The 115,343-nt window shown below is 52.6% G+C and carries 114 protein-coding genes and 6 tRNA genes (2 of these 120 cut by a window edge); 56 read left to right on the forward strand and 64 right to left on the reverse strand.

Features of this window, described 5'->3' with window-relative positions; all coding sequences use genetic code 11:
* The 4 genes from ABD843_RS07530 to ABD843_RS07545 all read right to left on the reverse strand — a co-directional run.
* Positions 1-166, reverse strand: partial view of an FAD-binding oxidoreductase gene (locus ABD843_RS07530; RefSeq protein WP_345080914.1) — the beginning only. The gene continues 1,301 nt to the left of window position 1, outside the view; the window shows 166 of its 1,467 coding nt (coding positions 1-166); its start codon is at positions 164-166; its stop codon lies beyond the left edge, outside the window.
* Between the two features lie 44 nt (positions 167-210).
* Complete coding sequence (selD, locus tag ABD843_RS07535) at positions 211-1,272, reverse strand: selenide, water dikinase SelD (RefSeq protein ID WP_345080915.1); 1,062 nt, start codon at positions 1,270-1,272, stop codon at positions 211-213.
* Positions 1,265-2,320: a tRNA 2-selenouridine(34) synthase MnmH gene (gene mnmH / locus ABD843_RS07540; RefSeq protein WP_345080918.1), complete on the reverse strand. Its 1,056-nt coding sequence runs from the start codon at positions 2,318-2,320 to the stop codon at positions 1,265-1,267. Before mnmH ends, selD begins: the two co-directional genes overlap by 8 nt.
* A gap of 61 nt (positions 2,321-2,381) precedes the next feature.
* A complete protein-coding gene (locus tag ABD843_RS07545; protein WP_345080921.1) occupies positions 2,382-4,124 on the reverse strand; it encodes a hypothetical protein in 1,743 nt (580 codons plus the stop codon).
* 149 nt (positions 4,125-4,273) lie between these two features.
* Here ABD843_RS07545 and ABD843_RS07550 point away from each other — a divergent pair, with 149 nt between their 5' ends.
* Positions 4,274-5,272 carry a sugar phosphate nucleotidyltransferase gene (locus ABD843_RS07550; RefSeq protein ID WP_345080924.1) on the forward strand — a complete coding sequence of 333 codons (999 nt, stop codon included), beginning with the start codon at positions 4,274-4,276 and terminating at the stop codon, positions 5,270-5,272.
* A gap of 48 nt (positions 5,273-5,320) precedes the next feature.
* Here ABD843_RS07550 and ABD843_RS07555 read toward each other — a convergent pair whose 3' ends face one another.
* Both ABD843_RS07555 and ABD843_RS07560 read right to left on the reverse strand, forming a co-directional pair.
* A complete protein-coding gene (locus tag ABD843_RS07555; protein WP_345080927.1) occupies positions 5,321-5,941 on the reverse strand; it encodes a pseudouridine synthase in 621 nt (206 codons plus the stop codon).
* Between the two features lie 137 nt (positions 5,942-6,078).
* A tRNA-Ala gene (locus ABD843_RS07560) sits at positions 6,079-6,152 on the reverse strand.
* A 109-nt stretch (positions 6,153-6,261) separates the two neighbouring features.
* Between ABD843_RS07560 and ABD843_RS07565 the strand changes: the two genes are divergently transcribed.
* The 6 genes from ABD843_RS07565 to ABD843_RS07590 all read left to right on the forward strand — a co-directional run bounded on the left by ABD843_RS07565 (position 6,262) and on the right by ABD843_RS07590 (position 10,718).
* On the forward strand, positions 6,262-8,172 hold the full coding sequence (locus ABD843_RS07565) for an AAA domain-containing protein (RefSeq protein ID WP_345080930.1): 1,911 nt from the start codon (positions 6,262-6,264) through the stop codon (positions 8,170-8,172).
* 215 nt (positions 8,173-8,387) lie between these two features.
* Positions 8,388-8,759 carry a DoxX family protein gene (locus tag ABD843_RS07570; protein ID WP_345080933.1) on the forward strand — a complete coding sequence of 124 codons (372 nt, stop codon included), beginning with the start codon at positions 8,388-8,390 and terminating at the stop codon, positions 8,757-8,759.
* Positions 8,760-8,781: 22 nt separating this feature from the next.
* Positions 8,782-9,321, forward strand: a complete 540-nt coding sequence (locus ABD843_RS07575) for an SRPBCC family protein (protein WP_345080936.1) — start codon at positions 8,782-8,784, stop codon at positions 9,319-9,321.
* Between the two features lie 199 nt (positions 9,322-9,520).
* The gene (locus ABD843_RS07580; protein WP_345080939.1) at positions 9,521-9,937 is read left to right on the forward strand and encodes a 6-pyruvoyl trahydropterin synthase family protein; all 417 of its coding nucleotides are present in this window, start codon (positions 9,521-9,523) and stop codon (positions 9,935-9,937) included.
* Between the two features lie 50 nt (positions 9,938-9,987).
* Positions 9,988-10,584, forward strand: coding sequence for a GTP cyclohydrolase I FolE (gene folE / locus ABD843_RS07585; RefSeq protein WP_345080943.1), 597 nt, complete (start codon positions 9,988-9,990; stop codon positions 10,582-10,584).
* A gap of 60 nt (positions 10,585-10,644) precedes the next feature.
* Positions 10,645-10,718, forward strand: a tRNA-Pro gene (locus ABD843_RS07590).
* Between the two features lie 48 nt (positions 10,719-10,766).
* On the opposite strand, the gene ABD843_RS07595 is transcribed toward ABD843_RS07590, so the two are convergent.
* The 4 genes from ABD843_RS07595 to ABD843_RS07610 all read right to left on the reverse strand — a co-directional run bounded on the left by ABD843_RS07595 (position 10,767) and on the right by ABD843_RS07610 (position 13,380).
* Entirely contained in the window at positions 10,767-11,105 is a 339-nt protein-coding gene (locus ABD843_RS07595) for a zinc ribbon domain-containing protein YjdM (protein WP_345080946.1), read from the reverse strand.
* A 116-nt stretch (positions 11,106-11,221) separates the two neighbouring features.
* Positions 11,222-11,725: a YkgJ family cysteine cluster protein gene (locus ABD843_RS07600; RefSeq protein WP_345080949.1), complete on the reverse strand. Its 504-nt coding sequence runs from the start codon at positions 11,723-11,725 to the stop codon at positions 11,222-11,224.
* Positions 11,726-11,758: 33 nt separating this feature from the next.
* Complete coding sequence (locus ABD843_RS07605; protein ID WP_345080952.1) at positions 11,759-12,715, reverse strand: CPBP family intramembrane glutamic endopeptidase; 957 nt, start codon at positions 12,713-12,715, stop codon at positions 11,759-11,761.
* Complete coding sequence (locus ABD843_RS07610; RefSeq protein ID WP_345080955.1) at positions 12,712-13,380, reverse strand: ABC transporter ATP-binding protein; 669 nt, start codon at positions 13,378-13,380, stop codon at positions 12,712-12,714. The genes ABD843_RS07605 and ABD843_RS07610 overlap by 4 nt, the downstream gene beginning before the upstream one ends.
* Positions 13,381-13,538: 158 nt before the next feature.
* On the opposite strand from ABD843_RS07610, the gene ABD843_RS07615 reads away from it, so the two are divergent.
* Both ABD843_RS07615 and ABD843_RS07620 read left to right on the forward strand, forming a co-directional pair.
* Entirely contained in the window at positions 13,539-13,760 is a 222-nt protein-coding gene (locus ABD843_RS07615) for a DUF2795 domain-containing protein (RefSeq protein ID WP_086100095.1), read from the forward strand.
* A 67-nt stretch (positions 13,761-13,827) separates the two neighbouring features.
* Positions 13,828-15,333, forward strand: coding sequence for a CehA/McbA family metallohydrolase domain-containing protein (locus ABD843_RS07620; RefSeq protein ID WP_345080967.1), 1,506 nt, complete (start codon positions 13,828-13,830; stop codon positions 15,331-15,333).
* 84 nt (positions 15,334-15,417) lie between these two features.
* On the opposite strand, the gene ABD843_RS07625 is transcribed toward ABD843_RS07620, so the two are convergent.
* From ABD843_RS07625 to ABD843_RS07650, 6 genes are all read right to left on the reverse strand, one after another.
* Complete coding sequence (locus ABD843_RS07625) at positions 15,418-16,239, reverse strand: undecaprenyl-diphosphate phosphatase (protein ID WP_345080970.1); 822 nt, start codon at positions 16,237-16,239, stop codon at positions 15,418-15,420.
* Positions 16,240-16,242: 3 nt separating this feature from the next.
* Complete coding sequence (locus ABD843_RS07630) at positions 16,243-16,860, reverse strand: 7-carboxy-7-deazaguanine synthase QueE (protein ID WP_345080973.1); 618 nt, start codon at positions 16,858-16,860, stop codon at positions 16,243-16,245.
* Between the two features lie 83 nt (positions 16,861-16,943).
* Entirely contained in the window at positions 16,944-17,831 is an 888-nt protein-coding gene (locus ABD843_RS07635; protein WP_345080976.1) for a bifunctional 5,10-methylenetetrahydrofolate dehydrogenase/5,10-methenyltetrahydrofolate cyclohydrolase, read from the reverse strand.
* A 239-nt stretch (positions 17,832-18,070) separates the two neighbouring features.
* Entirely contained in the window at positions 18,071-18,343 is a 273-nt protein-coding gene (locus ABD843_RS07640; protein WP_345080979.1) for a hypothetical protein, read from the reverse strand.
* Positions 18,344-18,475: 132 nt separating this feature from the next.
* On the reverse strand, positions 18,476-18,928 hold the full coding sequence (locus ABD843_RS07645; RefSeq protein ID WP_345080982.1) for a hypothetical protein: 453 nt from the start codon (positions 18,926-18,928) through the stop codon (positions 18,476-18,478).
* Positions 18,929-19,022: 94 nt separating this feature from the next.
* Positions 19,023-19,493: a hypothetical protein gene (locus ABD843_RS07650; protein ID WP_345080985.1), complete on the reverse strand. Its 471-nt coding sequence runs from the start codon at positions 19,491-19,493 to the stop codon at positions 19,023-19,025.
* Between the two features lie 437 nt (positions 19,494-19,930).
* Here ABD843_RS07650 and secDF point away from each other — a divergent pair, with 437 nt between their 5' ends.
* Together secDF and ABD843_RS07660 are read left to right on the forward strand one after the other, a co-directional pair.
* Positions 19,931-23,020 (forward strand): protein translocase subunit SecDF, encoded by a 3,090-nt coding sequence (gene secDF, locus ABD843_RS07655; RefSeq protein ID WP_345080988.1) that lies wholly within the window; start codon positions 19,931-19,933, stop codon positions 23,018-23,020.
* Between the two features lie 124 nt (positions 23,021-23,144).
* Positions 23,145-24,029 (forward strand): glycosyltransferase family 2 protein, encoded by an 885-nt coding sequence (locus ABD843_RS07660; RefSeq protein ID WP_345080991.1) that lies wholly within the window; start codon positions 23,145-23,147, stop codon positions 24,027-24,029.
* 50 nt (positions 24,030-24,079) lie between these two features.
* On the opposite strand, the gene ABD843_RS07665 is transcribed toward ABD843_RS07660, so the two are convergent.
* On the reverse strand, positions 24,080-25,222 hold the full coding sequence (locus tag ABD843_RS07665) for a glycosyltransferase family 9 protein (protein WP_345080994.1): 1,143 nt from the start codon (positions 25,220-25,222) through the stop codon (positions 24,080-24,082).
* 138 nt (positions 25,223-25,360) lie between these two features.
* On the opposite strand from ABD843_RS07665, the gene gpmI reads away from it, so the two are divergent.
* Entirely contained in the window at positions 25,361-26,893 is a 1,533-nt protein-coding gene (gene gpmI, locus ABD843_RS07670; RefSeq protein WP_345080997.1) for a 2,3-bisphosphoglycerate-independent phosphoglycerate mutase, read from the forward strand.
* A gap of 222 nt (positions 26,894-27,115) precedes the next feature.
* Here gpmI and ABD843_RS07675 read toward each other — a convergent pair whose 3' ends face one another.
* Entirely contained in the window at positions 27,116-27,814 is a 699-nt protein-coding gene (locus ABD843_RS07675) for a YjjG family noncanonical pyrimidine nucleotidase (protein ID WP_345081000.1), read from the reverse strand.
* A 256-nt stretch (positions 27,815-28,070) separates the two neighbouring features.
* Between ABD843_RS07675 and ABD843_RS07680 the strand changes: the two genes are divergently transcribed.
* The gene (locus ABD843_RS07680; protein WP_345081003.1) at positions 28,071-30,275 is read left to right on the forward strand and encodes a peptidylprolyl isomerase; all 2,205 of its coding nucleotides are present in this window, start codon (positions 28,071-28,073) and stop codon (positions 30,273-30,275) included.
* Positions 30,276-30,411: 136 nt separating this feature from the next.
* Positions 30,412-30,798: a Co2+/Mg2+ efflux protein ApaG gene (apaG, locus tag ABD843_RS07685; RefSeq protein WP_345081006.1), complete on the forward strand. Its 387-nt coding sequence runs from the start codon at positions 30,412-30,414 to the stop codon at positions 30,796-30,798.
* A gap of 162 nt (positions 30,799-30,960) precedes the next feature.
* Here the strand turns inward: apaG and ABD843_RS07690 are convergent, their stop codons facing one another.
* The 6 genes from ABD843_RS07690 to ABD843_RS07715 form a co-directional block, all read right to left on the reverse strand.
* Positions 30,961-31,563, reverse strand: a complete 603-nt coding sequence (locus ABD843_RS07690) for a riboflavin synthase (RefSeq protein ID WP_345081009.1) — start codon at positions 31,561-31,563, stop codon at positions 30,961-30,963.
* Between the two features lie 17 nt (positions 31,564-31,580).
* The gene (locus tag ABD843_RS07695; RefSeq protein ID WP_345081012.1) at positions 31,581-32,141 is read right to left on the reverse strand and encodes a hypothetical protein; all 561 of its coding nucleotides are present in this window, start codon (positions 32,139-32,141) and stop codon (positions 31,581-31,583) included.
* A gap of 187 nt (positions 32,142-32,328) precedes the next feature.
* Positions 32,329-32,853, reverse strand: a complete 525-nt coding sequence (locus tag ABD843_RS07700) for a DUF4402 domain-containing protein (RefSeq protein WP_345081015.1) — start codon at positions 32,851-32,853, stop codon at positions 32,329-32,331.
* A 251-nt stretch (positions 32,854-33,104) separates the two neighbouring features.
* Positions 33,105-34,289, reverse strand: coding sequence for a YCF48-related protein (locus ABD843_RS07705; RefSeq protein WP_345081018.1), 1,185 nt, complete (start codon positions 34,287-34,289; stop codon positions 33,105-33,107).
* A gap of 233 nt (positions 34,290-34,522) precedes the next feature.
* Positions 34,523-35,047, reverse strand: coding sequence for a DUF4402 domain-containing protein (locus ABD843_RS07710; RefSeq protein WP_345081021.1), 525 nt, complete (start codon positions 35,045-35,047; stop codon positions 34,523-34,525).
* 282 nt (positions 35,048-35,329) lie between these two features.
* Positions 35,330-36,718: a trigger factor gene (locus ABD843_RS07715; RefSeq protein ID WP_345081024.1), complete on the reverse strand. Its 1,389-nt coding sequence runs from the start codon at positions 36,716-36,718 to the stop codon at positions 35,330-35,332.
* A 229-nt stretch (positions 36,719-36,947) separates the two neighbouring features.
* Here ABD843_RS07715 and ABD843_RS07720 point away from each other — a divergent pair, with 229 nt between their 5' ends.
* The 5 genes from ABD843_RS07720 (at position 36,948) to ABD843_RS07735 (ending at position 43,028) form a co-directional block, all read left to right on the forward strand.
* Positions 36,948-37,289 (forward strand): PadR family transcriptional regulator, encoded by a 342-nt coding sequence (locus tag ABD843_RS07720; protein WP_345081028.1) that lies wholly within the window; start codon positions 36,948-36,950, stop codon positions 37,287-37,289.
* 3 nt (positions 37,290-37,292) lie between these two features.
* Positions 37,293-38,402, forward strand: a complete 1,110-nt coding sequence (locus ABD843_RS07725; protein ID WP_345081031.1) for a GldL-related protein — start codon at positions 37,293-37,295, stop codon at positions 38,400-38,402.
* Between the two features lie 570 nt (positions 38,403-38,972).
* The gene (gene mfd, locus ABD843_RS07730) at positions 38,973-42,356 is read left to right on the forward strand and encodes a transcription-repair coupling factor (protein ID WP_345081034.1); all 3,384 of its coding nucleotides are present in this window, start codon (positions 38,973-38,975) and stop codon (positions 42,354-42,356) included.
* A 79-nt stretch (positions 42,357-42,435) separates the two neighbouring features.
* A complete protein-coding gene (locus tag ABD843_RS16400) occupies positions 42,436-42,717 on the forward strand; it encodes a type II toxin-antitoxin system RelE/ParE family toxin (RefSeq protein WP_425575698.1) in 282 nt (93 codons plus the stop codon).
* 11 nt (positions 42,718-42,728) lie between these two features.
* Positions 42,729-43,028, forward strand: coding sequence for a HigA family addiction module antitoxin (locus tag ABD843_RS07735; protein ID WP_345081038.1), 300 nt, complete (start codon positions 42,729-42,731; stop codon positions 43,026-43,028).
* A 16-nt stretch (positions 43,029-43,044) separates the two neighbouring features.
* Here the strand turns inward: ABD843_RS07735 and ABD843_RS07740 are convergent, their stop codons facing one another.
* From ABD843_RS07740 to ABD843_RS07750, 3 genes are all read right to left on the reverse strand, one after another.
* The gene (locus ABD843_RS07740; RefSeq protein ID WP_345081041.1) at positions 43,045-43,989 is read right to left on the reverse strand and encodes a peptidoglycan bridge formation glycyltransferase FemA/FemB family protein; all 945 of its coding nucleotides are present in this window, start codon (positions 43,987-43,989) and stop codon (positions 43,045-43,047) included.
* An 18-nt stretch (positions 43,990-44,007) separates the two neighbouring features.
* Positions 44,008-45,201, reverse strand: coding sequence for an ABC transporter permease (locus ABD843_RS07745; protein ID WP_345081044.1), 1,194 nt, complete (start codon positions 45,199-45,201; stop codon positions 44,008-44,010).
* A gap of 83 nt (positions 45,202-45,284) precedes the next feature.
* Positions 45,285-47,210: an Ig-like domain-containing protein gene (locus ABD843_RS07750; RefSeq protein WP_345081047.1), complete on the reverse strand. Its 1,926-nt coding sequence runs from the start codon at positions 47,208-47,210 to the stop codon at positions 45,285-45,287.
* A 241-nt stretch (positions 47,211-47,451) separates the two neighbouring features.
* On the opposite strand from ABD843_RS07750, the gene ABD843_RS07755 reads away from it, so the two are divergent.
* Complete coding sequence (locus ABD843_RS07755) at positions 47,452-47,616, forward strand: hypothetical protein (protein WP_345081050.1); 165 nt, start codon at positions 47,452-47,454, stop codon at positions 47,614-47,616.
* A 4-nt stretch (positions 47,617-47,620) separates the two neighbouring features.
* Here ABD843_RS07755 and ABD843_RS07760 read toward each other — a convergent pair whose 3' ends face one another.
* The 7 genes from ABD843_RS07760 to ABD843_RS07790 form a co-directional block, all read right to left on the reverse strand.
* On the reverse strand, positions 47,621-48,100 hold the full coding sequence (locus tag ABD843_RS07760; protein ID WP_345081053.1) for a nuclear transport factor 2 family protein: 480 nt from the start codon (positions 48,098-48,100) through the stop codon (positions 47,621-47,623).
* Between the two features lie 51 nt (positions 48,101-48,151).
* On the reverse strand, positions 48,152-48,610 hold the full coding sequence (locus ABD843_RS07765; protein WP_345081057.1) for an SRPBCC family protein: 459 nt from the start codon (positions 48,608-48,610) through the stop codon (positions 48,152-48,154).
* A gap of 69 nt (positions 48,611-48,679) precedes the next feature.
* A complete protein-coding gene (locus ABD843_RS07770) occupies positions 48,680-49,207 on the reverse strand; it encodes a GNAT family N-acetyltransferase (protein WP_345081060.1) in 528 nt (175 codons plus the stop codon).
* Between the two features lie 89 nt (positions 49,208-49,296).
* Entirely contained in the window at positions 49,297-51,366 is a 2,070-nt protein-coding gene (locus ABD843_RS07775) for a hypothetical protein (RefSeq protein ID WP_345081063.1), read from the reverse strand.
* 9 nt (positions 51,367-51,375) lie between these two features.
* Positions 51,376-53,322 carry a transglutaminase-like domain-containing protein gene (locus tag ABD843_RS07780; RefSeq protein WP_345081066.1) on the reverse strand — a complete coding sequence of 649 codons (1,947 nt, stop codon included), beginning with the start codon at positions 53,320-53,322 and terminating at the stop codon, positions 51,376-51,378.
* A 210-nt stretch (positions 53,323-53,532) separates the two neighbouring features.
* Complete coding sequence (locus ABD843_RS07785) at positions 53,533-53,859, reverse strand: hypothetical protein (protein ID WP_345081069.1); 327 nt, start codon at positions 53,857-53,859, stop codon at positions 53,533-53,535.
* Positions 53,860-53,918: 59 nt separating this feature from the next.
* Complete coding sequence (locus ABD843_RS07790; RefSeq protein WP_345081072.1) at positions 53,919-54,659, reverse strand: sulfite exporter TauE/SafE family protein; 741 nt, start codon at positions 54,657-54,659, stop codon at positions 53,919-53,921.
* A gap of 228 nt (positions 54,660-54,887) precedes the next feature.
* On the opposite strand from ABD843_RS07790, the gene ABD843_RS07795 reads away from it, so the two are divergent.
* From ABD843_RS07795 to ABD843_RS07805, 3 genes are all read left to right on the forward strand, one after another.
* Positions 54,888-55,892, forward strand: a complete 1,005-nt coding sequence (locus tag ABD843_RS07795; protein ID WP_425575699.1) for an AAA family ATPase — start codon at positions 54,888-54,890, stop codon at positions 55,890-55,892.
* Between the two features lie 143 nt (positions 55,893-56,035).
* Positions 56,036-56,425 carry a YciI family protein gene (locus tag ABD843_RS07800; protein WP_345081075.1) on the forward strand — a complete coding sequence of 130 codons (390 nt, stop codon included), beginning with the start codon at positions 56,036-56,038 and terminating at the stop codon, positions 56,423-56,425.
* 102 nt (positions 56,426-56,527) lie between these two features.
* On the forward strand, positions 56,528-56,989 hold the full coding sequence (locus ABD843_RS07805) for a DUF1569 domain-containing protein (RefSeq protein ID WP_345081078.1): 462 nt from the start codon (positions 56,528-56,530) through the stop codon (positions 56,987-56,989).
* 51 nt (positions 56,990-57,040) lie between these two features.
* Here ABD843_RS07805 and ABD843_RS07810 read toward each other — a convergent pair whose 3' ends face one another.
* From ABD843_RS07810 to ABD843_RS07825, 4 genes are all read right to left on the reverse strand, one after another.
* Positions 57,041-57,601 carry an anthranilate synthase component II gene (locus ABD843_RS07810; RefSeq protein WP_345081081.1) on the reverse strand — a complete coding sequence of 187 codons (561 nt, stop codon included), beginning with the start codon at positions 57,599-57,601 and terminating at the stop codon, positions 57,041-57,043.
* Positions 57,585-58,136 carry a CvpA family protein gene (locus ABD843_RS07815; RefSeq protein ID WP_345081084.1) on the reverse strand — a complete coding sequence of 184 codons (552 nt, stop codon included), beginning with the start codon at positions 58,134-58,136 and terminating at the stop codon, positions 57,585-57,587. The genes ABD843_RS07810 and ABD843_RS07815 overlap by 17 nt, the downstream gene beginning before the upstream one ends.
* 203 nt (positions 58,137-58,339) lie before the next feature.
* Positions 58,340-59,527 (reverse strand): elongation factor Tu, encoded by a 1,188-nt coding sequence (gene tuf / locus ABD843_RS07820; protein WP_345081087.1) that lies wholly within the window; start codon positions 59,525-59,527, stop codon positions 58,340-58,342.
* A 90-nt stretch (positions 59,528-59,617) separates the two neighbouring features.
* Complete coding sequence (locus tag ABD843_RS07825) at positions 59,618-60,637, reverse strand: hypothetical protein (protein ID WP_345081090.1); 1,020 nt, start codon at positions 60,635-60,637, stop codon at positions 59,618-59,620.
* Positions 60,638-60,801: 164 nt separating this feature from the next.
* Between ABD843_RS07825 and ABD843_RS07830 the strand changes: the two genes are divergently transcribed.
* Positions 60,802-61,506 carry a hypothetical protein gene (locus ABD843_RS07830; protein WP_345081093.1) on the forward strand — a complete coding sequence of 235 codons (705 nt, stop codon included), beginning with the start codon at positions 60,802-60,804 and terminating at the stop codon, positions 61,504-61,506.
* A 355-nt stretch (positions 61,507-61,861) separates the two neighbouring features.
* Here the strand turns inward: ABD843_RS07830 and ABD843_RS07835 are convergent.
* From ABD843_RS07835 to ABD843_RS07875, 9 genes are all read right to left on the reverse strand, one after another.
* Positions 61,862-61,933, reverse strand: a tRNA-Thr gene (locus tag ABD843_RS07835).
* Between the two features lie 32 nt (positions 61,934-61,965).
* Positions 61,966-62,038 (reverse strand) — tRNA-Gly (locus ABD843_RS07840).
* Positions 62,039-62,053: 15 nt separating this feature from the next.
* Positions 62,054-62,137, reverse strand: a tRNA-Tyr gene (locus ABD843_RS07845).
* An 88-nt stretch (positions 62,138-62,225) separates the two neighbouring features.
* Positions 62,226-62,298 (reverse strand) — tRNA-Thr (locus tag ABD843_RS07850).
* A gap of 134 nt (positions 62,299-62,432) precedes the next feature.
* Positions 62,433-62,972, reverse strand: coding sequence for a hypothetical protein (locus tag ABD843_RS07855; RefSeq protein ID WP_345081096.1), 540 nt, complete (start codon positions 62,970-62,972; stop codon positions 62,433-62,435).
* Positions 62,973-63,127: 155 nt separating this feature from the next.
* Entirely contained in the window at positions 63,128-64,534 is a 1,407-nt protein-coding gene (locus ABD843_RS07860) for an NAD(P)(+) transhydrogenase (Re/Si-specific) subunit beta (protein WP_345081099.1), read from the reverse strand.
* A 45-nt stretch (positions 64,535-64,579) separates the two neighbouring features.
* On the reverse strand, positions 64,580-64,900 hold the full coding sequence (locus tag ABD843_RS07865) for an NAD(P) transhydrogenase subunit alpha part 2 (protein WP_425575700.1): 321 nt from the start codon (positions 64,898-64,900) through the stop codon (positions 64,580-64,582).
* Positions 64,901-64,977: 77 nt separating this feature from the next.
* Complete coding sequence (locus tag ABD843_RS07870; RefSeq protein WP_345081101.1) at positions 64,978-66,102, reverse strand: Re/Si-specific NAD(P)(+) transhydrogenase subunit alpha; 1,125 nt, start codon at positions 66,100-66,102, stop codon at positions 64,978-64,980.
* 176 nt (positions 66,103-66,278) lie between these two features.
* Positions 66,279-67,337 carry a mechanosensitive ion channel family protein gene (locus tag ABD843_RS07875; protein ID WP_345081104.1) on the reverse strand — a complete coding sequence of 353 codons (1,059 nt, stop codon included), beginning with the start codon at positions 67,335-67,337 and terminating at the stop codon, positions 66,279-66,281.
* A 221-nt stretch (positions 67,338-67,558) separates the two neighbouring features.
* Here ABD843_RS07875 and rpmH point away from each other — a divergent pair, with 221 nt between their 5' ends.
* The 10 genes from rpmH (at position 67,559) to ABD843_RS07925 (ending at position 73,271) form a co-directional block, all read left to right on the forward strand.
* The gene (gene rpmH / locus ABD843_RS07880; protein WP_345081107.1) at positions 67,559-67,714 is read left to right on the forward strand and encodes a 50S ribosomal protein L34; all 156 of its coding nucleotides are present in this window, start codon (positions 67,559-67,561) and stop codon (positions 67,712-67,714) included.
* Positions 67,715-67,734: 20 nt separating this feature from the next.
* A complete protein-coding gene (gene rnpA / locus ABD843_RS07885) occupies positions 67,735-68,190 on the forward strand; it encodes a ribonuclease P protein component (RefSeq protein ID WP_345081951.1) in 456 nt (151 codons plus the stop codon).
* Positions 68,191-68,261: 71 nt separating this feature from the next.
* The gene (yidD, locus tag ABD843_RS07890; protein WP_345081110.1) at positions 68,262-68,483 is read left to right on the forward strand and encodes a membrane protein insertion efficiency factor YidD; all 222 of its coding nucleotides are present in this window, start codon (positions 68,262-68,264) and stop codon (positions 68,481-68,483) included.
* Between the two features lie 15 nt (positions 68,484-68,498).
* Entirely contained in the window at positions 68,499-68,837 is a 339-nt protein-coding gene (locus tag ABD843_RS07895; RefSeq protein WP_345081113.1) for a hypothetical protein, read from the forward strand.
* A 121-nt stretch (positions 68,838-68,958) separates the two neighbouring features.
* Entirely contained in the window at positions 68,959-69,573 is a 615-nt protein-coding gene (locus ABD843_RS07900) for a hypothetical protein (protein ID WP_345081116.1), read from the forward strand.
* A gap of 68 nt (positions 69,574-69,641) precedes the next feature.
* Entirely contained in the window at positions 69,642-71,177 is a 1,536-nt protein-coding gene (locus ABD843_RS07905) for a sodium:solute symporter (RefSeq protein WP_345081119.1), read from the forward strand.
* Positions 71,174-71,872 carry an LOG family protein gene (locus tag ABD843_RS07910; RefSeq protein WP_345081122.1) on the forward strand — a complete coding sequence of 233 codons (699 nt, stop codon included), beginning with the start codon at positions 71,174-71,176 and terminating at the stop codon, positions 71,870-71,872. Before ABD843_RS07905 ends, ABD843_RS07910 begins: the two co-directional genes overlap by 4 nt.
* A 1-nt stretch (position 71,873) precedes the next feature.
* Positions 71,874-72,527 (forward strand): O-methyltransferase, encoded by a 654-nt coding sequence (locus tag ABD843_RS07915; RefSeq protein WP_345081125.1) that lies wholly within the window; start codon positions 71,874-71,876, stop codon positions 72,525-72,527.
* Positions 72,528-72,563: 36 nt separating this feature from the next.
* A complete protein-coding gene (locus tag ABD843_RS07920; protein WP_345081128.1) occupies positions 72,564-72,881 on the forward strand; it encodes a nucleotidyltransferase domain-containing protein in 318 nt (105 codons plus the stop codon).
* 96 nt (positions 72,882-72,977) lie between these two features.
* Complete coding sequence (locus ABD843_RS07925; RefSeq protein WP_345081131.1) at positions 72,978-73,271, forward strand: HEPN domain-containing protein; 294 nt, start codon at positions 72,978-72,980, stop codon at positions 73,269-73,271.
* 13 nt (positions 73,272-73,284) lie between these two features.
* On the opposite strand, the gene ABD843_RS07930 is transcribed toward ABD843_RS07925, so the two are convergent.
* The gene (locus tag ABD843_RS07930; protein ID WP_345081134.1) at positions 73,285-74,688 is read right to left on the reverse strand and encodes an FAD-binding oxidoreductase; all 1,404 of its coding nucleotides are present in this window, start codon (positions 74,686-74,688) and stop codon (positions 73,285-73,287) included.
* Positions 74,689-74,835: 147 nt separating this feature from the next.
* On the opposite strand from ABD843_RS07930, the gene ABD843_RS07935 reads away from it, so the two are divergent.
* Both ABD843_RS07935 and ABD843_RS07940 read left to right on the forward strand, forming a co-directional pair.
* Positions 74,836-75,810, forward strand: coding sequence for an NAD-dependent epimerase/dehydratase family protein (locus ABD843_RS07935; protein WP_345081137.1), 975 nt, complete (start codon positions 74,836-74,838; stop codon positions 75,808-75,810).
* A 57-nt stretch (positions 75,811-75,867) separates the two neighbouring features.
* Positions 75,868-77,115 (forward strand): DEAD/DEAH box helicase, encoded by a 1,248-nt coding sequence (locus tag ABD843_RS07940; RefSeq protein WP_345081140.1) that lies wholly within the window; start codon positions 75,868-75,870, stop codon positions 77,113-77,115.
* A gap of 56 nt (positions 77,116-77,171) precedes the next feature.
* On the opposite strand, the gene ABD843_RS07945 is transcribed toward ABD843_RS07940, so the two are convergent.
* The 3 genes from ABD843_RS07945 to ABD843_RS07955 form a co-directional block, all read right to left on the reverse strand.
* Positions 77,172-77,597, reverse strand: coding sequence for a lipocalin-like domain-containing protein (locus tag ABD843_RS07945; RefSeq protein ID WP_345081143.1), 426 nt, complete (start codon positions 77,595-77,597; stop codon positions 77,172-77,174).
* Between the two features lie 129 nt (positions 77,598-77,726).
* Positions 77,727-78,443: a LytR/AlgR family response regulator transcription factor gene (locus ABD843_RS07950; RefSeq protein ID WP_345081145.1), complete on the reverse strand. Its 717-nt coding sequence runs from the start codon at positions 78,441-78,443 to the stop codon at positions 77,727-77,729.
* Positions 78,440-79,474, reverse strand: a complete 1,035-nt coding sequence (locus ABD843_RS07955) for a sensor histidine kinase (RefSeq protein WP_345081148.1) — start codon at positions 79,472-79,474, stop codon at positions 78,440-78,442. Before ABD843_RS07955 ends, ABD843_RS07950 begins: the two co-directional genes overlap by 4 nt.
* A gap of 276 nt (positions 79,475-79,750) precedes the next feature.
* On the opposite strand from ABD843_RS07955, the gene ABD843_RS07960 reads away from it, so the two are divergent.
* On the forward strand, positions 79,751-80,068 hold the full coding sequence (locus ABD843_RS07960; RefSeq protein WP_345081151.1) for a helix-turn-helix domain-containing protein: 318 nt from the start codon (positions 79,751-79,753) through the stop codon (positions 80,066-80,068).
* Between the two features lie 41 nt (positions 80,069-80,109).
* On the opposite strand, the gene ABD843_RS07965 is transcribed toward ABD843_RS07960, so the two are convergent.
* Positions 80,110-80,391 carry a GNAT family N-acetyltransferase gene (locus tag ABD843_RS07965; protein WP_345081154.1) on the reverse strand — a complete coding sequence of 94 codons (282 nt, stop codon included), beginning with the start codon at positions 80,389-80,391 and terminating at the stop codon, positions 80,110-80,112.
* Between the two features lie 274 nt (positions 80,392-80,665).
* Between ABD843_RS07965 and ABD843_RS07970 the strand changes: the two genes are divergently transcribed.
* Positions 80,666-81,190, forward strand: coding sequence for a DUF4402 domain-containing protein (locus tag ABD843_RS07970; RefSeq protein WP_345081158.1), 525 nt, complete (start codon positions 80,666-80,668; stop codon positions 81,188-81,190).
* Positions 81,191-81,276: 86 nt separating this feature from the next.
* Here the strand turns inward: ABD843_RS07970 and ABD843_RS07975 are convergent, their stop codons facing one another.
* Both ABD843_RS07975 and ABD843_RS07980 read right to left on the reverse strand, forming a co-directional pair.
* Complete coding sequence (locus tag ABD843_RS07975) at positions 81,277-83,343, reverse strand: hypothetical protein (RefSeq protein ID WP_345081162.1); 2,067 nt, start codon at positions 83,341-83,343, stop codon at positions 81,277-81,279.
* Positions 83,327-83,875 (reverse strand): RNA polymerase sigma factor, encoded by a 549-nt coding sequence (locus tag ABD843_RS07980; protein WP_345081165.1) that lies wholly within the window; start codon positions 83,873-83,875, stop codon positions 83,327-83,329. Before ABD843_RS07980 ends, ABD843_RS07975 begins: the two co-directional genes overlap by 17 nt.
* Before the next feature lie 160 nt (positions 83,876-84,035).
* Here ABD843_RS07980 and ABD843_RS07985 point away from each other — a divergent pair, with 160 nt between their 5' ends.
* From ABD843_RS07985 to ABD843_RS08015, 7 genes are all read left to right on the forward strand, one after another.
* The gene (locus ABD843_RS07985) at positions 84,036-84,674 is read left to right on the forward strand and encodes a hypothetical protein (protein ID WP_345081167.1); all 639 of its coding nucleotides are present in this window, start codon (positions 84,036-84,038) and stop codon (positions 84,672-84,674) included.
* A 12-nt stretch (positions 84,675-84,686) separates the two neighbouring features.
* Positions 84,687-84,986 carry a winged helix-turn-helix domain-containing protein gene (locus ABD843_RS07990; protein WP_345081170.1) on the forward strand — a complete coding sequence of 100 codons (300 nt, stop codon included), beginning with the start codon at positions 84,687-84,689 and terminating at the stop codon, positions 84,984-84,986.
* A gap of 68 nt (positions 84,987-85,054) precedes the next feature.
* A complete protein-coding gene (gene creD / locus ABD843_RS07995) occupies positions 85,055-86,404 on the forward strand; it encodes a cell envelope integrity protein CreD (protein ID WP_345081173.1) in 1,350 nt (449 codons plus the stop codon).
* 43 nt (positions 86,405-86,447) lie between these two features.
* Positions 86,448-86,786, forward strand: coding sequence for a diacylglycerol kinase family protein (locus tag ABD843_RS08000; RefSeq protein WP_345081176.1), 339 nt, complete (start codon positions 86,448-86,450; stop codon positions 86,784-86,786).
* A gap of 14 nt (positions 86,787-86,800) precedes the next feature.
* Positions 86,801-87,490, forward strand: a complete 690-nt coding sequence (locus tag ABD843_RS08005; RefSeq protein WP_345081179.1) for a DUF1361 domain-containing protein — start codon at positions 86,801-86,803, stop codon at positions 87,488-87,490.
* A gap of 177 nt (positions 87,491-87,667) precedes the next feature.
* Positions 87,668-87,820 carry a hypothetical protein gene (locus tag ABD843_RS08010; RefSeq protein ID WP_345081182.1) on the forward strand — a complete coding sequence of 51 codons (153 nt, stop codon included), beginning with the start codon at positions 87,668-87,670 and terminating at the stop codon, positions 87,818-87,820.
* A 33-nt stretch (positions 87,821-87,853) separates the two neighbouring features.
* The gene (locus ABD843_RS08015) at positions 87,854-88,054 is read left to right on the forward strand and encodes a hypothetical protein (protein WP_345081185.1); all 201 of its coding nucleotides are present in this window, start codon (positions 87,854-87,856) and stop codon (positions 88,052-88,054) included.
* Positions 88,055-88,582: 528 nt separating this feature from the next.
* On the opposite strand, the gene ABD843_RS08020 is transcribed toward ABD843_RS08015, so the two are convergent.
* A complete protein-coding gene (locus ABD843_RS08020; RefSeq protein WP_345081188.1) occupies positions 88,583-89,107 on the reverse strand; it encodes a DUF4402 domain-containing protein in 525 nt (174 codons plus the stop codon).
* A 345-nt stretch (positions 89,108-89,452) separates the two neighbouring features.
* Here ABD843_RS08020 and ABD843_RS08025 point away from each other — a divergent pair, with 345 nt between their 5' ends.
* The 3 genes from ABD843_RS08025 to ABD843_RS08035 all read left to right on the forward strand — a co-directional run bounded on the left by ABD843_RS08025 (position 89,453) and on the right by ABD843_RS08035 (position 91,001).
* A complete protein-coding gene (locus ABD843_RS08025; RefSeq protein WP_345081191.1) occupies positions 89,453-90,172 on the forward strand; it encodes a pirin family protein in 720 nt (239 codons plus the stop codon).
* 109 nt (positions 90,173-90,281) lie between these two features.
* Positions 90,282-90,722, forward strand: coding sequence for a (4Fe-4S)-binding protein (locus tag ABD843_RS08030; protein ID WP_345081194.1), 441 nt, complete (start codon positions 90,282-90,284; stop codon positions 90,720-90,722).
* 48 nt (positions 90,723-90,770) lie between these two features.
* The gene (locus ABD843_RS08035; protein WP_345081197.1) at positions 90,771-91,001 is read left to right on the forward strand and encodes a hypothetical protein; all 231 of its coding nucleotides are present in this window, start codon (positions 90,771-90,773) and stop codon (positions 90,999-91,001) included.
* A 9-nt stretch (positions 91,002-91,010) separates the two neighbouring features.
* On the opposite strand, the gene ABD843_RS08040 is transcribed toward ABD843_RS08035, so the two are convergent.
* Entirely contained in the window at positions 91,011-91,691 is a 681-nt protein-coding gene (locus ABD843_RS08040; protein WP_345081199.1) for a hypothetical protein, read from the reverse strand.
* Between the two features lie 90 nt (positions 91,692-91,781).
* Here ABD843_RS08040 and ABD843_RS08045 point away from each other — a divergent pair, with 90 nt between their 5' ends.
* A complete protein-coding gene (locus ABD843_RS08045; protein ID WP_345081201.1) occupies positions 91,782-93,758 on the forward strand; it encodes an alpha-ketoacid dehydrogenase subunit alpha/beta in 1,977 nt (658 codons plus the stop codon).
* Positions 93,759-93,835: 77 nt separating this feature from the next.
* Positions 93,836-94,645, forward strand: coding sequence for a hypothetical protein (locus ABD843_RS08050; protein WP_345081204.1), 810 nt, complete (start codon positions 93,836-93,838; stop codon positions 94,643-94,645).
* Positions 94,646-94,798: 153 nt separating this feature from the next.
* Here ABD843_RS08050 and ABD843_RS08055 read toward each other — a convergent pair whose 3' ends face one another.
* On the reverse strand, positions 94,799-96,604 hold the full coding sequence (locus ABD843_RS08055; RefSeq protein WP_345081207.1) for a BamA/TamA family outer membrane protein: 1,806 nt from the start codon (positions 96,602-96,604) through the stop codon (positions 94,799-94,801).
* A 272-nt stretch (positions 96,605-96,876) separates the two neighbouring features.
* Between ABD843_RS08055 and ABD843_RS08060 the strand changes: the two genes are divergently transcribed.
* The 6 genes from ABD843_RS08060 to ABD843_RS08085 all read left to right on the forward strand — a co-directional run bounded on the left by ABD843_RS08060 (position 96,877) and on the right by ABD843_RS08085 (position 105,206).
* Positions 96,877-98,484, forward strand: a complete 1,608-nt coding sequence (locus ABD843_RS08060) for a glycosyltransferase family 39 protein (RefSeq protein ID WP_345081210.1) — start codon at positions 96,877-96,879, stop codon at positions 98,482-98,484.
* A 230-nt stretch (positions 98,485-98,714) separates the two neighbouring features.
* Entirely contained in the window at positions 98,715-98,987 is a 273-nt protein-coding gene (gene rpsO, locus ABD843_RS08065) for a 30S ribosomal protein S15 (RefSeq protein WP_345081213.1), read from the forward strand.
* A gap of 158 nt (positions 98,988-99,145) precedes the next feature.
* Positions 99,146-101,512: a polyribonucleotide nucleotidyltransferase gene (pnp, locus tag ABD843_RS08070; RefSeq protein ID WP_345081216.1), complete on the forward strand. Its 2,367-nt coding sequence runs from the start codon at positions 99,146-99,148 to the stop codon at positions 101,510-101,512.
* A gap of 294 nt (positions 101,513-101,806) precedes the next feature.
* Positions 101,807-103,468, forward strand: a complete 1,662-nt coding sequence (locus tag ABD843_RS08075; protein ID WP_345081219.1) for an ATP-binding protein — start codon at positions 101,807-101,809, stop codon at positions 103,466-103,468.
* A 61-nt stretch (positions 103,469-103,529) separates the two neighbouring features.
* The gene (locus ABD843_RS08080; protein ID WP_345081222.1) at positions 103,530-103,979 is read left to right on the forward strand and encodes a VOC family protein; all 450 of its coding nucleotides are present in this window, start codon (positions 103,530-103,532) and stop codon (positions 103,977-103,979) included.
* A gap of 63 nt (positions 103,980-104,042) precedes the next feature.
* Entirely contained in the window at positions 104,043-105,206 is a 1,164-nt protein-coding gene (locus tag ABD843_RS08085) for a sigma-54-dependent transcriptional regulator (protein ID WP_345081225.1), read from the forward strand.
* A 70-nt stretch (positions 105,207-105,276) separates the two neighbouring features.
* Here ABD843_RS08085 and ABD843_RS08090 read toward each other — a convergent pair whose 3' ends face one another.
* The 7 genes from ABD843_RS08090 to ABD843_RS08120 all read right to left on the reverse strand — a co-directional run.
* Positions 105,277-107,106 carry a cytochrome c oxidase subunit I gene (locus ABD843_RS08090; protein WP_345081228.1) on the reverse strand — a complete coding sequence of 610 codons (1,830 nt, stop codon included), beginning with the start codon at positions 107,104-107,106 and terminating at the stop codon, positions 105,277-105,279.
* A gap of 37 nt (positions 107,107-107,143) precedes the next feature.
* Complete coding sequence (locus tag ABD843_RS08095) at positions 107,144-108,190, reverse strand: cytochrome c oxidase subunit II (RefSeq protein WP_345081231.1); 1,047 nt, start codon at positions 108,188-108,190, stop codon at positions 107,144-107,146.
* 60 nt (positions 108,191-108,250) lie between these two features.
* On the reverse strand, positions 108,251-109,462 hold the full coding sequence (locus tag ABD843_RS08100) for a quinol:cytochrome C oxidoreductase (protein WP_345081234.1): 1,212 nt from the start codon (positions 109,460-109,462) through the stop codon (positions 108,251-108,253).
* 60 nt (positions 109,463-109,522) lie between these two features.
* On the reverse strand, positions 109,523-110,212 hold the full coding sequence (locus ABD843_RS08105; protein ID WP_345081237.1) for a c-type cytochrome: 690 nt from the start codon (positions 110,210-110,212) through the stop codon (positions 109,523-109,525).
* A 61-nt stretch (positions 110,213-110,273) separates the two neighbouring features.
* The gene (locus tag ABD843_RS08110; RefSeq protein WP_345081240.1) at positions 110,274-110,858 is read right to left on the reverse strand and encodes a DUF3341 domain-containing protein; all 585 of its coding nucleotides are present in this window, start codon (positions 110,856-110,858) and stop codon (positions 110,274-110,276) included.
* A gap of 85 nt (positions 110,859-110,943) precedes the next feature.
* Positions 110,944-112,410 carry an NrfD/PsrC family molybdoenzyme membrane anchor subunit gene (gene nrfD, locus ABD843_RS08115; RefSeq protein ID WP_345081243.1) on the reverse strand — a complete coding sequence of 489 codons (1,467 nt, stop codon included), beginning with the start codon at positions 112,408-112,410 and terminating at the stop codon, positions 110,944-110,946.
* 77 nt (positions 112,411-112,487) lie between these two features.
* Positions 112,488-115,343: the 3' portion of a TAT-variant-translocated molybdopterin oxidoreductase gene (locus ABD843_RS08120; RefSeq protein WP_345081246.1), read on the reverse strand. 279 nt of this gene lie beyond the right edge of the window; 2,856 of the gene's 3,135 nt are visible here — the last part of the coding sequence; its start codon lies beyond the right edge, outside the window; it ends in the stop codon at positions 112,488-112,490.

A 115,343-nucleotide genomic window follows, 5' to 3' on the forward strand; every position in this document is an offset into this window, starting at 1 on the left:
GCGTGGGATGCTCCTTAGCTGTGCTTTGTGGTTCATCCTTTACAGGTGGTGGTATGCTCTGCTCGTCCTTACCCTTGCCGGAGCGGCCAAGGCAGGCATCGAGCAGCAAAGCAGCGCTGGCAGCTGCGCTGAGGTGAATGAACTTTCGACGGGTAAATGGCTTCACGATATCACGTTTAGATAAAGTGAAGTTATACCAAAATGTGCGTGCTATGCTTTTACCGTAATGAGTTTTTCGGCGCGAGCTACCATCTTGCCAACAGGCTGTGCATGGTGTCCCAGGCCATGCCGCTGCAGCAGCGCTGCCACCTCATCGTATGCAGATGGGGATACAGCTACGAGCAGTCCGCCATTCGTCTGCGGATCGGGCAGCAGACTGAATGCCTGCATCACATCTACACCGGCATCAAAGGCTATCTGCGGCCCATAAGCGTTCCAGTTGCGGTAAGTGGCATCGGGCACTATACGCTGCGAAAGGTACTCTGTAGCACCTGCTATAACAGGCAGGGAAGAATAGGATATCTCTGCAGAAAGGCCGCTGCCCGTGGCCATCTCTGTAAGGTGCCCCGCCAGGCCAAAGCCCGTGATATCGGTAAGGGCCGTGACACCCGGTATGCCACCAAGGTCGGTGCCTATCTTATTGAGCTGGGCAAGCTGGGCAATGAATGTATCATAATGTTCGGCAGCCAGCAGCCCTCTCTTATGCGCAGTGGCCAGTATACCTACACCTAGGGGTTTGGTGATGAGCAGCAGGTCGCCCTCTTGCGCGGTATTGTTCTTTCTCAGGTGGTCTATAGCACAGGTACCATTCACAGAGAGGCCAAAGACAGGCTCGGTAGTATCTATGCTGTGGCCGCCTGCCAGCGTTATACCGGCCTCATTACATACGGCCCTAGCGCCAGCCAACACCTGCTGTGCAAGTGCTGCCGGCAGCTTATCTACAGGCCATCCCAGTATGGCCAATGCGAGTATGGGTGTACCACCCATGGCATATACATCGCTGATGGCATTGGCAGCAGCTATGCGGCCGAACTGGTAGGCATCATCTACAATGGGCATAAAAAAATCGGTAGTGGCTATGAGGGCCGTACCATTGCCCAGGTCGTATGCGGCGGCATCGTCGCTGGTGGCATTGCCTACCAGCAGGCGGGCATCGGCCGGGGCTGATGCCGCGCCTATTATCTGCTGCAATACAGCAGGGGCTATCTTGCAGCCACAGCCTGCGCTGCGCGAATATTGTGTGAGCTTTATATCCTGTTGTATGTTATCCATTGTCTTGTAGTTGTGCAGCCAGGTGCACAGCATTGGCCACGGCATCTACTGTGGTGCAGGCTATGGTGTGCAGCCTTGTCTCAATATCTTGTCGGTCGTGCAGGCCACCTGCATAGTACTTGTCGTAGTAGCGAAGCAGTACCCGGAAACATTCCTTAATATCATTCTCCAGCAGGTGGTTGATAGCGGTCTTGGTATTGAGCCCACCCAGCCGCTTCTGTATGCGTATAATGCTGTTAACGAGGTCTTCCTTAGGGTAGGCGCCATATTCCTTTACCGTGAATACCAGCCGCTCCTCGAAGGGGATATCGAGGAAGATGACCGTTGATGCCCTCATCCTGTTCCAGAACTTTTCGGGCAGGTTTATATGGCCTATGCGGCGGCTTTCATCCTCTATCCATATGGGCGCACCTGGTATGGCCGCTGTGATATGGTGCAGCCGCAATGCCAGCAGGTTCTCGAACATCTCCTGCGAGGGTTGTACGAGACGATCGAGCCCGCCAAAGGCAGAGCCACGGTGCCGGGCTATGCCTTCCAGGTCTACAACGGTATGTCCCTTTTTGCCTAGCTGATGCAATACATGCGTCTTGCCCGATCCCGTATAACCACCCAGCACATGCAGTGTATAGCTCTTGCCGAACTGCGCCAGCGTCCAGTTACGGTATGCCTTATAACCACCCTGCAGCAGGTATACACTAAAACCATACAGGTCTAGCAGCCAGGCTATGGCGCGACTGCGCATGCCACCGCGCCAGCAGTGTACCAGTACGGTCTTCCGGGCGTTCTTATCGGTAACGGTCAGCTCTTCTACGGTCTCTACTATCTGCCTCATTTTGGGGCCGTAATGGTCCAGGCCTATCTTGATGGCCATCTCCCGGCTTTGCTGCTTGTAGGTTGTGCCCACTACTTTTCTTTCCTCGTCAGAGAACAGCGCTATGTTGTGCGCACCGGGAATATGGGCATGACCATATTCGCCCGGGCTGCGTACATCTATCACAGGGTGTACCTTTGCCAGCTCTAAGAACTCTTCTATACCAATGGTTCGCACGGGTGCAAATTAGAATATTTTTTTGCGCTACAGAGATGTTCGCAGTAGCACAAGAACAACATCACTGTACGGCCTTATCTATAAGCCGCTCTGTACGGGCCTTCTCTGCATCGGCCTCCTCCAGTTTCTTTCTTTCGTACTCCGATATATGGTCGTTCACATTCAGGTTCGCCTGTTTGCGGGAGTATACTGTTTGGGTAAGGTAGTTATAGTTTCGGTAGGCATCCTTTAGCCGTATCAGCTTATCCCGCTTCTCGTATCCATTGCTGCCCGCCTTCATTATTACATCGCATACAGCGGTGGCGCGGCTTTCTATTTCTATTTGGTATACCGCATACAGCAGCTCATTTCCATATACACATTTATAGTCTCCCACCGACTTAAGCTGGTCCTCATGTTCTGTATAAGGGTCTTTGCCCATATGCGCCAGCACAAGGTCTATAGAGGTGTATTCATCGGCAGTGGGCCTGCTGGAAATGTCATGAGGCAAATGGTCTCCGGCTATGAACCGCAGGTCGCCCCTTTCCAGGGCAGAGAAAGTACTCACATCTGCATAGGGCATGTAGTTGCCAGCTATCTGTATGCCTATCAGTATGCCTTCGTTCACACGCTGACCATTGCGGGTAAATACCTCTACCTGCGTATCGCCATGTATACCCGGATGGGCGAAGACACCAGTTATGGTGAACTCGTGCCGCTGGCCATCGCTCACGGCCGCCTGGTATATCGATGCATATTCTTTTAGGTCGTGCATCTTACCATCCCGGGTCTGCAGGGCTATGTTCCTGTTCCATTCTGATACCGTCATGCCGAAGGTGCCATATTTCATTGGCGTTTCCAGGAAGAACTCGCGGTATACCGTATCCGGCCTCGCAGGCACGGGTACGGCACCATCCGCTACCGGTGTTATAGTAGGGCTATCGCTTTTTTGCGCAGCGAAATAAAAAGGCAGGATACATATGGCAAGGATGGTAAGGCCCAATGCCGAAAGCAAAAATGCCTTCAGCGGGTTCATATTGTCAAAGACACTGCGAAACCTCAGTGCAGCGATGCCGCCATCCCTCACATCTACCGACCGTAACGAGAAAGCCTTATTCGAAAAAATATAGCTGCCGTCGGCTATGTTGTGGCCGGTATATGCTTTGTCGCCAAGGGTTATCTCATACAGCACCTGCTGGTGAATGGTAAGTACACCATGGTCGGTCTCGTACTCGCGTATGTATGTGATGCCCGATACCTGCCCGTTGGTAATGCGCAGTGTTTTGTCCGGCCCATGGCCTATGCTGATGTCTCCCGTCAGCGGTTGCATGTTCTCGTCATATATCTTGCAGCCCACACCAAGACCGGCACCATAATTGGTCCCTTCCGAGTAGTAGTACGTCTTACCATCGCTGAGCCTGAACTCCTTCAACTGCAGCTTTTGAGCAAGCATACGGTTCAGGTAGCTCACATGGTCCAGGTCGGGTACTACCTGGGCGTTCACCAATATCCACGGATCGCCCTTTGCACCGTCCTTCTTCAGCAACATCAGCCCATCGAACAGCAGTGCCTGGTTCAGCAATACCTGGTCCTTTAGCCTGTCTATATGCAGGCTTTTGGCCTCGGGCAGGTACTCCCATTTACCGGTCATTGCATTACCGTTCAGCGACATGATAAGCCTGCCATCGCGCTTGAAGATGTATGTATGGCGGTCTTCGTTCTCATCGAAGTACACCCATTGCTTATCTATGAAAGCTTCCTTCTTGTCTAGCGAACTGCTGAACTCCTGCAGCCGGGGTAAAATATTCTTCAGGTATTCTGTCATAATGTATGTGGCCGGTGGTCGGGGAACAGCAAATTACCAAATGCTACGGGAAATGTATATATGTGAACAGTAATTGTACCCGATGCAGCACTTTGTCGGTGAGTCCCGCAACGCAAAAGATCGTACATTTACACCTCAATTATCAGCAAGTGAAAGCGATAATACCAGTTGCAGGGGCAGGCACCAAGCTGCGCCCACTAACGTATACACAACCTAAGGCCCTTATACCCATAGCCGGCAAGACCATTCTGGGAGTCATAGTAGACCAGCTCATAGATGCCGGTGTTATGGAATATGTATTTGTGATAGGCTACCTGGGCGAGAAGATACAGCGCTATATAGAGAAGACATACCCGCAACTGAAATGCACCTTCGTAACGCAGAACGACAGGCGCGGCACAGGTCATGCCATACTGCTCACAAAAGACGCCGTACAGAACGATGAGGTGATGATAGTACTGGGCGATACCGTATGCGACTACCCTGTGCGTACCACTATAAACAGCCCTGTATCGCAGATAGGCGTGCGCAAGGTCGACGACCCCCGCAGCTTTGGCGTGGCAGAGATAAATGACAAGGACATAGTGACGCGCATGGTAGAGAAGCCCCTGATACCAAAGTCGAACATGGCGATGGTGGGCATCTACTACATAAAGGAAACGGCCGCACTGTATGCCGCGCTGGAGCAGAACCTGTCCATGCCACCCGACGAGAACGGCGAATACCACCTTACTAATGCACTGCAACTGATGGTAGAGCAGGGCATAAAGCTACAGGCCTTCAGGGTGAACAACTGGTTCGACTGTGGCAAGAAAGAAACACTGCTCTCTACCAATGCCATACTGCTGAAGCAGATGGAGGATGCGCAGGCCGTGGCACCCCAGTACAACTACGATACCACCGTTATCATTCACCCCGTAAGCATAGCAGAGGGCTGCGAGATACGCCACTGCATCATAGGCCCGAACGTGACCATAGGCGAGCATACCAAGATAGGATCGTCTATAGTACGCGATACCATAATAGGGTCTTATGCCGAGTTGCAGCAAGTAGTGCTCAATTCATCTATCATAGGCAACGATGCCTATGTGCGCGGCCTCAGCCAAAGCCTGAACATAGGCGACAATACCGAGATAGACCTGGGATAAATGAGTGTGGACTGCGGGGGGAACAGTGCGTACTGTTTCCCGACACTGTTACTCCGCACTGTCTTCCCCATTGTCTATCTTCAGTAGCTTAAAGAATTGTTCCTCTTCTATTTCCCTTACGCAGCCGGGAGCAAGGTCGCCCAGTACTATATCATCTATCGCTATCCGTATAAGCCGCCTGCACTCATGGTTCACGGCCAGCATCATATTGCGTATCTGGTGTCGCTTGCCCTCATACAGCGATATCCGCAACCACGAGTGGGGAATTCGTGGGTTCTGTTCCAGTTGGTGAGGCAGCACATCGGGCGGCGCATCCAGCAATTCTACTTCGCACGGCGCGGTCCTATGTTCGCCACGCCCCCTTACACGAATAGTAACACCCTCCCTCAACTGCTGCACCTTTTCGGGGGTCATTATATTCGTCACCCGTACCAGGTAGGTCCGTTTATGCGGCCTATCCCCCTCAAAGAGCAATTTCGTCACCCTTTTATTCGTACTCAGCAGTAGCAACCCCTCCGAAAGGCCATCCAGCCTCCCTATGGCATGCGTACCCTCCGGAAAGTCGAAGTCCACCTCGCCCAGCAGCCGCACATCCTCCACACACACGAATTGCGACACCATCCCGAACGGTTTATTCAGTACAAAATATCGGTGTTCACGCTGTGTCATAACAAGAAAAAAGAGTGCAGAAACCTCATGCACTCCCCCCACTCGTCCTCGTCTCTGACGAGGATGCCCCGGCCGGGCGTTTGTAACGCCCTACCGTGCATAAAAAATACGCAAGCATCTAGCTTGCGTATTATCTGTGGAGAATACCGGAGTCGAACCGGTGACCTCTTGCATGCCATGCAAGCGCTCTAGCCAGCTGAGCTAATTCCCCTGCTGAGAGGGTGCAAATATAGTAGGTTTGTCCGTATTTCAGAATTTTATTCTCCCCTCACCCAAATTTTTCTGCTCGTTCCCGCCACACCATCCGCTACATTTGCGGCATGGATCATTTCAGGCGCCTGCAAGAGCTCCTGCGCATAGAGCGCGAAGCGGATAAAGAAGCATACCTCGCCCTTACCCGTTCCTCATCTGCCGCACAGCGCCGCGCCAATGGCATCACATGGTATCCTGTGGCCATACGCGGCACCGAGCTCAGCCGGGCAGAGTACATTACCGTAGAGGTAGAGCGCACCACCCATACCGATGTTGCCCACCAGCTACGCTTCGGAGCCTCGGCCATGCTCTTCTCCAATCATAATGCCGCCGAGTATCATATAGAAGGCACCCTCACCTATGTGGGCGGAGACCGCCTTAAGCTGCAGCTCCGTACCGATGAGCTGCCCGAGTGGGCCCACGACGGCAAGCTGGGTATAGACCTCCTCTTCGACGACAATAGCTACGACCAGATGCAGGCCGCCCTCCGGCAGGCCCTGTCTACCGATGAACGTACGCCCACAGGCAGGCACATCCGCATCCTCACCGGCCAGATAGCGCCCACATTCAATACCTCTTTACCACCCTATCATCATACCCGCCTCAACCCCAGCCAGCAGGCCGCCGTCAACAACATATTGCAGGCACAGGAGCTGGCCATAGTACATGGCCCGCCCGGCACCGGCAAGACCACTACCCTCGTACAGGCCATCAATGCCCTCATAGCACAGGGTGCGCCTCGCATACTGGTCACAGCCCCCAGCAATACCGCCGTAGACCTTCTCGCCGAAAAACTGTCCGGGGAAGGTCTCAGCGTACTGCGTGTGGGCAGCCCTGCGCGTGTGTCCGAGCGCCTGCTATCGCTCACCCTCGATAGCAAGATAGCCGCCCACAGCTCTGTAAAAGAGATGAAACGGCTCAAAAAGCAGGCCGCCGAGTTCAAAGACATGGCCCACAAGTACAAGCGCAGCTTTGGTCGTGCCGAACGAGAGCAGCGCAAGGCCCTGTTCGACGAGGCCCACAAGATCATGAAAGATGTAGGCCGTATGGAGCAGTACATCATAGATGATATTATAGCGCGTACGCAAATAGTAGCTGCCACCCTGGTAGGCGCCAACCACTATACCGTGCGCGATCTCCATTACCCCATAGTGGTCATAGACGAGGCGGGGCAGGCTATAGAGCCCGCCTGCTGGATACCTATACTCAAAGGAGATAAGGTCATACTCGCCGGCGACCACTGCCAGTTGCCACCCACCATTAAGTCCGATGAGGCCGCACGCGCTGGCCTCGCCCACACCCTCTTCGAGCGGTGTATAGCCCTCTACCCACAGGCCGTCACCCTGCTGCAAGAGCAGTACCGCATGCACCTGCACATCATGGGCTATTCCGCCCGCGTGTTCTACGAAGACAGGCTAAAGGCACACACCTCCGTGGCCCATCATTTGCTTGCCCCCGGCGAGGCGCCCCTCACCTTTATCGATACCGCCGGTTGCGGCCATGACGAGCAGGCCGATGATACCTCCATATCCAACCCCGAGGAGGCCGCACTCCTGTTCAAACACCTCACCCGCATGCTTACCGGCATAGCGCCGCACTATACAGGCACCACTATGCCATCGGTAGCCGTCATATCTCCCTACAAGGCCCAGCTATATGTGCTCGAAGAGCAACTGCAACATGCTACAGAGTTGCAGCCATACATCCGCTCTATCTCCGTCAATACCATAGACAGCTTCCAGGGGCAGGAGCGCGATATCGTCTACATCAGCATGACGCGCAGCAATACCGATGCCAACATCGGCTTCCTTTCCGACATCAGGCGTATGAATGTAGCCCTTACCCGCGCCCGCAAAAAGCTGGTCATCATCGGCGATAGCGCTACCCTGGCCGCTCACCCCTTCTATGCAGGCCTCATAGCATATACCGAAGCTGTAGGGGCATATAAGAGCGCCTGGGAAGAGAATTGGAGCGACTGATGTCCTGTGAAAGAAAAGTGATCAGATCTCATCTCCTCCCCGTATGGGGAGGCTGGGAGGGGCTGAATACAGCTCGACATTGTTTTTAACAATATCGATAACGAGTCATTCATAACATAGGTTTTTGACGCATTCACCCCTGCAGATCGTCCTTTTCAAGGCCCATTTCCCAATGAGTACAGGTCTACCTTTGTATCAACAAAAAAGACCGCAACATGAAAAAGTACAAGATCATCTTCTGGGTATCCACTACACTCATTTTCCTGTTCGAGGGGGTAATGCCCGCCCTTACCTCGCAGACCGAGATGGCAAAGGAAGGTACGCGCCACCTGGGCTATCCGCAGTATTTTGCCAATGCACTGGTAGTAGCAAAGATACTGGGCGCCATAGCCCTCATGATCCCCGGCCTCAACAAGCGTGTGAAGGAGTGGGTCTATGCCGGTTTCACATTCGAGTTCATATTCGCCTCCATCAGCAACTGGGCCGTAGATGGCTTTGGTTTCAATGCCATTATGCCGTTCATTATACTGGGTATACTGGCGCTATCCTATTTCAGCTACCACAAACTCCACAAAGACGTATCTTAGAGGTAAGATATCTACCTACACCATGAGTATCATCACCATTATCCTGCTCGTTATAGCTGCCATACTGGCGCTAGTGCTTATACTGGGCGTCGTTTCGCCAAAGAGCTACCGGCTTAGCCGCAGTGTGCTCATCGATACCTCCGAGGCACATGTGTTCATATACCTGAAGCATCTGCGCAATCACGACAGCTTCAATGTATGGGCCATGAAAGACCCTAACATGAAGCGCACCTACCGCGGTATAGACGGCACAGTGGGCTTCGTATATGCATGGGATGGCAACAAACAGGCCGGGGCCGGCGAGCAGGAGATAAAGGCGCTGGAAGAAGGGAAAAGAATAGATATAGAGGTGCGTTTCATACGCCCCTTCGCCGCGGTGGCGCAAACACCGCTCACTCTCGAGGCCGTCTCACCTACGCAAACAAAGGTCACATGGCACATGGCCAGCAGCATGAAGTACCCCATGAACATGATGCTTCTCTTCATGAACATGGACAAGCTGCTCGGCGCCGATATGGAAATAAGCCTCGGCAAGCTGAAGGATATACTGGAGGCCCGGTAATGCTTACATATCGCAAAGGTCATACTATCATATAGCAGCCCATGCAACCATTCCCGCTGCCCGGCATTTCTTTAGCCCGCGTTTCGGGTATTTTCACCTAATTTTGCAGCGTAAAAAATATCTTATATACATAAGATATACCGAAAGCTTTGCCACAAGCGGCTTCCGGCCATTTTATCTCATTTTCTAATAATATAGTATGGTCTATCTCACGCGTATAGAGCATTTCAACGCCGCCCACAGGCTGCACAACCCCGGCTGGAGCGATGCAGAGAACAAAGATGTATTCGGCAAATGCGCCAACGAGAACTGGCATGGCCACAACTACGAGCTGCATGTCACCATCAAGGGCGAGCCACATCCGCAAACGGGGTTCATCTACAATGCCAAGACCCTTGGCGACCTCATAAAGGAAGTGATAGTAGAGCGGGTCGATCACCGAAACCTCAACCTCGATGTCGACTTCATGAAGGGCAAATTCACCTCTGCCGAGAACTTCGCCATCGGCATATGGAACGAACTGAGGCCCCACATCGAGACCGGCAAGGACAATGTAAAGCTCCACTGCATCAAGCTCGTAGAGACCCGCAGCATATACGTCGAGTACTTCGGCTAATGCGGCCTCACCACCCTTTTTGCTTTTTACTTTTTTACTTTTTCTTTAAGATGGCTTACCACAAACACGAGACCTACGATGCTGCGGCCACCGATGCCCTCAAGACCGCATATACATCCATCATATCGGCCGTGGGCGAAGACCCCGCACGCGAGGGCCTGCTGAAGACCCCCGAGCGTATGGCAAAGGCCATGCAGTTCATCACCCAGGGCTATGGCATGAACGCCGCCGACATACTGAACTCTGCCAAGTTCCACGAAGATTACAATGAGATGGTCCTCGTCAAGAACATAGAGCTGTACTCCCTTTGCGAGCATCATCTGCTCCCCTTCTTCGGCAAGGCCCACATAGCATATATACCCAATGGTGTCATCACCGGCCTCAGCAAGCTGGCCCATGTGGTAGAGGCCTTCAGCCGCCGCCTGCAGGTGCAGGAGCGCCTCACCCACCAGATACTCGATGTGATACAGGACACCCTCAACCCACTGGGCGTAGGCGTAGTCATAGAGGCGCAGCACCTGTGCATGATGATGCGCGGCGTACAGAAGCAGAACAGCGTCACTACCACATCGGCATTCAGCGGCCAGTTCATGAAGAACGAGACCCGCTCAGAATTTTTACGACTTATCTCCTCAAATTTGTCTTAAAACAAAATTCCCCTATCTTTGCCGCCCGCAACACCCCTCAACAGGGCATAGCGAGAGGCTCGGGAAGTGGCGCAGTCCGGTAGCGTACTAGTATGGGGTGCTAGGGGTCGCAAGTTCGAATCTTGTCTTCCCGACGTAAAAAAGAAAAACGAAGGTGAAAGCCTTCGTTTTTTGTTTTTCCCCTACACCTTCTTCACAAATTCCGACTTCAGCGCCATCGCGCCAAAGCCATCTATCTTGCAGTCTATATTGTGGTCGCTGTCTACCAGGCGTATGTTCCGCACCTTGGTGCCTGCCTTTATGCTTTGGGCCGTGCCCTTTACCGGCAGGTTCTTTATGGTCACCACGCTATCGCCGTTCTGCAGTATGTTGCCATTGCTGTCCTTTACCACAAAGCCCTCCTCGGCCGCAGGGGTTTCATCAGGGTTCCACTCATGGCCGCATTCGGGGCACACCAGCAGGGCATCCATCTCATAGGTATAGGTGCATTTGCATACGGGGCATGGTGCTGGTTCGGCCATTGTTCGTTTCTTATTTAGTGGGCCGCAAAAATACGAACTATTAACGGCCTCTCATATGACCACGAGCAGCCCCGGGAAGATCTGTGTTATCATAGCAGTGGTCTCTCAGGTACATGTTACTTCGGCCATTCATATTCGCGCTCTACTTTTTTCCTCACCTTGTCTACCAGTGTCAGCGTTGCCGGGCAGTGCATTATGTTGGCGGCATAGGTATCGCCATACACGTCGAAGGGCACCAGGTTATGATGCGGGAACTGCGCACAGTCCACAGGCCGCACCTCGTATATCGAGCATTTATTGTCTACCAGGAACTGGCAAGGCTGTTGCTTGTTCATCCAGTCTCCTGTCTCATCCTTGTACAGCCATTTGTCCCTGAAGGCCTTGGGCGTCATTCCCACATGCGCAGCTATGCGCATCACATCCTCCTTGCTGAAGGTGGGCGACATCGTCTTGCAGCAGTTGGCACATGTGGTACAGTCCGTCTCGCGCCACATAGCGGCATCGGCATCGGCCACTATCTCCTGCATATCATCGGGTACCAGCTCCTCCAGTTGCTTCAGAAACCGGGTCAGCTTCTCCTGTTTCCGTGCCGCGGCGATCTTGAATTTTTTCAGGTCCATATCGTTTGTAAATATAGGCTCTTTGTCCCGCTGTCAGAGTTGCCTGTTCTCACGTTCCTGCTTCAGCTCTGCCAGTTCCCTGGGGGTAAAGTCGTCCGTCCAGTTGGCAGGTAGCGGGGTACGGTTCTTCAGCAACAGCCACAGCGATGCTGCGAATACCACCGCGCCCGCAGCCGCATATCCATACGGTACGCTATCCGTCTTCATGGTGGCCTCTATGGCCTTGTTATTGTTGGCCAGATAAGAGAGGAACACCTGCCCGCCGTTGAACAGCGTATGTGCCAGTATACTGCACCACAGCGATCCTGTCAGTTGGTATATCACTGCCAGCAGCACCCCTGCCAGGAATATGGACAGGAACCCGTACACATTAGAGTGCGCATACGCAAATACCACCGCGCTGAAGAGCACCGGCGCTACCATACTACGGCTGCGCTTCTTGGCAAAACGCATCAGCACCCCGCGAAAGAACAGTTCTTCCCCCACGCCCGGCACTACCGCCATTATGATGAAAGTAGCTATGAAGCTGCCCACGGTAGGCATGTTCATCATTCCCTGCACCATATTGTCCAGTTGTGCCTGCTCTGTCTTTAGCTTGGCGCCAAAGTCTATCAGCTCCATGCCGCTCTTTATCAGCATGAAGATGGGCATGGCCCCGGCCATCAGCGTCACCGACAGCAGTAGTTGTATGCTCTTTCCCGGCCTGCGCAGCCCCAGGTATCGTGCGGGCGTTGGGTGGCACAGGTAAGCATAGGTAAATGCCGGCAGCATGAAGATGAACATGTTCTGCACGCCCTGCACCACGCGCGCTGCCTGTACCAGGCCATAGGGCGTAGCAGTGGTTATGTCCGATATGGCAGTTATATCATACCCGGTAATCTTTGTGAACGTGCTCAGTACTATTACCGATATGCAGGACAGGAAGGTGAATGTCATCAGCAGGAACAGCAGCAGCTGCATGCCCCATGGGTAATTGCGGAAATATTTCATCGGTTCGTTCTTTTGTTCACTATTCGTCCATCCTGCATCATCAGTGTGCGGTCGGTCATTTGTGCCAGTGCATCATTGTGGGTTATCATCACAAAGGTCTGTCCCAGCTTGTCGCGCAGGTCCACGAACAGCTTGTGTACCAAGTGGGCGTTCTCGCTGTCCAGGTTGCCGGTGGGCTCATCGGCCATCACTACCGCGGGCCTTGTTACCAGCGCGCGGGCTATGGCCACACGCTGCTGCTCCCCGCCCGATAGTTCCGATGGTTTGTTGCCCAGCCTGTGCGATAGCCCCACTATGCCCAGCATCTCTGTGGCCTGCTCCATGGCCTCTTTCTTGCTCACACCCTTTATCCACAGGGGTACGCATACATTCTCTATCGCGCTGAACTCCGGCAGCAGATGGTGGAACTGGAATACGAAACCGATATTGGCATTGCGAAATCTCGCCTGCTTTTTTGCGGGCAGTTGCAGCAGGTCGGTGCCGTCTATCAGCACCTTGCCGCTGTCGGGCTTGTCCAGGCCGCCCAGCAGGTGCAGCAGTGTGCTCTTGCCTGCGCCCGATGGCCCTGTTATAGACACTATCTCGCCCTTTGCCACATCCAGCGACACATTGTTCACCACCGTAAATGTGGCATACTTTTTGGACAGGTCTTTAGCAGATAACATGGGTACGCAAGTTATCTATTAATTGTAAAGAAAGACAACAATGGCGGGTATGCACAGGCTATAAAAACAGCATTTTTTATTCACTAAAATTTGTCTTTTCTTTTTTGTTTTTTCGCTTACATTTGCCAAAAGTCAAATAAAATAAAAATCATTATAATATGTTCTGGACACTTGAACTGGCATCACATCTCGAAGACGCACCGTGGCCTGCCACGAAGGATGAACTGATAGATTACGCCATACGCTCTGGCGCTCCGCTGGAAGTAGTGGAGAACCTGCAGGAGCTGGACGATGAGGGCGAGATATACGAAGGTATAGAAGACATATGGCCCGACTATCCCACCCAGGAAGACTTCTTCTTCAACGAAGATGAATATTGATGCACAAAGACATTTATTACCTACGACCCGCTTTTGCAGCGGGTCTTTTTATTTACCTGCCTGCAATATGCGATACTATATAACACTCCTGCTCCTGCACGCAGCCGCCTCGCTGCACGCCCGCCCCGATACCACCTGGAAGACCTACTATGGCCTGCTACATGCCCATACCATGATATGCGATGGCAGCGGTACCCCTGCCGAGGCATATGCCATGGCAAAGGCCGCAGGGCTGCATTTCTTTGCCGTTACACCGCACAACCATATCGAGGCCGAGTCCGGCGCCAAAGAGCGCAAGGACGGTATACTCATAGCCAAAGACCCTGCCCTCTACGATGGCAATAGCAACATCACCGTCACACGAAAGTGGAAAGAGAACGGCGCTCCGCGGTCTGAGCAGGTAACACTGGCCCCGCTGCTGAAGGCCGCAAGAGAGGCCACCGATGCGCATTTCGTAGCGCTCTACGGTCAGGAGTTCTCTACCATATCCAGCGGCAACCATGTCAATGTCCTCGGCACCGATCGCCTGCTCACTACCGGCAATGGCGACTTCCGCCTGCTGCTGCAAGAGCTGGATAAAAGAAAAAAAACCGACCGAAATATGGCCGTCATTCAGCTCAACCACCCCGATGCAGAGCAAGACCTCTTTCGCCGGGGCGGCTCCCCTTCCGATCGCAGCAAGATGTTCAACGACTATGGCATAGACCCCGGCGACCTCGGCCCTCACTTCAAGGACTGGGTACAGGCCATGCAGCCATATACGCACCTCATAGAGGTGTTCTGTGGCCCTGCGATGGCAGAGCAGCGCCAGCAGCACTACCGCTATACCGATAACGAGAACGATTACTTCTTCTATCTCACCCAGGGCCTGCACATAAGCCCATCGGCCGGGCAAGACAACCACTACCGCACCTGGGGTACCGTTACCGATGCCCGCACTGGCATAGTGGCCCGCTCGCTCTCCGAGGCCACCATATACGATGCCCTCCGCCGCAATCGCACCTATGTTACAGAGGACAAGAACCTCCATACTGCCCTCTACATCAATGATAGCCTCATGGGCGCACAGCTAAAAGCAAAAGAGGGCAGCGACCTCGATATAAGCATACATATACGCGATACCGATGAGCCCACTGCCACTTACGAGATACAGGTATACAGCAGCCCTATCCGCCCCCAGCTGTCTACTGCCGCCACGCACCAAAAGGCCGCCAATGGCCTGGTACAGCGCAGCACGGTACGCGGCAATGGCCTGCACAGGATAAAGGGTGTGCGTGCAAATGCGTTCTCTTCCTTCTGCTATGTAAAGGTGATACAGCAGGATGGCGACCGCTCATGGACCGCCCCGGTATGGATCAATGAAGGAAATGTCTCCACCGCTGCGGCCACCTCCACACCGCACACGGCAACAGTACCCGGCGCTGCAAAATATTACTGGACCACATCCTCATCATCACATGTATATCATCTTGCAGGTTGCTCTGCCGTGCCCAATATCAAGGCCACCAACCTCCGCAGTGGAAACACTCCGCCAGCAGGCCGCACACAGCACCAGTGCGATGTAAGGAAGTAATACCTATGATACATAGAACATCTATAGCACCACCCTCCCCTTGGGGGAGGCCTGCCTGCCGGTAGGCAGGGATGGGGTGGGGCTTTATCCCTTTATATACCCCGCATACATCAGCCCGAAGATGATGATAGCCGCCACTATGCGGTACACGCCAAAGGCGCGCAGGCTGTTCTTTTGCAGAAAGCCTATAAAGGTCTTTATAGCTACCAGGGCCACCACAAAGGCTATTATGTTGCCCACGCCCAGCATGGCCAGGTTGTCCTTGTCCTTCAGTAGTTCGGGATGCTCTTTGGTAGCTTTCAGCAGCTTGTACCCTGTGGCCGCCATCATGGTAGGCACCGCCAGGAAGAACGAGAACTCTGCCGCGAACCTCCGAGTGAGCCCCTGTTGCATGCCGCCTATTATGGTGGCTGCGCTGCGGCTGGTGCCCGGTATCATGGCCAGTACCTGCCACATACCTATCATAAAACCTTTCTTATAGCTCAGCTCACCATCGTTCTCTATGCGGTTCTTGGCAGAGAAAAGGTTGTCTACAAAAAGCAGCACTATGCCACCCAGCAGCAGCGCCACGGCCACTGTAGCAGGGCTTTCCAGCAGCTCATCTATCTTTTTCGAGAACAGGAAACCAAAGGCCAGCGCGGGAAATACCGCCACTATCAGTTTGAAGTACAGGTCCAGCCGCTTTATGTCGAAGAATTTCCTCCAGTACAGCGTCACTACCGATAGTATGGCCCCCAGCTGTATGCACACCTCAAAAAGCCTTGCGAACTCACGCTCGCTTTCCGTGGGTGTCTTGCCATGGTTCATTATGGCGTCGGTTATTATCATATGTCCTGTAGACGATATGGGCAAAAATTCGGTCACACCTTCTACTATGCTAAGGATAATGGTATCGAGCCAGGTCATGCGTTATGGTATGTTGATGTATTTATGGGTCTGTAAAGACAACTGCCACCTCGGGTGCAGCTTTATATGATCTGTCAGTAGCGGGGTTATCGCATCGCGCTTGCTCCACTCAGGCTGTAGGTACAGCCTGCATTCCGGCCGCACCTTTGCTGCATGCTGCTCGGCCCATTCCAGGTCGCTGCGGTGGTATACCACCACCTTCAGCTCATCGGCCTTCGCCAGGCATTCATCCAGCGGCGCTTTGAACTTCTTCGGCGATAGTGTCACAAAGTCCACATCACCCCTCAGCGGGTGCGCCCCCGATGTCTCTATATGCACCCTGAAGCCCGCCTCGTGCAGTACATCGCACAGGGGTGCCAGGTCGTGCATGGCCGGCTCACCGCCGGTTATCACCGCTATACGGCCCTCGTGTGCAGCGGCTATCTGCGCTATCTCCACATTGGTCATCAGCGGGTGCGCGGCCGCATCCCAGCTTTCCTTCACATCGCACCACACACAGCCCACATCGCACCCGCCCAGGCGAATGAAGTATGCGGCATTACCCGTATACAGCCCTTCGCCCTGCAGGGTATAGAAGTGCTCCATCACCGGGTACATCACTATATGTGGTTCGTGGCTCAAAACGTGGCTTATATCGCGCAAAGGTATACAATGCAGCATTGTCATGCCGCATCACCTGTGTTTCTCTATGCTGGTATGGGGTTCTATGCAGGTACCGTCTCCTTCATTTTGGCGGCCAGCAGGGTGTTCTTCATCAGCCCGCATATGGTCATCAGGCCCACACCCTTGGGTACGGGTGTTATGTAGCTGCACAGTGGCGCCACATTGTCAAAGTCCACATCGCCTACCAGCCGGCTGCCGCTCTTCCTGGTGGGGTCGTCTATGCGGTTTATGCCCACGTCTATCACTATAGCGCCGGGCTTTACCATCTCGGCGGTCACATAGCGGGGCCTGCCTATGGCGGCCACTATTATATCGGCCTGCAGGGTCAGTTCCTTCAGGTTGCGTGTACGCGAGTGGCACATGGTCACCGTGGCATTGCCGGGGTTGGTAGCGCGGCTCATCAGTATGGTCATAGGGGTGCCCACTATATTGCTGCGGCCTATCACTACGCAGTGCATACCTGCGGTATTTATCTTGTAGTACTCCAGCATCAGCATGATGCCATATGGCGTGGCAGGCAGAAAGGTAGGCTGTCCCAGCAGCATCCGCCCCTGCGATATAGGGTGGAACCCATCCACATCCTTTCCCGGGTGTATGGCATTGATAACAGAGTCGGGCGATATATGGTCGGGCAGAGGCAGTTGCACCAGTATGCCGTCTATGGCAGCATCGTGGTTCAGGCGTTCTACCTCGGCTATCAGTGCTGCCTCCGTTATGTCGGCGGGCAGGCGCAGCAGGGTAGAGTCGAAACCCAGCTCTTCACAGTGTTTCACCTTAGAGCCCACATAGGCCTCGCTGGCAGGGTTGTTACCTACCAGTATGGCCGCCAGGTGCGGTTTCTTGCCGCCTGCGGCCTGCCATTTCTGTACTTCCTGTTTTATCTGCTCCTTTATATGGCCGGAGACCAGCACACCATCCAGTAGTTGCATACAGCGGGATATTTACGATGAAGGTAATAAAAAACATGCTCCCTGTATACAAAAAGCCCGCTATCAGGCCATCTCCTCCCCTCGGGGGAGGTCGGGAGGGGCTACTGCCTTACATACCATTCCGCCATACCATCCACTCTTACGTCTTGCGACAGTACTAGTGTGTCATGTGCATACGATATCTCATAGGTCATATTGTTGCTTGCTATGGTCACAAAGTCTGCGGTGGTGTTCTTTATTTAAGAGGGACCCGTAAAAAGGGTATAGGTAGTAGTAGTGATATTGCCGTCAAATGTGTAGTAGCACCTGCTGCCGCTGGCAAATTCATAGCTCTGTGAGTGTCCCCACTCGTCGGCGGTCATATCCAGGCCGGCGATGCCGCCCGTTATACGCACCAGCTTCCATTTACCCCGTATAGATGTACTCGTTCCGGGCTCCGTTGTGGTCTTTCGGCAGCTTATGGTCATCATCACCGATAGGGCGGCCATAAGCCATATGGTAGTTATCCTCATGTCTGATATGGTTTTGGTAAAATTATATAGACACGCAAATACTCACAAATGTTGCACCCGTGCAAAAGATACCCACACTCCATCTCCTACCCCTCGGGGGAGTCTGCAGGGTCGGGGGGAACTGCTGAAGGCCTACTCCTTTACATACCAGTCCACCGTACCATCCATGCGCACATCCCACGATAGTACCAGTGTGTCATGGGCAAAGTAGTACTCATATGTTTCTCCACCCTTTATGGTCACAAAATCGCCATCGGTCCCCTTGGTATAAGACGGGGCCTTGTAACGTGTATAAATAGTATTGGTCACATTGTCATTCACCGTCAGCACACATTTATCTGTCGCCCCGAACTCATAGGTCTGTATCAGGCCCTGCTCTTCGGCGCTCATGTCCACTCCCCTCAGGCCGCCTGTGGTGCGCACCAGCCGCCATTTACCCTGTATGGGGTTGTCATTCACCTGTATGGCGGTACCCGCTGCCGGTTCGGTCTGTACATCAGCGGTCATGGGCGATGGTCCCAGGTCGGTCTTCCGGCAGGCGGGCAGCGCCAGCGCTGCTGCCAGTATCAGTATCATCGTTTTCATGGTAGTGCGTTTTTAGGTCCATAATATAATAGGCATATCATGTCGCACAAATGTTGTACCACGCCACCTCTTTTACCACATTTTTCACACTACTTTAGAACCACCTCACCCATGGCCTGCTTACCAGCGGCGAGAATGCCCATGGCACCGAAGACAGTATCACCAGCAGCGCTACCGTATACCATATGGCCACTGTTCTGTGTTTCTCATTATCGGTGGTCTTTCGTTTGGCCTTGGCCGATCCTATGGTCAGTATCGTTATTCCCACCAGCATCATCAGGCTGTGCTCCATCCCAAAGAAGCGTATCTGCCTGTCATGCACCGCCTTACCAAAGTCGCCCAGGAAGTATTTTATCAGCGGACTGATGAAATACAACGATATACCTATCAGCAATTGTATATGTGCTATGGTGGCCGTTATATGTCTTATACTGTTATCCGTCCGGCTAAAGAGCTTTTTACCCTTCCACCCCCTGTATGCGCGGTAGAGCGATAGCGCTATGCTGCCCAGTACCAGCCAGCGGAAACAAGAATGAAATACCAGCAACGGATAATATGCGCCCATGGTGTCGTCTGTTTGCAGGGAGCAATGTTACACTGCCTTCGGCCATATCCACCTATCTGTCGTATCACATTTGTGCAATATTTTCCGCAGGCGGCCGCATACATATATGATCTTGTAGCAGAATATCCGGGTCTGAACTCCCCCGGTTGCAACCGGTAGCTAATACCACGACCCCACACATGTCACGACCCCACACATGTCTTGTTTCATATATAAACTCGTATGGCCACACGAACGGAGGCCCAACGAAAAAATACCGCCCTAAAAGATGGCGGGAATGGATCTTTCGGCTATTTTAACGAAAATTTTGGCAAAGGTCGGATAAGGCTTTATTTTTTTATATTAAATCCTATCTTTGCACCCCTTACAGGACAGGGGTAACCTATGTCCCTGTCTGTGCTTTTAAAATTTATTATATATAATTTCAAGAACAACCTATGCAGTTAAGAGGTTTAGTGAAGGTTTTTACGGTGGCGCTCATCCTGATATCGCTGTACCAGCTTTCTTTAACGTTCGTAGTACGCAACACCGAGAAAAAGTGGAGAGAAAAGGCCCGCAAAACGGCCATGGCACAAGACCCTAAGGCCACAGGCGCCGACCTGGACAAGCTCACCGACAAGTACTACCAGGTAATGACCGATACCCTGCAGGGCGAGGTGATATTCAATGCACTTGTGAAGAAGTACACCTTCCAGGAAGCAAAGGCAGAAGAGCTGGGCCTGGGCCTGGACCTTCAGGGCGGTATGAACGTGACGCTCGAAGTGAGCCTCAACGACCTCGTGCGCTCTATGTCCAACAATCCCCGCGATGCCGCGCTCAACAAGGCCATCAACGATGCCAACATAGCCAAGGCCAATAGCGATGCCAACTTCATCACCCTCTTTGGCCAGAAGTTCGAGCAGCAGAACCCCGGCGTTAAGATGGCTTACCTCTTCACCAAGCCTGCAGAGAAGGACATCACGCTCAACTCTACCAACGAAGAAGTACTGCGCAAGCTGAACGAAGAGGCCAAAGCCGCTATCAAGCGTACACATCATGTACTGCAAACGCGTATAGACAAGTTCGGCGTTGCCAACCCCAACGTAAACCTCGATGAGAACAAAGGCATCATCACCGTAGAGCTGGCCGGTGTGCAGAACCCCGAGCGTGTACGCTCTTACCTGCAGGCCACTGCCAAGTTGCAGTTCTTCGAGACCTATGGCAACCAGGAAGTAGGCCCTATGATAAACATGGCCAACAAGCCCCTGTACAACTACCTCTCTGGCGTTAAAGAAGAGAGAACAGATAGCGCTGCTACATCTACCGATAGTGCAACTACCGCAGTTGCCGACACTACAGGCAAAACAGCCGATACAAGCAGCCTCAACGATATGTTCGCCAGCAAAAAAGATGGCGTAGCTACCGATAGCGCAGGCGGCAAGGGCCAGATCCGAGAGACCCCTCTTACCGACCTCATCATACCCAATGGCACCAACGAAGAGGGTTATTTCAACTCTCCTGCTGTAGGTTATGTTGCCCGCAAAGACACTGCCAAGGTGAACCACTACCTCTCGCTCGATGTTGTGAAGAACAAGTTCCCCAGCAACATGAAATTCGTTTACGGTGCAGAAGGCAAAAAGTCTAAAGACCCCAATGCCGTACTGGCGCTCTATGCCCTGAAGACCGCACCCGGTGGTGGTTCCAGGCTCGAAGGCGACCACATCACCAATGCCCGTGCCGACTTCAGCTCTATGACAGGCCAGCCCAACGTGACCATGGAAATGGACATCACCGGCGCCCGTATATGGAAGGATATGACCGGCCGCAACGTAGGCAAGTTCGTAGCCGTTGTGCTCGATGACAAGGTATACTCTGCTCCCCGTGTAGACAACGAGATAGCCTCGGGCAGCACCGAGATATCGGGTTCTTTCACTACCGAAGAGGCCAATGACCTTGCCAACATCCTCAGGTCTGGTAAGCTGCCCGCGCCGGCACACATCGTGCAGGAGCAGGTAGTAGGTCCTACCCTCGGTGCAGAGTCTATCAGCGCAGGTTTCACGGCCATCGTGCTGTCGTTCCTCGCCATCTTCGTCCTCATGCTTATCTACTATAGCACCAGCGGCTGGGTGGCCAATATATCTCTTACCCTCAACCTCCTGTTCACTGTAGGTATACTGTCTGCAATGCATGCTACCCTCACACTGCCCGGTATCGCCGGTCTGGTGCTCGGTATCGGTATGGCGGTGGATGCGCATGTGCTTATCTTCGAGCGTATCAAGGAAGAGCTTGCCCTCGGCAAGTCTCATGCCGATGCCATAGCCGATGGGTATAAGCGTTCTAATGCGCCTGTATTGGATGGTCACGTTGCACAGCTCATCACAGCGGCCATCCTCGCCTACTTCGGCCTGGGCCCTGTGCTTGGCTTCGCTACTACCCAGCTCCTCAGTATCACCATATCGCTCTTCTGCGGTATCCTGGTATCAAGGCTCATAAAAGAGATATGGCTGAACCGTGGCAAGCATTTCAAATACTTCACGCCCGTATCTAAGGCCGTATTCGCCAAGGCCCACTTCGATTTCATGGCCAAGCGCAAAATAGCCTACTTTATCTCTGTTATCGTTATAGCGGCCGGTATCGCTTCTGTGTTCCATGGCTTCGACTATGGCGTGGAATTCGCAGGTGGCCGCAGCTACACTGTGAAGCTGGACAAGACCTATGAAGTAACGCAGATACGCGAAAAGCTGAACGGCGTATTCGGCGAATATCCCATAGTGAAGACCATAGGTACCAACAACAACGTCAACATCACTACTGCCTACCTCATCAAGCAGCCAGGCCAGCAGGTAGAGCGCCAGGTGCAGGAAAAGCTGTACGAAGGCCTGAAGGCAGGTAAGTTCATACCCGAGACAGTTACTTTCGATGACTTCCTTTCTACCACTATACAGAGCTCGCAAACAGTACTCCCCACCATCTCCGACGACCTCATAGCAGGTGCCAGGTGGGCTACCATCATATCGCTGCTTGCTATCTCTATATACATCCTCGTGCGTTTCCGCAGGTGGCAGTACTCGCTCGGTACTTTTGTATCGCTGCTGTTCAATATCTGCGCTACACTCGCAGTGTTCTCCTTCCTCAAAGGCGTGGTTCCCTTCGCCCTCGAGATAGACCAGCACTTCATCGCGGCCGTACTTACGGTAGTAGGTTTCTCTATGAACGACACCATCATCGTGTTCGACCGTATCAGGGAATACTTCCGCAAGTCGCCTAACGAAGACAAGCAAAGCGTTATCAACCGCGCTATCAACGATACCCTGCCCCGTACCATTATGACATCGCTCACCGTGTTCCTCGTGGTGCTCATACTGTTCATCGTAGGTGGCGAGGTGACTCGTGGTTTCGCATTCGCGATGCTCATAGGTGTTATCACAGGTACATACTCTTCTATATTTGTAGCATCACCGGTACTGGTAGATACCGACAAGAGCGGTACCCTCAGCCAGGAGGTCGATCGCGAAGCTCATATCGAAGAGCTGAAGAAAATGGCATAACCACCATATTCATATACAAAAGAAAGGCGCCTCACACGGGGCGCCTTTCTTTTTGCCACATACTCTGTCACATGTCCCATCCTTTCGTTTACTTTGCCCTATATCTCGTACCACCCGCCCACTCATGACAGTATCTGTTATCATCATCAATTACGATACCTTCCAGATAACCTGCGACTGTATAGAAAGCGTGATACGCCACACCAAAGGCGTACCCTATGAGATAGTGCTTGTGGACAATGCATCTCCCCACGACGACCCCGATCAGTTCACGGTCCGCTTCCCTTCCATACAACTTATAAAAAGCCCCGAGAACGGCGGCTTCGCAAAGGGCAATAACTTAGGTATAGCCGCAGCCGCGGGCGATGTGATATTGCTGCTCAATTCCGACACAGTCCTTACAGAGGACAGCATCAGTATAGCTGCTCATGAGCTCGTCAAAGACGACACTATAGGCGCCCTCACTGTACGTCTCACCTATCCCGATGGCAAGCTGCAGCATACCGCCCGCCGCTTCCGCAGCATACGCAACGAGCTGCTCGATCTCGCCCGTCCTGTTCTCAAACTGCTGCCCTACCGCAGGCGGTCGCATCTTATGCTCAACCAATATTTCCATGGCGACCGCGATACCTGGTGCGACTGGGTCAGTGGCGCCTTCATGATGTTCCGCAGAGACCTGCTGCAAAAGCTGCCGGGCCACCGGCTCGATGACCGCTTCTTCATGTATGGCGAAGACCAGCTATGGTGTTATCAGTTCGCGCAGCTAGGTCATCGCAGCAGGTACATAGCCGCTACCACCGTCATACACATACATGCGGCCAGCACATCTCCGAAAAAGCAGATGCAGCTCCTCAAAAAATTCCTGGCCATGGAGTTGAAGATAATGGAGTACCGCGTAGGCCGTGGGCTCTATTACCACCTATTCAGCCTCATACTTACTATAAAGGAAATGGCACGCTATTACTTCAAGGTAGCAGTATTGAAGCTCACCGGCAAGAGAATGAGATAAATAGGTCAGACCAAACATCATCTCCTCCCCTCGGGGGAGGTCGGGAGGGGCTATTTCTTCAGCACCCTCTTCACCACCACATTGCGCACCAGCTTGAAGGGTGCCGATACAAAGCCCCATACTATGGCCCGCACCAGCAGCGGGTGCCAGCCCCATACGCTCACATTTATGCGTATATGCTTTGCTATTGCGCCAAATTGGAGGAAGCACAGCATATTGTAGATATTGCGGCTGGTACCTATAAAGTGCAGTGGCAGCGGCTTTTGGTACTTCTTCTTTACCTCCCTTATATCGCCATTCAGTATCTCGCCCGCGCAGCGCACTATAAAGGCCGGGTCATTGTCGTATATCTCCAGCACCTCATCATCGGGCATGCCGCACCGTTCAAAGTCCCGCGTTATGGGGTTCACCCATGGCATATAGGCATCCAGTATCTGCAGCATGGGCAGCATCTTGCCCGCGTCCGATGTCGTTATCCAGCTTATACCACTGCTGCAGCCTATCAGCAGCGTGCAGTAGTGCGATAGCGCCGCCGTCTCTCTCAGTGTCAGCACACTGCCGTCTATTATGCGTGCATCGCCCGCATCTATTCGGTTGGCAGAAGAAAGTATGATACACGTCCCCGGGTTCTCTACTATCTGCCGGGCTATGTTCAGCGCCATATCGGTCGTTATGGCCAGTTGTCCGCTCTGCGGCGCAAATTCGAAGAGTATCACATTCCTGTACTCTGCCAGCTTATGCCGCTCTGCAAATGCCGCGGTCGTGGCTATCTCGGCCTCGCGCAGGCGCAGTACCGGCTGCACACCCTGTGTTATGGGCCGCCCATACGCCCTCAGTATCCCCGATCGTATGGTACCGTCGTAGTACGCTATGTTATCGTCTATCAGTTGGGTAGAGAAAACCTCGTCATACTCCCCGGCAGCCTTTTTGGCCAGTGCGGCTCTTAGCTGCTCGCGGTGTATGCGTGTATTGGTGTTCTTGTTCACATCGGGCACCTCCACTATCTCGTCTATATAGGGGTTGTTCTCCAGCACGCTCTTTGCCCATGTGGCTACTACCCACGTCAATCGGCATCCCGGGTGGTCGTGCTTTATCTGCCGGGCTATGGCCGTGGCATACAGGCAGTCCCCGTTAGAATGCAGGTGCAGTAACAATATCTTTTTCCCGGTGCTCATCTGGTAGAAGAGGCGCAATTTACAGAATATCCCACAGTACCTTATGCCTCCTGTATCATCCTCTTGCTATGGCATAACAGTACATTAGCATCTTCGCTTCAAATACCTGACCCTCGTTTGCCCTCCGCCCCGCCTATTTTGATTAATTTTGCACCCATGTCACGCAAAGCAATGCTCATCATAATGGACGGCTGGGGCCACGGACAGATACCCTCTGCCGATGCCATCGCCAATGCCAATGTCCCCTTCGTACGCTCTCTCTACGGCCGTTACCCCTACACCCAGCTCGTCACCTGCGGCGAGGCCGTTGGCCTGCCCGATGGGCAAATGGGCAATTCTGAGGTAGGCCATCTCAATATAGGCGCAGGCCGCATAGTATACCAGGAACTGCAGCGGATCAATGTAGCCTTTCGCGATGGCGAGGCCCGGAGCAACCCCGTACTGCAGAATGCCTTCGACGAGGCCAAGATCACCGGTGGTACCCTGCACTTCATAGGCCTTGTGAGCGATGGTGGTGTGCACAGCCACATCAGCCACCTGGAGCAGCTCTGTACCCTGGCGCAGGAGGCCGGCGTACCGCGCGTGGCCGTACATGCATTTACCGATGGCCGCGACTGCGACCCCAAAAGCGGCCTGGGCCACATGGCACGCCTGCAGCGCCACCTGGTGGCCACAGGCTGCACGCTGGCCACCATCACGGGCAGGTACTACGCTATGGACCGTGACAGGCGCTGGGAGCGTGTGAAGGTAGCCTACGATGCCATGGTACATGGTACGGGCCTTCACATATCCGACCCCCTGGCCGCCATACAACGGTCTTATAACGAAGATGTCACCGACGAGTTCATACGTCCCATCATAGTATGCGACGACAATGGCCGTCCCAATGCCCTCATCAAAGATGGCGATATTGTGGTCTGCTTCAACTTCCGTACCGATCGCTGCCGCGAGATCACGCAGGCCCTTACGCAAGAGTCCTTCCACGAGCAGAATATGCATCCGCTTCCGCTCCACTACGTCACTATGACGGAGTACGACAAAAGCTACCGCAATGTCAATGTCATGTTCACCAACAGCGACCTCACCAATACCCTTGGCGAGGTGCTCAAAGACAATGGCAAAACACAGATACGCATAGCCGAGACCGAGAAATACCCGCACGTTACCTTCTTCTTCTCTGGTGGCCGCGAGTTGCCCTTTGCCGGCGAAAAGCGCATCATGATACCCTCTCCCCGCACCGTACCCACTTACGACCTGAAACCCGAGATGAGCGCCATAGAGCTGACCGAGGCCATCCTGCCCGAGATAAATGCCGGCGATACCGACTTCATCTGCCTCAATTTTGCCAACCCCGATATGGTAGGCCATACCGGTGTATGGGATGCGGTGATAAAGGCCGTAGAGACAGTTGATGAATGTGTGGGCCGCATAGTGCCCACCGCGCTGGCCAATGGCTATGCAGTATTCCTCACCGCCGATCACGGCAATGCCGATATGATGGTGAACGAGGATGGCTCGCCCAATACCGCGCATACCCTCAATCCCGTGCCCTTCTTCCTCATCTCCAACGACTATGAGGGTTCCCTGCGCCCCGGCAAGCTGGGCGACATAGCACCCACCATGCTCACCTATATGGGCGTGCCCACCCCGCCCGAAATGACGGGCGATGTACTGCTTGTACAGCATTAAGTACATTCCCTTATTCACATATACCACAAAGGGTCGCCAATGAATGGCGACCCTTTGCTATTTATACCCTTACCTATACTGCTGGAATATAAAAAGTAAGCACCGGCAAATGTGAGCCTTGTGTTCCTTCATACACAACAGATATTTGTGTTCTTTTTTTATTCCCTTGTGCCCTTTGGGGTAAGGCCGGTCTCGTGCATTACTTGGTATGTCTGCACATTATCAGAATATCCGCATCAGCTCTGCCAGCCCTGCCACCTCATAGGTGGGCTTGTGGGCATGCTCTGCCTTTACGGGGTTGTAGTAGGCGCAGTCCCACCCTGCGTTTATGGCGCCTGCTATGTCTATATCCACCGCATCGCCTATCATTATGCTGTCATCGGTACTGGCCCCGGCCTCCTTCAGCGCATAGTCGAATATATCCCGGTACGGCTTCATGCTGTTGCTCCTTTCCGAGGTTATGATGTGCGTAAAGTAGCGCGATATGCCCGAGTACTGCAGCTTCAGACGCTGCGTGGTCTCAAAGCCGTTCGTTATCAGGTGCATCTCGTACCGGCCCTTGCAGTGGTCCAGCAACTCCTTGGCATCGGGTATCAGGCGTGTCTGGGTAGGCAGTATCTCCAGGTAGGCCGTGCTCAGCTCGTGCGCCAGGTAAGTATCGGCCACCTTAAAGTCCAGCAGCATCAGCCACATGCGTTTCCACCTTAGCTCGTCCCTTTTTATATAGCCGTTGCGATACCTCGTCCACAGTTTATCGTTATGTATATTATACGAGGCGAACAGTTTATCAAAGTCATTTATACCATGCCCAGCCAGGTCATATTCGGTATACAGACGCCTTAGCGTGGCTTCCGAGTTCTTATCGAAATCCCACAATGTATGGTCCAGGTCGAAGAATAGATGTTTGTAGGTGCGGCTCATATCATTTTGGCGTGGCAGGGGTTCGATCCACCGGGCAAATTTAGTGCAAAAACCGCCCCTGCCTCATGCCTGTGAGTAAATAATAAGGTAGTCACCGCACATATTTCAAATTATATTCTTCGTATATATACATTCAATGTCACAAATATTCTATGCAAACTGTATGAGATCACGATTTTTCCCATAAATTTGCCGTCCTTAGGTAAAAAACAACCTGGGGCAAAGCTCCTTAGCAATAACAAAATACGATCCTACGATGGCTGTAATTCAAACTATCAGAAATAAATACGGGAAGATCGCGGGCGGTGTCATCGCCCTGGCGTTGGTCGGGTTTATTATCTCTGATGCTACCAGCGGATCCCTCTCCTCTCTTTTCAGCGGAAAGGATACCGACGTAATGAAAATAGACGGTACTAAAATAGACCCACGCGAGTACAGCGAACGAGTAAAAGAGTACGAGACCCTATACCTGATGTACAATCAGAACGGCAGTACCACCCTCGATGAGGTGACCCGCGCGCAGGTCACCGAACAGCTCATACAGCTCATGGTATACGAGGCGGCCGTGAACAAGCAGTGCGATAAACTGGGCCTCAAAGTTTCTGACGACGAGGTAAAAGAGCTTATCTATGGCATGAACTGCGACCCCATGATCCGCCAGTTCAATATACAGGGTACGCCTATATTCAACGATCCCCAGTCGGGCCAGTTCGATCCCGGGCGCGTAAAAGGCTTCGAGAAGGAAATGGCCGAAAGCGGCGACAAGCTCGACCCCTCGGGCAAGCTTCGCGAGCAGTGGAAGGCTGTGAAGAACTATGTCACACGCTCGGCCAGGGTACGCAAATTCAATTCCCTCTTCAGCAATGCTGCTTACGTTTCTAAGTTCCAGATGAAGCGCATGATGCAAGATCAGCAGAGCACTGCCTCTATCCGCTTCGTAAAGGTGCCTTACACTGCAGTATCCGATGTGGATGTCAAGGTGACCGATGACGATATAAAGGCGTACATGAAGAAGCATGCGGCCCTCTATACCAACGACGAGGCCACACGAAGCATAGAGTATGTTACCTTCGAGATAGTGCCATCCTCTGCCGATACCGCTCGCGCACTGGTCGCACTCGAAGAGATAAAGGGCGAATTCGGTACCACCAAGGATAACGAGAGCTTTGTCAACAGCAAAAGCGACCTGTCCAACTCATACACTACCGGCTTCTACAACAAGCGTACCATGCAGACCCGCGTGGCCGATACCCTCCTCACTATACCTGTAGGCACCGTATTCGGTCCCTTCTACGAGAATGGCAGCTACAACCTCGTCAAGGTCACAGACAGGAAGACATATCCCGATTCTGTGAAGATGCGCCACATCCTCGTTCAGACAAAAGCACAGACCAGCGATGTAAGGACCGATACTATGGCCAGCATGCGCCTGGACAGCGCCATAACAGCCATCAAGGCAGGTACCAAGTTCGATTCTGTAGTAGGTGCCTTCTCTGACGACCAGAACAGCAAAGAGAAAGCCGGCGAATACACCTTTACCCTGCTCAACAGACCGGGTCTGCCAAAAGAAATGGGCGACTTCATCTTCGAAGGCAAGCCCGGAGAGACCAAAAAGGTAAAGATATCTAACGACCAGTACAGCGGATATGAGTACATCGAGATACTGGAGCATACCGGCGTAGGCCCCAGCGTGCAGATAGCTCTCGTGGCCAAGAACCTTGTGCCCAGCGACAGCACTATCGATGCCCTCTACGGCAAGGCTACTGAGTTCGCTGCAAAGAACACTACTGCTGAGGCGTTCAATACTACAGCCAAGAAGCAGAACCTCGACAAGCGTTTTGCCGAAGGTGTGAAGATCAATAGCTTCAACGTGAATGGCCTCGGCCCCGCCCGCGAAGTAGTGAAGTGGATGTACGAGCACAAGGTAGGCGACGTATCGCAGGTGTTCCAGCTCGGCGATGAGCGCTATGTAGTGGCCAAGCTGGCCGCAGTATCAGAGAAAGGCCTCAAAGACCTCAACCCCATCGATCGCCCTATGATAGAGCAGAAGGTGAAGGAAGAGAAAAAGGCCGAGCTCATAGCTAAGAAATATGCCGGCAGGTCGCTGGATGAGATAGCCGCACAGTCGCTGCAGCAGGTACAGCAGAGCGATAGCGTGGTGCTGGGTACTGCCTATGTTCCCAACCTCGGTTACGAGCCCAAGGTAGTAGGTTATACCTTCAACAATGCTTTCCAGCCCAATACCGTATCTCCTGCTATCGTAGGCCAGTCCGGTGTGTTCTTCATCACCGTGCTCAACCGTGTCAGCAATCCCTTGCCACCCGATGGCGGCATGATGGACCAGATACTCGCCATGCAGCGCCAGCAGCAGGAAAAGCAAATGAGAAGTGTCATAGACCAGACCATACAGCAGTCGCTCATCAAGAGCACACCTGTAGAGTACTTCCCTGCCAACTTCTAACAACTAACATAAGTTACATACTACAGGAGGCCATCCCCACAGGATGGCCTCTTTTGTTCTCGGGGCTATATGCCGAACATTGATAATAATACCATATCTTTGCCTATCTTTGGTAAAAAGGCACAAATAACAGCTTATGTCTCAGCAGGTCACAGAAGGGGTTAGTATATTGGTAGAGACATTCTACCAGCCGGCCCAGTCCGACCCGGTGAAGTATGAGCATCTTTTTGCCTATCGCATCACCATAGAGAACCTTACCATTTATCCCGTAAAGCTTCTCAGCCGCCACTGGCACATCAAGGATAGCAACGGCACCCACCGCGAGGTAGAGGGCGAGGGCGTAGTAGGCCAGCAGCCTGTCATTCAGCCCGGCGATAGCTACCAGTACACATCTGCGGTCAATATCTACAGCGAAATAGGAAAGATGTACGGCAGCTACCTTATGGAGAACCTCTTCAACAAGAAGAAGCTCACCGTGGCCATACCCGAGTTCAAGCTCATAGTACCCGCCAAGCTCAATTAAGTATCCCACTCATCGCGCACAGCGAATAATACCGATCGAACATCAACTCGTCATTAAAGAAGTGTCGGATAATATCTCCCTCTCCTTTGGAGAGGGCCGGGGGTGAGGCTTAGTAGCAATGCCGACTTCTAATGTTCGATCAGTATGGTCAGGATCATCGGCTCACGCCAATGTTCCTGTCGGGAACTGCTGCATGCGCAGCATATATTTCCCCAACACATCGAACTCTATGTTCACCTCATCGCCCGCCTCCAGTTGGCCGAAGTTGGTATGCTCATAGGTATATGGAATGATGGTCACCGTACATTCGTTCGCCCCCACATCAAAGACGGTAAGGCTCACACCGTTGATGCATATCGATCCCTTCTCTATCACCAGTGCTGCATACCGCTCCGGAAACCTGAAGCGGAACAGCCAGCTTCCATCCAGCGTGCGTTTCTCTATACAAGTAGCAGTAGCATCGGCATGCCCCTGCACAAAGTGCCCGTCCAGCCGGTCGCCCACCCGCAGGCTTCGTTCCAGGTTCACCTTCTGGCCCACGGCCCACTTGCCCAGGTTCGTCTTTGCCAGTGTCTCTGCTACTGCCGTCACCGTATAGGTATCGCCCTCTATGGCCACCACCGTCAGGCACACACCATTGTGCGCCACACTCTGGTCTATCTTTAGCTCTGTGGTTATGGCGCTCCTCATCACGAAGTGGATGTTCGAGCCCTCATGTCTTATACCGGCCACCGTGGCCAGCGCCTCTATTATGCCTGTGAACATTTTTCTTTTTGTTGCTGCTATCGTTGTTTTATGGCGCGGGCCTTGTGCCGGGTGGTGCCGGTATCGCTCCTCACGCTGAACTCCATGTACATCAGCGAGCTGTCCACCTTATCGCGGTACAGCACGCCCGTCACGGTGTCCTGGTGGCGGCAGAAGAACTGGCCCGGGTACAGCGTCAGCGAGTCACCCACCGTAGTGTCCAGCGTGGCATTGTATTGTGCGCCAGCAGTGGCCAGCAGTGCCGTGCCCGATGGGCACAATCCTTCCAGCCGTATATCCCTGTTCGATAGTTTCACTATCGTCATCATCATCGAGTCTGCCGATATGAAAAGATCGTCCTTCGATACCGTATCATGCACTTTATACCTGCCCGCAAATACATCCGACGGGTAGAAGCACACCGTATTATCAGGCTTGCCGGGGAAACCCCAGTTATAGTTCACCGCCTCAGGGTCATTACAATAAGGGTTGGTGATCCTCGGGTCGTCCACGGGCGCAGGGTCTACCCATTTCTTGCACGATAGTGCTACAATGGCCGCCAGAAGCAGGAACGATATGGATATCCTCAGGTAACGCATGTCTATAGGTAGCAGGCCATCGCCTGCCGGTCCGTATATAACAACGGATTTTCGTCAAAATTATTCAAAATAGCCTTAAGGATCGCATATATTATCCCCCGCTACGGCCACACCACCATAAAATGAAAAAGCGCTCCTGAAAAGAAGCGCTTTTGTTGATGGGGTTAAATAGGCACTACAATGTATCTTAGTTGTAGTTCACCGTTACGGGAACTCCTGTTGCGTTCGTATAAAGACCTGCTGCCTGGCCTGCCGCTACGTTCAGGGTAGCGCCCACGTTCAGGGTCTCGGTACCGCCTGAGCTCAGGGTACCGGTAGCAGATGGCGAGCTGGTAAAGTTGTCTACTGTCATATTGTGTGTAGCACCATCAGTTATCACACACGATACTGGCAGGGTTATCGCATAGGTATAGCCACCCTGGCCCGATACTGTGAAGCTGGCCGCAGCTACAGTACCTGTGGTAGCAGGAAGGGTAACACCACCTGCACCGCCTGTGGTACGCGTACCTGCAGGGGCCAGAACCGCTGTACCTGCTAAAGTTGCAGATACGGCCACATTACCGAAGTTCATATCTACTGTCTTCACTATTGATATCGGGGTGATGATGTTGGCCGATGCAGAAGCAGTTGCTGATGCCTGGGCAAAAGAGCTGTTAGAGAAACCTATTACTGCTACTGTAGCGATCGCGAGTGACTTGAAGATGTTTTTCATTTTACTTGTCGTTTTTCTGTTGTTTATGTTTTTGTTTTTTGTTTCGTTGCCAGCCTACCGTCAGGCAGGTTCGATAGCTATATAACCAACGCTGTGCCAAAAACACAAAACATTGATAATCAATAAATTAATGCATATCATAGTTGCTGCCATTTCCACCTAAAGGACATTTTTTCCAGAATATAGAAAACAAAAAGGCCTCCCGCTTCATCGCGGAAGGCCTATACAAGAGAGAAGTAGAGGAAAGGTCGTTATCGTATCACTATATGCTTTACTACCTGTACATCGCCTGCGCTGCAATGCGCAAAGTAGCTGCCTGCACTTAGCCCGCTTACATCCATCTGCGATCCCGGTGCCACATCAGCTACATGCAGCACCTCGCGCCCGGTCACATCTGTCAGGCGCACCGTTACCTGGTCCACTCCCGCCCAGCTCACCGCTATACTGCCTTGCGCAGGTACGGGGTATACCGCCACCTCCGGCTCTGTTATGGGTAGTGTCACGGCCTCCGTAGCGCCGCCGCTGTACTTCAGCATCTTGCCGCCGTCGCCACAGGCCCACACGGTCCCTGTACCATAGCCGCCTATGCCGTTCAGGTCGGTGGTCATACCTGTGGTCTGTGTGCTCCATGTGGTGCCGCCATTACTGCTATACAGTATGGTACCGCCATTGCCTGCTATCCATATCTGTGTTGCGCTGCCATAGTACACGGCGTTCAGGTTCTGTGTGCCCACTGTAGTTGCCGCCCATGTAGTGCCGCCATTGGTAGTGCGCAGTATGGTACCCGCATTGCCCACTATTATCCCATCATTGGCGGTAAAGAACCTCACCTTGTTCAGTGTCTGTGTAGTGCCTGCGGTCTGCGCTGTCCATGCGCTTCCTCCGTTCGTGGTCTTTATGATGACACCACCCTCACCTACCGCCCAGCCGTTGGACGAGCCCTGCAGATGCACTCCATGCAGTTTCTTACCGGCTACAGCGGTGGGTTGCTTCAGCGCCATTGTGATAGGGTTGTACAAGAAACCGAACCCCACCTCCTCATCGCCGCATACCCATACACTGCCCGATACCGCAGTTATGTCGTACAGGTCGGTCATGCCCATTCCTATATTATCCCAAGTAGCGCCGCCGTTCGTGGTCTCATACACATGCTGTGCTGCGCCGCAGGTATAACCCATGCTCGCGCTTACAAAGGTCACGCCCGTTATGTGCTCCGTGGTGCCGTCCACGCTCATGGTGGTCCAGGTGGTGCCACCATTTGTGGTCTTGCGTGCAACTCCATTATTACCCACAGCAAAGGCCGCGGTCGCGCTCGTTGCATATACGGCATTCAGTTGCTCGGTGGTAGTGCTTGTCTGTACGGTCCATTGAGCCATTACCGGCGTACCGGCCAGCATACCCGTCAAAAGAACGCCCGAAAGTATCTTGTTCATCATGATGAAGTGGTTTTTCGTCTACCACATCATATTTCGTTCCACTTATTGTCCGTTCGTGTCATTATCCTGATTATAGCCTGTATTTCTTGCCAGCGGCTATACCCACAAAAAACGCCTCCGGAAAGACCGGAGACGCTCGTTTCAAAACAGGGGCTGAATATCTTTCAGCGTATGTGTTCGGTAATTTTTTTACCTCCTTTAGGCCTGCCTGCCAGTAGGCAGGGCCGGGGTCATTAGTTGTAGTTCACTGTTACGGGTACACCGGTAGCGTTGGTGTACAGACCAGATGCCTGACCGGCAGCTACGTTCAGGGTAGCACCCACATTCAGGGTCTCAGTACCACCTGCGCTCAGGGTACCTGTTGCAGAGGGTGAGCTTGTGAAGTTATCAACGGTCATGTTGTGTGTAGCACCATCAGTTATCGTGCAAGATACAGGCAGTGTGATAGCGTAAGTATAACCGCCATGGCCCGATACTGTGAAGCTGGCAGCAGCTACGGTACCTGTAGTAGCAGGAAGGGTAACGCCACCTGCACCGCCTGTAGTGCGGGTGCCTGCCGGAGCCAGAACAGCAGTACCTGCTATGGTCGCAGACACGGCCACGTTACCGAAGTTCATGTCTACTGTCTTTACTATTGTTATCGGGGTGATAATAGTTGCAGAGGCAGTTGCTGTTGCAGTGGCCTGGGCGAATGAGCTGTTAGAGAAAGATACCAGTGCAACAGTAGCGAGAGCGAGAGACTTGAAGATGTTTTTCATTGTAGTTCGTTTTAGCCTGCCTGCCGCAGGCAGGTTTGTTTTAGTGTTTTTGTTTTAGTTTGTTGCCTGCCTACCGTCAGGCAGGTTTGACAGGTATATAACCAACGATGTGCCACAACCATAAAACACTGGAAATCAAACGATTGAATTTTGGCATAGCATGCCAAACATCCATCGGGTGGATGCCAATTCCATATATTGGACAAATGCCCCATTCCCGGGCATAAAATAGAAAGGGCCGCTCGATGAGCGGCCCTTTCATTGGTATCATTTCACTTACTATTAGTGCGCGTGATGGTGGTGATGATGCGTAGCATGTGCATCGGCCAGCTGGAAGAACTGCTCCTCACCTATCTCTTTATCCGTTATCGCGAATTTGGTCTCCAGGAACGCGAACAGCTTACCGAACAGCAGGCGACGGTAGGTCTCGTCCATCATCTTTTCATCCTTCAGCATCTTCGTCAGGTAGCTTTCCATCCATGGCGCCTCATCTTCCTGCTCTGTCGTCAGGCCGAAGTAGGCCAGTACACGCACCTTTATGTCGGTCTTTATCTCGTCCAGGCTCACTTCTATGCCGTTCTCCTGCATCAGCTTGTCGCTTATCAGCTGCCAGCGCAGTTGGTGGTCAAAGCTGCCGAATTCCGCATCTACCTCTTCGGCCGTACGGCGCTTCTCGCCGCCCTCGCGCATCCAGCGCTTCAGGAATGGCACCGGCAGTTCTATCTGCACATTGTGTACCAGCAGTTCGAACATCTCGTTCTGCAGGCGCTCGCCTGTCAGCCTTGCAAATTCCACACCCAGGTCGTTGCGCAGGTTCGTCATGAATTCCTCTGCATTGGTCACGTTCCTGTTCGGGAACACCTTCTCGAACAGTTCACTGTCCATTTCTGCAGGTATCAGGTGGCCTACCTTTGTCAGGGTCATCTTGTAGTGCTGCTCTGCTGCCTCTGCACCTGCCTTCAGCGGGTCTTTCAGAAAAGCGGTCAGCTCTTCTTCCGTACACACATCCACAGGGCGTATCACTACGCTGGTGCCGGGGCCTTTGCCCATTAGCATATCCTGCAGCCTGGCAGGCATCTTGCTCAGCTCTTCGGTATCTTCTATTTTCTTGGCATCGGCCGCTGCATTACCATCGGCATCGCAGGCCACATATTCCGAGTATATGATGTTGTCCTTCGCGGTCACCTCTGTCTGCTCGTCCACCTTGCCATACCTGCGCTTTATGCGGCCCAGCTCATCTTCTATCATGCCGTCCGATATGTTTATCTTGTAGCGGTCCAGGTTCGCGCCCTTTATCACGCTCTCCACGTCGAACTCAGGCTTCAGGCCCACCTCGAATGCAAAGTCCACATCCGTAGGTGCGTTCATATCCAGCTTTGTGTTCACGGGCAGCAGCATCGGCTGGGCAAAGATGGCTATCTTCTCGTTCTTCATGTAGTCCTCCAGCTGCCTGCTGGCCACGCGTATCACCTCATCGTTGAATACCGATGGGCCATACATCTTGCGTACCATGCCTGCAGGTACCATACCCTTGCGGAAGCCGGGTATGCTGGCTGTCTTCGCATATTGTTTCAGGCTTTTCTCAAAGGCGGGCATATAATCGCCTTTTTCCAGTTTTACGGTTATCGTATCGTGTAGCGTGCCTATGCTTTCGCGCGTTACTGTGGCCATAATTATCTTTTTCTTGTTTTATGAATTATCTAATGCCCCACCGGGGCTGATATATGTGTCAAAAAGTGTGCAAAGGTACAATATTATAGGTTGTCAAATACAGGTCTCCCCTCATTTCTTTATCGCCACTATCCACCCCTCATATTTTACCCTCAAAAAAATATGATACTTAATTTGCAAATACATTGGTTTCTTATGTATCTTTGTCTTAGGCAAACAGAGAAACACCATGATATTTTCTTCCGAACTGATAAAAGGCACCCTCAAGACCATAGTGCTGAAGCTGCTCGCCGACAACGGCAAAATGTACGGCTACGAGATCACGCAGCGCGTAAAAGAGCTCACTGCCGACAGGATACAGCTTACCGAGGGCGCCCTATACCCCACCCTTCATGCGCTGGAGCAGGAAGGCCTGCTTACCACCCAGGTGGAATATATGGGCAAGCGCGTACGCAAATACTACAGCCTCAGCCCCACGGGCAAGACCCGCTCGCAGGAAAAGGTCACCGAATTCTCCGAATTCCTCGGCACCATGCGCATATTGTTGGGTCTTGACATCAAAACAGCTTAAAGAATGTACCGCATCAGTGATGAACAGGTAGAGTATATCCTCGATGACATCAGACGTGGTGGCATCGAGACGGAGGACCTGCAGTTGAACCTCCTCGATCACATATGCTGCATCATAGAGCGGGAGCTCGAACCCGGGGCCGACTTCGAGCGCTTCTACCGCCATACGCTCAGGCGCTTTTATAAAAGCCAGCTACGCGAGATAGAAGAAGAAACAGCCCGATCGTTAACTTTCAAAAACTATTATTCAATGAAAAAACTAATGTTGATGAGTGGCGCCCTCTCTACCGCCTCTCTTATTGCCGGCAGTATCTTCAAGATACAGCACTGGCCCGGCGCAGGCGTGCTGCTTGCCCTGGGTATAGCCAGCTTCAGCCTCCTGTTCCTGCCCCTGCTGGCCATACTCAAGGCCCGCGAGGTGGCCCACACACGCGATCGCATAGTGCTCACACTCGCCTGCCTGCTGGGCATAGTGTTCTCTATGGCCACCCTTTTCACCATCATGCACTGGCCGGGCGCCTCCGCGCTCTGGTTCACCGCCATAGGCATATCTGCCTTTGTGCTGCTGCCCGTCTACTTTTTTACAGGCATCCGCCGCCCCGAGACCAAGCTCAACACCATGCTTATCTCCATCCTCCTCGTAGGTTTCACCGGCCTCCAGTTCACTCTCATGAACACACGCCCCGGTAAGACACAGGCACAGATACGCATACAGGCATACCTGCAGAGCGAGGCCCTTCTTCACAGCATACAACCCTCTGCCATGAGCCCCACCGCTGCCTACATCGATGCTACCTGCGAGCAGATAAAGACCCTGGCGCTGGAACATGCCGCCTCAGACCCAGCCACACTGCTGCGCGAAGGCCGCCCCGGCGACCAGTTCATCCACGATGGCACCGGCGTGCGCCTCATAAGGTCCCTGCGTGATTCTGTGGCCGCCTACGACCGCGGCTATGGCGCCGAGATCCTTCCCATACGCAACACCGTGCTCGATGGCGACCCAACACAGATAGGCTATGTGTACACCAATGTATCGCTGCTGCAGGCCGTTTCGCAACTGCAGCTATACCTGGCCACGGCCGAAGGCCGCAAACTAGCCACAGCAGCCAAATGATCCACCATCATCCCGCACCTATCGCCCCGGGGGAGAATAAATATCCCCGGGGCTTTTATTTCCTTGCGGCAAAGACCACGATATAAAAAGAAAAACCCATACCTCGTCCTCGTTTAACGAGGACCCGCATACCTCGTCCTCGTCTGTGACGAGGACGCAATGGCCGTGCGTTCGCAACGCACGATCGCCCCGGTGCAGCCCATCTTCCTCTCCCTCGGAGAGGGCTGGGGAGAGGTTCCTTGCACATACTATCGCAGATCTTATTATCTTTATCCCGCTTGCTGCTTAGTAAACTGCCACTCAACATTTTATCAGGCGGGCGGCACCGAAACAAAACAACTCACCCGATGAAACGCCATACAAGAATACAGATACTGCAGGTATCCTTATTGCTCGTAGCATTATGCCATCTCGTGTCCTGCTCCAAACACTACCGCACCGACAATCGCCGCCCGGGCCACCACCATTACCGCAAGGCCGGCCGCGCCTGGTAAAAGATATAGTTAAGCTTTTACTGCATCCTCCTGCCACGCGCACGCACATCAGGTTTTTACATACCTTTGCGCGCCCATGGATCTCGAGGTGCTGCAGGGTTTTTATCAGAACGATATCCGCATAAAACAAATTGCGGCAGGGTATGCTTTGCCCGGTCACAAGCTGCGCATCTACCTCGATAACCTCCGCGGCTCCTCCGTCAACTTCATGGCGGCCGCCCTCTGGCACCTCACCGATGCCAACCATGTTTTCATACTCAACGACAAGGAAGAGGCAGCCTACTTCCACAACGATATAGAGCACCTCACCCGCGGCCTCGATATCTGCTTCTTCCCCGACTCCTTCAAGCGCAGCGGCAACTACCAGGAGCTCAACAGCAGTCATGTCATGCTGCGCACCGAGGCCCTTACCAAGTTCACGGCTAAGAAAGTACACAAGAAGGTTCTTGTGACCTATCCCGAGGCGCTTTTCGAAAAAGTAGTGAACCCATCGTCCCTGGCCGACAATATGATCGGCATAAAGGTGGGCGAGAACCTCGATATCGATGGCCTGCTGCAGCGTTTCGTATCGCTCGGTTTCCGCCGCGAGGATTTTGTGTACGAGCCCGGCCAGTTCGCCATGCGCGGCGGTATACTGGACATCTACTCCTTCGGCAACGAGCACCCCTACCGTATAGAGCTCTTCGATACCGAGGTAGACAGCATACGCATCTTCAACCCCGAGACACAGCTATCCGAGCGCAAGCTGCTGCAGGTATCTATCCTGCCCAATGTAGAGACCCGCTTCGAAACAAAGGAAAAGATATCCCTGCTGGACTTTCTGCCGCCCAACACCATCATATGGGCCAAGGACCTCAGATTCGCTATAGGCAGGCTTGCCAAACTGGCCGCCGACCTCCCCGACCGTATGAACACCGGCCAGGTAGCCATAGACCACGAAGAGGACTGGCTGAAGGAGATATCGGTAGCCGATTTTGAGACCGATGGTACCTGGGCACAGAAACTAAAGGACCGTCACCTGCTGGAATGGTACAACCACTCGCTGGAAGAGCTTACCGGCAAGGACGTGGATGCTGCATTCCAGTTCGCTACAGAAGAGCAGCCGGTATTCAACCGCCAGTTCAATATGCTGATAAGCGACCTGCAAAAGCGCATCACGCAGAAGTATGTACCCTACATCTTTGCCGAGAACCCCAAGCAGCTGGAACGCCTGCGCAGCATCTTCGACGACCTCAATGCCGGTATCCAGTTCGTTGCAGTACCTACCTCTATCAGCAAGGGTTTCATAGACCACGATAAGAAGGTCATCTGCTATACCGACCACCAGATATTCCAGCGCTATCACAAGTACAATGTGAAGCAGGCCTACTCCAAAGGCAAGGCCCTCACACTGCGTGCCCTGCGCGAGCTTACCCCCGGCGACTATGTTACGCACATCGACCATGGTGTAGGCGTATACAGCGGCCTGCAGAAGATAGATGTGAACGGCAATATGCAGGAGGCCATTCGCATACTGTACAAAGACAATGATGTATTGTATGTGAACATCAACTCCCTGCACAAGATCAGCAAGTATACCGGCAAGGAAGGTACCGTGCCGCGCATGAACAAGCTGGGCAGCGATGCCTGGCAAAAACTGAAGAACAAGACCAAGAAACAGGTAAAGGATATAGCCGCCGACCTCATACGCCTCTATGCCAAACGCAAAGCATCCGAAGGTTTTGCCTTCTCGCCCGATAGCTACCTGCAGACCGAGCTCGAGGCATCCTTCTTCTACGAAGACACCCCCGACCAGGGCAAGGCCACTGCCGATGTGAAGCGCGATATGGAGAACCCCGCCCCTATGGACCGCCTAGTATGTGGCGACGTGGGCTTTGGCAAGACCGAGGTAGCCGTGCGTGCCGCCTTCAAGGCCGTGGGCGACAGCAAGCAGGCCGCCATACTGGTGCCTACTACCATACTGGCCTTCCAGCACTACAATACCTTCAAAGACAGGCTGAACGACTTTCCCTGCAATGTCGATTATGTGAACCGCTTCAAGTCTGCCAAGGAAAAGAAAGAGACCCTCAAGCGGCTGGAAGAAGGCAAGATAGACATCATCATAGGCACCCATGCCCTGCTGGGCAAGGATGTGAAGTTCAAAGACCTGGGTATCCTCATCATAGACGAAGAGCAGAAGTTCGGCGTAGGCTCTAAGGAAAAGCTGCGCGAGCTGAAGGCCAATGTAGATACCCTTACCCTCACGGCCACGCCCATACCGCGCACCCTGCAGTTCTCCCTCATGAACGCGCGCGACCTCAGCATCATCAACACACCGCCGCCCAACAGGCAGCCGGTACATACCGAGGTCCTCGTGTTCGATGAGTATGCCATACGCGATGCCATATACTACGAGGCCGAGCGCGGCGGACAGGTCTTCTTCATACACAACCGCGTGCAGAGCCTGCCCGAGATGATGACCCTGCTCCGCAACCTATGCCCCGACCTGAACATAGGTATGGCCCACGGCCAAATGGAAGGGCACCAGTTGGAAGAGGCGCTCTACAACTTTATAGAGAAAAAGTATGATGTGCTCTGCTGTACCAACATAGTAGAGAGCGGTGTGGACATATCCAATGCCAACACCATAATAGTAAATAATGCCCACCAGTTCGGCCTTAGCGATCTGCATCAGCTGCGCGGGCGCGTAGGCCGTAGCAACAAAAAGGCCTTCTGCTATCTTATAGCGCCGCCTAAGAGCCTGCTGCCCGGCGATAGCCGCAAACGACTGGAAACGTTGGAACAGTTCAACGAGCTGGGCAGCGGTTTCCAGATAGCCATGCGCGACCTGGACATACGCGGCGCCGGCAACCTGCTGGGCGGCGAGCAGAGCGGCTTCATAGCCGAGATAGGTTTCGAGATGTACCAGAAGATACTGGCCGAGGCCATGCGCGAGCTCAGGACATCCGACTTCAAAGACGTGTTCAAGGAAGAGCTGGAGCGCAAAAAGGATTTCGTAAGCGACTGCACCATCGATACCGACCTCGAGATACTCATACCCGACAACTATGTAGAGAACATCACCGAGCGCCTTTCCCTCTACACCCAGCTCGATGACCTGGAGACCGATGAGGAGCTGGATAAGTTCGCCATAGAGTTACAAGACAGGTTCGGCCCCATACCGGCACAGGTAGAAGACCTCTTCACTACCCTGCGTTGCCGCCGCATAGCCTGCGAGCTGGGCTTCGAGAAGCTGATACTGAAGAACGAGCAGATGCGCCTCTACTTCGTCTCCAACCCCGATTCGCCCTATTTCGAGTCGGACACCTTCAACCACATACTCAAGCACATACAGACACGCACCGTCAATGCCCGCCTAAAGCAGGTAGGCAAGAACTTCCTGCTGGTAGTGGACCGTATGCGCAAGATGAAGGACGTACTGAACTTCCTGAAAGGGATGGAACTAAAGACGGATGCCTGACCTTACAAATATCCTTTGGAAATTTGCCTTGTATTTTTACAAATACTTACCTTTGACGTAAGTAACGTCACTCGATAGTATGATCTTATCTTTTGGATCGAAAGAAACAGAGAAAATATGGAATGGACTCAGGGTCGGTAAACTGCCGAATGAGATCCAGGAGATAGGTAGACGTAAGCTGAGAATGCTTAACAACTCACAGAACATGAGCGATCTGAAAGTACCTCCTTCTAATAGGCTGGAAAAACTATCCGGAGATCTGAAGGAATACTATTCGATACGCATCAACGATCAGTGGAGAATAATTTTTAAGTGGCAGAATGGGAATGCTTCAGATGTGACAATAACGGACTATCATTAAACATACCGATCATGAACAGGCTTAGGAACATACATCCCGGGGAAGTACTAAAAGAAGAGTTCCTTCAGGAACTGAATATATCTGCATATAGGCTTGCAAAGGATACGAATATCCCTCAAACAAGGATATCGGAGATCATAAAAGGCTCCCGAAGAATAACCGCAGATACAGCATTGCGATTAGCTAAGTATTTTGGTACAACTCCCAAGTTTTGGCTGGGTCTACAGGATGACTTCGATCTGGAAGAAGAAAAGACCGCTTTAAAAGCAGAGCTCGATCACATAAAACGCTATACCGCCGATGCGGCATAGCGTCTTTTACTATCCATTACTTGAATATCGCCTTCTTCAGCTTCCATATCACAGACCTGTTCTTTGACAGTACTATATAGAGGGCCCTGTCTCCGCCAAAGTTGCGGAAGAAACGTTCTACACCCTCGTCCATACTGCCTTCCAGGTCGTATATAAGATTGCCGCGGTTCTTGGCCAGCTTCATGGTATGCCACAGCAGCAGCGACATAGCCCTGTAGCTATTGGTATCGGGGTTCTGCCCACCCATGAAGTAGTAGCAGGTAGTATCGTCCCATACCGACCATACTATGGCCTGTATGCGCTTATCAGGTGTCTTGGCTACCCATAGTGCCGTACTGTTATTGGCCAGAGCCGCATCCATTATACGCTTCATATCCTTCAGCGAGCAGCCCGGCGACTTACCTTTCTTGGCCAGCGTAGCCTTCTGGAATTTGTACAGGTCTTTCAGATGCTCGGGCGAGTTGGTCACCGTCACCTCGCTCTCTGCTATGCGTATATTGCGGCGCACGGCATCCTTCATATTGGTCAGCAGTGTTTCCTCATCCTCGTTCAGCTCCAGCAGAAAGGTCTGCTGCACCTGCGATGTCAGCTTCTGCGACTTGAAGATACCCGCCTGTTTCAACCCCGGCTGTATCGCCAGGTTCCACACAGGTACATTGGGCAGTTGTTTTATCAGATCGGCCACGGTATCGTGTTCGTAGCTGTCTATATTGCTCTCTTTCAAATCGTGCGGAAAGAACACCAGTGGCCCCAGGTAGGGCGTAAGCATAGGTGTGCGTATCATACTCACGCCTATCTTCTTCTCCACAGGATAAGGCCATGCGCCCGCTATGTGTTCCCCTTTCTTAGACAGTACCACATCCCAGCGCGCGCATACCGCATCCAGCCACCAGGGCTGCGCAAATACAGGTATACCTTTGCGTGTGCTGCATACCTTTTTGTAGACCTCTTTATTGCTCATACTCCTACAGTTCTGTGTTTATTTGAATTGCAATACCTTGGCAGGCTGCACGCGGCGAATATACAAAGTTGGCAGCCACATACAAAGCACGCATATCAGCAAGGTCAGCACATCTACCAGTGCTATCTGCCACCATATCACCTTTACCGGCACATATTTCATAGAGTAAGAGCTTTCCGGCAGCTTCATGAAGCCGTACCTGGCCTGCAGCAGGCACAGCGTCAGTGCCAGTATATTGCCCAGCAGTATGCCTGCACCACCTATTATGGCCGCTATGTACAGAAAAATATCGCGCGTTCGCTCAAAGGTCATGCCCAGTGCGCTCAGCAGGCCTATCATCACGGCGCGGTCTATTATCAGTATCAGCAGTGCGGCCCCCAGGTTGATGATGGCCACTATAGCCATGATGATGATGAGTATGGCGCTGTTGCTGCCCTGCAGCCGCAGCCAGTCGAATATGAAGGTATAAGTGCCGGCCGTAGTGTTCACCGCCAGCGGCGGGTCTATCAGGTTGTAATGTATGTAGGTGGTCACACTATCTGCATCGGCGGCATTGGTAAGGTCCAGTTGGTAGCCGTTTATGCTGTCCTTGTCCCAGTTGTTCACACGTTGCAGCAGCCGCATGTCGCATACCGCAAAGTGTTTATCTACCTCTTCCATACCGCTGTGGTACAGGCCGCATACACGCACCCTGCGTATACGCGGTGTACTCTGGTCTATGAAGTTTATCTGTATCGTATCGCCTATGCTCACATCCAGCTTTTCGGCCGTTGCTTTCGATAGTATTATGTCCTTGGAGTACTGCGTATCAGAATGGTCTATGCGGGCGCCATAGCTCGTTATACCGCCCAGGAAATGATAACTGTCATCCACTCCCTTCAGATTCAGTCCCTCCAGCTGGCCCTTGGCCTGCACTATGGCCGGCGTCACTACATAGGGCGATACCGACGCTACCTGGGGTATGCTGCGCAGTTCGGCCAGCAGCTTGGGGTCCAGGTATATGGGCTGTGCCAGCCCGCCCGATACCGCTCCTGTCTCGTTGTACAAGGCTACATGTACATGCCCCATAAAGCTGAACAGCTTTTCCGATATCGCATGGCTGAATCCCGTCACTATGGCCAGGGCCATTATCATCACCGTTACGCTCAGTGCAGTGGCGCCTATGGCCAGCCTTATGATGAAAGCAGAGAATGCACCCTTCTGCTTTTGCATATACCTGCGCGCTATGAACAACGATAGTCTCACCGGCAACAAAAGTAGGTCTTTTCGGTGCAGCCCGGTAGGGGGCGTCGGTTCTATCGCACCACTACCTGCACACTATGCTCCTTGTCTGCGGTATAGGCGGTCACCAGGTAATGCCCCGGCGCCATATCATCAAAGGTCATTGTGGCCTGCGGTACTTGTACCGGCCTCATTGCCACTACCCTGCCTACCGCATCTCTTACCGATACCATACCTGTATGCACCGGCAGGTACAGCATAAATGAGCCCGAGCTCGGGTTCGGCATCACCCTCATTTCAGCGCTGCCGGCCCCAGCTACCCCCACACCGGTAGCGCATACCGATGCCGGCAATACATTTACCACCTTGCTTGCGGTATCTGCGCCGCAGGTGCCGGTCACTATGTAGTATATGGTAGCTGTGCCGGCCGTTATACCGCTCACCGTACCGCCCGCTACCGTAGCATTGGCGCTGCTGCTGGCCCATGTACCACCCGCTACGGTAAAAGCCATCATTATGGTATCGCCCACGCACACATCGTTGGGGCCTGTTACCACTCCGACATCAGGTATAGAGTCTATATGCGCTATCTTCATTACCTGTGCCGCATTGTACCCGTCCGATATCTCTATAGTAAAGGTATCAAGGCCCACATAACCCGGCGCCGGTGTATAGCTAAGGCCCGTGGGCGTTAGTAGCCCTCCCGTAGTAGGCGCTGTGGCTACAAAGCCGCTCAGGCTGCCATGGAACGGCCCCGACACCACCGTCCACGATAGTGTTTGCCCCACATTCGCATCCATAGCGGTCAGCAGGCTGTTCAAGGCTACCGGGGTATTGCGGCATGTATTTGCCATGCCGGTCTCAGAGAATACAGGCGACAGGTTCGAGGTAGTATCTATACGCCTCACCACATAGTTCAGCTCATCGGCTATGTATAGCCTGCCTGCGGCATCCAGGCATATGCCCCATGGCAGGTTTATCTTCGCAAAAGCAGAATTGGCCGGCCCGCCATCGCCACTATAGCCCACCGGCAGCCCACCGGTATATGTAGAGATGGTACCCGATCCATCTACTCTGCGTATCCTGTGGTTGTACCTGTCGGTAATAAAAAGGTCGCCGGTCGCCGCGTTCACAGCTACCGCTATAGGGGCATTCATGCCCGCGCTCAGTGCCGGGCCGCCATCACCCGAGAAAGTTCCCATACCACTGCCCAGACCTGCACCTGCGCCATTACCTGCTACTGTTTCTATATTGCCCGTTGCAGTGTTCAGCCGCCTTATCACATTATTGCCCTCATCGGCTATGTACAGGTACCCTCCCGAGTATGTGAGCCCGCTTGGGCCAAAAAGCTGGGCCAGCACCCCTGGGCCGCCATCGCCACTATACCCGTGCGCCCCGGTGCCGGCCACCGTACTTATATTGCCTGCTGCATCTACCTTACGCACCCGCGCACCCGCATATTCGGATATATACACATTCCCCATCCCGTCAGTTGCTACGGCCATCGGTGTGTTCATCTGGGCCGCAGTGGCCGGGCCGCCATCGCCGCTATACCCGGCTACACCCGTACCTGCAATTGTAGAGATAGTACCATCGGGCGCTATTCTACGCACCACGCAGTCCACATCCTGCGCAAAGTACAGGCTACCGCCGCCATCTACAGCTATCCCCATCGGCCATGTTATATCGGCCGCAGTGGCCGGGCCGCCATCGCCGCTATACCCCATCACACCCGTACCTGCATAAGTACTGATGATACCCGTTGGCGATACCTTGCGTATATATCGGTTGCCCTCGCCTATATACAGGTTACCACTGTTATCTACCGCTACAGAATAGGTGTAGTTCATTGCTGCCGCTGTGGCCGCCCCCCCATCGCCCGATGATGTAGAGCCACCTATCGAATAATTGCCTGCATAGGTATGAATGGTCTGTGCTTGCGTAGCATATACGCCGGTCAGCAGCAAGGCTGCTGTCAGTAGGGAAAAACATTTTGTCATAAGTGTGGTGTTAGGTCATGCACATAGTATCGCCTTCTCCGTAGAGTCTGGCATTTTCATGATATACTGACGCAGAAAATACCCTATTCGTTTGCATGTTCACACAGGAAAAAAGCAGGTATTTTTTGTGCTTTTTCTTATTTGCCTGTGCATCAGCCACTTAAAGAACTCTGCACGGGCACTACCTCAATAAATAATTATCGTTCGCGTATATTGCATCTGTTCATCACCTCGTATAGCTATGAGAAAGACATTCCTGGTAATACTCATCATCCTGAATATGATGGTGCTCACAGGGCAAGTATGGCCCGATGGCGCACCACCCTTCGCGCGCGTGGTCAATATCGTGTTCCTCTCCCTCAGCCTGCTCTATTTCCTGTCATCGTTCATGGGCAAAAGGCGCTGACGGCTCAGTGGTCGTAGCTCACCACGCGTGTTATCTGCCACTTGCCGCCGGGCTGCCGCTTCCATATCATCAGGAATTTGAAGTTGCCTATCTCTTCCTTTCCGTTCTCCTTGTGCCTGAACTGGTGCGTACCTGCCTCTATGGCGCCATAGTCCTTTATGGGGTGTACCTCAAAGGTGTTGCGTATCAGCATACGCGTCAGCTTGTTCTCCTTCGCAAAATTGTTCTTGAAATTCCTGAACACCGTATCATACGGTATCAGCCCGCCATTGTCCTGGTACCACTCCAGGTCTTTAGAGAAAAATGCCCGGAAGGTCTCCATATCCTGCCTGTTGAAGGCCGCGAACAATAGGCTGTCCTGCAGCGCTATCTCTACAAATAATGCGGGCGGTGTAACCGCTACTTTCTTTTCCTGCCCGGCCGCTGAATGCGGCATACTCCATACACAGAGCGCATATGCAACAATGGCAAAGATCTTTTTCATAGGCAAAAGGAATGATGGCACCACAAATATCGGTCATAAACACACCGGTCGCTACCATGCCTTCCCTTCTTCCACATATCGCTTTAGCATCGCCAGCGACACCATCCAGTAATAGTTCACATGCCTGTATATGGCCTCTGTAGCAAAGTTGGAAAGTGTAAGCAGCAGCTCTGTCCCATCCTTGCCTTCCGTTAGCACCAGGTCTATGGCGGTATAGCTGCCGGGCTCATCGGCCAGGTGCGATAGCGAGCTCAGGTGCGTGTAGCACAGCCGCTGCCCCGGCCTGAAGGCCACCACCCGCCCCATATTCTCAAAGTGTGTTTTGTACCACGGCCCGCGTATGCTTATGGGGCTTCCCTCTCTCCAGTCGGTCTCTATCTCTATCGGTGTCTGCGACATCCATTGCTGCATTTGGGCGGGTACGGTCAGTGCCTGCCACACCCTGCCTGCCGGTGCCGCTATTGTTATGGTCTTTGTTATCTGCTGCTCGTATGTACCTTCTGCTGTCATGTGGTGGGCATAGTGCTTTAGGTAAAGCTATGCAGCCTTTTGTGAAGGATGTCCCAATATTAGTTCGCACTAATAGCGCAGTAGCATTTGGTGATTAGGGTTGGAATGCGTCTCCGATATTTTGAACATATGCTCACCCACTATATCGAAACCCGCACGCTTATAGAATGCTACTGCCCGCTCATTACCCGTCCAGGTAAAAAGCCACATCGCGCATTGCCCCTGCGCTTTAGACAGGTCTATGTTATGCTGCAGCAACCTATACCCCAGCCTTTGCCCCAAAACATGGCTATATAGGTAAATACGGTCCAGCTTGGTCACATTCGCATCCCCTATGTTGGGGTGCCCGGCGTTCAGCACTATCTTAGAAAAACCCACGGCCCGCTCGCCGCAAAATAGGAGGTGGTATATATGCTGCGGTCCGCTCAGTTCTTTTTGTATCGCTGCATCGTTATAGTGGCCGCTTATGAAGTGGTCCATGTCCGCCTCGCTGCAGCTCGCCATGTGCGCCTGCCTTACCGTTACCCTTCCTATCTCTGCTATTACCGGGGCGTCCTCCTTCGTAGCCCTCCGAATGTATATTTCCATGTTCTGCATAACGCTGATATGTGGGTGCAGTGTATCTATCGGGTCAAATAAAAAATGGCAGGTCGCCCTGCCATTCCGGTCATATTCTGTTACGATCCTTATTTCTTTGCCAGCACCAGTGTCAGGTTGTTGAAGTCGGCCGCGGTGTTCCATACCTTGCGGAAACGATCGTACTGCAATACAGGGAAGTGCAGTTGCTTGTACATCTCGTTCACGGTTATCACCAGCTTGTCTCCGTTCTTGTTATCCTTTATCAGCCTGTAGTTCGATTCAAAGCTGATCACCGTCTCCACATCACCGTTCAGGTAGTCGGCGCTCATGCGTGCTGCCTCGGGGTTCAGTATCTTATATCCCTTAGGTATGTTTATGGTTATGGTGTGCTTGTTGGTATACGGGTAAGGCACCTCTACTGCTGTTTCCCTGGCACGCTCTTCATACATATCGTTCTGCGTATTTATGAGTTTGCCCGCCTTTATCAGGTAGCGGCTACCGGCCTTGTTCACCAGGTCCGACGCGTCTATAGTTGCGGTAAGCACCAGCGGCTTGTTAGTGTTATAGTTGCTCACATCATCATTAGAGAGGTCATAGGTCTTTATGTCATTATAATTCCTGACGAAGTCGAACTGTTCTGCCACGAATTTCTTCATATTCTCCGGCCTCACCTCGGGCAGTTCAGAACGCAGCCCTACCGACTCATATCCATACCATGCGCGCGATACATTGGCCTTTGCATCCATATTTTTAGTAAAGCTCACAGACGCGGTCACATCATTGCGTGTTTCATTCTCGGGCAGTGGCGTTATACGGCGCACTTTGTGCATGGGGCCCGTGTTCTCGCCCTTGTTAGGCATCACACAGAATACGCCCTTGCTGCCTGCATATTGCGGCGGTATGACAGGGTAGCGCAGGTACTGCTCCGTAGGGCTCAGAAATTTCTTCTGCCTGGGGAAATAGATAAGTGTATGCTCCAGTCCTTCCCAGCTCTCAAAACCGGTATTCACTATGTTCGAAGAGCGGTCCCATGCCCAGCCTATCTCATGCTTTATACCTGCCTGTGTCAGGCAGGCAGCGAACAGGCGGATATATCCTTTATAGGACGCCACACCTTTGCTGATGATGGTATCGAGCACCTCTCGCGGATCTTCATAACCTACGGCATATACCGACATAGAGCGCTGCTCCTTTGCCGATGTTATCTCGCGCCGCTCTTCATAGTCCACATATGGGTACAGCGTTATGTTCTTCTTTATGCCCAGCTCTATCTTCCTGATGTTCTTTTCCTCATCATCGTTCGTACGCACACCCAGATCAGCAAGGAATCTGTTCACAGCACGGTCTTCTCTTTCCGATATCTTGTAGTTCTCGTCATATAGCTTGCGGGCCAGGTTGTTCCAGGTATTCAGCTTTATCTTCTCTTCACCATCATTGGGGGTATAGTAGCTCACCCTGTGGCTGAACTGCATGGTATGCAGGTCGTAATAGCTGTTCTTTTCAGGCAGTAAAGACGGTATGTCGTTCATCACCAGCTTATACTGCATGCGGCTGCCGGCCTGTTCGGGTCTCAGTTCAGGAAGGCCATTATAGCTGCGGCCCTCTACCACCATGTTCTTGGGGTAGGAAAGCAGGAAGTGTGTCTTATCCACGGGCACATCGAACTGGAACACATCCGTGCCGAAATCGTCGCATGAATTCACCTCTTTTACCAGGTACTCTATTTCTGTATTCTCGTCTAGCCCTTCCATGGGCAGCCACAGTATATATTTATCGCTGTCTATAGAGTAGAACGTCCTTTTCTGGTCAAAGTTCCACACCTTGCCATTCTGCGATATGGTACGCGCCTTTATGGTAGGCACCTTCGTGCCACGGTTCAGCTTCACGGGTATAAGCGAGTATCTGGCTATGCCGCGGTCATCCAGCACTTTTATCAGCCCATGTTTGGTAGTATGTTTCACTATGTTGCCGCCTTCTACACGGTAGTCTATCTTCACTTCGTTCAGCAGCATCACGGCAGGCTCGGTGGCATGTTCCAGCGGTACGGGGTGCGGACGTGCCGTATCGGCCCATTCCACCCATATGGGATTTTGAGAGAGGTAAAGCTTTTTCTGTGCAGAAACAGTAAGTGCAAGTGCAGAGAACAGTATGGTAATAAATACTAAAGGTCTTTTCATATAGCTCTATTATTTGCCGGTGAGCACAACGGTTTCTTTATAAAGTTTCTTAAGCTGGTCTACCAGTTTGTTGTTCGCAGCGAACTGCGAAGGCATTATCTTCATTGTGTTCAGTACATATTCCCGTGTCAGTGTCACGGTATGGTTCGCATTGTTCACTTTGTAAGATATATTGTAGCTCCATAGGCCATCTACACCGCCCCTGGCATTTTTAGGCACATAAGACACCCTGAAGCCTTTGGGTACGTTCAGCGTCACGGTCTCCTTCACGGTCTTCTTCCACTTCAGATACATCGGGAAGTTCCTGTCCTCATCATTCATGCGCAGGTCTAGGAATGTGTTCTCCAGGTTCATGTTCACAAAGTATTCCCTGCCTGCTTTCTGCACATGGTCGCCTATCATGAAACCGGTAGTGATGATAAGGTCTTTCTCGCCATCGGTACGGGCATCCACATCATAGTTCTTCAGTATGAACTTGTTGTTGCCCCTCTTCGCCAGAGACCGTATGAATTCATCCTTTTCTTTCTTGCGGTTCTTGTAGGCCAGCACCTCGGCTATCTCCCATGCCTCATATCCTTTGTAGTGCTGGTAGGTGGTGCCTGTCACATCATTATATGCCAGGTCTATGGTGGTATTATCTATGGTCACGTTCCTGGTGGCCGGCATTTCTGGTATCCTCACTATTTTATGATGCGTGGCATCCATCATTATCATGGCTTCTTTGCCCTGTATGTCCCACCTGTCGGTGCCCAGCGGCTGCACATGCGTGGTACCATCGGGAAACACCCACTCGCCATCCAGTTTCACCGCACATATCATATGGTTGTAGAGGTGCTGTGTCTGTATCTCATCGTGTGTATAGGGCTTGTCATTGGTGCCTATCACCGCGCAGTATGCGGGTATGCCGGCCACCTGATACATAGCCATCAATACGCTCGACATGTCCTTACAGTCGCCATACATTCTTTTGCATACGGTATCGGCAGGGTTGGGCACAAAACCATCCATATCTGTAGCGTAAAGCGCCTCATAATGGAAGTATTTCTGCACCCAGCCAAATATGCGTGCCACTTTCTCCCTGTCGGAATAAGCACCTCTTATCAGCTCGGCGGTCTTCTTCCTCAGGAAAGAATCTGTCTTGTAGTTCAGCCCGTTCACAAAGTTGTATTCGAACCGGTGATGCGCGTTTATGTCGCCATTCAGCACAGAATCTTTCCTGGCGCCCGTCATCCTGAACGATACGACGTAGGGTATCACATGCGCCATATAGTAAAGAACGTTCGGCACCTCGTCATATTCCTTCACCGCAGGCAGGTTCTTTACCGTAAAACGGTATACTATCATACCACCATCTTCTTTCACCGTCCTTTTTATAACACTGGTATCGGCGCCCTTTACCAGGAAGCCCATCTTCACATATCGGGGCGCCCGCACCTCGAACATCGAATATAGCGTAGGCGCTTCATTGCCAAAGGCAAAGCCCGGCAGCATACGCAGTTCCTCATGCTCCTGCGTATACCATGTTCGTGTTATAGAGTTCTTTTTCAGGCCTGTATACCGGGGGCTCACATAGCCGTTCTTATCACGGTTCTGCACCATTTTATAGTCATTGCCATCGGGTATATAGGCAGTAGCCCCGGCTGCGGTCACAGAGGTAAATGTCCCACCATATATACCATCCTGATTGTGTGTGTTCAAAGATCGGTCGCTGATGTAGAGCTTCTCATCTGCCACTGTGCTCCTGGCCTTCAGTTCTCCATCCTCTTCATATATCTCCATCTTGCGCGAATCTTCCACATACACTATATGCTCGTTCTTGTAGCGGGCAGCTATGCTATCGTACTTCTGGCGTTTCAGCGAAAGCTGGGCATGCGCCGCGCAAGAGACCAGTATGGCCGCTACCAACAGGCATGCGGCCTTGCGCTGCCATAGTATCTGTATCCTGGCGTTGGTCATTGTCATGTATAATTATGTCGTAAAGATACCTGTATGCTAACAGGGGTATAAATATAGTGATAAAAAAACAGTAGTGTCAAGTAAGTACAGGCCTTTATGCCAAAATAACGGCAATATCACATAGTCGGCAAAGGCAATGAATTATGTCGCAACACTATGTATTTGAAAATAAAAACATATTTGAAGAAGGAGGCCCGGTCAGCACCACCCCTACTCAAAATAGCGCACCACGCATTCCTTCAGCATGCGCTCCTGGTCGGCTATGCCCTGTACAGGCACGGCGCCTGTGGCCTCGAAGTGAGGCCAGCCTTCCTCGTCCCTGCCTGCGGGCTCATAGTATCCCAGCTGGCTCAGCAGCGTACATACGGCCACATGCATCAGGTCCTGTTTCTGCTCTTTCGAGAATTTGCGGCGCGGCATCCTGCCCAGCTCGTTCACACCTATCAGAAAGAGTATACCCTCCATATCGGGCACCTTGCCAAAACGCTCCCGCAGCAGGTTCTCGGTGTCCAGCCAGCGTTGTTCAAAATTGTCCATCAGCAAAAACGCAAAGGTACGGCAATGACCGCTAATGCCGTACAGGGCTGCCGCAGGTGCTATGCACCCTGCTGGGCAGTAAGGTATCTCACCATCTGGAACACCGATATACCTATTATCACCCCCAGCACCAGGTATCTGAACATCCGCTCCGATGTGCGCTGCAGTACCAGCTTGCCCAGGTAGCTGCCCACTACGGCCACCAGCATCAGCATAGGTACCAGTATCAGGTACTCTATGGGAAAGTACCCGTTGCCCACATATACCACGGCCCTACTGGCGTCCACCCCCAGGTCTATCAGGGCCGATGTGGCCACAAAAACATCTTTCGACAGGCCAAAGGCCGCCAGTGTGAGCCCGCGCACTGCACCGCCTGTGCCCACCAGCCCTGCCAGGAAGCCCGACACCGCTCCGCCAATATACAACTCCGTATCCGTACGCCCCGGTGTGCGCTTTGTATTCAGCAGCAGGTATACCGATAGCAGTATCAGGGCCACGCTCATGAACAGCTCCATCTGCCGCAGGGGTAGTACCGTCGATAGCCCCGCCCCCAGCAGTACGAACAGCACTGCGGGTATGCCCAGCTTCACGGCTATGCGCCTGTCTATCCCCTTCCTGAACAGTGTTATCTTCGATATGTTGCTGAAAACATGAAAAACCGCCGTTATACCCAGCACCGTCCTCATATCGAAGAACATAGAGGCCACGGGCACAAAGAGTATCGACGACCCGAAACCCGACACCGTACCCAGTATCTCCGACACCAGGGCCAGCAGCAGAAATGTAGTGTACTTTTCCATCAGGTAGTTGGCAATAGAATGGCAATGAACAATATAAAGGTGCTAAAACCTATCCGAATGGTCAACTGGGAAATGAAAGAAAAACGAATTTCGCCTCACATCTTTTGTTCCATCTTAAAAAAAGTTAAAACTCCCCGGTTCATATGCCATTTTTCGGTTTCCCGTTTTATTTTTGATCTCTGCCATTTCTCATAACAGTAGCAACAGGAAAAACAGTACCGAGCAATTATGGAAGTATCTTCATCATTCGATATCCGTGAACTGAACGAGCGCATTCACCAGCAAAGCGCATTCATAGAGTTGCTGACCATGGAGCTGAACAAGGCCGTGGTAGGACAGAAGCACATGGTAGAGCGCCTTATGATAGGTCTGCTGGCCAATGGTCATGTGCTGCTGGAGGGCGTACCCGGCCTGGCCAAGACCCTCGCCATCAAATCGCTGGCATCGGCCATACATGCCCAGTTCGCACGCATACAGTTCACCCCCGACCTCCTGCCGGCCGATGTGCTGGGCACCATGGTCTATAACCCGCAAGAGCATAAGTTCGCTGTGCGCAAGGGCCCCATATTCGCCAACTTCATACTGGCCGATGAGATAAACCGCGCCCCTGCCAAGGTACAGAGTGCCCTGCTGGAGGCCATGCAGGAGCGGCAGGTCACCATCGGCGATCATACCTACAAGCTCGATGAACCCTTCCTGGTACTGGCCACACAGAACCCCATAGAGCAGGAAGGCACCTACGAGCTGCCCGAGGCCCAGGTAGACCGCTTCATGCTGAAGATAATCATCACCTACCCCAAGAAGGACGAGGAGCGCCACATCATCCGCACCAACCTCAACCCCGGCGGCATGGCCAAGATAAACCCTGTTGTCACCACCGACGACATCATCAAGGCACGCCACCTGGTACGCGAGGTATACATGGACGAAAAGATAGAGCAGTATATACTGGATATAGTGTTCGCCACGCGCTTCCCCGGCGAGTACAAGCTGGCCAAACTCAAGTCGCTCATCAGCTATGGTGGCTCGCCACGCGCCAGTATCAACCTCGCCCTTGCATCAAAGGCCTATGCCTTCATCAAGCGCAGGGGCTATGTGATACCCGAGGACGTGCGCGCCGTATGCCACGATGTGATGCGCCACCGCATAGGCCTCACCTACGAGGCCGAGGCCGAGAACGTCACTACCGAGCAGGTCATAAACGAGATACTCAATGTAGTAGAGGTGCCATAACAGCCACTCTGCTCACCCTCCATACCAAATGCCATACCTCCGGGTGTGGCATTTTTATAGGCTACACCTTCTCCCCCATACAGGGGAAGGTCTCTTTCACCACCAATACCTAAATTAGTGCTTCGCTAAATACCAAACATATCATGAGACATCTTATCGCCACCATATGTTTCCTGGCATTTTCGCTCACTGCCGCCGCACAGAAAAAGGAAACGCCTGAAACGCAGTACGAGATGAAAAAATATTACCTGGTACTGCTAAAACGCGGCCCCGAACAGGGGCAGGACTCCGCCACACTTGCAGCGCTCATGAAAGAACACCTCGCACACTTGGAGCGTATGTACAACGAGAACAAGATGAGCATGTGCGGGCCCCTGGCCGTAGACAATGAGATACGCGGCATCTGCGTTTATCATATCGATGACATAGAAGAAGTACGCAGGCTGGCCGGCTCCGACCCCGCCGTAAAGGCCGGGCGCCTCACGGTACAGGTGCTGCCATGGTATACCGCCAAAGGCATGATACTGAAATAAAGAACACTAAACGTTATAGCAAAATTATATCTGCAACGTGTAACAACTCTACTGCATAACTTGTTTAGATTTGCCTACCATTTAATAAAATAAATAGGAGCGATGGCCTTACCTAATATATTCAACAAAGACGTAGCAGAGGGTGTCATAAGCAGGATACAGCAGCTCACCGGTGCTTCCCAGCCCAAATGGGGAAAGATGAGCGTGGCACAGATGCTGGCGCACTGCTGTGTCACCTATGAGTATATATACGAGCCCGAAAAGTACAAAAGGCCCAAAGGCATGCTGAAGCTGATGCTGCGTATGCTGGTAAAGTCGGTAGTGGTGAGCGAAAGACCATACAAACCTTCCAACCCCACTGCCCCCGATTTCCGCATCACCGACGAGCGCGACTTCAATAAAGAGCAAAGCCGCCTTATTGCATTCATCCGCCGCGTACAGGCCGATGGCGAAAGTGCCTTTGCCAACCGCGAGTCACACTCTTTCGGCAGGCTCAGTGTCACCGAGTGGAACAATATGTTCTACAAGCATCTCGATCATCACTTGCGCCAGTTCGGAGTATAGACAAGCCTTCTCCAAAGGAGAGGGAGGTGCTATCCAACTATGATGATGGAACTACGACAGGCAGGCCCAGTTCCGTATCAGTTGCAGCCCATGTTCCGTCCCCACCGATTCGGGGTGGAACTGCACGCCCACACATGGGTAGTGCGTATGGGTCATGGCCATTATAGCATCATCGGTATGGGCTATGGCTTCCAGCCCCGTCCCTTCCAGCCCCTCTATCACCAGCGAGTGGTACCGCATGGCCGCAAAGGGCGATGGTATGCCTGCGAATAGCGGGTGGCCCGTATGCCGCACCTGGCTGGTCTTGCCATGCATGGGGTAGCCCGCATGCACCAGCCGCGCACCAAAGTACATACCCAGCGCCTGGTGGCCCAGGCATACGCCCAGTATCGGTATCTTATCATGAAAGTGCGCTATCGCGCTCATGCTTATTCCCGCCTGCAGCGGCGTTTCCGGCCCGGGCGATATTATAAGCCGCTCCGGTGCCAGCGCCCGTAGCTCGTCCAGCCCTATCTCGTCATTTCGGTACACGGCACACTCATGGCCTGTCTGTAGCAGGTAGTGCCACAGTATGCGGGTAAAGGAGTCGTAATTGTCAATGAGTACCCACATCTTCTGGCTTGGCGTTGATGGTGTCGAAGAAATGGCCCAGTTGGGTAAAGGTATCTTGCACAAAGGGCATCAGCCGCCCCGCCTGGCGGAAGAACCACGGCGCCAGCTCCGACAGCCATGGGTAAGACCGCGATGCCGCTATCGTCTCTGCCGAGAACAGGTGTACCCGTGCGCCCAGCCACAGCAGCGAGCTCCACAGCACTGCCCCCATAAAGGTATACAGCAGCCCGCCGGCCAGCTTGTTCACCGTGCCCAGCATCATGCCCTCCAGTGCCTTTTCTATGATATTGCCTACCAGGCGCACCAGCAGCACTACCACTATGAAGAGGATGATATAGCTGGCCACCTGTGCCCACCCTGTAGATATATAGTCGTGCGCCAGCAGCCATGCCGCAAAAGACTGCGACAGCTTCAGCGCTACCAGCAGGCCCAGCAGTATGGCCACCACCGAAAAGGCGGCCATCACCAGCCCCTTCATATACCCTCTTACAAAGAAAAGTACCAGTACTATCAGTGTTACGATATCTATCGGCATATGCGGGCTCAAAAGTAAACGATCTGCTATCTATTTTATAAGAATGATCTCTCAAAAGCACGGGGGCTCGGCCTCACCTCCCCATCGGGGGAACCTGTCTGCCGCAGGCCGGGCCGGGAGGAGCTTTACGAAATAACAAGACCGCCCCGGAAATACCGGGGCGGTCTCTGCTTTCTATCATATAGCAGCTATGCTGCCAATGCTTACTTGATGATCTCAGTTACCTGGCCAGCGCCTACTGTACGGCCACCTTCGCGTATCGCGAATTTCAGACCTTTTTCCATAGCTATAGGAGCTATCAGTTTTACCAGCAGGTTCACGTTATCGCCGGGCATTACCATTTCCACGCCTGCAGGCAGTTCGCACTCACCTGTTACGTCTGTAGTACGGAAATAGAACTGGGGACGGTATTTGTTGAAGAACGGAGTGTGACGGCCGCCTTCTTCTTTGCTCAGTACATAAACCTCACCTTTGAAGTCTGTGTGCGGAGTGATGGTCTTAGGAGCGCAGATAACCATACCACGACGGATATCTTTCTTTTCTATACCGCGCAGCAGCAGACCAGCGTTGTCACCGGCCTCACCACGGTCCAGAAGCTTCTTGAACATTTCCACACCTGTGCAGGTAGAGGTCAGGGCTGCGTCGTTGAAACCAACGATCTCTACGTTGTCGCCAACCTTGATAACGCCGCGCTCTATACGACCTGTGGCCACTGTACCACGACCAGTGATCGTGAACACATCTTCTACAGACATCAGGAAAGCCTGGTCTATCGGACGGGGAGGCAGAGGTATGTATGTGTCTACAGCATCCATCAGGTCTTCTACAGCTTTTACCCACTTGCCTTCGCCGGCCAGTGCGCCTGTAGCAGAACCCTGTATGATAGGCGTGTTGTCGCCATCGTATTCATATTTGCTCAGCAGCTCGCGGATCTCCATTTCCACCAGCTCCAGTATCTCAGCATCTTCTACAAGGTCTACCTTGTTCATGAATACTACGATACGGGGTACACCCACCTGGCGGGCCAGCAGGATGTGCTCCTTTGTCTGTGGCATGGGGCCATCGGTAGCAGCTACCACCAGTATAGCGCCGTCCATCTGGGCAGCACCGGTGATCATGTTCTTCACATAGTCGGCGTGGCCTGGGCAGTCAACGTGTGCGTAGTGGCGGTTGGCTGTCTGGTATTCTACGTGAGCGGTATTGATAGTGATACCACGCTCTTTTTCTTCTGGTGCAGCATCTATCTCATCATAGCCTTTCTTCTCTGCAAGACCCTTGTTAGCAAGGATAGTAGTGATCGCTGCTGTGAGCGTTGTTTTACCATGGTCAACGTGGCCGATAGTACCAATGTTTACGTGAGGTTTCTCCCTCTTAAAGGTTTCTTTTGCCATTTTTATTTGTTTTGAAAAATTATTAGATCGTGCTTGTCGCTGTAGTTAAAAAGTGTGCAAATATAAGGTAATTTTTGTCTCCAAATAAAATTATTTTCGTGTGAACACCCACTTATCACCAATAAGCTGTATCGATACCCCTGTCAGCATACACAATACCGGCATACTCAGGTAGAACATCCGCTCGAACGAGCTGGAAAGCACCATGTGCAGCACTATCACCAGCAGAAAACATATCATATATGGCTCTATCCGCACCCGCAGTTCGCGCCCTGCACCCGGTACGGTCACCAGCGCTATTATGGGCAGCAGTAGCCACAGCCCCATGTTCGACAGCACATCATACGCCCCATGAAAACTCAGCAGCCTGCGCGTATTGTCCGCTATATAGTTCACATGGTCCACATCGGCTGCCAGTCCGCTGCCCGGCGGCGTGCCTGCTGCCATATCGTACAGGTAGCGGAACCCGAACACCAGCGCCCCCGACAGGGCCAGGTACAGTGTCAGTCGCCCCTTCCGCTTCCCGAAGAAGAATACTATAGGCGCCATCAGCAGGTACGATTCCTTCGCGAACGGCCCTATCAGTATCGAAGCCAGCAGCATCCGCTCGTTCCCTTCCTTTATGCCCAGCAGCGCCAGCCCCAGTGCCAGGCAGTATACCGAGTCTGCCAGCGGTGTACCCGCTATATAGGGCGTCCACCGGCAGGTGAGCATGACCAGTGTGCCCAGCAGGGCATATAGCTGCCGCAGACCATACGCCTTGCCAAAGCGGTATATGACCACGCCCCACAGGCTCAGCAGTACACAGTTCACCAGGTAAAAACTGAACGACAACCCGAAATCACCATTGAACGACGTAGGCTGCAGCACCTTGAAAACCCCGCCAAAGACATAGTTGATACACCCTGCCAGCAACGGCACTATGGGCCTGTAGCGGCGTATGGGACTCTGGTCCAGGTCTAGCTGCGCAAGGCCCAGGTAGGTCTTACAGTCCACACAGCCCGCCAGGTCGAAGTTATCCATCAGCGAAAAGGCCGGCCCATGCACCGCCGCCAGGCAGAACACGAACACCAGCACATACTCGTTCAGCAATAGCTCTTTTAAACGCACAGGGTAAAAGTAGGAATTATGAGTTATGAGTTATGAATTATGAATGGGTGGAAATAGTGCAAGGTGTTTTTCTTTATATTGTGTGAGGCTTTCGCAGATCAAAGATCTGCAACCGAACCGATGAGGCAGAAGATTTCGCCGAACTGAAAGTTAAAAATGCCCCTATGAAACTTGGGAAAAAAAATACTACGGAGGATTTTTATGAGGACTATTTCAATGAATATGAAGATGCTTTAAAAGAATTTTGTGGTGGTCTAGAATATATATATACAAACGGTTTTGAAGACGAAGTGTACAACTATCGGCAATTAATAAAGTTTTTGGGTGAAAAAATAGTTTCAGAAGAACAAGAGACAGAAATAAAGATCAATAATGCATGGAATGCTGATGAAGATATTAGGTATCAGTATTCTCATGTAAAGAGTTTACGCGAGTTCACATTACACGCTACATTTATTTCCATACACAGTATGTATGAGGGTAGACTAAGAGAATATTGCGTCATTTTAGCACATTATGACAAAGTAAAAATCAGAACAGACGGACATGAAAATGCAGCAGGCCTACTAAACAAAATATATAAAAACGTCCGCCCCAGTGAAGAAAATAAGAACAAGAAACTACGAGAGTTTTATTGTAAGATTAGAAATACGCTTGTTCATCATAAGGGTTATTTAAACTCAAAAAAAGAAGAAGATGCCGCATTAATGAATAAAATTAAACAAAATAAATATTTAGGATTAACACCTTGCAACGTAGGTCTATTTGACAACAAGCTACACATAAATAAATCTATTTTTTTGACTGACTATCTTAAACTAATTAGTCAAGATTTGGAAATAATTTCCCGCAGTGCAATGAAGTTATGATTCGCCACTCGTCCTCGTTTGCAACCTCCCATGCACCCACAAGTATTTACATCATGATATTTGTTCGCCCCCTATGGGGCCGAAGGTTTGTAGTAGCGATATGAACATAGGCTACACCTTGCCCCGTAGGGGGCTACCCAATAGATCATCGGTTGCTCCTAACGGAGCATAGACATGATAACAGAGGTATTCTTACTACAAACCTTTTGCTCCTACGGAGCATTTTCGACGGGTCCACTCGTCCTCGTTTACAACGAGGACGCACCGTTCGTGCGTTTGCAACGCACGAACGCGCACGCACAAAAAATGCGCCTCACGGCGCAGCAAATAAGATACAATAAAAAAGGAGAAAAAGAGCTGTTGAGCAGGATTGAACTGCCGACCTCTTCCTTACCAAGGAAGTGCTCTACCGCTGAGCTACAACAGCTTTAATAAAGAACTTTTTCGTCAAAAAAAGAGAGCGGGAGACGAGGCTCGAACCCGCGACCTACAGCTTGGAAGGCTGTCGCTCTACCAACTGAGCTACTCCCGCGTGTAACAAAAAAAGTGGGCACAGAAGGATTCGAACCTCCGAAGTCGAAAGACGGCAGATTTACAGTCTGCTCACGTTGGCCGCTTGTGGAATGTGCCCCCAAAAGTTAAAAAGCAAAAAGAAAAAAGTAAAACATCTCAAGAATGGACCTTTTCCTTTTTTCTTTCTAACTTTTGCTTTTACAATGAGCCACTTGCCGGAATCGAACCAGCGACCTACTGATTACAAATCAGTTGCTCTACCAGCTGAGCTAAAGTGGCTTGAAATAAAGAACTTATTTTCCTCTTGTATTACTTCGAGGGAGTGCAAAGGTAGATAAGAAGATCGGATCTTGCAAAATTATTTGCCCTATTTTTTTGGCTTTTTTTAACGGTCTCCCACGACCTGCGCCGGGCTACTTTATCTTCATGGCGTAGAACATCACGGTATCGTGCTGCCAGTTCACCGTGCTGTTCAGGCGCTGTATGTACAGGGTGCCCATCAGCGAGTCGTTGGCCGAGTACCTGCTGTAGATATTGCCCCAGCCGCCGCGTATGCGGTAGCGGTCATAGTACATGTTCAGCGAAGAGGTGCTGTCGAACTTGAAGTGCGTATTGTCCAGGCTGTCTATGCGGCAGATGATGTGGTTGTAATACGAGTTATTGTCCAGGTTGTTCAGGAAAAAGGTAGTGTTGCTTGCCGATGTCGCCAACTCTATGTTGTAGAACTTCTCAGCGCCCACATAGTTGGCAGAGTCACTGGCCCATACTACAGTGTGCATTCGCCAATGCGCTATATACTTGTCTGTCACTGCTATACCGCAGTCGGTGCCCTCATAGCCCACAGGGCATTTGCACCTGGCGCTGTCGCACCGGCCATCGTTCTTGCAGTACACATAATTGCACGCCCATGGGTCATCGGGTATAGGGCGCGTACAGGATGTTATATATATCACCGAAAGCAATAAAGACAGAACTACCGAACAAGTAATTACAAGGCCACTTTTCCTCATCATGGCATAAATTTAGTTAAAGTTTTCAATTTCAAAAGCACCCGAACCCTCCGCTCCGCTATTCTACTCCCTGCTCACATTCCACACATCATCCATTATCACATCTGTTTCAGCTCCGATACCAGCGATTGCAGCACCTTCTTCGCATCGCCGAACAGCATCGACGATTTCGGCCTGAAGAACAGTTCGTTCTCTATACCAGCATACCCGGGTTTCATGCTGCGCTTGTTCACTATCACATGCTCGGCCCGCTCCACCTCCAGTATGGGCATGCCATATATGGGGCTGGCCGGGTCTTCCTTCGCTGCGGGGTTCACCACATCGTTCGCGCCCAGTATCAGTATCACATTAGTGCTGCCCATCTGGTCGTTGGCATCTTCCATTTCCAGCAGTTTATCGTACTGTACATCGGCCTCGGCCAGCAGCACGTTCATGTGGCCGGGCATACGGCCTGCCACAGGGTGTATGCCATAGCTCACCTCTACTCCCTTCTCGTTCAGTATCTTTTCCAGCTCGTGGCAGGTATGCTGTGCCTGTGCTACCGCCAGTCCATAACCGGGTATTATCATCACCTTCGATGCATAGGCCATCAGCGTAGCGGTATCGTTCAGCGATATCTCCTTGTACGCGCCCTGCTCTTTGCTGCCACCGCCGCCACTGCCTGCCTTCGCCCCGCCGAACGAGCCTATCAGCACATTCTTCAGAGACCGGTTCATGGCCTTGCACATCAGTATCGTCAGTATGGTACCTGCCGAGCCCACCAGTATACCGCCTGTCAGCATCACCGGGTTGTCGTACAGAAAGCCCCCAAATGCCGCTGCACAACCCGTAAATGAGTTCAGCAGCGATATCACCACCGGCATATCCGCACCACCTATCGGCATCACGAAGAGTATACCATACATGGCCGCCAGGCCTGCTATGCCATAAAAAATGCCATTACCACCTGCCATACCACCTATCATCATCACCGATAGCGCCACTATACCACCCAGTATCAGGAAGTTCAGCATTTGCCCGGCAGGTATCGTTCTGTCCTTTATGCTGCCGTTCAGCTTGCCCCAGGCTATTATACTTCCGGCGAACGATACCGTACCTATTATCATGCCCAGCACTATCACCAGCATGGTACCTGTACCCGCCGTACCGCCGCCATGCTGCATATGGTTATACTCCACCATCGATATGAGCATGGCGCACGCGCCACCCATACCGTTGAAGAGGCTCACCATCTCGGGCATGGCCGTCATCTGTACCTTTTTGGCCGCCAGTGTTCCCACTATGGTACCTATGGCCAGTCCTGCGAATATCCAGCCATAGTTGTGCAGCCCCTCGCCTGCACTATTGCGGTACAGAAATATAGTGGCAAAAATGGCTATCGTCATACCCACTGCCGCCACTATATTTCCCTTCCGGGCACTATCGGGGTGCGACAGCATTTTAAGACCCATAATAAAGGTCACAGACCCTATGAGGTAACTAAGCTGAAGTATCATGCTTTCCATATGCTTACGGAATTATGAAGTATGAGTTATGAATTATGAATGGGTCTACTTTTTCTTTTTCTTGCTGAACATCTCCAGCATGCGGTCGGTGACCACAAAGCCGCCTACCACGTTCAGCGTGCCCAGTATCACCGCCAGGAAGCCCAGCGACAGTGCCAGGTAATCATCCGTAGGTGCCTGCCCCATCACTATGATGGCACCTATTATCACCACCCCATGTATGGCATTGGCGCCACTCATCAGCGGTGTATGCAGCACCGATGGCACACGCGATATCACCTCTATGCCCAGGAAGATGGAAAGAATAACGATAGTAAGTAACCGGTACATCGCCGGGTCGGTGAATAAGCTGATCAGTGTATCCATTCGTTTATTTTTATTTCGTAGATATTAAAGGTCCGGCCTTCTGAAGTTTGGAATTTGTGATCTGGAATTTCTCTCCACTATGCCGTTACACCACCCAGTGCGGCCACGCGCTCGTTCACTATGTTGCCACCGTGGGTTATGGCGGTACCCTTCACTATATCGTCCTCCCAGTTCAGGTTCAGCCCGCCATCCTTGTCTATTATCAGCTTCGCAAAGTTCAGTACGTTCTTGGCGTACAGCTTGCTCGCGTCCGATGGCGTAGTGGCCGGCAGTGCAGAGTTGCCCACTATGGCCACGCCATTGTGCATCACTGTCTTATTGTCTTCGCTCAGGTCGGTATTGCCCCCCGTTACCGATGCCAGGTCTATTATCACCGATCCCGCGCGCATATCCTCTATCATGGCCCTGGTTATCAGTATGGGCGCCTTGCGGCCCGGTATCTGCGCCGTGGTGATGATGATGTCCGACTTCCGGGCATGCTCGTGTATCTTCTCCCGCTGCCTGCGCTGAAAATCCTCTGTCTGCTCTACCGCATAGCCGCCTGCCTTAGAGGCATCCGCCGCACCCTCTACCTCTACGAATTTGGCACCAAGGCTCATCACCTCTTCCTTCACTGCCGGGCGGGTATCGAACACCTCTACCACTGCGCCCAGCCTGCGGGCCGTGGCTATGGCCTGCAGGCCTGCCACACCGGCGCCCAGTATCAGCACCTTGGCAGGCGGTATACTGCCCGCCGCCGTCATGAACATAGGAAAATATCTACTATAAGAATAGGCCGCCAGCAGCACCGCCTTGTACCCGGCTATATTGGCCTGCGAGCTCAGTACGTCCATAGACTGCGCCCGCGTAATGCGCGGTATCGTATCCAGGCTGAAGACCGTATACCCCTTATCGGCCCACTGCTGCATCTGCCTGTGGTTGAAAAGGGGCTGGTACACCCCCATCAGCACAGCCCCCGGCCTGGCATGGCCTGCATTGCCGGGCTGTATGGTCAGCACCATATCGGCCTGTGCATTTATGTCGGCGGCGCTCTTTATGGCCGCGCCGGCGGCAGTGTATGCATCATTGCCAAAAAAAGCGCTCTCTCCGGCGCCACTTTCCACCCATACGGTCACATTCATCTTCACCAGGGCGGCCACCACTTCTGGAACAAGGGAAACGCGCGTTTCCGGGGCCTGTTCTTTCAATACGCCTATTACCATAAAATATCAGAGATCGTTATTAAACTTTTGAAAAATAAGATTTTTTTCTGAAAAAAGAAGATCCTACTATGTTTTTTTTCGCGCCGGCGCACAGCGGTATCGGCACAGTGGTGCGCACCGGTCACATCATATATCCGCCTGTTGCTGAGAATGACCGAAGGCCCCTTTACAGGTCTCTATTTAGCCGCCTGTTCCTGCACATATAGCGTGCGTGTAGGGTGTGCAAAGCGTATACCCTGCTGCTCAAAGGTGCGCAATATGGTGAGGTTTATATCCTGCTGTATGTCCATATAGGTCTTGTACTCCGGCGCCATTATGTAGTATACGAACTCTATATCCAGGCTGCTTTCGCCAAAGCCTATGAAGTGCCCGCGCTCATATTCTACCTGCTCGTGCGCGGTCACTATGTCCCTTATCATGTCGGGCAGGGCTGCTACCACATGGGCAGGGGTCTGGTACACTACCCCTATCTTAAAGACCACCCGCCGCTTGCTCAGGCTTCTGTAGTTGTTCACCCGGGCATTGGTCAGGTCCTTGTTCGAGCATATCAGCAGTTGCCCGTTCAGCGTGCGTATTCTTGTCGATTTTACGCCTATATATTCTACCGTGCCCTGCTCTTTGTCAAAGCTGATGTTGTCCCCTATCTCGAAGGGGCGGTCGAAGAAAATGATGAAGTAGGCAAAAAGGTCGCCCAGCACCGTCTGTGCGGCCAGCGCTATGGCTATACCACCCACACCCAGCCCCGCTATTATGGCCGATACATTAAACCCCAAGTTGTCAAGCACGAACACAAAACCCACCACCCATACCACGAACTTGGCTATGATGATGAAGCCCCGGGCCTGCTTCTGCTTGGTATCGCCACCCTCCTGCTTGCTCAGGAAAGAGGTGACCATATACTGTATCACACCCGTCACTATACGCAGTATGAAGTAGGTATACAGCAGTAGCAGCAGCCAGTGTATCACCTTATCGGCCTTGGGCGGCAGGGTCAGGTAAGAGAGGGCCGCATATATACCGCCCAGGTACAGTAGCGGAAATATGAATTTCTCTACCGCCAGTATCAGTATGTCGTCATAGTGGTTAACGGTCCGTTCCGCGGCCTTCTTCAGGCTGCGTATCACCGCACCGCCTGCTATGGCCACCCCTATTATGGTGCCCACCACTATGCCTACGGCTATGGTCCAGTCCTGTACAGTATTGTTGAAGAATACTTTATCTAGTAAGAAATGCATGGGAAAGCGGCTATAAGCGGGAATACCCCTTAGCAGGCCCAAAGTTAAACCAACCGCGCCTGAGATGTATGTTAAAAACAGCCCCTACACCACCCTGCATGATGTTCTTTACCTATATTTGCCTCCCCGGGCAAAATTTATCTCACCGATAAGTTGTTCATTTCGGAAAATATCCTATACCTTTGCACTCCCTTGCAAAAGGGTAATAAAAATTTACAGTTATGAAACGTACATATCAGCCAAGTCGTCGTCGTCGTATATCAGTTCACGGTTTCCGCAGCCGCATGGAAACGGCTAACGGCCGCAAGGTACTTGCTTCGCGCCGCGCCAAGGGCCGCCATAAGCTCACCGTATCAGACGAACGCCCTCTGAAGTAATAGCTTAAAAACTTTACGCCATTCGTAATACTTTCAAAGTATATGAGCGGCTCAAGCGAGAGCAGCATATTGATACGCTTTTCCGTACAGGAAAAGCGTTTTCTGTTTTTCCCATACGCATCATTTACCTACCCGTGGCAGAGAGCGGAGAACGGAGAGTGGAGAGTGATATAGAGAGTGAAGAGCGGGAGGCAAAGAGCGGTGAGCGGGATGCCCGCCACCATTTGAAAGTAGGCTTCTCGGTGCCGAAGAAAAAGTTCAAACGCTCCGTGCACCGCCACCGCATACGCCGCCTGATGGCCGAGGCCTGGCGGCACAACAAGGCCACCCTGCTGCAGGCATTGCCGCCCCACCAGGGTATGCATGTCTTCCTGGTATTCACAGGTACCGAGCTGCCCACCTACCAGCAAGTACAGGCCGCAGTAAGCAAAAGCATAGACAAACTAAAGACCATCGCCGGCACTATTTCATCATGATCGTTCTCACACATAACATACACACCCCACCATCCTCTCCCCGGGAGAGGGACGGGGAGAGGCTTTTCTGAATGCGCCGTCTGCTCACCATATTGTTCACGGCTATCATACGCTTCTACCAAGGGGCCGTATCGCCCTTTTTCGGGGCCAAATGCCGCTATACGCCTACCTGCAGCGCCTATGGGCTAGAGGCTATTCGCAAGCATGGCCCGCTGCGTGGTGGTTGGCTCACCGTCAAACGGTTCTGCTCCTGCCACCCATGGGGCGGTCATGGCTACGATCCCGTCCCATAACATACCTTTACCGGCATGATGCCCCTGGAAGGATATGGCAATGTGGTGATGTGGGCCATGTATATGTCCCTCATCACGCCTGTGGTCACATCTCTGGTGCTGGCTATGGCTTTTGTGCCCACCGGCAACGGTCGCCTCCACAGGGCGTTCTTTCATATGCTGGCCATACCGGCCCTCTATGGTCTCACCGTACTTTGGTTCAATATATCGCCTACCGCGCTCGATGGCTACCTGTTCTTCACCTGCTTCATTATCATATTTTACCTCTACCTGCAAGTAAAGCTGTTCATCCGCCGCCTGCGGCACAGGCGCAGTACACCGCGGAACCCACCACCCGGATCAACTGAAAATTGAAATATCTGCCGCCAGCGGTCGTCTCTATCCCTGTTTTTTGTTAATTCCCCGCCCGAAACACAGGCAGACATGCGCTTTATATGCATCTATTAGTAACTTCGTGAAGCTAAAAATGCTACCAATGAAGAAAATACTTCTTGCTGTGCTGCTGATGATGGGTTTTACGGGCGCTATGGCGCAGCAGGTGTACAACAGTTCGGGCAAGGCCAACTACAAGAAAAAGAAAAAGACCGGCTACGACCCCGATAAACTGGTACTGGGCGGCGGCATCAACTTCGGCCTCGGCCAGGGATATGCCATCCTGGGGGTTTCGCCACTGGTGGGCTACCGTATCGCCAAACCACTCTTTGTAGGGCTGGGCGTGGGTTACCTGTACCTGCAAAGGCCCGATAAGATAGACCAGTTCGATCATATTCACATGGAGTACAAGAACATTGTCTCCCCCAGCGTATGGGCCCGTTGCATCATTTACCGCAACATATATGCCGTGGCCACCTACGAATACGATATCATAAACCGTAAAAGCTCGCAGTACGATGTCTTTACCGGCACCTTCGACCGTGTGAAAGAGAACCTCACCAACCAGTGCGTGTTCGTAGGCCTTGGCGCCAAACAGTCTGTTGGCGGCCGTGTATCCATTTGCCCCGAGCTCGTTTACGATGTGCTGCAGGGCCAGAACAGCCCTTACCCGGCGGGTGCACCCAGCCTGCGTGTCAATGTTATGGTGGGTCTTTAAAGCTATTTGGGGAATAAAACATAATTTACAGGCTCTGCCCACCAGGCAGAGCCTTTTGTTCACTACGCATGGATAGGGTCGTACTTCTTCTTATCATACTCATTTACTTCGCCGTATTGCTGGGCATAGCGTTCTATACCTCCCGCAATTCCGACAACGAATCTTTCTTCATAGGCAACCGCAACAGCAAGTGGTGGCTGGTGGCCTTCGGCATGATAGGCACCTCCCTCTCCGGCATGACCTTCATATCTGTGCCGGGCACTGTGGGCAAGGGCGGGTTCGGCTACTTCCAGGTGGTCATAGGCTACTGGCTGGGCTACTTTGCGGTGGCCTATGTGCTACTGCCGCTCTACTACCGCCTGCAGCTCACGTCCATATATACCTACCTGCAGCAACGCCTGGGCCAGAACGCCTACAAAACAGGAGCCCTCTTCTTCATACTATCGCGCACACTGGGCGCCACCATACGCCTCTACCTGGTCATAAAGGTGCTGGAGCAATTCGTGCTTGCCGATATGGGCATACCTTTCGAGGCCTCGGCCATCATCATCCTCGGCCTCATTCTTCTGTACACCTATCGCGGAGGGGTGAAGACCATCGTCTGGACCGATACCCTGCAGACCACCTTCATGCTGCTGGCCCTCGTTATCTGCGTTGGCTACATCATGCACTCCCTGCACCTCGATCTCGGCAGCACCTGGGCCGCCATGAGCCAGAAGGGCTATACCCACATGCTGCAGACCGACATCAAAAGCCCCGGCTTCTTCCTGAAGCAGGTACTGGGCGGCGCCTTCATCACCATAGCCATGACCGGCCTGGACCAGGAGATGATGCAGAAGAACATCAGCGTCAGCAACCTCAAAGACTCGCAGAAGAACATGATCGTGTTCTGCTTCGTGCTGCTGGCCGCCAATCTCATCTTCCTGCTGCTGGGCGGCCTGCTGCACCTCTATGCCGGCGCTAATGGCATCACCGCTGCCGGCGACGACCTCTTCCCCGCAGTGGCGGTCAATAGCGGCCTGCCCTTCTTCATCACCGTATGCTTCATGGTGGGCCTCATATCGGCCGTATTCCCCAGTGCCGATGGTGCGCTTACCGCCCTCACATCATCCTTCTGCATAGATATGCTGGGCATAAAAAGGAACCCTACCCTCACCGAGGCGCAGCAGAAAAAGACCCGCCTGCTGGTACACAACATCTTCGCGCTGGTGTTCCTGGGCTGTGTGTTCTTCTTCAGGGCCATAGACAATGGCTCGCTTATAGACATACTGCTGAAGATGGCAGGCTTCACCTACGGGCCGCTGCTGGGCCTGTTCGCCTTTGGTATACTTACAAAGCGCAATGTGCCGCAGCATTTGCCCATATGGCTCTGCCTTATATCTCTTGTGGCCACCTTTGGCATAGACCTCGTGAACAATGCCCCCTGGTATACCGACAAGCTGCACCTGGGCGAGGCCATGGGCAATGCACTCAATACCTTATCCAATAACATTTTCCATGGCTACAAGATAGGCGTGGAGCTACTCATAGTGAATGCCGCTATCACATTCCTGCTTTTATCGGTATTCGCAGTGAAAGACCAACAAAAACCACAGAACACATGAAAGAACAACTGAGCAAACTAAGGATGCGCGACTGGACCGAAACAAGGGCCCATTCCAGCTGGCAGATATTCAAGATAATGGCAGAGTTCGTGCAGGGCTTCGAGGTGCTGTCGCGCATAGGCCCCTGCATATCCATTTTCGGATCGGCGCGTACCAAACCCGGCCACAAGTACTACGAGCTTACCGTAGAGATAGCCCAAAAGCTGTCGCAGGAGGGTTTCGGTATCATCACCGGCGGCGGCCCCGGCATCATGGAGGCCGGCAACAAGGGCGCCCACCTGGCCAATGGCAAGTCCGTTGGGCTGAACATAGACCTCCCCTTCGAGCAGGAAAGCAATAAGTTCATCAAAAAGGAGACCTCCATCGATTTCGATTACTTCTTCGTGCGCAAGGTCATGTTCACCAAGTATGCGCAGGCCTTCATCATGATGCCAGGCGGCTGGGGCACGCTCGATGAGTTCTTCGAGGTGGCCACACTCATACAAACGCAGAAGTTCATACAAACGCCCATGGTATGTGTAGGCTCCGAATACTGGGGCGGCCTCTTCGACTGGATGCGCAAGACCATGCTGGAGCAGGAAGGGAACATCAGCCCCGGCGACCTGGAGATGATAAAGATATTCGACACGGCCGATGAGGTGGTCTCCTACATCAGCGAATTCTATACACACAACAAGCTACAGCCAAACTTCTGATATGACCAAAGCGCTCTTCCCTGCCGCTATCATAGAGTATGCCGGGCGGTTCACATCACTCGAATCGCCCACCCTCGCGGCCCTGGACCGCGAGACCAATATGAAACGCAGCGATTCTGTAATGCTGTCCGGCCACCTGCAGGGCGGCATACTGCAAATGATAGCCCATATGGTACGCCCCTCATGCATACTGGAGATAGGTACTTACACCGGTTACTCTGCCATATGCCTGGCACAGGGACTTGCAGAAGGTGGCGTCCTGCACACTATAGACATAGATGAAGAGCTGTACGATATGGCCGCCAAATACATCATCAAAGCAGGGCTGCGCGATAATATAGTACAACACACCGGCAGGGCTGCCGATATCATACCCACCCTCGCCGGCCCATTCGACCTCGTATTCATCGATGCCGACAAGGCCAATTATTCGCACTACTACGACCTGGTATTCGATAAAGTGCCTGTCGGCGGCTACATACTGGCCGATAATGTGCTCTACGATGGCGAGGTAGTGCTGCCCCTAGAGCAGCAGGGAAAGAACGCCCGCGCCATCCACAGCTTCAACCAGAAGCTGGCCGCCGACACCCGCATAGAGCGCCTGCTGCTGCCCATCCGCGATGGCATAATGATAGCCCGGAAGATACGCGGCTGATGTGCCTCATTGCTTTAAGATCTTTACATTTGCAATATGACACGCGAGGCCATATACAGCACCATCAAAAAAGCAGTACACACATTACTGCCCGATGCCCGCGTGGTATTGTTCGGCTCGCATGCGCGAGGCGACCACAACGAGCACAGCGACTACGACCTGCTCATCATCAGCCCACACACATTTACCCGCCAGGAACGGCTCAGTTATAGCAGCCAGATAGACCGCGCTATTGTAAAAGCGATACATGCGCCTGTAGATCTGCTGCTTTACTCCGAGGAAGAAATAATTAAAAAAAGCGAGTTGCCGGGCCACATAGTACGTTATGCGATGCAGGAGGGCGTTGCATTATGAGTCCCGAGCTGAAAGAACATATAGATGCATGGCTGCAGAAAGCGACAAATGACCCTTTGTCTGCTCAACGTCTTCTTGAGATAGAACCGATGATCCTTGACACTGCATGTTTTCATTTGTCAGCAAGCCATAGAGAAATGTCTAAAAGCTTTTTTGGTCTATAACAGGAAAGAGATCATAAAAACACGCGATATCGATCTTCTTTTGAGCCAATGTGGAGCTATAGACCCTCTATTCGACTCTATAGATAGCCTCAATGTGAATGAGTTCGCCGTTAGCGCTCGCTATCCCGACCTCAGTTTCCTACCAGATATTGATGAGGCCAAAGCCCTCTACCAGCTAGCGCTGCGCATCGATGCCATGGTACGGCAGCGCATGGTATTTGCCTGACGAGCCTTTTCTGCTACATGAATATCTTCCCGGGGTTCAGTATACCATTGGGGTCAAAGACCTGTTTTATATTCTTCATCAGTTGCAGTTGCACATCATTGAAGGCTATGTCCATATAGGGCCGCTGCACTACCCCTATACCATGCTCGCCCGATATGGTTCCACCCATGCGCACCACCTCGGCAAATAGCTTGCGTATGCCCTGTGGCAACTTGTTGTTCCAGTCCTCGTCGCTCATACCTGCCTTCACTATGTTCACATGCAGGTTGCCATCGCCGGCATGGCCGTAGCATACCGAGTTGAAGCCATACTCTGCCCCCAGCCGCTTGATGATGGTGAGCAGCTCTGGCAGCTCGGCCCTTGGCACCACGGTATCTTCCTCCTTGTATATCGAATTGCTCTTTACGGCCTCTCCCACCTTGCGGCGCAGTGTCCACAACATCTGCTTCTGTTCGTGGCTGTCGGCAAATAGTACCTCGTCTATGTCATACTGCTGCACTATACCCGCTATGGCCTCTGCATCGCGGTACAGCACATCCATATCATTGCCATCCACCTCTATCAGCAGGTGGGCCTGTATATCGGGCGGCAGGGCCACACCCGCGCTCTGCACATACTTCATAGACCATTCTATCGCATCGCGCTCCATGAATTCCAGCGCCGATGGCGTATACCCCGCCATGAATATGGCGTTCACTGCCTCGCATGCTTGTACGGCACTGCGAAAGGGCACCAGCATTATCAGGTCATGCTTCACGGCAGGTACCAGCCGCAGCACTATCTTGGTCACTATACCCAGCGTGCCCTCACTGCCTACTACCAGTTGCGTCAGGTTATAACCCGTGGCGTTCTTCAGTACATTGGCGCCCGTCCATATCACATCGCCGCTTGCCAGCACCACTTCCAGGTTCAGCACATAGTCCTTCACCACACCGTACTTCACAGCGCGGGGGCCGCCGCTGTTCTCTGCCACATTACCCCCTATGAAGCACGACCCCTTGCTTGCCGGGTCGGGCGGGTAAAAGAGCCCTTCGGCCTTCAGGTGTTCCTGCAACTCCTGCGTTATCACGCCCGGTTCTGTCGTTACCTGGAAGTTGCGCCTGTCCACCTTCAGTACCTTATTGAAGCGTTTCATATCTAGCGACACGCCACCGGCCACCGGCAGCGACCCGCCGCTGAGGCCCGTACCCGCACCGCGCGGGGTTACGGGTATCAGCCTGCCGTTGCAGTACCTCACCAGTCGGCTCACCTCTTCCGTGTTCGCGGGTTGCACCACCACTTCGGGCATATAGCGCAGATCCTCTGTATGGTCCGATGCGCACCTTTGCAATTGTTCCTCGTCCGTATGCACATACCGCTCCCCGCATACCGATGTGAAAAACGCTATGTCCGCCTGCTGTATCTTATTGAATGACATACTGCAAAGGAAAAAAAATATGCGCACATACATGCCTGCTTCTTTTGTTCCGGCCCGGTCACTAACGTATGGCTTTGTTAAAATTGCATTGCGCCCCTTTGGCAGTTGGCCCTGCTATATCTACATTTGACGTCATTTTATCCTTTCATGGTCCTTGTAACGGGTGGCAGTGGTTTCCTTGGCGGGCATCTTGTGCGGCATTTGTCGGCGCAGGGGGTGCAGGTACGCGCCCTTTACCACAGCAATATGCCCGGTAAGGACATGCAGTTGCCCGGCGTGGAATGGATGCGCTGCGACCTGCTGGATGTATATGACGTAGAAGATGCCCTGCAGGGTATAGAGGATATCTACCATTGCGCCGCCATCGTCACCTTCGACCCCCGCCTGGCCGAAAGGATGCTCCACTTCAACCCCGAAAGCACGGCCAATATCGTGAACCAGGCAGTAGAGCAGGGCATACGCAAAATGGTCTATGTCAGCTCCATAGCCGCACTGGGCCGCACCGGCAGCGTGAACCAGAACACCAATGAAGAGCAGGAATGGGGCGAGAGCCGCTACAACTCTGCCTACGGCCTCAGCAAATACCTGGCCGAGTGCGAGGTATGGCGCGGCATAGGTGAGGGCCTTAATGCCGTCATCGTCAACCCATCGGTCATACTTGGCCCCGGCGATTTCACTACCGGCTCTCCGCAGATCATCAACCTTGCCCACAAGGAATTCCCCTTCTATACCACCGGCATCAATGGCTGGGTAGATGTGGCCGATGTGGTAAAGGCCATGGTAATGCTCATGGCCTCGGATATAGAGGCCGAACGCTTCATTGTCAGCCAGGGCGATCATAGCTATCGCCATATATTCACCCTTATGGCGCAGGCGCTCGGCAAGCGTCCGCCCCGTATGCATGCAGGGCCCTTCATCACGGGTATCGCCTGGCGGCTGGGGGCTATATACAGCCGTTTATCGGGCCGGCCGGCCGTCATCACGCGCGAGACCGCACGCACCGCGCACGGCCATTCTACCTACAACAACGGCAAGCTGCTGGCCGCTTTACCGCAGTTCTCCTACACGCCCATAGAAGACTCCATTGCACACATGGCCCATGCTTTCATGCACCGCGCATAGCCCTATAGGCGAAATGTAATATCCGATCTGTACCTTAGCAGCAAAAGATACTCTATTTTGTATTTCAGTGATTTCGGATTCGATGACGACCTCATGGATGGCATAGACGCCATGGGTTACGAGAAGGCTACCCCCGTACAAGAACAGGTCATACCCCATATCATATCGGGTAAGGATATAATTGCTGCCGCGCAAACAGGCACCGGCAAGACCGCGGCCTTCCTGCTGCCGGTATTGCACCGCCTCTTGTCAGAGTCGCACGACCACCATTCGGTGAATGCGATGATAATAGTGCCCACCCGCGAGCTGGCCACACAGATAGCCCAAACGCTGGAGGGCATTGCATACTATACCACCATCAGTTTCATATCGGTATATGGTGGCACGGGCGGCGCCCTGTTCGCTACAGAGCGCAAGGCCCTCGAGGCCGGTGTCGATATCGTTATATGCACCCCCGGCCGCATGATAGCCCACCTCAATATGGGTTATGTAAAGCTCGGCGGCCTGCGCTACCTTGTACTCGATGAGGCCGACCGCATGCTGGATATGGGCTTTTACGACGATATAGTGAAGATCATCTCCTATATGCCACCGCAGCGGCAGAATCTCATGTTCTCGGCCACTATGCCACCGGCCATACGCAAGCTGGCCAATAGCATACTGGTGAGCCCGGTAGAGATAAGCATCGCTATATCCAAACCACCCGAGCAGATAATGCAGGGCGCTTTCATAGTGTACGAGCCGCAGAAGGGCCCGCTGGTAAAACACATCCTGCAGCAGAAGGAGTTCGGCAGTGTGATAGTGTTCTGCTCCAGCAAGCTTAGTGTAAAGAAACTGTACGAAGAGCTAAGGCGGGCAAAGTTCGCCGTAGGTAGCATTCACTCCGACCTGGAGCAGGAGCAGCGCGAACAGGTACTGCTCGATTTCAAAAGCCATAAACTGAAGATACTCGTAGCTACAGACATACTGAGCCGCGGTATAGATATAGAAGACATAGACCTCGTCATAAACTACGATGTACCGCACGATGGCGAGGACTATGTACACCGCATAGGCCGCACGGCAAGGGCCGCCAGCAAGGGCACCGCCTATACCTTCGTCACAGAGAAAGAGCTGTTCAAGTTCCACAAGATAGAGAAGCTGCTGGGCCGCGAGGTGGAGAAACTACCTGTACCCGAGCAGTTCGGGGCTGCGCCCTCACCGGCCGCAAAGCCTGCCGCGCAGAATGGCGGAAAGAAAAGAAAATTCAAAAAACGCAGGCCGGGCGGCAAAGGTCCGGGCCCATCTCCTGCACCCAACAAATAAGCACAAAGGCCGGGCAGAACCCGGCCTTTGCATTTTCTTATGCCTCCTTCCGGTGGCTACATACCGTTATACACCGTATGTATCACATGCCCCTCCTCATTGGTATACTCCACTTCCAGCGTCGTTCGCGATAGAGAGAAGACCTTCATCTGCGTGGTCTTCTTCTGATCGCCCTCAAAGTTGCTTACAGATAGCGTTCGCGCATCCGGCGACAGGCTCCATTGCAGTGGCACGTTCTCGGGGTCATCGGGGTCGCACTTCAGCCTGTAATGCCGGTTGCCGCCTCCATTGGTGTTAAAGGTCAGCTCATCGGCATACATACAGTCTACCAGTGATGGCAGGCCATTGTCCGTCACCGTATGGCTGCTCCACAGTCGCGAGCATAGTGTTTGCACGGCCTTTTTGTGTTCATCATCCTTGTTGCAGCTGCCCAGCAGCAGCGCGGCCATTATGATAAGCGGTAAGTATCTCAGGTTTTTCATAGTGCATGGTTTATACCTACAATTTACACAAAAACCGCGCCATATCCACACCTGCACATATATGAGATGTTATGGAAAATGTACTGCATTGTGTCTGTTATATAAAGCAACACTAAGGCAGGCCGCACCCTATATCGAATAGTATGTCTTCAGCACCTCTGCCACTGCCTTGCGGTAGCTTTTGCCCACCGTCAGCTCTGTAGTACCTATCCTGAAGGAATGGCTCTGTACCGATGTCACCCGCTGCAGGTTTATGATGTAGGAACGGTGTATGCGCAAGAACCCGTGTTGCGATAATATATCCTCCATGTTCTTCATAGTGCTGAAGGATATCACGTTCCTGTTGTCGCAGTGTATACGCACATAGTTCTCCAGCCCCTCTATGTACAGTATAGAGTCGTATTCTATCTTCACCAGGTCCGTGTTCGACCGTATGAAGAAGAACGTCTTGTTGGCAGTAGGGTGGCGCACCTCGGTCTCTGTGGCCCCTGCTGCACGTTCATACACCTTGTTCACCGCCCTCAGGAACCTGTCTATCGATATCGGTTTCAGCAGGTAGTCTATCGCGTCCACATCATAGCCGTCTATTGCATAGTTGGGGTATGCCGTGGTAAAGATGATGGCCGGCCGCTCCTTCAGCGACCGTATGAAGTCCAGCCCCGATATGCCCGGCATATGTATGTCCATGAACAGTATGTCCACCGTATTGTTGCGCATCACATGCAGTGTTTCCATGGCGTTCCTGCATTTCGCCACCAGGTTCAGCCCCGGTATCATCCGCACATACTCTTCCAGTATCTCCTGGGCTATGGGTTCATCGTCGGTTATCACGCAGTTCAGGTTCATTGCAGTTCTATGTTCAGTTCAACAAGAAATATTCCATCAGTATCCGTTATCCGTAGCTCGTACCTGTCCTTGTACAGCAGTTCCAGCCTGCGCCTTACGTTCTTTATACCTATACCGCTCTGCATATAGGTTTGGGGTAGAGATGCCTTATGTTCATACCGGTTGCTGCACTCAAAGTACAGCCTGTTCCCCCTCATATACATGTTCACCGCTATTCCGCCGCCATCACCATGTTTTATGGCGTTCTCCACAAAGGGCGTCAGCAGCATGGGCGCTATGTGCAGGGCTTCTGCGTTCTTTATGTCCTCGTTCAGTACTATTCCCTCTTTGTCGTGCATGCGCAGCCGCGCAAATTCTATATACTGCCGCATCACTTCCAGCTCTCTTGCCAGCGTAGGCTCGCGCCCTTCGCATTCGTATATGCCGTACCTCAGTATGTCCGATAGTTTTATCACTGCATCGGGTGTATGCTTGTCCTGCCTGCGCGCCATGCCATATATGGTGTTCAGCGCATTGAAGAGGAAGTGCGGGTTTATCTGTGCCCTCAGGCTGCTCAGTTCGCTCGTCAGCCGTTCCTGCTCCAGTTGCTCCACCCTTCTTTCGTTCTGTATGGCATCGGCCACCAGCTTGCCAAAGGTCAGCATGGCCAGTATCATCACCGACGGGAAGATATGGTAGGGCATAGCCACATCCTCCATCTCGCCCATATGGTCCAGCTCCGGCATTCGCTCGTTCACCCACCGGGTTATGTAGTAAGACCATGCAGTAGTGAGTGCCAGCAGCAGCACCAGCAGCGATATGTATGTGGCATAGTGCCTGCGCACCAGGAAGCGTGGTATCAGCACCAGGTCGTGCACATAACCGGGTATACCATACGATACCAGCAGCACCATAAGCGATACGGGAAAAGCGGGCCATATCGTGGCCCGGCCAGCCTCCAGGTACAGCGCTATAAGCAGCCAGAAGATCACGTTGCGGCTCACCCGCCCGGTGAGTTCAGATAGGATGGTCTTGGGGTACATTTCGTACATCTTGCTATACAAATATCCGTATCCCCGCACTATCACACCTCAAAACCGGGACGAACGTACTTTTTTACAGGATGAACGGCCCATATCGCTATACCAACGGCACAGCATTGCCGTTCGTTGCGTTCATCATGCCACTGCTGCCCCACGTCAGATCGCGCTGCGGCAGGTCGGGTATGTGGTTTATATTAGCATTGCTAAAATGATACCTGTAACACCTTTAACGCAATTGTGCCGGGTATTATTTCATTTTTTCTGTGACCCTAAGATCTTTTTTACATGCACATCGGATCGGCCATACGGTGTATAAGGAAGTCGGTCTCCTTATCACAAAGTGAATTATCCCGAAAATGTCTCATCACCCAGACCGCCCTCTCGCAAATAGAAGTAGGGTTGAAGATGCCCAGCCAGCGCACCATAGAAAAGCTGTGCGAGGTACTGGAGATACCCGAATTCATGATATACCTCCTGGCCCTGGAGCAGCAGGATATATCGGGCAATAGAAGGGAGGCGTACAATGTAGTATACCCCATCATTCAGAAGCTGCTACTGCAAATAGCCATGCCCCCCGACCATTTCGAGGTAGAGCACCACTAAGCGTATCTCTTAGCATACCATCCGCCCTGCAGGTGGCTTGCCTATGCCAGTACATCCCGGTATTCCTCTACCCGGTCGAATACTCCCTTTGCAAAGGGGCATAGGGGTATTATGCTCACACCATTGGCACGGGCATATAGCACAGCGGCCTTTACCAGTTGCTTGCCCAGCCCTCTGCCTTCAAAGGCCTCTGCCACTTCGGTATGGTCTATTATCATCTTCTTGTCTCCGGCCCACACATAGTGCATCATTGCAGCCTCCTGGCCATCCGCCTCTATATAGAAGCGGCCCTTTGTTTCGCTATTGTGCTGTTTTACATCCATAGTATCATATCCTATTCCCCAAAAGTAGCGTACACACCTCTACCGGTCTCTATTCCTGTATCAGCAAAAGTTCGCTTCTTCCGTTTTTTGGAATATTCATCCACCCGGTGGATGTTGGGCATAGCGTGCCAAAATTCAATCGTTTGATTTTCAGTGTTTTATGTTTCTGGCACAGCGTTGGTTATATACCTGTCAAACCTGCCTGACGGTAGGCAGCAACAAACAACAAAAAACATAAACAAACAAAAACATAAACAAACAAAAACGAACTACAATGAAAAACATCTTCAAGTCTCTCGCTCTCGCTACTGTTGCACTGGTATCTTTCTCTAACAGCTCATTCGCACAGGCTACCGCAACTGCTTCTGCATCTGCGAACATCATCACACCCATATCTATCGTTAAGACAGTAGATATGAACTTCGGTAACGTGGCCGTATCTGCAACTATAGCAGGTACTGCTGTTCTGGCTCCTGCAGGCACCCGTACCACAGGCGGTGCAGGTGGTGTTACCCTGCCTGCTACTACAGGTACTGTAGCTGCTGCCAGCTTCACAGTTTCTGGTCAGGGTGGTTATACATACGCAATAACTCTTCCTACTTCTTGCACAATAACTGATGGTTCTACACACAACATGACCGTAGACAACTTCACAAGTTCACCCTCTGCTACAGGTACCCTGAGCGCAGGTGGTACTGAGACCCTGAACGTAGGTGCTACCCTGAACGTAGGTGCCGGCCAGGCATCTGGTCTGTACACCAACGCTACCGGTGTACCCGTAACAGTGAACTATAACTAATAGCCATAAAGAATATAGTGATATAGGTTTGGTGCAGCGCCCCCACGACGGGGGCGCTTTTGTTTTGTGCCGTTATCATGTATGGCCTACCGGAACCACCATGTGGCGGATAGGTTGAGTGAGGCCTGGCCATAACGGGTCTCTGTAGCTTGTGGGCGGGCATATACATGCGCTATGAACCTGTTGTAATGAGGTGTGAGGGCAATGGAGAAGGATGGTGATATGCGGTATTCGGCTACGAGGCCCAGACCGGCAGATGCTACCCATGTAGCGAACATATCGCGGCCGGCTTTGAAGTACATTACACTGTCGTCATTGAAATAATGATAATTGTGACGCATGAGCCTGTTGAAAGTAAAAGAGGGTTGCAGACCTACATCAAGGTGGCCCAGTGATAGTATGCTGCAGGTGAGGCCTGCGCTGAACGTGGCATAGGTGAGCGTATTGGTGAGGTGGCCGGTGGAATCATTACCGATGTCGTAGTATGTGGCAGAGGTCATGCGTACGATAGGAGGTACAGAACCTGTGAGATTGGTACCGATCACCACAACGGAATCTACCTTGTATACTACCTGCCGGGTATTCATGCGCTCGCCGGTGCGGGTGATACCCGCCGCAGCATGCAAGCGCAACTTGGCAGACACGATGTAGCGCAGGCCGAGGGAATAGTTGAACGTATTGATACGGCTGTCGGTACTGTCGCGGTACTGCTTCATGAACTGGTAAGATCCTTTTTCGATGAATGTGGCATCGTTGCGCACGCGGCCGCCGGAGAGGGATATGCCCCATTTTTTGCTAACGGTCTTTGCGCTGTCTTTCTTTGCTATGGGTGCAGGTGTGGCAGGTCTTTGTTCTTCCTGCTCTTCTATTTGCGGCATGTATGCCGCAACGAACACCTCACGGGGGCCGATGAACATGAAATATGTCATAAGGCGGTATGGTGTGGCTATACCCAACGGTGGTATGGAGAGGCGCTCATATGTGGCAGGCTGATCTTCTGTGCTACTTTGTAATATTTGCTCTTGCTGAGGCAAGGTGGTACTGGAAGGCAATGATAGCGTTGGTAACGGCGCAGCAGCGGCCGTGCTCTGTGGCAGCGGCATAGGTGCGGCGGAAGGGGTGTCTACCACAGACGGGAGGCTTATGGGTGTGGTAGGCGCCACAGCCTGTGGTTCTAGTGGCTGCACTGCTTGCACGGCCATAGGTGTGGGCGCCATACGCGAAACATGGGCATACGCCGGTAGCACGGGCAATAATGTGGGCAATGATGTGGCCACAGGTCGGTGCAGCGGTGCAGTATGTACAGGCGCGCCGGCCAATGCGGTGGGCGATATGTGTGGCAGGCTGACCGCATTATGCAGCACTATGGGTGATGTGGGCACGGGTGTGGCAGGTGCGGCCATACCTGCAGGCTGGCGGGTGAGCGCAGCAGGTGCGATATGCGGTATATGAATAGCAGGCCGGCGCTCTATGGTGCGGGTAGCAGCGGGTATGTGAGCGGGAGCATGAACGACAGATACCTGTGCCGGCTGACCATGGCCGAGACGGGGTAGGTAGGTGACAGTAGGGATGCGTATGGCTGTGGCCCGCGTGTATGCCGGAACATGCGGCTGCGGCGGTGCGGTATGCATGGCCTGAGGCGTGGCAGGCTGCAATGCGGACGATGTATGATGTGGAGCGGACGAATGATGAACAATAGGGTTTACAGGCCGTGTCTTCACGGAGATGGTTTGGGAAGCAGAAGGGCAGTGTGGTATGTGGGCAGATATGGCTGTGTGGGTCGTGTGCGCTGTAGTGGATGGTTCGATGGCAGGTGGCGTTGCGGCAGGGTTGCTTTGGTCTTTTGTGGTGGGTATAGTGGTGAACGTTGCAGTGTTGGCGGTAGCGCTGCGTGTGGCAGTGCCATATGGCATGGCAGGTATAGCTGCGCTGGTAACAGGTGTAACGGGCGATACCAGTGTATGGCGGCCGCGGAGATAGAAGCCAAGCGCCGCGAACGCGCCTAGCAGGAAGAGAATGAGGAACAGGGCACGCCTGCGCCTGGGCGGGTTTATCTCCCGGTCCACGGCCTGCCACACGGCCGGGCTGGGGGTGAGCGTGAACTGCTCTGCCTCCAGTTTATATTGTTCTATCAATTCATCCACGTTTCCCATTTTCATTGGTTTTGGGTCCCGAACCTAGTTTTTTCATGAGCAGGGTGCGCGCACGGCTATACTGCGAGCGCACGGTATTCACGTTCGTGTCCAGCATTTTGGCTATATCCTCATGGGGATAGCCTTCCACAGCATGCAGGTTGAAGACCGTCATGTATACGGTGGGTAGCTGGCGTACCAGTTCTATGATCTCGCTATGCGCTGCGGGGTGTGCTGTGCTTTCGTTCTCGAGGTGTTCTACATCGATACGGCCGGCAGTATCGGAGAAACGGCACCGGGCACGAATGCCATTGATGCATGTATTGATGACTATGCGGTATATCCATTTTCCCAGCGGGCCTTCGTTGCGGTATTGGTCCAGCTTGCGGAAGACGGTGATGAAGGCCTCCTGCAAAAAGTCTTCGGCCTCCTGCAGGGTGCGTGCATAGCGGTAACATACCCCCAACATTTTTGGCGCAAAATGATCGTAGAGTTGTTTTTGCGATGGCCGGTGGCCCTGCAAACATCCTTTTACCAGTAAGACCTCATCCAAGGTAAACGCGTTAGTATACTAGACACGGAACAGGCACAAAATGTTGCATAAGTGCCCGAATTTCTTTTTGGGTAGCTGCCTCATATTATGTGTTCTTTAACTAAAATATTTTTGGAAGGTAGGTAAAAGCAAGCTTACTTTGTACCTCAAAGCGCTTTTTATGCAACAGGCACATAAAGACGATCCTGTAGAGACCCTTAAGGAGATACGGACGATAATGGACCGTTCGGCGAAGTTCGTATCGCTAAGCGGCTGGAGCGGCATATGGGCCGGCAGTGTGGCCCTGGTGGGAGCTACCATAGCCTATAGCTGGCTGCAGCAGCCGGGCTACAAAGATATAGGCTCTACCCTGTATGCATCTACCGAGCATTTCGACAAATATACCTCGCATTTCATATGGCTGGGCATAGCCACCTTCGTGGTGGCGCTGGGCGGTGTCTTTTTCTTTACCCAGCGAAAGGCAAGCCGCATGGGGCAGAAGATATGGAACAACGCATCGCGGCTGATGATGGCGCAATTGTTCTACCCTATTTTTGCCGGCAGTGTGTTCTGCTTCATGTTCATCTACTACGGGTGCGGCATGTTCGTAGCGCCTACCTGCCTGGTGTTCTACGGACTGGCGCTGATAAGCGCGGGCAGGCATACCTACTCTGACATAAGGTACCTGGGCATGCTGGATGTGGCAATAGGCTGCACGGCCATGTTCTTCCCGGGATCGGGGCTTATATTCTGGGGCATAGGTTTTGGGCTGCTGCATATACTATATGGCGCGGTGATGTGGAGCAAGTACGATAAATAAGGAAAGGAAGAAATGAGCAACCCGGTAGCACAGCTGAACAAGGTCTTCGATAGCAGGATACGCATCGGTATCATGAGTGCGCTCATGGTGGGCGATGACGTGAACTTCAATGACCTGAAGGCGCTGATAGATGTGACCGATGGCAACCTGGCCACTCACCTGAAGACACTGGAAGAACAGAAGTATATAAAAGTGCAGAAGGGATTCATAGGCCGCAAGACGAACACCACCTACAGCATAACCGCCGCAGGCGAGAAGGCCTTTCGCGCACACCTGGACGCGCTGGAGGCCATCATCAGGAACGTGACCTGATATTTTTTTTGTCTTTTCACTTTGAAATAAAAAGTGCTTTTCATCGTTAACTATAAAACACATAAAAAATGAGACAGCAGGATAATGGGAACAGGATATTCCTGAAAGGGCTGGTAGTGGCGGGGCTGGTGATAGCCATGCTGATACCGGGCGTACTGATAATGAACCTGGTGCAGGAACGGCAAAAACGCCAGGAAGAAGTAGTAAAGGAGGTGTGCAGCAAGTGGGCCGACGAGCAGACACTGACAGGACCTGTGCTGATGATACCCTATACGCAGGAGGTGAGCGGCACTAACGGCGTAAAAGAAAAAGTAGTGCGCAGGGCATACATACTGCCCGAAGAGCTGCGTATGAACGGCAACATAATACCGAAGGTGAAGAAAAGAAGCCTGTACAATGTGCACCTGTACCAGGCAGATATACAAGTGAGCGGCAAATTCGATACGGTGACGCCGGAGCTGCTGGGCGTACCTGCCGAAGATATACGGTGGAACGAGGCACGGCTGCTGGTGAATGTAAGCGATATGAAGGGTATGGACGAACAAATGCAACTGGAATGGAATGGCGAGAAACGGCCTATGGAGAGCGTGTTTCCGGTGAATGACCAATTCGAGGAGGGGATGAGCGCAGTGACGGCAGTGGCGCCGGGCAGCGCACCAACGTTCGCCATGAGGCTGAACGTGCGGGGGTCGCGCAGCCTGTACCTGTCGCCGACGGGCCGCACTACGGTGACAGATATAGCATCGGCATGGAAGGACCCCGCCTTTGATGGGCGGTACCTGCCGGCCACATCGGACATAACGGACGATAAATTCACGGCACACTGGAAGGTGTCGCCGCTGGTGGGCAACTTTCCGCAGGTATGGAAGAACGGCGCACAGAAGCTATCGGCCGGGGCATATGGGGTGCGCCTTATAGAGTCTGTAGATGGCTATGCCAAGGTGATGCGCTGTGTGAAGTATGCCATACTGTTCGTAGCGCTTACGTTCACTTTCTTCTTCTTCCTGGAGATACTGCAGAAGCGGCGCATACACCCCATACAATATGCGCTGGTGGGTATAGCGCTGATAGTGTTCTACTGCCTGCTGCTATCCATATCAGAGTATGCGGGTTTCAATGCGGCATACCTCATAGCATCGGTGGCCACCGTATCGCTCATCACCTTCTATGTGCGCAGCCTGTCGCGCAGCATGGGTACGGTGGCAGGTTTCTCTATATCGCTCACGGCGCTGTATGCATACATCTTCGTGCTCATTCTATCAGAAGACCACGCATTGCTCTTCGGCAGCATAGGCCTGTTCTGCATAGTGGCGGTCATCATGCACTTCTCTCGCAGGATAGAATGGTACGGTCCTGCAAAGCCGGGTGCCGCACAGGATGGCAGCGAAGACAGCGGCCCCTATTTTCCACAAGTGTAAAGACGAACTACAGAGTATGCAACAGAACAGATCATTAAGCCCGATGGCACGCGCAAAGAGCTTCACCTTTGCCATCAACGGCCTGTACCAATTGCTGCGAAACGAGCCCAATGCCGTGCTGCACACCATAGCCACCGTGGCTGTGGTGGCAGCGGGCATAGTGCGGCACATAGGCCCCATGCAGTGGGTGGCCATAGTGATAGCCATAGGCCTGGTATGGATAACAGAGGCGGTGAACACAGGCATGGAACGGCTGTGCGACCATGTGTGCGGCAACAGATTTCACCCGGCCATAAAGTTGGTAAAGGATGTGATGGCAGCGGCCGTGATGATGGCCGCAGGTGTGAGCGTGGTGATAGGTATCATTGTTTTCTTTTTCTGATAGACCCATATAGTATGCGCTTCATTGCAAAATATAACTGGCTGATACCGGCCCTGCTCTTCACTGCCGCCATGCTGGCGGGCAGAATGTTCTATACCTCTTCGCTCAGGTTCTTCTTCATACCATGGAACCTCTTCCTTGCCTTTGTACCCGTGTACTTTGCCTACAAGCTCAACGAGGGCGTGGTGCGGGGCGTAAGGGCCGTGGCACTGTTCTCGCTGTGGCTGCTGTTCTTTCCCAATTCCATGTACATAGTTACAGACCTGTTCCATCTGAAGCAGCGGCAGAACGTGCCACTGTGGTACGACCTGCTGATACTGGTGTCGGCAGCTATAACGGGCATAGCTATGGGCTTCGCATCGCTGCGGCAGGTAGAGCGTTTCCTGTCGGCCCGGATAGAGGCGCGTTTTATGCGGTGGGTACTGCGCGGCTTGTTCGTGCTGTGTGGCTACGGCATATACATAGGCCGCTACCTGCGGTGGAACAGCTGGGATATAGTAGCCGACCCCGTGAGCCTATGCACAGATATGCTGCATCATGTGATACACCCCTACCGCAACAAGGAATGCTGGGCAGTGAGCCTGCTTTTCGGTACATGGATGTATATACTGTACGCTTACTTCGGGCGCACATTCAGGCGCGGCGAACAGGTAGATACAGGCACGAACGATGCGCAGCGCGCAGGTGGGATAGTGGGCCTGTAACCTCATGTTCTCAGGTCCTGTGGAACGTGGCTTTGGCCTGGCCGACCCTATGTACGAACAATGTTCAGCATTTATAACGGTATACTGTTAAAAATGATACTGATGTTTCTTCTCCTGATATTGCTGCTTCTGATCCTCCCTATGATCGTTGCTGTAAGGTGTGCGAGCTGGCTGGCAATGAGATACTTCAGCAGGCGGTACCGGTTCATGTTGTGGCTCTTGCCTTCTGTGGCATTCCTTATAGGGATGGGTACAGGCGTTTACCTGGTAATGCTGCTGGTAGAAGAAACATTCTCGGGCATGGGGTCGGGCTTTGTGGGGCCTACATAATTCTCTTTTACATTTTTACGAACACAACATTTTATGGATATCCTCTTTTTGCTGCTGCTGGCAGTTCTTGCCAGTATCTTATTCTCGGTCTATATCAGCTCGGTGATACAGGAAAAGTGTGGTGAAGAGATACGCTGGGCAGTGCCTGTGGTAATAACGGTGGCAGTGATAGGGCTATGGCTATTATTCTTTATAGGAAGCCTTTCCGGTATCGATGTATTGCCTGGGGTGTAAAGTAATGTATCATTATGCTGGTTCTCGTATTTCTACTGTTGCTGTTCGTCATAATTCCCGCTGTTGTACTTACAACGTATGGCACCGCGATAGCACGGAAACATTATAAAGGGCAACATCGTTCTTTGCTTTGGCTCATCCGTGTTGTCGCATGCATCATGGGCATAGGCATAGGGCTGGTGCTGTATGCCCTACTGCTGAAAATGATGATAGGCAACAGTTTCATAGTACTGTGAAGAGCGTAGGAAGAACAGTGTTATAAAAAATATGGTGATGCACCCAAGGACCATAGCGACGGTTACGTCTTATAATATAGAAGCGGTGGCGCAGAAGTCGGTACAGCACCGTTCCAGCATGCGCCGGCCGCTTTGTACAAGAGGAGAAGTAGCGACCCTATCGGTAGCAGGTGTAGTGCACTATATGCGGTGCGCTGCATCTGCGTTATACCATAACAAAAAGCGCCTCCGTTTCCGGAGGCGCTTACACCAAACTATATCACTGTTTCCTCCCCAATTCTTAATATTCTTATTAGTTGTAGTTCACTGTTACGGGTACACCGGTAGCGTTGGTGTACAGACCAGATGCCTGGCCGGCAGCTACGTTCAGTGTAGCGCCTACGTTCAGGGTCTCAGTACCGCCTGCGCTCAGGGTACCTGTAGCAGAGGGTGAGCTTGTAAAGTTGTCAACGGTCATGTTGTGTGTAGCACCATCAGTGATAACACATGATACCGGAAGAGTTATTGCGTAAGTATAACCACCCTGGCCCGATACCGTGAAGCTGGCAGCAGCTACAGTACCTGTAGTAGCAGGCAGGGTAACACCACCTGCACCGCCTGTAGTGCGGGTACCTGCAGGGGCCAGTACAGCAGTACCGGCTATAGTTGCAGACACGGCCACGTTACCGAAGTTCATATCTACTGTCTTAACGATAGATATCGGAGTGATGATGTTAGCTGATGCAGAAGCAGTAGCAGTGGCCTGTGCGAAAGAGCTGTTAGAGAAAGATACCAGTGCAACAGTAGCGAGAGCGAGAGACTTGAAGATGTTTTTCATTGTAGTTCGTTTTTGTTTGTTTGTTAGTGTTTTTGTTTGTTTGCCTGCCTGCCGCAGGTAGGTTTGACAGGTATATAACCAACGCTGTGCCAGAAACACAAAACACTGAAAATCAAACGATTGAATTTTAGCACGGCATGCCAAACATCCACCCCGCGGACACAAAGTCCACAAAATGGACAAAACGCATTTCTCCCAATTACCACAAATGGCCGAAAAGGCATCCCTTCCTACTCCCACATGCCTATATTGCTCATTTATCTGCAACTTTGTCATATAAAATAGCTGGCACAGCCTTTGAATACATGTATGTACATCTATTTTTAAAAACAAAAGGATATCATTATGGCACAGACAGTATTTCACCCGGCCAACGAACGCGGCCATGCCGACCACGGCTGGCTCAATGCATACCACTCTTTCAGCTTTGCTGGCTGGTACGATCCCTCCAAGATCCACTTTGGCGCACTCCGCGTCCTCAACGACGATACTGTGGCCGGTGGCAAGGGCTTCGGTATGCACCCGCACGACAATATGGAGATAATAACCATAATACTGGATGGCGCATTGGAGCATAAAGACAATATGGGCCATGCCGAACAGATAGCCGCAGGCGAAGTGCAGGTGATGAGCGCAGGCACAGGTGTGTACCACAGCGAGTACAACCCCGATAAGAACAAGCCCGTCAGCCTCTTCCAGACATGGATATTTCCCAGCAAGCGCAGCGTGCAGCCCCGTTACGACCAGCGCGCGTTCGACCCCGCCGACAGGCAGAACAAGCTGCAACTGCTGGTATCGCCTATAGATAATGAGGACGAAGGTCTCAAGATGCACCAGCAGGCATGGATATACCGCACCTCCCTGCAGGCAGGCAATAGCCTTTCTCATACCTTGCACACCTCCGGCCATGGCGCCTATGTGTTCGTGGTCAGTGGCAATGCCACGGTAGAGGGCCAGCGTCTGGGCCGCCGCGATGCCCTCGGCATCACCGATGCCGGCTCTTTTGATATAGAGGCCACTACCGATGCCGATATCCTCGTCTTTGAAGTGCCCATGCATATGTAATGACCTGCATAAAAGCCCCTCCCGGCCTCCCCCAAGGGGAGGAGATAACGAGGGGCCGTTATGCAGAATAAATAGTACATTGGCAGTACAGTAACAAAAGTCCCCGGCTATGGAAGAGCAGATAAAACACTACACCCGCGATGGTCTCACCGTCATCTGGAAACCCGCACAGTGCATCCACTCCACCATATGCTGGAAGGGGCTCATAAAGGTCTTCAATCCCCGCGCCCGCCCATGGATAAACATAGAAGGCGCCGATACCGAACGCATCATAGAGCAGGTGAAAAAATGCCCTTCGGGCGCCCTCAGCTACATACAGAACGCCCATACCGCCACACCTGATGGTACCATACAGGATAGCTCCACATCTGTAGAGGTACTGAAGAATGGCCCCCTTATGGTATACGGCAACCTGCGGGTAAAGGACAGTGCCGGCAACGAGGTGGTCAAAAGCAAGGTCACGGCCTTCTGCCGCTGCGGAGCCTCTGCCAATAAACCCTATTGCGACGGTTCGCACATGCGCATCGGCTTTACCGATGACAGAGGGTAGTATTTTTTGCCATCTTTGCTTAAATTTACCCCATCCAAAACAAATGATATGAAACTCCTGACGATGATATGTGCCGTAGCATTGGTAGCCGTTATAGCTGTTTCCTGCACCCGCCGGAGCTATACCTGCGTTTGTCGCTATACCGACAGGTATGGTGGTGCCATCGTTACAGAGAGTCTCGTGAAGGGAGCCGAAACAGAGGCCCGCAATGCCTGCTACGCCCACGGTACATACATATCATCCTATGTCAATAGCGATGCAAGCTGCTACATAAGGTAACGCTGCGCATCAGCGGCTTCTGCGCTCGTCATACATCATACTATCCGTCACGGTGCCCTGCCTGTCATACTTTTTCCATAGGCCGGTCCTTTGACGTGTATCCGTCACCTTTATCCGCAAGGTCTCCTCATTCTCGGTATAGATAATGTCGGTATCGTATACGGGTACGTTCTGCTCCACTCCTGTCCAGCAGGTCTGGTTCTGTGGGTCCCATTCCATTATCTCTTCCCATTTCTGCCTGCGGCTATTCATTACTTTGCACCGGTTCAGCAGCCCGTTGCTGTAGTAGGTGGTCTCCATCCTCAGGCTATCATTGAGGTACAGGGTGGTGGTGGCAAAAGGCCCTTTGCCTTTCCGTACCTCGCTCACCCTGCTGCCATAGTAGTGTGTCTCTTCCAGTACGCTATCGCTCTTCTGCACATATAGCTGGGTCATCCGCTTGCGCTCTGCATGCACTATGGCCGTCTCTCTCACCAGGTATTCGTCCACTATGCCATAGCTTGTGCCGTCGGCCTCCTGCCGCACTTTATGGTGCAGTTGCTGGTACTCGCGCAGCACATAGGTAGCCCCATCTGCAGCTATGGGATACAGGCGTAGTTCCTGCCTGCCGTTGCCGTCATCTGTGAGCCGGAACGAGATAAAGCTGCTGCATACCATCAGCGTCAGCACACCTGCAAGGTATTTTTTCATAAGCAGAAGGAAATATGGTATATGATATTCGTCCAAATTTAGGCCGATCTTACATTATACCGCCTTACTTTTGCACGCAAAATAAGGGATATGCTATTCGACCGTAAGGGCCTGTCTGACGACCTGCTGCTGCAACTGTATACCGAGCTGCTGCGCCCCCGCATGATAGAGGAAAAAATGCTTGTGCTCCTGCGCCAGGGCCGCATCAGCAAATGGTTCAGTGGTATAGGGCAGGAGGCCATAGCCGTAGGTGCTACCATGGCCCTCGATGCCGATGAGTATGTCATGCCCCTTCACCGCAATCTCGGTGTGTTCACCGTGCGCAAGATGCCGTTCGACAAGCTGTTCAAACAGTGGCAGGGCCGCAAGGACGGCTTCAGCAAGGGCCGTGAGCGCTCCTTCCACTTCGGCGCCAATGAATATCATATCTGCGGCATGATCAGCCACCTCGGCCCTCAGCTTGCCATAGCCGATGGTGTGGCGCTGGCCCACAAACTACGGAAGGAAGAAAAAGTATCTGTGGCTTTCAGCGGCGATGGCGGTACCTCTGAGGGTGACTTCCACGAGGCGCTCAATGTGGCCGCCGTATGGGGTCTGCCCGTTATATTCATCATAGAGAACAATGGCTATGGCCTGTCTACCCCCGTCAATGAGCAGTTCGTATGCGAGCAGCTTGCCGACAGGGCCATAGGTTATGGCATGCGCGGCATCACCATCGATGGCAATAACATACTGGAGGTATACAGCGAGATAGAGAAAGCCCGGCAGTACTGCATCAAAGAACAGAAGCCCATCCTCATAGAGTGTATGACCTTCCGCATGCGCGGCCACGAAGAGGCCAGCGGCGTGAAGTATGTACCCAAAGAGCTCTTTGAAGAGTGGGGCAAAAAAGATCCCGTTGCCAATTACGAAGAGTTCCTGAGGACCGAAGGCCTGCTCACAGATGAGAAGATAGCCGCCGTGCGCGAGGGCATTCAGAAGGAAATAGAGGAAGGTCTTGCCCGCGGCTTCGAGGCGCCCCCCATCACCCCCGATACCACCGAAGAACTTGCCGATGTGTATGCACCTGTTACAGAGGCACCTGTAGCCCCGCACTCACAGGGTGTGGAGAAGAAGTTCATACAGGCCCTCAGCGAAGGCCTGAAGCAAAGCATGGAGCGCTATCCCGGCCTCGTGCTCATGGGCCAGGATATAGCCGAATACGGTGGTGCGTTCAAGGTCACAGAAGGTTTCGTCAGCGCCTTCGGCAAAGAGCGTGTGCGCAATACCCCGCTCTGCGAAAGCGCCATAGTAGGCACAGCGCTTGGCCTCTCCATCAAGGGCCAGAAGTCTATGATGGAGATGCAGTTCTCCGACTTCGTTACCGTCGGCTTCAACCAGATAGTGAACAACCTTGCCAAGATACACTACCGGTGGGGCCAGAATGCCGATGTGGTCATTCGTATGCCTACAGGCGGCGGCGTAGGTGCGGGTCCTTTCCACTCCCAGAGCACAGAGGCATGGTTCACCCATGTGCCCGGCCTCAAGGTGGTATACCCTTCTACCCCTGCCGATGCCAAGGGCCTCATAAATGCGGCCATACAAGACCCCAATCCCGTTATGTTCTTCGAGCACAAGGGTATGTACCGCGGCATCAGCGGCCTTGTACCAGAGGAGTATTATACTACCCCTATAGGCAAGGCCCGCCAGGTGGCCACCGGTAGCGATATCAGCATCATCACCTATGGTATGGGTGTGCATTGGGCCACGGCCTATGCTGCTGCGCATCCCGATATGTCTTTCGATATACTCGATCTCCGCACCCTTCTCCCGCTCGACCACGATGCCATCCGTGCTTCTGTGCTTCGCACGGGCAAGGTGCTGCTCCTGCACGAGGATACCCTCTTCGGCGGCCTGGGCGGCGAGCTGGCCGCATGGATAGCCGAGAACTGTTTCGAGGCCCTCGATGCACCCATAGTGCGCTGCGCCAGCCTCGATACGCCCGTGCCTTTCGCCATAGAGCTGGAACAGAATTTCATGGCCAGCAGCCGCCTCGATGCCGCCGTGCAAAAACTGGCAGGTTACTGATACGGCTCTCACTATCTTACTTTTCAGTACATTCGTCACAGAAACACACTATGCACTACCGGTGGAGACATATAGCGATGGCAGCGTGCATCAGCATGCTCCTTGCTGCCTGCAGCGATGACAAGCCCGCAGCCAGCGGCCCCATAGTCATGGGCGACCCCTCTACCATAGTTACCGAAAGCGATCCGCAGCAGCTCAAAGACCTCGTTGCCGACCTCAACCCCGTCATACCACCCTCGCAAGACCCCGAGGAGCCAAAACCTGCCGACACCCCTGCGGCCACCTCGCAGCCCGCAGCAGCGCAGCAACAGCAACCGGCACCTTCGGCCTTACCATCTGGCCCCGGCCTGCGTGCCGAGTTCCGCGATGTGACCATAGTGGTACCCGGCCTGGAGGTAAAACAGTCCGGCAACAAGAATTTGCAGAATGCCAATGGTGCAGTATATACGCTTACCAATGGCAACATCAATGGCGCTACCATCACCATATCGGGCACTGTTACCAAAGTATCGCAACGCTACCAGTCGGTAGTGATGATGAAGAGCGATATAGGTGATATACCGCTCGACGCACTCTCCATCACATCTCGCTGGGAGACCGTGAAGGGCTCCGGCAATACATACAAGATAGCCGGCCTCGATGAGCGCTCCATACAGTTCTACGATGCCGATAACGAAGATATCCGCAGTGCCGTGCAGAAGGCCGCACGCCGCCGCCGCGTGAGCCACCGCCGCATGCAGGATATGCTGAACGATGTGCGCAAGGTGCGCTCTGTGAACCAGAAGCCCCTCCACGGAGAGCTCCGCTCTGTAATGTGGAAGATAGATGGCAAAGATGCCTCGGGCCGCGCCTTCTCCAAGCAGATCCGTGTAGACATTCCCATGTAAAGAACACAGGGTAAAGAACCAAAAAATGCAGGTCATTGCGAAGCCTGCGGCAAGGCCCTGTGCGGTAGCGCAGGCTGTGGCAACCTCGCGAAATGCCATCTGCATTCCCACCACACCACACCTCCCTCTCCTCGGGAGAGGGCCGGGGAGAGGCTACTCCTGGTTCAGTTGCACCACATCGGGCGCGGTTATATAGTTGTTCCTGTAGCGGAATCGTATGTTGGTGTTCGCTATCACTTTAAAGCCCCTCATACCCGGCGGCGCCACAGGGAAGAAGTAGGCCCGCACCTCTATGGTCTCAAATACCAGGTTCTCATTGCGCGTGCGTATACCGCCGCCCAGCGCACTGTATAGCGCTGTCTTCCTATAGGCTGCGTTCTCGGGTGTTATCAGTGTCAGGTCTGCCCACGGAAAGGGCGCGAACCTGAAACCCAGCAGCTTGTACTTCAGGTAGAATGCCGTCTCCAGTTGCAGGCTCAGTCTGCGCGTACCATATGCCGAGTCTGAGAGAAAACCCCGCAACCCATAGTAGTTGTTTATGTATAGCGGCGCATAGGTCACCCTGTTCCACAGGTGTGTATAGCTCAGGTTCACATACTGGCGTATGCGCGTACCACCCCAGAACAGCATAGGGCTGTACGATGTAGCCCCCAGCAGTATGCTGCCATCCTGCACACTACCCCTGTGCATAAAGCCGCCTGCCTTCAGGTACACTTTCAGAAAGTCTCCCCAGCCGGTAGATGTATACCATGTGGCATTGGCCCCCGCATACGGCCGCCTCAGGTCCAGCTGCTCATGCAGGCCCGTTGTCAGGGCAAAGTTGTAGCCATACGGCAGATCCTCCGTAGTACCGAAGCCGTATATATACTGCGTCTTGTAAAAATCCTGCCGGAAGAATGTGAACTGCGCCAGCGCCGCTCTGGAGCTATTGAATACCGGGTGAAAGTTCTCCCCTATCCGTGCCGGCACATTCGTCATATCGCGCTGGTACATCCTTATGGCCAGGAAACGGCGGTCGCGTATATTGTTGTTCGTGGCCGTCAGCTTGTTTATTCCCACGCTATAGCCTGCCCAGCCATCAGCCTCGTGGTAGCTATACGCATAAAAGATACTGTCAGGCCGCCCATACAGGTTATACGCCTTGTGCTCTCCCAGTGTCAGCCCCCCCGCAAAGCGCGAATAGGGCGATACCAGCCGCCTGTCCAGCGTCAAATAGTTCACTGTTTCCTCCGTTCGTGTGTACGGGTTCACGTTCATCACACTATGCCCCACCGTGGCATCTATGTAGGTATGGCCTACATTGTTCTTGCGGTAGTAGCCGCCATAGCCCCATTGCGGCTCACGGTTCTTGTCGTACAGGCCGTTCAGGCTCAGCCGCTGGCCCATGCCCGCCAAGTTGGCATCGTACAGGTCGGCATTTATGCGCTCCAGTCCATTGGCCGCCATGCCGCCACCTATACTGAAGAGGTCTTTCGTATATACCCGCACATCTACCGAGTCGGGGTTTCCCGGTATGCTGTCTATGATGATGCGCGCATCGTTCATATACTCCTGACCGCGTATGAAGCGTTCATTATCCGCCACCATATAGGCGTTCACAGGTGTGTTCTCTCTTATGAACAGGTTGTTGCGTATCACGAACTTTCGTGTGCTTATATGCAGCCGGTTGCCCACCCTTGCGGCCAGGCTCCTGTCCCGCGCGGCTGTATCGCGGAACGAGCGGTCGAAGTTCACCGGCACTATCTCTATATGGCGTATCATCTTTCCCTGGTAGGGCATATAGGCCTGCTCGCTCCTTACGTTCAGGTAGCTCTCTTCGGGCCCCGAGCTGGGTGTGCGGCGTATAGAGTTATACGCCTGCTGAAAGATGTTGTTGATGAATTTTTTCCTTTCCTCGTGCCTGTGCGCGGCACTGTCATCCATCGGCACGGCCTGCCCATACGTTGCGGTGGCGCGCATGCACAGCCATAGTAGCAGCAATAGGGTCGGTATGTGCAGTAGGCGGGCGAGCAATGGCGATGGCCTTTTACTGCATAAGTTACGAACATCGCACTATATATCCCCGCACCGCCCTGTTATGGTTTTCCTTAAATTCTCCTGCTGCCTCCATTCTGCATGTATGCTCTTTCCCCTTGCATAGCGGTCGTATACTTTGCTCTTTATCAGGTAGCAAAAAGAATATGGCATCATATTTGTTATCTATTATTAAACCCACCTATAACCCTACTAATATGTTGTTCATCAGGCACTTGCAGGCCCGTCCTGTGCTTATGCTGCTATGCGCTCTTATGTTCCTTTTCATTGCTGCCGACGGTCTGCTTCTGGTCCGTCTCCATCCGTCCTCCATCCACATCTTTCGCCAGAGCGACTGCCTTGCCTATACCCTGCGCTATTATCGCGATGATAGCGGTTTCTTCTCCCCGGCCTGCTTCAACCTCATAGGCAAAGATGGCCGCGTGGTGAGCGAGTTCCCTATACTCTACTACATATCGGCAAAGCTGTGCCAATTACTGGGCTTCCATTTCTGGGTGGTGCGCGGGCTCACGGTACTGTGCTATGCTATAGGGCTCGTCTACCTCTTCCTGTGCATACGCCTATGGATAAAAGATGTTATCGTTTCCCTCTTCCCCATTATTATCCTGGCCACATCGCCCTGTTTCTTCTTCTATGCGGTCAATTACCTGCCCAATGTGCCCGCTATCTCGCTATCGTTCGCAGGTCTTTACTACATGCTGCGCTACGGGTACACACGGTCTATACTGCACCTCATCGCAGCCACCACCCTGTTCACGCTCACCGTCCTGCTAAAGCCTACCGATGGTGGTATTGTTTGGCTGGCATTTATCACCAGCATGCATACCATATCACCGGCCGGTAGCTACCGGCCGCGATGGCCCGTATGGGTCAGTGTAAGTATCATATCGGCTGCGGCACTTTCGTGGTATCTCTTTGTGCACTATTACAACCTTCGTTACGATAACGATATCAACCTGCAGGGCATCTACCCCATATGGCATATGACAGGTAGAGAGATACTGGCTACCCTTTGGTATCGCATCATAAAGCTTGGCCCGCAGGTCTTTCACCATACCGCCCTGCTATTGCTGCTGGCAGGTATGCTGGTGTTCTACATCATTCGGTGGTCGCAGTTGCATCCGTTCCTGCGCAGGTTCACCCTTATGCTCATATTGCTATCGCTGGCATACTCGGTGCTTTGGTTCAAGGCGTTCTATGTGCATGATTATTATCAGCTTCTCTTCTCCATCCCTGCCGTGTTCCTCTGTATCACGGTCTCAGAATATTATTGCCGCATAGCGGTCATGCATCTACCACCCTATGCGTCTCATGTGGTATCGCTTACACTGATCACCTGCATGGTGGGCAGCATATATTACAACCAGTACATACAGCAGTGCCGCCAGGCCGATCTCGGCTATCCCGATATCGATGTCATATACGAGGCAGGCGCTCACCTGTCGCGATTAGGCCTCTGCCCTACCGACAGGGTACTATCTGTGCCCGATGGCTCGCCCAATATCTCGCTTGCCGCACTGGGCCTCTGCGGCTATACCTCCGATCTTTTCAACCCCGGCCGGTTCGATGTACACTATGCCGTGGCCAATGGCGTACGCTACATGGTACTGCTCGATAGCAGCTATATACACCATCCTGCCTATGCCCCCTACACTACCCGGCTGGTGGGCAGATACAGGCACATCACCGTTTACGACCTGTGGCAGGCGCCCGCCGTTATGCAGAACCTGGCCGCCGGGCGCTACGATACTGCTACCCCTGCGGGTAAGATGTTCACACAATGGCGCACATATAGAGGCATGTGACCATTTCTATGCCAATACTTGTTTTCCACCACCCTGTGGACAACTTCCCGCATCGCATTCCGTCCGTTCGTTACCTTTGTACCATTCGGGCATATATTCCTCCCCAGCTCAGGGCCGGTCACCGGTCCCTTATTCTTATTGCCCCTAAAAGAAAATTCTACTTTTTTCACAATATTTACATATCTTTGCCGCCTGAAAAAGTGTATATTCTATTTAAACTTTGATACAAAATGTCTCATTTTACAGCGGAAAAAAAAGCGAACATCTTCAAAACTCACGGCGGTAGCGCCACCAACACAGGTTCTATAGAGGCTCAGATAGCTATGCTCACAGAGCGCATACAGCACATCTCTGCCCACCTGAAGACCAACAAAAAAGACTTCTCAAGCAACCGTGGCCTCATGCAGATGGTAGGTCGCCGCAAGCGCTTGCTGCAATACCTTAGCGATAACAACCTCCAGTCTTATCGCGCACTGATAGAGAAGCTCGGGCTGCGTAAGTAAGCTCCGGCCAAAGCTATTCCCAACTTACTTAGAGTTGGGAATTGTTTTTTTAAGACCATCCCCCTTATACCATAGTTTTCAGAACACTCTGGCACTTTCGTGCCGTTCCGAAGCCATGGTATTCGGCTTTTGAATTAACCATTTAATACGCTAGATGTATGATCCCAAATCCCATTACCGTATCGCTGCGTTCTGCCGACGGTCGTGAAATAACCATAGAAACAGGCCGCATGGCACGCCAGGCCGATGGTGCCGTTGTAGTGCGCCAGGGCAACTGTATGATACTGGCCACCGTAGTGGCCAATAAAGACCCCAAACCCGGTCAGTCGTTCTTCCCCCTCACTGTAGATTACCAGGAGAAGTTCGCATCTGCGGGCCGCATACCCGGCTCTTTCTTCAAGCGCGAGGCCCGTCTCAACGACTACGAGATACTCACCTCTCGCCTCATAGACCGCGCCCTGCGTCCCCTTTTCCCCGATGATTACTATTGCGAGGTGCAGGTACTCGTATCGCTCGTTTCTTCCGATCCGGAAGTGATGCCCGATTCGCTTGCCTGCCTCGCCGCTTCTGCAGCACTTGCCGTTAGCGATGTGCCCATACAGGAGGTTATATCAGAGGTTCGCGTTGCCCGCATCAACGGCGAGTACGTTGTGAACCCCAACCGCAGCCAGATACCCGAGGCCGATATCAACATCATAGTAGCCGCCACCGAAAAGAACATCATGATGGTGGAAGGCGAAGGCAAGGAATGTGAAGAGGCAGGCCTTATAAAAGCTATAGAAGTAGCGCACGAGGCCATCCGCGCCCAGGTACAGCTGCAGCTGCAGCTGCGCGATAAGGCAGGTGTCACCGCCAAACGCGAATACACCAAGCCGCACACTGCGCCTGCACTGGAGCACCGCATAGCCGAGTTCGCTACCAAAAAGATATATGATGTGGCAAAGAGCGCCCTGGGCAAGCACGAGCGCGGCGATGCCTTCAAGGCCATCCGCAGCGAGTTCGAAGCGACCATAGCCGAAGGCGATCTCACACCCGAAGATGCTGCCCTCACAGGCCACTACTTCCACGACCTGGAGAAGAAAGTGATCCGCGATATGATGCTCGACGAGCGTGTACGCCTCGATGGCCGCGGCCTCGAAGATGTGCGCCCCCTCACTATCGAGGTCGATCCGCTACCATCACCGCACGGCTCTTCGCTCTTCACCCGTGGCGAGACCCAGTCGCTCACCACAGTTACCCTTGGTACCGTGGATGACGAGCTGCTGCTGGAGACCGCGCAGACGTCCGACTACATGAAGTTCATGCTGCACTACAACTTCCCTCCCTTCTCTACCGGCGAGGTGAAGATGATGCGCGGCCAGAGCCGTCGCGAGGTAGGCCATGGCAACCTGGCCATGCGCTCTCTGAAGCAGATGATGCCTGCCGACTACCCATACACAGTACGCGTGGTTTCCGATATCCTGGAGTCTAACGGCTCTTCTTCTATGGCTACCGTATGTGCCGGCTCGCTGGCCCTTATGGATGCCGGTATACCCTTCCCCAAGCACGTTAGCGGTGTGGCCATGGGCCTCATTTCCGGCGAGAACAACAGGTTCGCGGTACTCACTGACATACTCGGCGATGAGGACCACCTGGGCGATATGGACTTCAAGGTAACAGGTACCCGCGATGGTATCTGCGGTATACAGATGGACATAAAGGTAGATGGCCTGAGCATGGAGATAATGATGCAGGCTCTGGAGCAGGCACGCCGCGGCCGCCTGCACATACTGGATGCCATGTACACTACCATCGAGGCGCCCCGTGCCGACCTGAAGCCACATGCACCACGCATCACGCAGCTCACTATCGACCGCGAGTTCATAGGCGCGGTGATAGGCCCCGGCGGCAAGATAATACAGGAGATGCAGCGCGAGACCAACACCAAGATCAATATAGAGGAAGTAGGCAACGAAGGTGTCATCAAGATATTCGCTACCGACCAGGCCAGCGTAGACAAGGCCCTCGGTATGATACGCGCCATAGTGGCCATACCCGAGATAGGCGCTACCTACGAGGGTACCGTGAAGAGCATTATGCCTTTCGGCGCGTTCGTAGAGTTCATGCCCGGCAAGCAGGGCCTGCTGCATATAAGCGAAGTAAGCTGGAAACGCCTCGAGACACTCGATGGTGTGCTCAAAGAGGGCGATACCGTGAAGATACAGCTCACCGGTACCGACCCCAAGACCGGTAAGCTGCGCCTGAGCCGCAAAGTACTGATGCCCAAACCCGAAGGCTATGTAGAGCCCGAAAAGCGCGAGCGCCGCGAAGGAGATCGCGGTGACCGTGGCGATCGTGGTGACCGCCGCAATGGTGGCGACCGCGGAGACCGTCGCGACGACCGCCGTGGTGGCGGCGACCGTGACCGCAACCGTGGCGACCGCCCACAGCGCGAACCCCGCAGCAACGACAACAGCACCGAGACCGCAGAACAGCAGCCTGCCCCACAGGCCCCCTCTGCCGATAATGCCGACCTGTCGCTCTAAGACCAATTAACACTTATATCTTTTGATACCGGACAGCCTGCATTTAGCAGGCTGTTCTTGTTTTACCTCTACCCGTCCTCATCCCCGTTTGCCGTAGGCCATACCACTCGTCCTCGTCTGTGACGAGGATGCAACGGCAGTACGTTTCTAACGCACGGAAACACCGATCATCTTCCCCGTGCATAAACAAGCACGTTCATCAAAATTTTGTATCATTACTATGTGAAACATTTTTTCATATTCATTGTTTCCTTTTTCTTATTTCCTCTGTCATTACTGGGGCAGCAGGATACAATGCTTGCCCATGCTATAGACCTGTATAACAAGGGCGATTATGAGCGGTCCATCGCCATTCTACAGGCACGCCTGGTAATAGCAGAGAAAGAAAAGGATAAAAAGACAATGGCCGTTATCTATAACAATTTCGGCAACAACTACAATTACCTGGGCAAGCAGGCCGAGGCCTTACGGTGCTATCAGACCTCCATAACCCTTGCCGAGCAGATAAACGATAAGCGCAGCATAGCCCGCACCACCAAGAACATAGGGTCGATGTATGCCGATACCAAAGATTTCAGCAAGGCCATCGTTAAGTATAACGAGGCCGAAAAGCTAGCCACCGCCATCAATGACACCCCTACACTGGCCGATATAGCTAACAACAAGGGTGTAATGTATGAGCAACAGCAGAAAGACTATCCGCATGCGCTGGAGCAATACAGCAAAGCCCTGCAGCTATACCTGGCAATGGGGCAGGAAGACAGGATAGCCATTCTGTACAATAACCTCGGTATCGTATACAAATTCCTTAAAGACCACGACCGCTCTATAGACTGCTACCGGCGCTCCCTTGCCATCAGCGAAAAGCTGGGAGATAAGTTCATGATAGCCGCCAACCTTGTGAACATGGGCAATGTATACGAAATGAAAGGCGAGACCGATAAAGCCATTCCCCTTATAGAAAAGGCTATAGGTATAGCAAAAGAAATAGGCTCACCCGAGCTGGAGATGGAAGCCATTGAAAGCCTTGCCAGCAATTATGCACGAAAAGGTGATCATAAGAAAGGCTACGAACTGTACAAAGTGTATACCTCTATGCACGATAGCCTTGCGAGCATAGAGCGCTCGGGGCAGCTAGCCGAGATACAGACCAAGTACGAGACCGAAAAAAAAGAAAAGCAGATAGCCCAGCTGGAAAGAACAAGGTACAAGATGCTGGCCGTGATAGGCATAATGGTACTACTGATAATAGTAGCCTACCTGCTGTACAACAGGCAGCAGATACGGCAGGCACAGCTAAAAGAGCAGGCCGTGAGAAATGCCGAATTCAACGAACGGATGCGTATAGCAAAAGATATGCATGACGACCTGGGCTCCGGCCTGTCAAAGATATCACTTACTGCCGGCCTGGCGGCGCGCAAGGTCGGCGATACTACTGTACTGCACGATGTGCGCCAGATATCTGCCATATCCAAAGACCTGGTAGATAACATGCATGATCTGATATGGGTATTGAACCCCGAGAACACCACGCTCGACAACCTGGTGTCGCGTATGCGGGAATACTGCGCCGACTACCTCGATGGCATGGGCCTCGAGCCCGTGCTCATATTCCCGTCCGTATGCCCACCCACGCGCATATCGCACGAGGCACAGCGCAACCTGTTCTTTACCGTAAAGGAAGCGATAAACAATGTGGTGAAACATGCCGGTGCTACCAGCATACATATCACAGTTGTCATTGACGAACAGGCACTGCACATCACCATCGCCGATAATGGCAAAGGCATAGACCTGGGCCGGACAAAAAACTCCGGGGCCGGCCTGCGAAACATGAAGCAGCGCATAGAGTCTATAGGTGGCACCTATGTATTGGATACGCAAGCAAGTAAAGGCACAACGATATCTGTATCTGTTTCTCTTGATAAGCTACACGCCGCTCGGCGTGGTCTCTGATCTGCGAAAACACATCAGAACGATCCCCAAACATCCCGACCTTTGATACAAACACATCACTATGATACAGAACCAACTATTGAGAATGGATAACGTTAGCATCGTGGTAGCATCCCTCGATGAGAGCATTTCTTTTTTCACAGAGCTTGGCCTCACGCTCGAAGGGCGCGCCATTATAGAGGGCGAATGGGCCGGTCGCGTCACTGGTCTGCCCGGTCAGCGTGTAGAGATAGCCATGATGGTGACCCCCGATGGTCACAGCCGTCTCGAGCTTTCCCAATTCCTCACACCATCCACCGTTTCCGATCATACCAATGCACCGGTCAACTCGCTGGGCTACCTGCGCATCATGTTCGCGGTAAAAGATATCGACGAAATGCTCACCCGGCTTATAAAGCAGGGCGCTACCCTTGTCGGCGAGGTGGTTCAGTACCAGGACATGTATCGCCTCTGCTACATCCGCGGGCCGCACGGCCTGCTCATTGGTCTTGCCCAGCCGCTGGGCCAATAGAATAGCTGGTGCATTCCCCGCATTTTCCATAAATTGCAATGCACGAACACAGCATAACGATCTATGGCTCAGAACATATTGGTGATAGACGACGAAAGGTCCATCCGCAAAGTACTTGGCGAGATACTCACCTTCGAAGGCTTCACCGTCGATGAGGCCGCCGATGGCGCCGAAGGACTCAAAAAAATAAAAGAGAACAATTACGACTGCATCCTCTGCGATGTGAAAATGCCCAAGATGGACGGCATGGAAGTGCTCCAGGCCGCCAAGCAAGAGCGCCCCGATACTCCTTTTATAGTCATATCGGGCCACGGTACCATAGAGACCGCCGTAGATGCCGTGAAAAAAGGTGCCTACGACTACATCTCCAAACCTCCGGACCTCAATCGCCTGCTCATCACCATTCGCAATGCCATGGACAAGCGCTCTCTCGTTGCCGAGACCAAGCAGCTCCGCAAACGCATATCGCGCGGCTTCGAGATGATAGGCGCCAGCGAACCCATGATGCGTATACAGGACACCATAGCCAAGGTAGCCCCTACCGATGCGCGCGTGCTCATAACCGGCGAGAATGGTGTGGGTAAAGAACTGGTGGCCCGCCGCATACACGAGCTCAGCAATCGCTCTGCAGGCCCTATTATCGAGGTCAACTGCGCTGCCATACCTTCAGAACTCATAGAGAGTGAGTTGTTCGGCCATGAGAAAGGTTCCTTTACATCGGCCATCAAGCAGCGCATAGGCAAGTTCGAACAGGCCAATGGCGGCACCCTCTTCCTGGATGAGATAGGCGATATGCACCTCGATGCCCAGGCCAAGATGCTGCGCGCCCTGCAGGAAGGTAAGATAACCCGCGTAGGCGGCGAAAAAGAGATAAAGGTAGATGTGCGTGTACTGGCCGCCACCAACAAGAACCTGATGGAAGAAGTAGATGCCAAAAAGTTCCGCCTCGATCTCTACCATCGTCTCAGTGTCATCCTCATACAGGTGCCATCCCTCAATACCCGCCGCGATGATATACCTGCCCTCATCACCCACTTCCTCAAAGACATCTGCGACGAATACAAGCAACCCATAAAAGAAATAGAGCCTGAAGCCATTAATGCCCTACAGGAGCACAACTGGACGGGCAATATCCGCGAGCTCCGCAACGTCGTAGAGCGCCTCATCATCCTGTCCGATAAGGTCATCACCAAAAAAGACGTAGACACATACATTCTCACTAGCTAAAAGCACTATTACTGAACAAAAAAGACCATCTCAATGAGATGGTCTTTTTTTATGCTATTGAAGGTCGTTTTTAGTGCGATTCTTCACCAGGCCTCAACGGAGTTGTCTGAGGTATGAAGTCGTTACCATTGCCATCATCCTTGTAGTCATATGGCCAGCGGTGAACTTCAGGTATCTCGCCTTCCCAGTTACCATGACCGGGATTGATAGGCGTGGTCCACTCCAGTGTAGTAGAACCCCATGGGTTAAGAACGGTCACCTTGCGGCCGCGGAATATGCTCACTATGAAGTTGAACACGAACAGCAGCTGCGCCAGGAACACTACGGTAGCGGCAATGCTTATGAAACCGTTGATGCTCTGGAAGTGCTTGAATGATTCCCATGCAGAGTAATCGTAGTAACGGCGGGGCATACCTGCGATACCTTCGTAGTGCATTGGCCAGAAGATGAGGTAAGCGCCTATGAACGTAATAAAGAAGTGTATATAACCCAGTGTATTGTTCATAAAGCGGCCGAACATCTTGGGGAACCAGTGGTATACACCGGCGAACATGCCGAAGAATGCCGACACACCCATCACTATATGGAAGTGCGCGATAACGAAATAAGTATCGTGCAGGTGTATGTCTATGGCAGAGTTACCAAGGAAGATACCCGTAAGACCACCCGATATGAAGAGCGATACGAAACCAAGAGCGAACAGCATTGGGGTAGTGAACTTGAGGTTACCACGCCATATCGTTGTGATCCAGTTGAACACCTTTACCGCAGAAGGTACGGCGATAAGCAGCGTCAGCAGTACGAAGATAGAACCGAGGAAGGGGCTCATACCTGTTACGAACATGTGGTGCGCCCATACCACGAAGGCCAGCAGCGTGATGCCTATCATAGATATCACCATCGCAAAGTAACCAAAGATAGGCTTGCGGCTATGGGTAGAAAGAACCTCTGATGCCATACCCATGCCCGGAAGCATGATGATGTACACCTCTGGGTGACCCAGGAACCAGAACAGGTGCTGGTACAGTATCGCAGAACCACCTATGTGTGGCAGGGCCTTACCACCTATGAATATCTCTGACAGGTAGAAACTGGTACCGAAGTTGCGGTCGAATATGAGCAGCACAACGCCGGAGAACAGTACAGGGAACGAAAGCACACCCAGAACAGCGGTGAACAGCAGTGCCCATATAGTAAGTGGCAGACGCGTCATGGTCATACCTTTGGTACGCATGTTCAGTACGGTAGAGATATAGTTAAGGCCACCCAGCAGCGACGAAATAACGAAGAAAGACATACCCAGCAGCCACAGGTCCATACCTATACCCGAACCCAGAGAAGCTTCTTTAAGCGCACTCAGCGGAGGGTAAGTTGTCCAGCCACCTGATGCGGGGCCTGTTTCTACGAACAGAGATACCATCATTATCACACTGGCCAGGAAGAAGAACCAGTAAGAAAGCATGTTCATGAAGGGAGATGCCATATCGCGGGCGCCTATCTGCAGAGGAATGAGGATATTCGCGAATGTGCCGCTAAGACCGGCCGTAAGTACGAAGAACACCAGTATGGTACCGTGCATCGTTACCAGTGCATAGTAGAATTCAGGCGACAGCTTGCCGCCCTTGGCCCACTCGCCCAGCAGCTTCTCCATTATAGGGAAAGTGCTGTCGGGGAAACCGAGCTGCAGACGGAAGAGTACCGAGAACAACGCGCCGATAATGGCCCATATGATACCGGTGATAAGGAACTGCTTGCCTATGATCTTATGATCCTGGCTGAATATGTACTTCCAGATAAAATGCTGTTCATGATGCTCATGTGCGTGATGATGTCCACCTGCGCTATCGTGTCCATGGGCCGTAGAATGAGCTCCTTCGTGTATGATCCCTTCGTGATTCATTGTTGCACTTTTTATTTGCAGGTCTCGCAAGACCTAATTATTTCATCGTTATTTTTTTAGTAGTGTCGGCTGCAGGTGCAGTAGTATCGGCCGCTGGTGTTGTAGCCTCGGGATTATTGCCGGCATAGTAAGACTGCTGGGTGGCCAGCCACTTATCGTGCTGCTCCTGGGTCTCTACTATTATGGTACCGCGCATCGCATAGTGGCCGCGGCCGCAAAGCTGGTCGCACGCTATCTCGTATACGAAGTTCGGGTTCTTGGTAATGATCTTCATAGAGTCGCTTGTGATGCTGGGGGTGAACCACAGTGTAGTGGTGATACCCGGTACGGCATCCATCTTCAGACGGAAATGAGGCAGACCCACATCATGTATCACATCGCGAGAGTTGATGATCAGCTTTACAGGCTTGCCCACCACCAAGTGCATCTCACCGTTCAGAGAAAGGATGTCATCATGGTTACGGGGGTCGGCCCAGTCAAGACCCAGTACGTTGTTCGCATCGTTTATCTTACGGAAATCTCTTTTGCCCAGTATATTGTCCTTACCGGGGTAGCGAACTATCCAGTTGAACTGCTTACCAACTATCTCTACAACAGTTGCGTTCACAGGTGCGTCAGATGTCACTGTCAGCCAGTTCTTCAGACCTATCGCTACCAGTACGGCCATTGCCAGCGCCGGTATGGTGGTCCATATTATCTCCAGTTTGTTACTGTGAGGGAAGTAAAAGGAAGTACGCCTGTCGGAAGACTGGTATTTGTAGCAGAACCAGAAAAGCACTGCCTGTGTAAGGAAGAACACTATGCCGGTCACAACAACGGTCACATTGAACATGCTATCGTAGTTCTCACCTGTTTTACAAGCGGCCACAGGCAGCATCAGATCTTTGAAGTACTGGTGACATGCCCATATGCCCCACACACCCAGCAGGAAGACCGCTACCAGCAGCAAGGCGATGGCCCTGTTCACCTGGGCGTTCACCTTTTTTTCGCCACGCAGTATCGTCGCATGTTCACTTGCTTTACCTATCTGGTATATGATCACAAATACCAGGATGACTAATGTTGTTATTATAAATCCCGACATGGTCGTTCAGCTTGTATTTACTAATTAATATTTTTATTTCTCCTGTTTCCTTACTAAAGTTTATGCTATGTGTACCGCGGTCTCTTTCACCAGCAGGTTGTTGTGCGCTATCAGCGACTCTTTTGCCAGTGTGCGAGACACAGCGAAGATGAGTATGCCCACAAAGCCCATGAAGATACCTATCTCGTACCAGCTGATGTGCCAGTTGGCTTTCAGCGGGCCGGGCATCACCATCTGGTAGTAGTCCAGCCAGTGGCCGAAGATGATCACCAGGGCCATGAACGTCACTGTGAAGTAGTTGCGCTTGCTGGGGCGTGCCATCAGTATCAGTATCGGCATCACGAAGTTGATGATGAAGTTGGCATAGAATATGATGCTGTAAGGGCCCTGCTGGCGCATCTTGAAGTAGGTGGTCTCTTCGGGTATGTTGGCATACCATATCAGCATGTACTGAGAGAACCACAGGTATGTCCAGAAGATACTGAACGCGAACATGAACTTACCTACGTCATGCATATGCTCTGTGGTCACCATTGTCAGGTTGCCCTGGTTCTTCAGGTAAACGATCCACAGCATTATCAGCGACATACCGCTTACGAACGCGCTTGCGAAAGTATACCAGCTGAAGAGGGTAGAGAACCAGTGTGCGTCGATGCTCATGATCCACAGCCAGGGTATGGTGCTCATCTGCGTAAGGGCATATACCAACAGGAACACGCCAGACAGACGGAACACCTTCCAGTATATCTTGGTATCGTTCTTGGGAGCCTTGTCCTGCGCCAGAGACATGTTGCGGAACTTGATGCCGAAGAAAGACCACAGGCCTACTGCTACCAGGGTGAACATTGCGAACATACCCTTGTTCAGGAACGCAGATTTGCCGAGGATTATCTTATCGCCATGAGGGGTGGTCCATGGGTAGATGATATTAGTACCATGGCTGTCGGTAAAACCGAAAGCTATCATGAAGAGCACTACCACAGCTATGCTGCCGAATATCCACACATTGGCGCCTATGGCCTCGGGTACACGGCGGAAGGATACTATCCATGCGCCCTGCGCCAGCGATACTGCCGCCTGTATGAACACGCTCACCGTAGTTATAAGCGTGAAGAAGATACTGTCCTGTAGCAGTACGAGCCAGAAACGCGCCCTTTCCGGATCGCTATGGCTCAGTGATATAGCTCCTATTATCAGTGTTATCACGCCTATCGCTATCAGCGCAATGCTGGTGGTCTTCAAGCGTGCGGGTACCACAAAACGATCATTCATTGTTACTTCTTTTATTAGAATTCTTGTACTATTGTTTCTAAGCTTCTCTTTGTATCACCATTATTCGTGCGTAGCTGCGGCCGGCTCCTGCCCGGTTGCGGGGGCTGCCTCTGCTGCTGCTGTGGTAGCTACTGCGGCTACTTCTGCCTGTCCGGCCGGTGCGGCGGCATATGTATATGCATCGCCACCGTTCTCAGACTGTACTTTCTTTATATAGGCTATCACCATCCAGCGCTGCTTTATATCCAGCTGCGATGCGTAAGAGCCCATCATGTTCTTGCCATACTTCACTGCTGCATACATCTGCCCGGCGGGCATGTGCAGGTATTTAGCATCCTTCAGGTTGGCAGGCATCGAGGCGAACTTGCCGCTCGTGAACAGCGGGCCCTGGCCATCCAGGTTGGTACCATGGCATATACCGCAGTATATATTGAAGAGGCGCTTGCCTTCCGCCATATCAGCATCGTTGAAGCGAAGTGCGGTATTGAAGGTCTTGTAAGCATTGGTATCACCCTCTGCCAGGTGGTCTGGCAGCTCGTGGCCACGCGCTATGGTGCCCGCTACCGGCCTGCGGCTTGTAAGCCCATCCTCAAAATTGGGGTTAGACGTATAAGCATCATACGCGCGCGAGTAGGTCATGTCCGGAACATACACATGGCCGGGAGTACGGCGCATATCACCCGAGTCGCATGACACAAGGCCAACAGTTACCGCCAGGCCCGTGATCACTATGCTTTTTATCTTATTCATATAGAAATATCAAAAATTCAAATGTCAAAATTCATTGGCAGTAGGGCTGCCTCATCCCTTATTAATAACCTGCGTTCAGGGCCTCATACTCTTCTTTCTTGTCCCAGCGGCCATACCACCAGCCGTCCTCTGCGGTCTGTGTGTATACTTCCTTGGCGCCTGTGCCCCTCAGGAAGTTCATCACTTCGGCCTCCGATGTATGGTCGTTCAGCTCTATGGCCATCACGAACAGGTCATCGCTCTGGCGCGGATGGAAGACGTGTTTCTTTACACCCGGCATTATCTGGTTCAGGTAGCAGAAGGTAAGTGTCATACCTACCGCTGCGAAAAGCACCGTAAGCTCGAAGGTGATGGGTATCCATGCCGGCAGGGCGAAGTGTGGCTTACCGCCATATACTATCGGCCAGTCAGAGGTGAATATCCATGAAATGAAACCTACTGCTGTAGACGTACCGCATATACCATATATGAAGCCGGCAATGTGCAGGTCTGTTTCCTTATGGCCCATGGCCACATCAAGGCCGTGCACCGCAAAGGGGGTATATATGTCGTGCATCTTGTACCCGCTCTTGCGCACTTTCTCTACTGCAGGGAACAGTACCGCTTCGTCGTCATACGCTGCTACCGCGAATTTCTTTATAGCCATCTTTGAATAAGATCAAAAAGTAAAAAGTAATTTTTTTAATTCTAATTATGCGCTCACATACTCTTGTCGCTTTGCGCTACCACCTCTAGTGGTGTGCAACAGCATGCTCTTCTTCATGACCATGGTGCGAATCTGCCTCATGCACGAACTCTTCCAGGCTCTGCTCTTCGTGGGGCAGCATAGCACGCTTGTAGTTGTCGCCCGATGTCTTCAGCACGAACTTGATCTCATGCACGGCCACTACAGGGAAGTACTTGGCGAACAGGAAGTAGCAGGTGAAGAACAGACCGAAGGTACCCAGGTAGAAACCTATCTCAGGCCACTCGGGGCTATAGTATGCCCAGCTGCCGGGTATCCAGTCGCGGTAGGTCGATGTTGCGATGATCACGAAACGCTCGAACCACATACCTATGTTCACCACTATGGACATTACGAAGGTGAACGGTATATTACGGCGCAGCTTCTTGATCCAGAACAGCTGTGGCGATACCACGTTGCAGGTCATCATCGCCCAGTAGCTCCACCAGTATGGGCCTACTATACGCCATTTGAACGCTTCCATTTCGCCCCATGCCTGTGAGTACCACGACATGAAGAGCTCCGTCAGATAGGCCACACCTACTATAGAACCCGTCAGTACTATGATCTTGTTCATAGCCTCCAGGTGGCCTATAGTGATGTAATCTTCCAGCTTCAGTATCTTACGGGTTATCACCAGCAGGGTGTTCACCATCGCGAAGCCCGAGAATACCGCACCCGCCACGAAGTAGGGAGGGAAGATGGTAGTATGCCAGCCCGGTATCACCGATGTAGCGAAGTCGAAAGATACTATGGTATGCACCGAAAGTACCAGTGGGGTAGAAAGACCTGCAAGCACCAGGGCAAGGGCCTCCATACGCTGCCAGTTCTTTGCAGTACCTGTCCAGCCGAAGGAAGCAAGACCATAAAGCCTCTTACGCAGCTTGGTCTTTGCCCTGTCGCGTATCAGCGCAAAGTCGGGCAGAAGGCCTGAATACCAGAACAGCAGCGATACAGTGAAGTAAGTAGAGATCGCGAACACGTCCCAAAGGAGGGGAGAGTCGAAGTTGGGCCACAGCGGGCCACGGGTGTTAGGCAGTGGCAGTACCCAGAAACCGTCCCATACACGGCCCATGTGCCATATGGGGAACTGGCCCGCACACATTACCGCGAAGATGGTCATCGCCTCAGCAGCGCGGTTCACACCTGTACGCCAGCCCTGGCGGAACAGGAGGAGGATCGCAGAGATAAGCGTACCCGCGTGACCGATACCGATCCACCATACGAAGTTGGTGATATCCCAACCCCAGCCTATGGTACGGTTCACACCCCAGGTACCCAGACCCCAGTACACCGACCAGGTCACTGAGAATATCCCGAAACACAGCAGTATGATCGAGAAAATAAAACCTATATACCACATGCGGCCCGGCTTACGCTCAATAGGGCTCACAATGTCTTCCGACACCTGGTGGTAATCCTTGTCTCCATCTACTAATGGTTCCCTTACAAACGATTCGTACTTGATATGCATAGCACGTTATTAGTATTTTTTAGTATGGTCCGAAGACCTTTTTATCCAGTTAACCTATTGACCCTTTTACCGCTCTTTTAGATGTGTTCGGCATACATACCGTCCTTCTTCTCATCTCCGGCCACTATCTCGGCAGTGTTACGCACCCTAGACAGGTAGTTGATGTTAGGCAGTGTATGTACATGCTCCAGCACATAGAATGTGCGCTCTATCTGCTCATTCCTGCGTATCTTATATATTTCGCTTTCCTTGTCGTTAACGTTACCGAAAGTGATACAATCCGATGGGCAGCTCTGCTGGCATGCTGTCTTCGCCTCACCGTCCATCATTGGGCGGCCGGCCTTCTTGGCGGCCAGTTTGGCCTCCTGCAGGCGCTGTACGCAGAAAGTACATTTTTCCATCACACCGCGGCTGCGCACTGTCACGTCAGGGTTCAGCACCATACGGGTCAGGTCGTCGTTTATGTCATCGCGGCGGCCATCTTCGAATATATTGTCTTTAAATGCATCAGCACCGTTCCAGTCCATCCAGTTGAAGTGACGCACTTTGTACGGACAGTTGTTCGCACAGTACTTGGTACCTATACAGCGGTTGTAAGCCATCTGGTTCAGGCCCTCTGTGCTGTGGTTGGTGGCCGATACCGGGCATACGTTCTCGCAAGGTGCGTTATCGCAATGCTGGCACAGCATAGGCTGGAATATGGTCTGTATCGTATCCGGATCATCGGGCATACCGCTGAAGTAACGGTCTATGCGTATCCAGTGCATCTCATGGCTGCGAAGCGCATGATACTTACCTACTACCGATATATTGTTCTCTGCTACGCAACCCACCACGCACGCACCGCAACCGGTACATGTGTTCAGGTCTATAGACATACCCCACTTGATACCCTCATAAGGGTGGTTGGGGTAAAGTGTACCTTTTTCGCGGAAGTTGTCCTCCATCTCAGGTGTGGCCAGGGCCTCACCGTGGTGGCCTTCGTGCCATGGCTCCTGCGAGTAGTGAGATATCTCTACACCACGCTCTTTCTGCAGGGCATGCGGGTCTTTCCTGAATTCATCGAGGGTGAACTCATGCACCACAGGGCGGTTCTCATAGCTGCTGTGTGTCTGTATGATGGCCACTTCGTATTTCTCATCCACCTTCACCACGTTCACGTTAGAGTAGTACTCTACGTTGGTACCGTTGAATGTAGTGAACGGATATGCGTTCTTACCACCTTTCGTAGCATCGCTGGCAGCAGCACGGCCTACCTTGGCGTCGCGGCCATAGCCTGTAGCTATCGCCACCACGTCGTTGTGCATACCGGGCACTACTATTATAGGCAGGTTCACAGCGTACCCATTGGCGCCTGTTACCTTGGCCACATACTTGTTGTAATCTACTTCAGAGAAGCCCGTAAGCTCTGCACCCAGCTGCTTGGCGCGCTTGGGCGATACGCACAGGTAGTTGTCCCATACGCTCCTTGTCATGGGGTCGGGCATTTCCTGCAGCCATGGGTTGTTGCTCCATGCGCCACCGTGGCCTATACCTACTTTCTGGTATACCACTACTTCCAGGCCGCTTGCTGCTTTCTTCGCCTGTACGGCCGCTATAGCTGCACCTACATTACCTACGAAGGTAGCCGCGCCATTAGGCATTTTCTCTGGCTCCATCACACCGCTCTGCAGTGCCATGTCGAAGTTGGCCTGGCCGCCCATCTGCGTTGTCCAGTACAGCTGCCAGTAGTCGCCATAGGTCTGGCCGGCATCCATCCATGACATCAGTGAATCCTGGAAGGCACGTGTTTTGAACAGCGGAGTGATGGCAGGCTGCATCAGGCTATAGTAGCCTACTTTCGGCTCGGCATCGCCCCAGCTTTCCAGGTAGTTGTGATCGGGGATCACATATTTACATTTCTGCGCCGTCTCGTCCATGCGCTCTGCGAAAGAGATGGTCATGGGCACTTTTGCAAGCGCAGCAGTGAATCGTTTGCTATCCACATGGTCGTATACGGGGTTCACGCCGTGCAGCATCACTACACCTACCTGGCCACCTTCCATAGCAGTTATCATGTCTGCCATGTCCTTGTCTATACCTTTCCATGTGTTGCTGGTGGTCACCCAGTTCACGGTGTTACCATCAGCGCCTATCTTGTTGTTGATGGCATTTACCACCATCTGCACATTCATGTCGTTGCTGCCGCATACCACCAGGCCGTTACCCTTTTTCAGGTCTTCGGCGGCGGCAGCTATCATCTTGTTCAGCTTTGCGCTGGGCAGCGATGGTGCAGTACCGTTCACGGCATTGTACAGGGCTATTGCCACTGCGCCTACTTCCGATGGGCGGCATGTAGCACGCTCGTCAGCAGCAGCACCGGTTATGGTGTGTATGGCCTCTACATGGTAATGCTTAGATAGGGTGGGGTTCTTCGCGCTTATCTTGCGGGTCTGCGCATAACCTTTAGAGAACTCTATCGGTGCCATCCATGTACCCAGGAAGTCGGCGTCAATGCTCACTATCGTAGCCGCCTTATCGAAGTGATAAGTAGGCAGTGTGCGCTTGCCGTAGCTGGCCTCATTGGCCTGCAGCATGCCCGAGTATGATATAGCGTCGTAATTGATGTGCTTGATGCCGGGGAATTTGGCCAGGAACTGCTTCAGCACTTCTTCGGTACTGGGGCTCATCATAGAGCATGTCACCAGGTAGCCGTTCTTGCCTGCCAGTCCTTCCTTTATCTCGCGGTCCAGTGCATCGAAGGTCACTTCCTTACCACCCGAGATAGGATGTGTGAGGCGGGCCTTGTCGTACAGGTTCAGTACCGATGCCTGTACCCTGGCCGATGTACCACCCCTGGTGATAGAAGAAAGCTCATTGCCTTCTACTTTTATAGGGCGGCCTTCCCTTGTTTTTACAACAACGGGGCAGTAGTCGCCGCCATCTACGAATGT

This window comes from Nemorincola caseinilytica (assembly GCF_039540515.1).
GTDB classification, from domain to species: Bacteria; Bacteroidota; Bacteroidia; order Chitinophagales; family Chitinophagaceae; genus Nemorincola; species Nemorincola caseinilytica.

Coding starts and splice junctions, on each gene's coding strand:
- selD (WP_345080915.1), bottom strand. CDS start 1,272: ATGGATAACATACAACAGGATATAAAGCTCACACAATATTCGCGCAGC.
- ABD843_RS07545 (WP_345080921.1), bottom strand. CDS start 4,124: ATGACAGAATACCTGAAGAATATTTTACCCCGGCTGCAGGAGTTCAGC.
- ABD843_RS07555 (WP_345080927.1), bottom strand. CDS start 5,941: ATGACACAGCGTGAACACCGATATTTTGTACTGAATAAACCGTTCGGG.
- ABD843_RS07565 (WP_345080930.1), top strand. CDS start 6,262: ATGGATCATTTCAGGCGCCTGCAAGAGCTCCTGCGCATAGAGCGCGAA.
- ABD843_RS07570 (WP_345080933.1), top strand. CDS start 8,388: ATGAAAAAGTACAAGATCATCTTCTGGGTATCCACTACACTCATTTTC.
- ABD843_RS07575 (WP_345080936.1), top strand. CDS start 8,782: ATGAGTATCATCACCATTATCCTGCTCGTTATAGCTGCCATACTGGCG.
- ABD843_RS07580 (WP_345080939.1), top strand. CDS start 9,521: ATGGTCTATCTCACGCGTATAGAGCATTTCAACGCCGCCCACAGGCTG.
- folE (WP_345080943.1), top strand. CDS start 9,988: ATGGCTTACCACAAACACGAGACCTACGATGCTGCGGCCACCGATGCC.
- ABD843_RS07595 (WP_345080946.1), bottom strand. CDS start 11,105: ATGGCCGAACCAGCACCATGCCCCGTATGCAAATGCACCTATACCTAT.
- ABD843_RS07600 (WP_345080949.1), bottom strand. CDS start 11,725: ATGGACCTGAAAAAATTCAAGATCGCCGCGGCACGGAAACAGGAGAAG.
- ABD843_RS07605 (WP_345080952.1), bottom strand. CDS start 12,715: ATGAAATATTTCCGCAATTACCCATGGGGCATGCAGCTGCTGCTGTTC.
- ABD843_RS07610 (WP_345080955.1), bottom strand. CDS start 13,380: ATGTTATCTGCTAAAGACCTGTCCAAAAAGTATGCCACATTTACGGTG.
- ABD843_RS07615 (WP_086100095.1), top strand. CDS start 13,539: ATGTTCTGGACACTTGAACTGGCATCACATCTCGAAGACGCACCGTGG.
- ABD843_RS07620 (WP_345080967.1), top strand. CDS start 13,828: ATGCGATACTATATAACACTCCTGCTCCTGCACGCAGCCGCCTCGCTG.
- ABD843_RS07625 (WP_345080970.1), bottom strand. CDS start 16,239: ATGACCTGGCTCGATACCATTATCCTTAGCATAGTAGAAGGTGTGACC.
- ABD843_RS07635 (WP_345080976.1), bottom strand. CDS start 17,831: ATGCAACTACTGGATGGTGTGCTGGTCTCCGGCCATATAAAGGAGCAG.
- ABD843_RS07640 (WP_345080979.1), bottom strand. CDS start 18,343: ATGAGGATAACTACCATATGGCTTATGGCCGCCCTATCGGTGATGATG.
- ABD843_RS07645 (WP_345080982.1), bottom strand. CDS start 18,928: ATGAAAACGATGATACTGATACTGGCAGCAGCGCTGGCGCTGCCCGCC.
- ABD843_RS07650 (WP_345080985.1), bottom strand. CDS start 19,493: ATGGGCGCATATTATCCGTTGCTGGTATTTCATTCTTGTTTCCGCTGG.
- secDF (WP_345080988.1), top strand. CDS start 19,931: ATGCAGTTAAGAGGTTTAGTGAAGGTTTTTACGGTGGCGCTCATCCTG.
- ABD843_RS07660 (WP_345080991.1), top strand. CDS start 23,145: ATGACAGTATCTGTTATCATCATCAATTACGATACCTTCCAGATAACC.
- gpmI (WP_345080997.1), top strand. CDS start 25,361: ATGTCACGCAAAGCAATGCTCATCATAATGGACGGCTGGGGCCACGGA.
- ABD843_RS07675 (WP_345081000.1), bottom strand. CDS start 27,814: ATGAGCCGCACCTACAAACATCTATTCTTCGACCTGGACCATACATTG.
- ABD843_RS07680 (WP_345081003.1), top strand. CDS start 28,071: ATGGCTGTAATTCAAACTATCAGAAATAAATACGGGAAGATCGCGGGC.
- apaG (WP_345081006.1), top strand. CDS start 30,412: ATGTCTCAGCAGGTCACAGAAGGGGTTAGTATATTGGTAGAGACATTC.
- ABD843_RS07690 (WP_345081009.1), bottom strand. CDS start 31,563: ATGTTCACAGGCATAATAGAGGCGCTGGCCACGGTGGCCGGTATAAGA.
- ABD843_RS07695 (WP_345081012.1), bottom strand. CDS start 32,141: ATGCGTTACCTGAGGATATCCATATCGTTCCTGCTTCTGGCGGCCATT.
- ABD843_RS07700 (WP_345081015.1), bottom strand. CDS start 32,853: ATGAAAAACATCTTCAAGTCACTCGCGATCGCTACAGTAGCAGTAATA.
- ABD843_RS07705 (WP_345081018.1), bottom strand. CDS start 34,289: ATGATGAACAAGATACTTTCGGGCGTTCTTTTGACGGGTATGCTGGCC.
- ABD843_RS07710 (WP_345081021.1), bottom strand. CDS start 35,047: ATGAAAAACATCTTCAAGTCTCTCGCTCTCGCTACTGTTGCACTGGTA.
- ABD843_RS07715 (WP_345081024.1), bottom strand. CDS start 36,718: ATGGCCACAGTAACGCGCGAAAGCATAGGCACGCTACACGATACGATA.
- ABD843_RS07720 (WP_345081028.1), top strand. CDS start 36,948: ATGATATTTTCTTCCGAACTGATAAAAGGCACCCTCAAGACCATAGTG.
- ABD843_RS07725 (WP_345081031.1), top strand. CDS start 37,293: ATGTACCGCATCAGTGATGAACAGGTAGAGTATATCCTCGATGACATC.
- mfd (WP_345081034.1), top strand. CDS start 38,973: ATGGATCTCGAGGTGCTGCAGGGTTTTTATCAGAACGATATCCGCATA.
- ABD843_RS16400 (WP_425575698.1), top strand. CDS start 42,436: ATGATCTTATCTTTTGGATCGAAAGAAACAGAGAAAATATGGAATGGA.
- ABD843_RS07735 (WP_345081038.1), top strand. CDS start 42,729: ATGAACAGGCTTAGGAACATACATCCCGGGGAAGTACTAAAAGAAGAG.
- ABD843_RS07740 (WP_345081041.1), bottom strand. CDS start 43,989: ATGAGCAATAAAGAGGTCTACAAAAAGGTATGCAGCACACGCAAAGGT.
- ABD843_RS07745 (WP_345081044.1), bottom strand. CDS start 45,201: ATGCAAAAGCAGAAGGGTGCATTCTCTGCTTTCATCATAAGGCTGGCC.
- ABD843_RS07750 (WP_345081047.1), bottom strand. CDS start 47,210: ATGACAAAATGTTTTTCCCTACTGACAGCAGCCTTGCTGCTGACCGGC.
- ABD843_RS07755 (WP_345081050.1), top strand. CDS start 47,452: ATGAGAAAGACATTCCTGGTAATACTCATCATCCTGAATATGATGGTG.
- ABD843_RS07760 (WP_345081053.1), bottom strand. CDS start 48,100: ATGAAAAAGATCTTTGCCATTGTTGCATATGCGCTCTGTGTATGGAGT.
- ABD843_RS07765 (WP_345081057.1), bottom strand. CDS start 48,610: ATGACAGCAGAAGGTACATACGAGCAGCAGATAACAAAGACCATAACA.
- ABD843_RS07770 (WP_345081060.1), bottom strand. CDS start 49,207: ATGCAGAACATGGAAATATACATTCGGAGGGCTACGAAGGAGGACGCC.
- ABD843_RS07775 (WP_345081063.1), bottom strand. CDS start 51,366: ATGAAAAGACCTTTAGTATTTATTACCATACTGTTCTCTGCACTTGCA.
- ABD843_RS07780 (WP_345081066.1), bottom strand. CDS start 53,322: ATGACCAACGCCAGGATACAGATACTATGGCAGCGCAAGGCCGCATGC.
- ABD843_RS07785 (WP_345081069.1), bottom strand. CDS start 53,859: ATGGACAATTTTGAACAACGCTGGCTGGACACCGAGAACCTGCTGCGG.
- ABD843_RS07790 (WP_345081072.1), bottom strand. CDS start 54,659: ATGGAAAAGTACACTACATTTCTGCTGCTGGCCCTGGTGTCGGAGATA.
- ABD843_RS07795 (WP_425575699.1), top strand. CDS start 54,888: ATGGAAGTATCTTCATCATTCGATATCCGTGAACTGAACGAGCGCATT.
- ABD843_RS07800 (WP_345081075.1), top strand. CDS start 56,036: ATGAGACATCTTATCGCCACCATATGTTTCCTGGCATTTTCGCTCACT.
- ABD843_RS07805 (WP_345081078.1), top strand. CDS start 56,528: ATGGCCTTACCTAATATATTCAACAAAGACGTAGCAGAGGGTGTCATA.
- ABD843_RS07810 (WP_345081081.1), bottom strand. CDS start 57,601: ATGTGGGTACTCATTGACAATTACGACTCCTTTACCCGCATACTGTGG.
- ABD843_RS07815 (WP_345081084.1), bottom strand. CDS start 58,136: ATGCCGATAGATATCGTAACACTGATAGTACTGGTACTTTTCTTTGTA.
- tuf (WP_345081087.1), bottom strand. CDS start 59,527: ATGGCAAAAGAAACCTTTAAGAGGGAGAAACCTCACGTAAACATTGGT.
- ABD843_RS07830 (WP_345081093.1), top strand. CDS start 60,802: ATGAAACTTGGGAAAAAAAATACTACGGAGGATTTTTATGAGGACTAT.
- ABD843_RS07860 (WP_345081099.1), bottom strand. CDS start 64,534: ATGGAAAGCATGATACTTCAGCTTAGTTACCTCATAGGGTCTGTGACC.
- ABD843_RS07865 (WP_425575700.1), bottom strand. CDS start 64,900: ATGGATACACTGATCAGCTTATTCACCGACCCGGCGATGTACCGGTTA.
- ABD843_RS07870 (WP_345081101.1), bottom strand. CDS start 66,102: ATGGTAATAGGCGTATTGAAAGAACAGGCCCCGGAAACGCGCGTTTCC.
- ABD843_RS07875 (WP_345081104.1), bottom strand. CDS start 67,337: ATGCATTTCTTACTAGATAAAGTATTCTTCAACAATACTGTACAGGAC.
- rpmH (WP_345081107.1), top strand. CDS start 67,559: ATGAAACGTACATATCAGCCAAGTCGTCGTCGTCGTATATCAGTTCAC.
- yidD (WP_345081110.1), top strand. CDS start 68,262: ATGCGCCGTCTGCTCACCATATTGTTCACGGCTATCATACGCTTCTAC.
- ABD843_RS07895 (WP_345081113.1), top strand. CDS start 68,499: ATGATGCCCCTGGAAGGATATGGCAATGTGGTGATGTGGGCCATGTAT.
- ABD843_RS07900 (WP_345081116.1), top strand. CDS start 68,959: ATGAAGAAAATACTTCTTGCTGTGCTGCTGATGATGGGTTTTACGGGC.
- ABD843_RS07905 (WP_345081119.1), top strand. CDS start 69,642: ATGGATAGGGTCGTACTTCTTCTTATCATACTCATTTACTTCGCCGTA.
- ABD843_RS07910 (WP_345081122.1), top strand. CDS start 71,174: ATGAAAGAACAACTGAGCAAACTAAGGATGCGCGACTGGACCGAAACA.
- ABD843_RS07915 (WP_345081125.1), top strand. CDS start 71,874: ATGACCAAAGCGCTCTTCCCTGCCGCTATCATAGAGTATGCCGGGCGG.
- ABD843_RS07920 (WP_345081128.1), top strand. CDS start 72,564: ATGACACGCGAGGCCATATACAGCACCATCAAAAAAGCAGTACACACA.
- ABD843_RS07930 (WP_345081134.1), bottom strand. CDS start 74,688: ATGTCATTCAATAAGATACAGCAGGCGGACATAGCGTTTTTCACATCG.
- ABD843_RS07935 (WP_345081137.1), top strand. CDS start 74,836: ATGGTCCTTGTAACGGGTGGCAGTGGTTTCCTTGGCGGGCATCTTGTG.
- ABD843_RS07945 (WP_345081143.1), bottom strand. CDS start 77,597: ATGAAAAACCTGAGATACTTACCGCTTATCATAATGGCCGCGCTGCTG.
- ABD843_RS07950 (WP_345081145.1), bottom strand. CDS start 78,443: ATGAACCTGAACTGCGTGATAACCGACGATGAACCCATAGCCCAGGAG.
- ABD843_RS07955 (WP_345081148.1), bottom strand. CDS start 79,474: ATGTACGAAATGTACCCCAAGACCATCCTATCTGAACTCACCGGGCGG.
- ABD843_RS07960 (WP_345081151.1), top strand. CDS start 79,751: ATGCACATCGGATCGGCCATACGGTGTATAAGGAAGTCGGTCTCCTTA.
- ABD843_RS07965 (WP_345081154.1), bottom strand. CDS start 80,391: ATGGATGTAAAACAGCACAATAGCGAAACAAAGGGCCGCTTCTATATA.
- ABD843_RS07970 (WP_345081158.1), top strand. CDS start 80,666: ATGAAAAACATCTTCAAGTCTCTCGCTCTCGCTACTGTTGCACTGGTA.
- ABD843_RS07975 (WP_345081162.1), bottom strand. CDS start 83,343: ATGGGAAACGTGGATGAATTGATAGAACAATATAAACTGGAGGCAGAG.
- ABD843_RS07985 (WP_345081167.1), top strand. CDS start 84,036: ATGCAACAGGCACATAAAGACGATCCTGTAGAGACCCTTAAGGAGATA.
- ABD843_RS07990 (WP_345081170.1), top strand. CDS start 84,687: ATGAGCAACCCGGTAGCACAGCTGAACAAGGTCTTCGATAGCAGGATA.
- creD (WP_345081173.1), top strand. CDS start 85,055: ATGAGACAGCAGGATAATGGGAACAGGATATTCCTGAAAGGGCTGGTA.
- ABD843_RS08000 (WP_345081176.1), top strand. CDS start 86,448: ATGGCACGCGCAAAGAGCTTCACCTTTGCCATCAACGGCCTGTACCAA.
- ABD843_RS08005 (WP_345081179.1), top strand. CDS start 86,801: ATGCGCTTCATTGCAAAATATAACTGGCTGATACCGGCCCTGCTCTTC.
- ABD843_RS08010 (WP_345081182.1), top strand. CDS start 87,668: ATGAGATACTTCAGCAGGCGGTACCGGTTCATGTTGTGGCTCTTGCCT.
- ABD843_RS08015 (WP_345081185.1), top strand. CDS start 87,854: ATGGATATCCTCTTTTTGCTGCTGCTGGCAGTTCTTGCCAGTATCTTA.
- ABD843_RS08020 (WP_345081188.1), bottom strand. CDS start 89,107: ATGAAAAACATCTTCAAGTCTCTCGCTCTCGCTACTGTTGCACTGGTA.
- ABD843_RS08025 (WP_345081191.1), top strand. CDS start 89,453: ATGGCACAGACAGTATTTCACCCGGCCAACGAACGCGGCCATGCCGAC.
- ABD843_RS08030 (WP_345081194.1), top strand. CDS start 90,282: ATGGAAGAGCAGATAAAACACTACACCCGCGATGGTCTCACCGTCATC.
- ABD843_RS08035 (WP_345081197.1), top strand. CDS start 90,771: ATGAAACTCCTGACGATGATATGTGCCGTAGCATTGGTAGCCGTTATA.
- ABD843_RS08040 (WP_345081199.1), bottom strand. CDS start 91,691: ATGAAAAAATACCTTGCAGGTGTGCTGACGCTGATGGTATGCAGCAGC.
- ABD843_RS08045 (WP_345081201.1), top strand. CDS start 91,782: ATGCTATTCGACCGTAAGGGCCTGTCTGACGACCTGCTGCTGCAACTG.
- ABD843_RS08050 (WP_345081204.1), top strand. CDS start 93,836: ATGGCAGCGTGCATCAGCATGCTCCTTGCTGCCTGCAGCGATGACAAG.
- ABD843_RS08055 (WP_345081207.1), bottom strand. CDS start 96,604: ATGCGCGCCACCGCAACGTATGGGCAGGCCGTGCCGATGGATGACAGT.
- ABD843_RS08060 (WP_345081210.1), top strand. CDS start 96,877: ATGTTGTTCATCAGGCACTTGCAGGCCCGTCCTGTGCTTATGCTGCTA.
- rpsO (WP_345081213.1), top strand. CDS start 98,715: ATGTCTCATTTTACAGCGGAAAAAAAAGCGAACATCTTCAAAACTCAC.
- pnp (WP_345081216.1), top strand. CDS start 99,146: ATGATCCCAAATCCCATTACCGTATCGCTGCGTTCTGCCGACGGTCGT.
- ABD843_RS08075 (WP_345081219.1), top strand. CDS start 101,807: ATGCTTGCCCATGCTATAGACCTGTATAACAAGGGCGATTATGAGCGG.
- ABD843_RS08080 (WP_345081222.1), top strand. CDS start 103,530: ATGATACAGAACCAACTATTGAGAATGGATAACGTTAGCATCGTGGTA.
- ABD843_RS08085 (WP_345081225.1), top strand. CDS start 104,043: ATGGCTCAGAACATATTGGTGATAGACGACGAAAGGTCCATCCGCAAA.
- ABD843_RS08090 (WP_345081228.1), bottom strand. CDS start 107,106: ATGAATCACGAAGGGATCATACACGAAGGAGCTCATTCTACGGCCCAT.
- ABD843_RS08095 (WP_345081231.1), bottom strand. CDS start 108,190: ATGTCGGGATTTATAATAACAACATTAGTCATCCTGGTATTTGTGATC.
- ABD843_RS08100 (WP_345081234.1), bottom strand. CDS start 109,462: ATGAATGATCGTTTTGTGGTACCCGCACGCTTGAAGACCACCAGCATT.
- ABD843_RS08105 (WP_345081237.1), bottom strand. CDS start 110,212: ATGAATAAGATAAAAAGCATAGTGATCACGGGCCTGGCGGTAACTGTT.
- ABD843_RS08110 (WP_345081240.1), bottom strand. CDS start 110,858: ATGGCTATAAAGAAATTCGCGGTAGCAGCGTATGACGACGAAGCGGTA.
- nrfD (WP_345081243.1), bottom strand. CDS start 112,410: ATGCATATCAAGTACGAATCGTTTGTAAGGGAACCATTAGTAGATGGA.